Below are 108,876 nucleotides of genomic sequence, written 5' to 3' on the forward strand. Positions count from 1 at the left end.
GACATCAACCGCACCAAGCCCTTGATGCGACTGCTGCTGAATCAGGTCGGCCGCCGCCTGACCGAGGATCTGCAGGCGAACACGGGGCGGCATCGGCTGCTCTTGATGCTCGACGAGTTTCCGGCGTTGGGCAGGCTCGACTTCTTCGAGACGGCCCTGGCCTTCATGGCGGGCTATGGTCTCAAGAGCTTCCTGATCGCGCAGTCGCTGAACCAGATCGAGAAAGCCTATGGCCCGAACAACTCTATCCTCGACAACTGCCATGTGCGGGTGAGCTTTGCGACGAATGACGAACGCACCGCCAAGCGAGTCTCGGACGCGCTCGGCACTGCTACCGAGATGAAGGCGATGAAGAACTACGCCGGGCACCGGCTGTCGCCCTGGCTCGGGCACCTCATGGTTTCGCGCTCGGAAACCGCCCGCCAGTTGCTGACGCCGGGCGAGATCATGCAGCTTCCCCCGCATGAGGAGATCGTCATGGTGGCGGGCATCCCCCCGATCCGGGCGACGAAGGCGCGCTACTACGAGGACGCCCGGTTTCGCGAGCGTGTTCTGTCACCACCTGAATTGCAGCGCCCTGAGGGAGCCCGGCCCGACGACTGGACCACGCTTCCGCTCCCGGCGCGGCCGGAAGCCGCCGTGGATGAGGACAACCCCACGACGGATGACGAGGATACGACCGAATCCGAACGCCGCTTGCAGCCAGAACTCAGCCGGGTGAAGCCGGTGGAGAAGAAAAAGCCCATCGAGAACGAGTTTGAGTTCGCCCCGCCCGATGATGTCGACGAGGAGGCTGTCCAGAACCGGCGGATGATCCGGCAGGTCCAGGGGATTGCCCGGCAGGTTGCCATGGACCCGAACGACGGCATGGACCTATAGGACCATGATGCAACGCAAGAAGAAATCAAAGGTCACGATCTATCTCGATCCAGACCTCACTGCGGCGCTGGCCGACTTCGCCGCACGCCGGGATCGGTCGCAATCCATGATCGCCGAGGCTGCCATCGCATCCTTCGTGTCGCCGGATGATGCTGAGCGCCGCGAGGCGATCGTCGCCAAGCGACTCGACCAGATCGACCGCCGCATGACGCGGGTAGAGCGTGATGTCGGCATCGCCGTCGAGAGCCTGGCGGTATTCATTCGTTTCTGGCTGATGACGACGCCAGCCTTGCCCGAGCCGGCGGCAAAGGCGGCAAAGGCCAAATCGGCCGAGCGATACGAGGCGTTCATCACTGCGCTCGGCCGACGCCTCGCACAGGGACCGAAGCTGCGGCAGGAGATTACCGAGGATGTAGCGGCAGCGGACGAATAGATCGTCAGGCGGAGTGCTTGCATTAATGCCGATCCCGTAAACTGCTTTTTCGCGGCGATGGCGCGACGGAGGCGAACGCTACAACTATCGCAAAACCGTTCTTAGGGCACGATCCAGCGTCCTTCCCAGCCGTGGAGCCCTTGCCTAAAGCTGCATCGCCTGTGCGGCTCCGAGGAAAGATCCAATCGTTCCACATGGCTTATGACGATCTCGACCAGGCAGAACCGCGCATAGGCGGTCGCCGGATCGCTATCGTCGGTTTCCATTTCATTCGGCGAGGCCAGCACTGTCCCCGGCGGCAGTGCCGACCGAAAGAGGATATGTGTATGCGGGCGCAGCGCGTTCCAGAAGTCCCGCCGCCTCGTCTCGTCTTCGATGATCTCCGCCCGACCGTCGATGCGCAGTTGAACGACCCTCTCATTGTCGAAGCCGGCAAGCGATACGCACGGATTGGCCGTGATCTCCCGAACCTTGGGCGAACGCAGGTCGGTGATGAAGGACAGACTCGTAGATGCCTCGTTGAAGCTGCGCAGCACGATGGTTCGGATCTTCGGCGCACCGTCCTCGCCGACGGTCGCGAGTTGCATCAGCGTAAAGGGCGTTCGCTGTTTGACCGCATCGGCCAGCACCAGCCAGACATCATGGAGCAATGCCTGCTTCATGGTGCTTTTCCGGCAGGAGCAAGGCCGACACCGGCATCTGGCTCGACCTCCGGTGCCACCTTCCGCGACCCGAACTGAAGCAGAGCGACCCCCGCGAGGATGAGGCACATCGCCAGGTAGCCGATCAGCTGGATCGCCTCGCCGACGAACACGACGCCGATCACCAGGGCCACGACCGGAGGAATGTAGGTAACGCTCGAAGCCGCCAGCGCACCGAGGTTTTCGACGATGTGATAATAGGCGACATAGGCAAGGCCGGTTCCGCAGAGGCCAAGACCGATGACAAGGCCGATCCAGGCCCGGTCGTCGGCGAAGACCGCGCCAATCCCCTCGACCGGGATCACCATGAACAGCAGAAGCATTGCGATGCCGATCTGGTAGGTCGTCAAGGCGGCGGCTGGCAGCTTCAGCGGGCTGACGAATTTTCTGGCATAGACGAAGGAGCAACCGACGCTGAAGGTGCCCGCGATCATCCAGGCGACCCCTGCCATCTCGATGTCGCCACCGACCGACCACGGCTGCGCGATCAGCAACACGCCGAGAAAGCCGAGGGCGACGCCGACCGCCTTTGTCGCCGTGATGCGTTCCTCGCGCAGGAAAAGGAAAGCGCAGACGAAGGTGAAGAGCGGGATCGCCCCGCTCAGCATTCCGGCGATGCTCGACGGCAGCAAGGCCGTGCCCTTGGCGAAGGCGAAATAGTAAAGCGCGGTCGCCACCAGCGCCATGACCGCGAAATGATGCACATGACGGGCATGGCTCCATCGCAGTTCGCCCCGAGACAGCGCGAACAGAAAAACAGGGAGGAAGCCGAAGACCACGCGCAGCAGCGTGATCTGAGCCGGCGTGATGTATTCCGCTGCCCATTTGACGAAGATGAAATTGCTTCCCCAGATGAATCCGAGGAAGCAGAAGGCAAGCCAGGCGGTTTTCTTCATGGGCTTACACGGCGCGGGTGACGCCGCCGTCGACCCGGATATTCTGGCCAGTGATATAGGCCGCGCCATCGGAAGCGAGGAAGGCAACCGTCGCCGCGATTTCCTCGGAGGTGCCGTAACGCTTCAAAGGCACGCCGTCGCGGCGCTCCTCGGTCGCGGGGAGACTGTCGATCCAGCCGGGCAGCACGTTGTTCATGCGGATGTTGTCGGCCGCATAGGTATCGGCGAAGATCTTGGTGAAAGATGCGAGCCCGGCACGAGCAACGGCCGAGGTCGGGAACATCGCACTCGGCTCGAAGGCCCAGGCCGTCGAGATGTTGATAATGACGCCGCCCTTATGCTTCTGCATGGTCGGAGCGACGAGCCGAGCCGGCCGCACGACGTTCAGGAAATAGGTGTCGAACCCTGCGTGCCAGTCCTCGTCGGTGATTTCGAGGATCTGCTTGCGCGGGCCGTGGCCGGCGCTGTTGACCAGCACGTCGATACGTCCCCAACGCTCAAGGGTGCCGTCGACGAGGCGCTTCAAGTCGTCATTCGACTGGTTCGAGCCCGTGACGCCGAAGCCCCCGAGTTCCTGTGCCAGTGCCTCACCCTTGCCAGAGGACGAGAGAACCGCGACCTTGAACCCATCTGCCGCCAGCCGGCGCGCAGCAGCCGCGCCCATTCCACTACCGCCAGCCGTGATGATTGCGATTTTTTCTACTGTCATATCCGTGGCCTCTGAAAGAGAATTGATCGTGGAAGCCGCCTATACGGAGGCACTATGGATTGGTATCATCCTTTGAAACGGGATACGAACCAGTTCCACTCCCATCACTCTGTAGAAAATCTATCCTATGCCGGAAGGTTTCCCTCGACTCCCCTCGCTCAACGGCCTGCGCGTATTCGAGGTCGTGACGCGGCATCTCAACTTCCGGCTCGCGGCCGAGGAGCTGGGCGTCACGCAAGGGGCGGTCGCGCAGCAGATTCGCGGGCTGGAAGCCGAACTCGGGCTGAAGCTGTTTGAGCGCCAGCCACGCACGCTGGCCTTGACGGAGGCGGGCCGCAGCTACGTTGCCAATATCCGCCGGGCGTTCGAGTTGATCGCCGAGGCGACCGAAATGCTGAAGCCGGAACCCAGGCACCTGACCATCAGCGTCACGCCGACCTTCGCATCACGCTGGCTGATCCCGCGCCTGCCAGATTTTACCGCCACACACCCGGATATAGACCTTCGTATCCTTGCCACGGATCGGCTTTCCAGCTTCCAGACGGATGCGGTCGACATCGCCGTGCGCTATGGGCGGCCACCCTTCGGGGCGGGCCTCAACACCGAACTCCTGTTCGAGCAGGTGATCGTCGCAGTTGCCAGCCCGCTTCTCCTCGAAAAGCTCGGTCCGCCCGACGAGGACGACAATCTCACGCGCTATGCGCTCCTACACGACGCACATAATTTCTGGCCACAGTTCCTCGAACGAGCCTATCCGGGTGGCGTGACCGCCTCAGCCAAGAACATTCGCTTCAACCAGACATCGCTCGCCGTTGACGCGGCTGTCGCCGGTCAGGGTCTGGCGTTAGCGAGCCTGTTCTTCGTGCAGGACGATATTGATGCAGGCCGCCTCGCGCGCCCCTTCGCGACGGAATTGCGCGTCGGTTCGGACTTCTACCTGGTTTCGCCGCGCAAGCCGCGCCACCCTGAACCGACAGCGGATGTGCGGAGCTGGCTCCTGACCGCCGCGCGATGAACCGAATCACCTGACAAGGACCAAGGCGCTGCTTTCAGGCTTGGTCCTAGATGGGGTCACCGCCGTTCTCCTGTATTTGCGCGCTACGCTACTACGACGGTCGAAACTTGTTGAAACGACCCGATTTGGGTCTCTTTTAGTCATCCCCATCCGGGGATCGTCTCTCGCCTCCCCGGTGGAACGGGGACGAGATGGCAGGCATCAACCACAAACAGGCAACGGTGGACCGCGGCGCGCGTATGCTCCGGACGGCGCTCGGGCCTGCCATCTCAACCTTGCTGCAAGACCCGTCTGTCGTCGAGGTCATGCTGAATCCCGACGGGCGCATCTGGGTCGACCGGCTGTCCGAAGGGCTGGCCGATACCGGCGAGATCCTGTCCGCCGCCGATGGCGAGCGCATCGTGCGGCTGGTGGCCCACCATGTCGGCGTCGAAGTGCATGCGCGCAGCCCACGGGTCTCGGCGGAGCTGCCGGAATCGGGAGAGCGCTTCGAGGGGTTGCTGCCCCCGGTGGTGTCCTCGCCTGCCTTCGCCATCCGCAAACCCGCCGTCGCGGTGTTCACCCTCGATGACTATGTGGCGGCCGGCATCATGTCCGAGGATCAGGCAGAAGCACTCCGCGCCGCCGTCCAGTCGCGCGCGAACATCCTGGTCGCGGGCGGCACGTCCACCGGCAAGACCACGCTGACCAATGCGCTGCTCGCCGAGGTGGCGAATACGCAGGATCGGGTCGTAATCATCGAGGATACCCGCGAGTTGCAATGCGCGGCGCCCAATCTGGTCGCCATGCGGACCAAGGATGGTGTCGCCACTCTGTCCGATCTGGTGCGCTCGTCCTTGCGCCTGCGCCCCGACCGTATCCCGATCGGTGAGGTCCGTGGGGCCGAAGCTCTGGACCTGCTCAAAGCCTGGGGCACCGGCCACCCCGGAGGGATCGGAACGATCCATGCCGGTTCCGGCATCGGCGCGCTGCGCCGCCTCGAACAACTCATCCAGGAAGCGGTCGTCACCGTGCCGCGCGCGATGATCGCGGAAACCATCGACCTTGTTGCCGTCCTCTCCGGGCGCGGTTCCGCCCGCCGCCTTGCCGAGCTTGCCCGCGTCGAGGGGCTCGGGCCGGACGGAGACTACCGAATTTCCTCAGCCTTTTCAGAACCCGACACCACTCACAACACTGGAGAACCTGCATGATCCGTCGTGCCTTCCGTATCCGCCACCATATCGCAACCGCATCGGCCTTCGCCTGGGTGAGCCTGATGACGTCCCCGGCCTGGGCCTCCGGCTCCTCCATGCCCTGGGAGGCGCCGCTGCAATCCATCCTCGAATCCGTCGAAGGTCCAGTGGCGAAAATCGTGGCGGTGATCATCATCATCGTCACGGGCCTGACACTGGCCTTCGGCGATACCGGCGGCGGTTTCCGGCGGCTGATCCAGATCGTCTTCGGCATCTCCATCGCCTTCGCGGCATCGAGCTTCTTCCTGTCGTTCTTCAGCTTCGGCGGGGGGGCGCTGGTCTGATGGCCGTGAGCTTCGAGGCCCTCGATACCGTGCCGGGCTTCGCGGTGCCGGTTCACCGCGCCCTGACCGAGCCGATCCTGCTCGGCGGGGCGCCCCGATCCGTCGCGATCCTCAACGGCACGCTGGCTGGCGCCGTCGGCCTCGGCCTTCAGCTATGGCTTGCAGGCATCCTGATCTGGGCCGTCGGTCACATCGCCGCCGTCTGGGCCGCCAAACGCGATCCGCTCTTCGTCGAGGTCGCGCGCCGCCATCTTCGCATCCCCGGCCATCTTTCGGTGTGAGGCACGAGCCATGATGAATCTCGCAGAATACCGTCGCACCGCCTCACGCCTTGCCGACTACCTTCCCTGGGTGGCGCTGGTCGGCTCCGGCGTCGTGCTGAACAAGGACGGCTCGTTCCAGCGCACGGCGAAGTTCCGTGGTCCCGATCTGGATTCCGCCGTCGCGGCCGAGCTGGTCGCGGTGGCCGGGCGGCTGAACAACGCCTTCCGCCGTCTCGGCTCCGGCTGGGCCATCTTTGTCGAAGCACAGCGGTCGGAAGCCGCAAGCTATCCCGCAAGCCGCTTCCCCGATCCGGCCTCGGCGCTGGTCGATGCCGAGCGGAAGGCCGATTTCGAGGAGGAGGGCAGCCATTTCGTCTCTGGCTACTTCCTGACCTTCCTGTGGCTCCCGCCCGCCGAAGATGCCGCACGTGCCGAGTCCTGGCTGTATGAAGGGCGCGAGACCTCGGGCGTGAACCCCTGGGAACTGGTGCGCGGCTTCATCGACCGCACCGACCGCGTGCTGGCGCTGCTCGACGGCTTCATGCCCGAGTGCCGATGGCTCGATGACGCCGGCACGCTGACCTACCTCCACTCGACGATTTCGACCAACCGGCATCGCGTCCGCGTGCCCGAAACTCCGGTCTATCTCGATGCGCTGCTGGCCGATCAGCCGCTGACCGGCGGCCTGGAACCCCGACTGGGCAATCAACATCTCCGGCTTCTGACGATCACCGGCTTTCCGGGCACCACCACACCCGGCCTGCTCGACGAGATGAACCGGCTGGCCTTTCCCTACCGATGGTCCACCCGCGCCATCCTTATGGACAAGACCGACGCGACCCGGCTGCTGACGAAGATCAGGCGGCAATGGTTCGCCAAGCGCAAGAGCATCGCGGCGATCATCAAGGAGGTGATGACCAACGAGCAATCTGCGCTCGTGGATACCGATGCGGCGAACAAGGCCGCCGACGCGGACATGGCCTTGCAGGAACTCGGCGCCGACATGGCCGGGATGGCCTATGTCACGGCGACCGTCACCGTCTGGGACGAGGACGCCCGCCGCGCCGACGAAAAGCTGCGGCTGGTCGAAAAGATCATCCAGTCCCGCGATTTCAGCGTCATGGTCGAGACGGTCAATGCCGTCGACGCCTGGCTCGGCAGCCTGCCCGGACATGCCTATGCCAATGTCCGGCAGCCGCCGGTCTCGACGCTCAACCTTGCCCACATGGTCCCTTCGTCCGCCGTGTGGGCGGGGCCGGAACGCGACGATCATCTCGGCGCACCCCCACTGCTTTACGGCAGGACCGAGGGATCGACGCCGTTCCGGCTTTCCCTGCATGTGGGCGACGTGGGCCATACCCTCGTCGTCGGACCGACCGGCGCGGGCAAATCCGTGCTGCTGGCGCTGATGGCCTTGCAGTTTCGCCGCTATCCGCGCGCTCAGGTCTTTGCCTTCGATTTCGGGGGGTCCATCCGCGCCTGCGCCCTCGCCATGCAAGGGGACTGGCACGATCTTGGCGGCGAGCTGACCGATGCGGCCGATGCTTCCGTCTCGCTGCAACCGCTGGCTCGTATTCACCAGACCTCCGAGCGCGCCTGGGCTGCGGACTGGATCGTCGCGATCCTGATGCGCGAGAACATCCAGATCACCCCGGACGTCAAGGAACATATTTGGACGGCGCTGACTTCGCTTGCTTCCGCCCCGGTCGGCGAACGCACCATCACCGGCCTTGCCGTGCTGCTCCAGTCCAACGACCTGAAACAGGCGCTACGGCCTTATTGCGTCGGCGGCCCGTATGGTCGGCTGCTCGACGCCGAGAGCGAACATCTCGGTTCGGCCGATGTCCAGGCATTTGAAATCGAGGGCCTCGTCGGCACCGGCGCAGCGCCCGCCGTCCTCTCCTATCTCTTCCACCGCATCGGCGATCGGTTGGGTGGGCAACCTACGCTGCTGATCATCGACGAGGGCTGGCTTGCGCTGGACGACGAAGGGTTCGCGGACCAACTCAGAGAATGGCTCAAGACCCTGCGCAAGAAGAACGCCAGCGTCATCTTCGCCACGCAGTCGCTGTCCGACATCGACAATTCCGCCATTGCTCCGGCCATCATTGAAAGCTGCCCGACGCGACTCCTCTTGCCGAACGAGCGCGCCATCGAACCCCAGATCACCGCGATCTATCGCCGCTTTGGCCTCAATGATCGCCAGATCGAAATCCTGGCCAGGGCGACTCCGAAGCGGGACTACTACTGCCAGTCGCGGCGTGGCAACCGCCTGTTCGATCTTGGATTGTCGGAGGTCGGTCTGGCGCTCTGCGCCGCCTCGGCCAAATCCGATCAGGCCCTGATCACCGAAATCCTCGCTGAACACGGTGGCGACGGGTTCCTCTCGGCCTGGCTCCGGGCACGCGACGTCGATTGGGCCGCCGATCTCATCCCGGACCTCACCAATCTCGCGACCGAAAGCGAGACCCTGCCGCCGACGGTCGCTGACCTCGGCGAAATCGAACTCATCCTGGAAGAAGAGGAGATTACCCCATGACGCGCACAATTCCCCGGCTCACCCGCATCGCCAGCGCTTCGGCGCTCGCCCTTGCGCTCACCGCACCGCTGGCGCTGACCCCGATGTTCACGACACCGGCCCACGCCTTCTTCGGCATTGGGCGGATCGTCTATGACCCGACCAACCACGCGGAGAACCTGCTGACCGCCGCCCGCACTCTGGAACAGATCAACAACCAGATCACCTCGCTCCAGAACGAGGCGCAGATGCTGATCAACCAGGCCCGCAACCTCGCGAGCCTGCCCTACAGTTCGCTTCAGGCGCTTCAGCAGAACGTCCAACGCACCCAGCAGCTTCTCGGGCAGGCCCAGAACATCGCCTTCGATGTGCAGAACATCGACCAGATGTTCCAGCAGGATTATGGCAACCTTTCCCTCACGGCCACCGACCAGCAGCTCATTGCGGATGCCCGAACCCGCTGGGAAAATACCGTCGGGGGTCTTCAGGACGCGATGCGGGTGCAGGCGGGTGTCGTCGGCAATATCGACAGCAACCGCGCGGAGATGTCCGCGCTCGTCGGCGAAAGCCAAGGGGCGACCGGCGCGCTTCAGGCCACCCAAGCCGGCAATCAGCTTCTCGCCCTCCAGTCGCAGCAGCTTTCCGACCTGATCGCGGTCATCTCGGCCAACGGCCGGGCCGACGCCCTGATGGAAGCCGAACGCGCGACCGCCGCCGAACAGGGCCGCATCCAGCGCGAACGCTTCCTGACACCGGGCTCGGGCTACCAGCCCGGCAACGCCCAGATGTTCAACTGACGCCGGGGAGGCCCATCATGGAGGGGAAGGTGCTGGCCCGGATCGCAGCCATCGTATTCGTAGCCGTCGCCATCACGGCGGCGATCATCGAGATGAACCGCGAGGATGTAGCCGGTCCGGCCCCTTCCGTTCCTTTGCAGACGCGACAGGTCGATCTCCTGCGCGAGGGGCAGCGTCTCTGTCAGGAAATGGGCGAGGCGGCGGCCAATGACGCCGAATGCTTGGCGATCTGGGCCGAAACCCGCGACCGCTTCCTCGGACGGTCGCCCGCGCAGTCGACGCCTGGCCCGGATGGGGAGCGATAATCATGGGCGGAACGGGGGTCATCGACAATTTTCTCGGTATCTTCACCAGCTACATCGACTCGGGCTTTGGCCTGCTCGGCGGTGAAGTTGCCTTCATCGCGACGACGCTGATCGTCATAGACGTCACGCTCGCCGCCCTGTTTTGGGCCTGGGGCGCCGACGACGACATTCTCGCGCGCCTGGTGAAGAAGACGATCTTTGTCGGTGTCTTCGCCTATATCATTGGCAATTGGAACAGCCTCGCACGCATCGTCTTCGAGAGCTTCGCCGGGCTGGGCCTCATGGCTTCCGGCACAGGCTTTTCGGCCGCAGATCTCCTGCGCCCCGGCCGCGTTGCCCAGATCGGTCTCGACGCCGGGCGGCCGCTGCTCGAATCCATCTCCAGTCTCATGGGCTGGATCGCCGTCTTTGAAAACCTGGTGCAGATCCTCTGCCTGTTCTTCGCCTGGGCACTGGTTATCCTCGCCTTCTTTATTTTGGCAATCCAGCTCTTCGTCACCCTGATCGAGTTCAAGCTGACCACGCTTGCGGGCTTCGTGCTGATCCCCTTCGGCCTGTTCGGCAAGACCGCCTTCATGGCGGAACGGGTTCTGGGGAACGTCATCTCTTCCGGCATCAAGGTGTTGGTCCTCGCCGTCATCATCGGCATCGGCTCGACACTCTTCGGCCAGTTCACCGCCGGCTTCGGCGGCGCGACCCCGACCATCGACGACGCCATGGCGATCGTGCTGGCAGCCCTTTCCCTTCTCGGCCTCGGCATCTTCGGCCCCGGCATCGCCACCGGCCTCGTCTCCGGCGGCCCGCAACTCAGTGCTGGCGCTGCCGTCGGGACTGGCCTCGCTGTCGGCGGTGCCGCGATCGCTGCCGGTGGTGCGACCATGCTCGCCGCGCGGGGGGGCGGTGCCACACTCTCGGGCGGTGCTGCACTTGCACGCGGCGGGGCCTCAGCCGCCGGCGCAGCATCGTCTGCCTATTCCCTCGGCTCCATGGGTGGGTCAGGCGCGGCGGGGGTCGCTTCCGGCCTTGGCGGTGTGGCGCGCGCCGCAGGCTCGGCTGCCATCTCGCCTTTGAAGCGCGCAGCCTCCCATGCCGCCGACAGCATGAAGTCCAGCTATTCCGATGGCGCAAGGGCCGGATTTGCGGCGTCCGGCGGCAGTTCGTCCATGGGCACGGTCGGGGGCGCCCCGTCGCCCGAGCAATCACCTCCTTCAGCCGCTGATGGTCCACCGGCCTGGGCGCAGCAGATGCGCCGCAGCCGGGCGATGAGCCACGGCGTCACCGCTGCCGCCCATGCCGTCCGGTCCGGCGACAGCCACGGTGGCGGCTCCTCAGTCAGCCTTTCCGAAAGTGACCGCACATGAACACCTTCAAACGACCGACGACCCATTACGGCAAGGTGCCGGAACCCGAAACGCCCTATCAGCGCGCCGCGCAAGTCTGGGACGACCGCATCGGCTCGGCCCGCGTGCAGGCGAGGAACTGGCGCTACATGGCGTTCGGTTCGCTGATCCTCTCGGTCGGGTTCGCCGGCGCTCTTGTCTGGCAATCTGCGCGCGGAACCGTCGTGCCCTGGGTCGTTCAAGTCGACAATCTCGGCCAGGCGCAGACCGTTGCCCCCGCTACCGCCGATTATCGGCCGACCGATCCGCAGATCGCATTCCATCTCGGCCGCTTCATCGAACAGGTCCGCTCGCTTCCGGCTGACCCGATCATTGTCCGTCAGAACTGGCTCAGGGCCTATGACTGGACCACGGATCGCGGCGCCGTGGCGCTCAACGACTACGCCCGCGCCAACGACCCGTTCACGCGCGTCGGCCGCCAGCAGGTCGCCGTCGAGGTGTCGAGCATCATCCGGGCGTCCCCGGACAGTTTCCGCGTAGCCTGGACCGAACGCCACTACGAAAACGGCCAGCTCTCCACCACCGAGCGATGGACCGCGATCCTCACCATCGTCATCCAGCCGCCGCGTGACGCCGAGCGCCTGCGCGCCAATCCCTTGGGAATCTATGTCAACGCAATCAACTGGTCGCGGGAGATGAGTCAATGATCCGCACGTCTTTGAGTGAACCCGCTTTTCCGGTTTTCCGTAAACTCGGTTTTCCGGCTTTGTTGCTTGCCGCGACCATGCTCGCTGGCTGCGCCACCAACCGGACACCGCAATTCAGCTACGACGCCGATGTCCCGCCTCTTCCGTCCGCGCAGGCTCCCATCACCGATGCACGCCCAAGGCCGCTGCATGTGCCGCCCACCTGGAATGTGGCGCGGGGCGGCGAGGCTGCCGGCACGGCCACCGGCCGCGTTGAGAACGCCAATGCCGCCGCCCGTGTCGAGCCGCGTCGCGAAGGCTATTACAATGCCATACAGATCTATCCCTGGTCGGAAGGTGCGCTCTACCAAGTCTATGCCGCCGTCGGACAGATCACCACCATCGCGCTGGAGCCGGGCGAGAACCTGACCGGCGCGGGACCGATCGCCGCCGGCGACACGGCCAGGTGGGTGATCGGCGACACAGAGAGCGGAAGCGGTCCGACGCGCCGAGTGCATGTGCTGGTGAAGCCAACCCGGCCGGACATCTCGACCAACCTCGTCATCACCACCGACCGGCGCATCTACATGATCGAACTTCGCGCCCGCGAAGCGCTCTATATGCCTGCCGTGGCATGGGCGTATCCGGCACCGCCGCCGGGCAGCCGAGCGACCGCGCCGTCGGTCCCCGTCATCCCGGCCGAGGCCGCGCGGAACTATCGCTACGCCTTGCAGCTGCAAGGCGACAGCCCGCCATGGCGTCCAGTCTCCGTCTTCGATGACGGCAGGCGCGTCTATGTCGTCTTCCCACGCGGCATCGTGCAGGGCGAGATGCCGCCCCTGTTCGTTCTCGGTTCCGACGGCGAACCGCAGATCGTCAATTCGCGCATCCACCAAAATGTCCTGATCGTCGACAGGCTGTTCGGCGCGGCGGAACTGCGCCTTGGCAGCGGTGACCGCCAGCAGGTGGTCAGAATCGTCCGTATCGAGCAGAGACAGGCCGCTACCCAGTCGGCCGACGCGACCACGGGAGGATCGCCTTCATGAGCGATACCAACACCGCCGCGCCCATGCGGTTGCGCGCCGAGCCGCCCCGCGTCACCCGCTTGTCCCGCAAGGTGCTGGCAGGCGTCGGCGCCGCCGCGCTTCTCGGCGTCGGGGGAGCGCTGATCTATGCGCTCCAGACCCGCGAGGCGGGGCCGGGAGGAGGCGAACTCTACTCAACCGAGAACCGTCCCACTGCGGATGGCCTCGCCGGTCTCCCGCGCGATTATACTGGCCCGATCCTGGGGCCGGCATTGCCGGGCGACCTTGGCCGGCCAATCCTCGATGCACAAAATCGGGGACAGCCGATCGTTCCGCCTGCCATCACAACCCCTGCCGTCGATCCCGAGGAGCAACGCCGCCTCGCGGAAGAAGAAGCCGCACGGTTGAGCAACGTATTTTTCCAGTCAGGCCCACGCACGGGAGGTCCGGCCGGAACAGCCATGCCCGGACTGGCTGGGCTCACAGGACAACCGGACGGAACGGCGGGCCAGAATCGCCATACCGCTTTCCTCAACGGGCCGGTGGACCGGCAGACCGTCGCTCCGGATCGCGTCGCACCGCCGGCCTCGCCCTACATCCTTCAAGCCGGAGCCGTGATCCCGGCCGCGCTCATCACCGGCATCCGTTCCGACCTTCCGGGCCAGATCACCGCACAGGTGACGGAGAACGTCTATGACAGCCCCACCGGCTCGCTGCTCCTGATCCCGCAGGGAACGCGCATCATCGGCCAATATGATGATGGCGTGACCTTCGGCCAGCGCAGGGTGCTCTTGGTGTGGAATCGCCTGATCCTGCCGGGCGGACGCTCCATCGTGCTTGAGCGCCTGCCGGGCGCGGACGCCAGCGGCTATGCCGGCCTTGAGGACGGGATCGACTACCACTGGTGGGATCTGATGAAAGCGGCTGGCCTCTCCACGCTGCTCGCGGTCGGCGCGGAGCTGGCGACCAGCGACGAGGACCGGCTTATCCGGGCCATCCGCGACGGCGCACAGGATACCGTCAATCAGGCGGGCCAACAGATCGTGCAACGTCAGTTGCAGGTTGCCCCCACGCTGACCATCCGGCCGGGCTTCCCGGTCAGGATCATCGTGACCCGCGACCTTGTATTCGAGCCGGCAGGAGGTTGATCATGACCAAGCTGAGACTCGGCCCGCTGCCCGACGACAAGCCCGTCAAGGTGACGGTGGAGCTGCCCGCGCCGCTTCACCGCGATCTGGTCGCCTATGCCGAGGTGCTGGCCCGCGAGAGCGGCCAGCCCGTCGCCGATCCCGTCAGGCTCATTGTGCCGATGCTGGAGCGATTTATTGCGACAGATCGCGGCTTCGCAAAAGCACGTCGCTCGCCCCAATCTGCGAAGCCGCTTGCTTGAGCCTCATAGCCTTGGCAGACGCCGCCTTTGCCATGGAGAGCAACCTGCGGAACGCGGGATTGTCGTTCGCCGGGGACCAGACCGCCGAAAATGGAAGCACCTCGGCGGCGATGGGTCGGTATGTGATGCCTGGAAGCGCGGCCACCGTCATGGCCTCGCTCACTAGCGTCAGACCCTGGCCGATCGCCACCAGCGGCAGCAGGTTATCCCGACCGACCGATTGAACCTGGATCTCGGGATGCCGGCCGAGGTCCGCCAACTCCCGCACCAGATGGTCATGGATCTCCTGGCCCGGCGCGGCTTCGCTGACGATGAAGGGCTCATCGGCGAGATCTCCCCACATCACCTCGTCCAAAGCCGCCAGGGGGTGGAGATCGGGCAGCACAACGAAAACCCGCTCGGACCACAGAGGCGCCCGGTCGCATCCAGGCCATTCCCGGTCGCCGGTCAGGAAGGCGACGTCGAGGCGGAACTGGCGGATGGCCGCGACGTGTTCGGCAGGATCGCCGTCGATCAGTTCGATCCTGACGTCTTTATGAGACCGACCATAGCTTGCCAGCAGCTTTGTCAAAAAGCCCGAAGCGATGGACGAATAGATGCCGATCCGCACTCGTCCCTGCTCGGATCGTCCTGCGGCGGCAACTTCGTGAGCGCCTTCGTCTATCGTCTTGATAGCCCGACGCGCGCGATGAAGGAAACGCTGCCCCGCAAAGGTCTGCGACACGCCCCATGCGTGCCGGTGAAAAAGGGACGCGCCCATCCTGTCTTCGAGATCGGCGATGCAACGGCTGATTGCCGATTGCGATAGTCCTAACGAACTCCCTGCCTTTCGGAAGCTGCCATGTTCGGCAGCGGCTATGAAGTAGCGAAGGTGACGAAGCTCGATGGAGTCAGGGAACTTGGCGGTCTCCTTCATCCGAGGGCCGCCGTCCGGATCATATGCTCTCGGACCATAGGCAAGCCAACTGTCCCTCTCCGATTGTCGAGCATTCACGCGATGACGAGACGTATCGCGCGTAGCGGGTCATAGCCAGATCATACAACATTTGAACACATAAACAACTGTTCAATATTTGTATGAAAGAGGAAGATAATCGAGAGAGGCGATGCCACCGCCAGGTCAAGATGCCGAAGTCTCAAAACGAGCCCGTGGCGCTTGAGGATTGCGGTCGTGGCATGACGGATGCTTGCGGCTTACAACGGTGGCAAGGTCAAGCAGAAAGTTTTCTGAATTTTGCCCCTTGACCTTCCAACGGTGGAAAGCCCCATTTTCCAGAGGACTCAAATCAAGGAGCCCTCCATGTATCTCTTCACCGTTCCCAACATGACATGCGGCGGTTGCGCCAAGTCGGTAACCAAGGCGCTGCAAATCGTCGATGCCGCCGCGAAGATCGAGACTGATCCGCCCAAGCGTGAGGTCCGTGTTGAATCATCCGCGACCGAGGCGGACCTGCGTGCCGTTCTCACCGAGGCGGGCTATCCGGCCGAAGGCGCCCCGGCAGCCGCCTGATGCTACCTCCTGCCCACTGATCATGAGCGTCAAGCTGCTCCCGTAGGTGTCCCCCGGTTCATTGCAGTGTCAAAATGGGCAGTCCTCGGGCTGCCCATTTTGATTTCTAGGATCAGCCAGATCTTCAACGTCGAAGGCGTCGGCATTGCCCTGTGCGCCGTCACGACCCGTCGGTCCTAGAGGCTTCGGGCAGATGGCAAAAAAATTCGCACGGCTGGTTGACAAGCATACACTTGAACAACTATTCAAGTGTTGACTTGATGCAACCGGAAACGAGCAATGGCAAACTCATCACACTCCCACAGCGACCATGACGGTCACGACCACTCCAAGCACGACCATAACCACGGCGGCGGCCACGATCATGGTCACGATCACGATCATGACCACTCGCATGTCCCGACAGTCACGAAGGACAACGAGCGCAAAATCCTCATTTCCTTTTTCATCATCTTCACCTTCATGATCGTGGAGGCCGTCGGCGGCGTGATCTCGGGCTCGCTCGCGCTGCTTGCCGATGCCGGCCACATGCTGACCGACGCAATCGCGCTCGGCCTCGCCTATGTCGCCTTCCGCCTCGGTCGGCGGGCCGCGGACGGCCAGCGCACCTTCGGCTATGCCCGCTTCGAGGTGATCGCCGGCCTGGTCAACGCTCTTACGTTGTTCGGCATCGTCGGCTTTATCGTCTATGAGGCTATCGAACGGTTCCAGGAGCCCCAGCCGGTCCTCGCTGGTTCGATGTTCGTCGTAGCCATCATCGGCATGCTCGTGAACCTCTTCGTGCTTTGGTATCTGACGCGCGGAGATTCCGAACACGTCAACGTCAAGGGCGCTGTCCTGCACGTCATGGGCGACCTGCTCGGCTCGGTGGGTGCGATCGTCGCCGCTGTCGTCATCTGGTATACGGGTTGGACTCCTATCGACCCCATCCTGTCGGTATTCGTGTCTCTGCTGATCCTGCGCAGTGCATGGAGCCTGCTCAAGAACACTCTGCATATCCTGCTCGAAGGCGCACCTGACAACGCCGGCGCCGACAAGATCTCCGAGCATCTTCTCAAGACTGTTCCTGGTATCCAGAGCGTCAACCATATCCATGTCTGGTCGCTGACCTCCGGTCGTGTGCTGGCGACGCTTCAGGTGCAGCCGATGGAAGGCGTCGATGTTCGCAGCGTCATGAAACAGGTCGAGGCCGAACTGAAAACGAAGTTCAAAATCGAACACCCGACGATCGGCATCGACTGGGACGGAGTAGCCAGTTGCACCTTGGAGGAGCCGAACACCGCGGCGCTATCCCATGCGGGTCATTCGCACTGATCGGTCGCGCCTGATGGTTCACTCAGTTGATCGGGAAGGTTCGACATGAATATCGCAGAAGCCCCTTCGTCCCAAGAGTTGAACTTTCTCGCTGAAACCTTCCGCCTGCTGGGTGATCCCAGCAGGCTGAAGATTCTCCTGCACTGCGAAGACGGTCCGAAATCCGTGACCGATATTTCCGAGGCGCTGGAGCTTTCGCAGTCGCTCGTCAGCCATCACCTGCGTCTTCTTCGTGGCGCGCGCCTGGTGACCCGTGTTCGCCACTCGAAGCAAATGTTCTACGAGGTCACCGACAGGCATGTCGGTGACGTTCTGCTCGACATGCTCTCGCATGCGCGTGAGGAAAGGGAAGGCGACCCAAAACGCGACATCATCGGTCCTCGTTCTTGAGCAGCCCTTCGCTGGCCTGTGACACTAAATGTCGATCTTGGTAGTTCTCAATCGCAAAGCGTTGGCAATGACGCTGACCGAAGAGAGCGCCATGGCCAGTGCGGCAAGCGCCGGTGACAACAGCAGCCCCATCACGGGATACAGTAACCCGGCCGCCACCGGCACGCCTGCCGAGTTGTAGAAGAATGCGAAGAACAGGTTCTGCCGGATATTGCGCATTGTCGCTCCCGACAGGCGACGCGCCTTCACGATCCCCAATAGGTCACCGCCTAGCAGCGTGACTCCCGCGGATTCCATGGCGACATCCGTTCCTCCGCCCATCGCTATGCCGACATCGGCAGCCGCAAGCGCTGGGGCGTCATTCACCCCATCGCCCGCCATGGCGACGATACGGCCTTCCTTGCGAAGACGTGTAACAACCTCGCTCTTGCGTTCTGGAAGCACCTCGGCCTCCACATCGGCGATGCCCAGCTCTTTTGCCACCGCCTGAGCCGTGAGCTTATTGTCACCAGTCATCATGACCACGCGGATGCCGTCCTTTCGGAGGGCTTCCAGCGCTGCCGGCGTAGTGGATCGTATGGGATCGGCCACGCCGATGGCGCCGACGGGCCGGCCGTCGATGGCGACCAAGACGGCGGTGGCCCCGCGTGAGCGAATGACGTCCGCCTCGATCGCCGCTGCGCCCGGCTGAACGCCTTCCAGCTCCAAAAACTTGGCGCTACCGATCAGCACGCGCTGACCGGCGACGGTTCCCAAGACTCCCCGACCGACAGGAGAGTCGACGTCCGAGGGTTCCGACAGTGCGAGCTGCTTCTCCACCGCGGCACGGACAATAGCCTGTGCAATCGGATGTTCGCTCGCACGTTCAAGGCTCGCCGCGGCTTGAAGAAGTTCCGTCTCGCTCCGCCCATCGACCGGAACGATGGCCGTGACGGCCGGTTTCCCCTCCGTAAGCGTGCCGGTCTTGTCGACCACGAGGGTATCGATCTTCTCCAGCCTTTCGAGCGCCTCGGCGTTCTTGATCAGCAATCCGAGATTGGCGCCTTTGCCGACGCCAACCATGATCGACATCGGCGTTGCAAGGCCAAGGGCGCATGGGCAGGCGATGATGAGAACAGAAACAGCCGCAATCAGGCCGTAACTCAACCGGGGTTCCGGGCCAAAAAGGGTCCAGGCCACAAAAGCGATCAAGGCGATAACGATGACCAGTGGAACGAACCAGCCGGACACCTGGTCTGCTAAGCGCTGGATCGGGGCGCGGGACCGCTGCGCCTGCGCCACCATCTGGACGATCTGCGAAAGCATGGTATCGCGACCAATGCGAGCCGCATCCATGACCAGAGCGCCAGATTGATTGATGGTCCCTGCGATGAGCTTTGCACCCGGCTCTTTCGTGACCGGCATCGATTCGCCGGTAATCATCGATTCATCGACGGCCGAACGCCCCTCCAGCACCGTCCCGTCCACCGGAACTTTCTCGCCCATGCGAACACGAAGCTTGTCGCCGACGGCAATATGCTCGACCGCCACCTCCTCGTCGGTGCCATCTGGCCGGATACGTCGGGCTGTCTTCGGAGCCAGGTCAAGAAGCGCGCGTATCGCGCCCGAGGTCTGTTCGCGCGCGCGTAGCTCCAGCACTTGGCCGAGCAGCGCCAGCACCGTGATCACCGCGGCCGCCTCGAAGTAAACCGCAACGGTGTCTCCCATCATCCGCGCCGTTTCCGGGAACAGGTCGGGGGCGAGCGTTGCCACCACGGAGTAAATCCAGGCAACGCCTACGCCCATCGCGATGAGCGTGAACATATTGAGCGATCGGTTCACCACGGACGCCCAGCCGCGCTGAAAGAACGGCCAGCCTGCCCACAGCACCACCGGCGTCGCCAGTATGAGTTGCAGCCAGTTGTTGATCTGGCCAGGAATGTAACGATGCAGGCCGAAAAGTTCGCTGCCCATCCCAAGGAAGACCACCGGAACAGAAAGGGCGGCACCCACCCAGAACCGTCGAGTCATGTTGACCAGTTCCGCACTGGGTCCGGTTTCGGCCGTCGGCATTTCGGGTTCCAGCGCCATCCCGCAGATCGGGCATGATCCTGGACCGACCTGACGGATCTGGGGGTGCATCGGACAGGTAAAGATCGTGCCCTCCGGCACTACCGCTGCCTGGGTCGGTTCCGATGGTCCAACATATTTGCCCGGATCGGCCATGAACTTGGTCTGGCAGTTCTCGGAGCAGAAATAATACGTCGCGCCCTGGTATTGGGCTCGGTGCTTAGCCGTTGTGGGGTCCACGGACATCCCACAAACGGGGTCCTTCACAGTATCGCTTGCCTCCGCAGTCGCGGTGTGATGGCCCGATCCGCCACCGTGCCCCTTGTTATGGGCATGGGCGGCGCCTTGATGATGGTTATGGTCGTGAACCATAGTAAGCCTCCGCTTCCCTTATCTCCCCGCATGCAGGTTGCCACCGCATGCGAACCAAGCCCCGACTAATCGTTCAGCCGGCCAGCAATCGCCTGCATTTGCTCGATCTCGCGACGCTGGGCGACCTCAATCTCTTCACACAACGCCAGAAGCTCGGCGTCCGACAGGTTGGCCTCTCTGCACATCAAGATGGCTCCCGAGTGATGCGGAATCATCGAGTCGATAAACTGGCGGTCATCGATCATGGCTTGGGATCGAGTCGCCCAAAATGATCCCAGGGTAAGGACGACAAAAAGCACATAGAGGACAATATTCACGCTGCGGTTCGGAAACATGCCCGGCATCGTCGCCAGCATGAAGATGCCCATCGGCGCCCACATGGTTATCGCCATGTAAAGCATGTTCAGATTGTTCCGGAAGTCGCCCCAGCCGTCGATCATCGAAAACATCACGACATACATCACGATGAGGCCGAGGATCATGTTGATCCAGAACATCAGATAGGGACGGCCATGGGAGCCGTGGCTATTCCCCGAATGCCCGCCATGAGCCGTGTGGTCGCTCGCCATTTGATCGTCCTTTCGCGGTTGTCAGTGTCCAATGCCCATCGGCTTGAAGATCATCCAGACCGCCATGCCGATCATCATGAGGTTCTCGGTGAGCGACACGAAGCCGAGCGGCACGTTGCTGTCGCCACCGACGCAGGCGCATTTCAGCTCGCGCCTGTCGATATAGACCGCCTTGAACACCGAGACCGCGCCGATGCCGCCGATGAACAGCGCGACGGGGATCGACACCCACATCAGGGCACCGGAGATCATCAGGACGCCGGCGAGCGCCTCCGCGAAGGGATAGATGTAGGCATATCGGACCCATCGCTGCGCCAGAAGGTCGTAGTTCAGGAACATGGTCGCGAAGCCTTCCACGTCCTTCAGTTTCTGAAGGGCAAGAAGGCACATCGCGATGGCGATGAGCCATTCGGCGGCTTGGACCGTCGCGAGGTTCCCGAACGCCGCCCAACTCGCGGCCAAAGCCATTAGGGCAGCCATCGCGAACAGCGCGATCACCGGCTTGTAGGTAACGGCATCCTTGTCCTCGACCTTGCCGCCGAAGAACCGGACGAGATCATCGTAACCGCCGATCCGCTTGCCGCCTATGAAGGTCTGCGGCGTCGATTGAACATCATGCTTTGCCTTGAAGGCGTCCGTCTCCGCGCGGGTCGTCAGATGGTGATCGTCGACCTCGTAGCCTTCCCGCTTGAGCAGATCGAGCGCTTTCAACCCGTAGGGGCAGGTATGGTTTTCCATCACCATTCTATGAAGTTCGGCGCGTTTGGCTGCATGGGTCGCCATAGTCTGATCCCTTCGATCTAAAGTTTCGCTTTCGCGAACACCTCCACCAGTTCATTGAACTTGGCGCGCTGAAGGTCTGCATCGCCCGATGCGATCGCCTCCTCGACGCAGCAGGCGGCATGCGATCGCAACACCTGGTTCTCCACCTTGGAGAGCGCGGCTTTAACCGCGTGGATCTGGTTGAGAATGTCGATGCAGTATCGCTCGTCCTCGACCATCTGGCCGACACCGCGAACCTGCCCGGCGATCCGGTTGAGCGACGCGATGATCTGCTTGGAATTTTTGTTGCACATCCAGCTACCCCTACCCGGTATGGGTATATATACGTTAGAGCAAAAGTTTGGTTCCCGCAAAACCCAAGAGTTTTGCCGGCATGTCAACGTCGAAGCAAATAATCGTGGGAGGTCCAATGGACGATACGGTAACTGTCCGGCGCAACATCACCGTCCTTACTGCCGCGCAGGCGCTCGGAGGATCGAGCGCGCCGATCGTCATGTCGCTCGGCGGCCTGGTCGGCCAGCAGCTTGCCGACAACCCCGCATGGGTGACGCTGCCGGTCAGTCTCTTCGGTCTCGGCCTCGCAATCGGCACGCTGCCCGCCGCCTTCGTCATGCGCGCCTGGGGGCGCCGTGGCGGTTATCTGTTCGGCGCGTTGTTCGGCCTCGCAGCGGGACTCATCGCGGCGTTTGGCATCTTCGTATCGTCGTTCCTACTGTTCTGCGTCGGCTGCTTTACCGCCGGTCTCTACGGTTCCTACGTCCAAAGCTATCGCTTCGCTGCCGCCGATGCTGCCGAAGGCGCTTTGAAGGCACGAGCAATCTCCTGGGTGATGGTCGGTGGGCTGATCGCGGCTGTAATCGGTCCGCAGCTCGTCATCTGGACACGCGATTCCTTCCCCGGCACCCCCTATGTCGGCAGCTTCCTCAGCCAGGCGGCGCTTCCGTTGTTGTCGATCCCGATTCTGTTGATGCTGCGCACGCCGCAATCCGCTTCGCAATCCGCGTCGGAAAGCTCCGGCCGTTCCCTGATCCAGATCCTGATGATGCCCCGCTACATGCTTGCCGTCGCGGCCGGCGTCGTCTCCTACGGCCTCATGGCTTTCGTCATGACGGCCGCACCGATCGCGATGGTCAATACCGGCCATTCGGTCGACAGCGCAGCACTCGGAATCCAGTGGCATCTACTGGCGATGTTCGCGCCGAGCTTCGTCACCGGCCGCCTCATGACACGCTTCGGCAAGGAGCGTGTGACGGCGGCGGGGATGCTGCTCATCGCCGTCTCGGCCATCGTCGCGCTGGCCGGGCTTGAGCTAATCAATTTCTGGGGGTCTCTGGCCATCATGGGCATCGGCTGGAATTTCAGCTTCATCGGAGCGACGGCGATGGTCACAGACTGCCATACGCCGGGCGAGCGCGCCAAGGCGCAGGGCGCAAACGACTTCATGGTCTTCGGCACGACCGCCGCCGTCTCGTTTCTGGCAGGCAGCGTCCTGCACAACTCGGGCTGGGCGGCAATCAACTGGCTATTGTTTCCGCCGGTCGCCTTGATCCTCGTGCCGTTGCTCTGGCAAGCGGCACGCAAACCGCAAGCCTGAAACGCAATGTCCCCGCCATTTTGGCGGGGACGCACCGGGTCAGGTCCTCGCTCTGCGCCCTCGCAGCCGAAAGGCTGCTTGGGCATGCGGTTATTGCAGCGAGCGATTGACCGCGCCGGACCGAGGCCGGATCGAAAGATCTTCATCGTCCTGATCGGTCTCAAGGCGCTGTAGGATCGGGCAATGCGGCCGATGATCCCCTTGGCAGGCGTTCACCAGCATGGTGAGCGTGTGGGCCATGTCCTGCATATCCGCGATCTTCCTCTCCAGCGCGTCGATATGGCCCTGCGCCAAGCGCTTCACTTCTGCGCTCTGTCGCGTCTCGTCGCGCCAGAGGTTGAGCAGGTCGCCGATCTCGGCCACCGAAAAACCGAGGTCGCGCGCGCGGCGGATGAAGCGCAGCATGTGGACATCGGTAGCCGAATAATCGCGGTAGCCGGAGTCCTTCCGATCAGCAGCCGGGATGAGACCTGTCTGCTCGTAGTAGCGGATCATCTTGGCCGAAACGCCCGATGCCTTTGCTGCCTGTCCGATGTTCATGAACAATCTCCCATATGTAAGGACAGCCGACCCTAAATATAGGATCGGCTGTCTGGTTTCATCAGCCCTGGACCTTGAAGGTCTTGAGCCGGAGCGCATTGCCGAGGACGAAGACGCTCGACAGGGCCATGGCGCCGGCGGCAAAGACCGGCGACAAGAGGATGCCGTAGGCCGGATAGAGCGCACCCGCGGCGACCGGGATCAGGGCCGTGTTGTAGGCGAAGGCCCAGAACAGGTTCTGCCGGATATTGCCGATCGTCGCCTTGGACAGCGCGATGGCGTTCGGCACCCCGGTCAGGCTGCCCGACATCAGCACCACGTCCGCCGCCTCGATGGCGATGTCCGTGCCCGTGCCGATGGCGAGACCCACATCCGCCTCGGCCAGCGCCGGAGCGTCGTTGATGCCGTCGCCGACGAAGGCGACCTTGCCATGCTCGGCCTTGAGCCGGCGGATCGAGTCGACCTTGCCGTCCGGCAGCACCTCCGCCACCACCTCGTCGATGCCCAGGCGAGCCGCGATGGCCTTGGCCGTGCGCTTGTTGTCGCCGGTGATCATCGCGACCTTCAGGCCGAGGTCGTGCAGCGCCTTGATCGCCGCCGGCGTCGTCTCCTTGATCGGGTCGGCCACGGCGATGATCGTCGCCAGCTTGCCGTCGATCGCCGCATAGAGCGGCGACTTGCCCTCGTTGCCCAGACGTTCGGCAACCTGGGCGAAGCCCGCCACGTCATGGCCAAGCTCGACCATGTAGCGATCCGCGCCGATCTCGATGCGCTTGCCGTCGACCACGGCCTTCACGCCGAAGCCGGTCACCGACTCGAAGTCCGACACGGCGGGCAGTGCAATGCCTTCCGCCTCGGCCGCATCCACGATGGCGCGGGCAATCGGGTGTTCCGACTTGGCTTCGACGGCTGCGACCAGGCCCAGCACCGTCGTCCGGTCGAAGCCGGCGGCCAGTTCGAGGTCGGTCAGCGCCGGCTTGCCTTCGGTCAGCGTGCCGGTCTTGTCGACGGCCACCACCTTGGCATCCTTCAGCAGTTGCAACGCTTCACCCTTGCGGAACAGCACGCCCAGCTCCGCGCCCCGGCCGGTGCCGACCATGATCGAGGTCGGCGTTGCCAGACCCATGGCGCAGGGGCAGGCGATGATCAGCACGGCGACGGCATTGACCAGCGCGAAGGTCAACGCAGGCGACGGGCCGAAATAGAGCCATGCAGCGAAGGTGAGGGCGGCGACGGCGAAGACCGCCGGCACGAAATACATCGTCACCTTGTCGACCAGCGCCTGGATCGGCAGCTTCGACCCTTGTGCTTCCTCGACCATGCGGATGATCTGCGACAGCACCGTGTTGCCGCCGACCGCCGTGGCCCGGATCGCGAAGGCGCCCTTCTGGTTCACGGTTCCGGCCACGACCTCGCTGCCGCTCGTCTTGGACACCGGGATCGGTTCGCCGGTGATCATCGACTCGTCGACATAGCTTTCGCCCTCGATGACTTCACCATCGACCGGGATACGGTCGCCGGGGCGGACCTCCACGATGTCGCCGGACAGCACCGAATCGATCGGCAGATCGACCGTCTTGCCGTCGCGGCGGACACGCGCGGTCTTGGCCTGAAGTCCGACCAGCCGCTTGATCGCTTCCGAAGTGCGCCCCTTGGCGCGGGCCTCGAGCAACCGGCCGAGCAGGATCAGGGTGACGATAACCGCGGCGGCTTCATAATAGACGTTCACCGTCCCAGCGGGCAGGAAGCCCGGCGCGAAGGTCGCCACCAGCGAATAGAGGTAGGCGGCCAGCGAGCCGACGGCGACCAGCGAGTTCATGTCGGGAGCCAGCCGCCAGAGCGCCGGGAGGCCCTTGTCGTAGAAGCGGATGCCGGGCACGAACAGCACCAGCGTCGTCAGCACGAACTGAAGATACCAACTGTTCTGCATGCCGATGGTCGCGGCGATCATGTCGTGCGCGCCCGGAATGAGGTGCGACCCCATCTCCAGGATGAAGACCGGCGCGGTCAGAACCGCCGCGATGGTGAAATCGCGGGTCAGCTCACGGCGTTCGGCTTCCTTCTTCTCGGCGCGGTCATCGACCTCGGCCTGGCCCGCCCCGGTCGCCGCCGCGATCACCTTGGCCTCGTAGCCCGCGTTCGCGATTGCCGCGACGATGGCCGCAGCATCGGCGGTTCCCTGGACGGTGGCCTTCTCGGTGGCGAGGTTGACGACGGCGTTGGTGACGCCCGGCACGGCCTTGAGCGCCTTTTCGACACGTCCCACGCAGGAGGCGCAGGTCATGCCCTCGATCGCGACCTCAAGCGAAGCCGCCGCCGGCGCGGTGAAACTTGCCGAAACCGCGTAGCCTGCGTCCTCCACGGCCTTCACGACGACCGCTCGGTCCACCGGGCCGCTCGTCGTGATGCTGGCTTTCTCGGTAGCGAGGTTGACCACGGCATTGGCAACGCCGGGGATGGCCTTGAGGGCCTTTTCCACCCGCCCCACACAAGAAGCGCAGGTCATGCCTTCGATCGGCACTTCAAGGAGGGCAGCTTTCGGCGCACTGAAGCTGGCCGGCACTTCATAGCCAGCATTTTCGACCGCCTTGACGAGCGCTATGCGATCAACCGTGTCGTTCGTCGTGATGCTGGCCTTCTCGGTCGCCAGATTGACGACCGCGTTGGCGACGCCGGGGACGGCCTTCAGGGCTCTCTCGACACGGCCGACGCAGGATGCGCAGGTCATGCCCTCGATAGGCAGGGAAATTGCTGCATTCATCTTGTCCGCAGCTCGAACAGGGGCATCCATTGCCGCCTCCTTTCTAAGTCAGAATTCGAGTTCGGACACTGATATGCTCCTTCCAACGATGGGAAGGTCAAGGGTAAAAATTCCTTTTCGTTTCCTCTTGACCTTACCATCGTTGGAAACCCCAACTTGAGGACCATGAGAACCGAACCCAAAGGAGAAAGCTCATGGAACTCAAGATCGAAGGCATGACCTGCGGCGGTTGCGCCAAGTCCGTCACCAAGGCGATCCAGTCGGTCGATCCGACCGCCAAGATCGATACCAACCCCGCCCAGCGGATGGTCAAGGTCGAGACGACCGCAACCCCGGCAGCCCTTCGGCAGGTTCTCGAAGAGGCTGGCTATCCGGCGACCGTGAAGTGAACAGGAGCAAGATCATGCACAAGCTGACCCCGATTTTCATTGGCGGCGCACTCGCCATCAGCGCCGGCCTCGCCATCGCACAAAGCCAACTGAACACGGATACCACCATGCAAGGCCACGACATGCCGGGGCATTCGATGCCGGCCTCCGACAACCCATCCACGCAGGCTTACATCGAAGCCAATAACCGTATGCACGCCGACATGACAGTCGACTTCACCGGCGACGCCGACATCGACTTCATGCGCGGCATGATCCCGCACCACCAGGGCGCGATCGACATGGCGCGGATCGTGCTGCAATACGGCACTGACCCCGAGGTCCGCAAACTCGCCGAGGAGGTGATCTCGGCCCAAGAAGGTGAGATCGCTATGATGCGGGAATGGCTCGCCGCGCGCGGCCAGTGATTTTGATATGTAGGAACCGCCGCGGTGCGTCAGCAATGATGCGCGGCGGCGGTTGCGACATATAAGATTCATCCAGCCAAGGATGCGCGGAATGTTGTCTGACAAGGAGTTTTGACGCCGATGCGTCGTCTGTTCATCGCAGTGCTGATGATCTTCTCCTTCGTCACGGTGGCGTTGGCTGTGCCGGCGCACGGCGCCCGCATGGCCACCGTCTCCCAAACGATCGCCTCAAAACACGAAGCGCCGCATCGCACCGCATACTCCTCTCCCGAGGCATGTCAGGAAGATCGAATCTGTTCCGGAAGCGATGGCTTCTGCTACTTCGTATGCTCTGGCATGGGCTCTTGGTTCGTGTCTGACCAGCCCGGAAATGCGATTCAGCCTACCTCGGCGCGTTGGGCACTACCGGAGACGACGAACCTCGCCGGTCTCAGCCCCGAACGGAATGAACGCCCTCCCAATCCCAGTCTCGCTGAAAACCAGTGGCTGCATAAGCGCACGCCGATCTGAACTCAGAGGGAGCATAGTTCTCCCAGGAGACCGAAAATGACACTTATTTCACGACGCGGCTTTCTTGCCGCAAGCGCTGCCACGTTGTCCACAGCAGCTCTACCGCGCTTTGCCATGGCGCAAAACGCCATATCGCTCAGCGCCGCGACACGGGTGCTGGACGTCAATGGACGCGCCGCCACAGTCTTCGGCTTGGAAGGCCCGAGTGGACAGGGATTGGTTCTCAATCCAGGCCAACGCTTTCGCGCCAGTCTTACCAATCGCCTGGATGTTCCGACCCTCATCCATTGGCATGGCCAGATCCCGCCCAACGAGCAGGATGGCGTCCCGGATCTGCCACAGCCGATGCTGCAACCCGACGAAACGCGCTCCTATGACTACGAGCCGCTCCCCGGCACATACTGGATGCACGCGCACATCCCGCTCCAGGAGATGAACCTGCTCGCCGCGCCGCTGATCGTGCGCAGCGCCGAAGACGTGGCGGCCGACCGCCAGGAAGTCGTGATGTTTCTCCATGACTTCTCGTTCAAGGCGCCCGAAGAGGTCATGCAGGAGATCACCGGCGGGCACGGCGGCGGCCACGATATGAGCGCCATGGGAGGCCACGCCGCCCCCGGCGCCTCGATGGACCATTCAGGCATGCAGATGGATATGTCCTCGATGCAGGGCATGGCCATGGATCTGAATGACTACAATTGGGACGCCTACCTGACCAACGACCGCACCTTGTCCGACCCGGAGATCATCATGGTCGAGAAGGGCGGACGGGTAAAGCTGCGGGTGATCAACGGCGCCTCGGCCACTGTTTTCTGGATCGATACGGGTGGGCTGTCTGCGAGACTCGTGGCAGTCGACGGCCATGCCATCGCGGGCCTCGAAGGCAGTCGTTTCGGTATCGCCATGGGCCAACGCCTCGATCTGGATCTGGAGCTTGCCGGTGAAGGGGCGTGGCCCGTGCTTGCGTCGCGCGAGGGGTCGAAGGAGCGCACGGGGTTGATCCTCGCCACGCCCGGCGCGACCATTGAGAAGATCCCGGCGCTTGGCGAAGCGGATGCGCCTGCGTTCGACATCGACCTGTCGCAAGAGCTGAAGCTGCGCGCCTCGGACGGCCTTCCCTCGCGTGCGCCACAGCGCAGCCACATGGTTATGCTGGGCGGCTCGATGCAGCCCTATGTCTGGACCATCGACGGCAAGGTCTGGGGAGATCACAAGCCCCTCCTTGCAAAGACGGGCGAGCGGGTCGAGATCATGTTTCACAATATGTCGATGATGGGGCATCCGATGCATCTGCACGGCCATGTCTTCCAGGTCGTGGACATCAACGGCAAGCGCTTCGATGGGGCACGGCGCGACACCGTTTATGTTCCTCCGATGGCCATGGTGACCGTCGCGCTCGACGCCGGAGAGGCGGCGCGCTGGATGCTGCACTGCCATCATATGCCGCATCTCCAGACCGGCATGATGACCGAGCTCAGCATATCCGCCTGAAATGAATGAAAAAAGCCTGCGCCGCGATTCCTCGCAGCGCAGGCTCTCGCCTGATTTCATTGAACGAGGCGACTAGCCTTCCTGCCCTTCGGGCGTGAAGAAAACGTCGGCGTGCATGTCCTCGGGTCGCAGCCCGCGCGCAAATGCCATTGCCATCGCCGCATCAACCATCGGGGGCGGGCCTGCGACATAGGCTTTCCACCCGTCGAAGTCCGCGAGATCCTCGGCCACCGCGTCGGTCACGAACCCGTGCCGATGGGGGGCTACCTGTGTATCGGACAAGACAGCCGTAAAGCTGAGATTGTTGTGGCGGTCCGCCAGGGTCTCGAAATGCTCGACGAGATAGAGATCACGCGCGCCGCGTGCGCCGAAGTAGACATGGATCGGCTGCTTCATGCCGTGCGCAAGGGCTGTTTCCACGATCGACTTGATCGGCGCCAGACCGGAACCGCCGGCGATGCACAGGATCGGGCCGGAATGATGCTGGCGCAGATAGGAGGAGCCTAGTGGAAATTCGAGCGTCAGCTTGTCACCGGCCTTCAGTGCCTCATGGACGTGCTGCGAGGTGACGCCGCCCGGAACCTTGCGAATGTGAAATTCGAGGCTGTCGTCGCCGTGACGATTGGCCATGGAGTAGCTGCGCGCGGGCACACCATCGAATCCGACCTGGGCATACTGTCCGGCCGTGAAGAGCAACGGGGAGCCATCCACAGGCGAGATTCGCACCAGTTTGATGTCGTGGGTAAGGTCATCGAGGCCGGACACGATGGCCTCCACCCGTCGAGGAGCCTCAACCGCATCATCGTCATCGCTGCCAAGCCAGGCGACAGCCGCATCGGTCTGCGGCACCGCGCGGCATGCCAGGATCAGGCCGTCGGCCTTCTCTTCCTCGCTGAGGGCGAAGCGAGAATGCTGGAGCAGTTCCACCTCGCCCTCGATCAGACGTGACTTGCACGAGCCGCAGCGGCCGGAACGGCAGCCGTGGGGATAAGGTATGCCTGCGGCAAGTGCTGCGTCGAGGATGGTTTGTCCCTCCTGGACCTCCAGACTGACCCGTGCCTGCCGAATATCAACGAACCTGGTCGTCATCATGCACTCCCGGTCAAACCTAGAGCCTTGACGAGTCCCGGCTTCTGGCTTGGGAAGGTTCCGTAGAAAACTTCCGACCCTACGATTGTAATAGGAGCGACCCTGACACCCGTGCGTGCCTTTGCCTCCTCGGCGATCTTGGGGTCGGTCAGGTCACGCTCCTCATAGGCGAGACCCTGCTGGGCCAGCCAACGCTTGAGTGCATGGCAGTCCGGGCAGGTCGGCGTCGTATAGATGAGGATGTGTGGCGTGTTGGCTTCTGGCATGTCCTTGCCCTTCTTGCTTTAGACGTGGATTGGCTTCCGGCAGACCGTCAAACGGCCTCCCGGAAGAGTGGATTGCCGTCAGCGTGCGGCTTCCAGCGCTTGTAAAGTCAAGGCTGTTCTTGCTCCGGGGTCGAAATTTCCGAAGCGCAGGACGACATCAGCAGATGAAGACTGACGTGGTGCCGGCTACGATCGCTCCGACTCGCTGATCGGGAAGTATCGGGCCTGTTGCGCATTGAGATCGCGCAGCCTTCCGGTAGATTGGACGAGACAAATCGACGTGGCCGACACGTTGCCATCAAACGGGCGTGAACCGCCTCAAGACACAGGTGAAAATCGCTGATGACTGCCGGTAAACCGAAACTACGGGTCGAAAAGCAGGCCGAGGCCGCAACCCCGAGCGCAACAGAGACACGCAGCCACCTCGACCATTCCTCGCTCTCGCAGAACGAGGTGACGATCCTGGCGGAAACCTTCCGGCTTCTCGGCGATCCTTCACGGCTGAAAATCCTCCTGAGCTGCATGCCCGGTCCGATTTCGGTCGGCGAGATCGCGGAGAAAATCGACCTGTCCCTATCCCTGGTCAGCCATCATCTGCGCCTGCTGCGCGGTGCCCGTCTCGTCAAGGGCGAGCGCCAGGCCAAGCAGATCTTTTACGAGATCGCCGACGAGCATGTCCGTCAGGTTCTCCACGACATGGCGACGCACATCTCCGAGGATCACGCCGAGGAGTGATCTGAAACCGCGAAAGCCGATACTATCAACATACGCTTGAATAGTTGTTCAATCGTGGTATTGACTCCTTTCGTGGCCATGCGGGGCCTGCGCACGCGCCCACCGCGTGGTGAGAAAGGAGATCGGAATGACAACGGGACTTTCAGCACCTAGCGGCGGTGAGCGCTTGGGCTTTCGCGTCGAGGGCATGGATTGCGCAAGTTGCGTCGGCAAGATCGAGACTGCACTGAACCGTCTGGGAGGCATCACTGACGTTACCGTCAATTTTGCCACCGAGACGCTGCAGCTTTCCCGCGATACGGCCAGCACAACGACGTCGAACGACATCGCCAGGAAGATCCGCGCGCTCGGCTTCGATGTGACCGAGCTACCGCCCGCCGTCATTCCATCGACGCCCGCCCGGCATTCCGAAGCGCACAGCGGGCATGACCACAGCGGCTGCTCCGGTGAGCATGATCATGGGCACGATCACCACCATGCGCATCATCATGATCACAGCGACTGCGGTGGCCACGATCATGGTCAGCTCGCGCAAACGCCGGTCTCGCGCACAGATCCGACATCTCCGCCCAATGTCTCGATGCGGGTCGAGGGCATGGATTGCGCGAGTTGCGTCGGCAAGATCGAAGTCGCACTTGCAAGAATGCCCGATGTTTCCGACATTCGCGTGAACTTCACGACCGAAATGCTTGAACTCAACTTGGTTCCCGGCTCGGGCACCAAGGTTGCCGACATCGAAAGGACCATCAAGAGCCTCGGCTTCGGGGTATCCAACACACGCGAACTTTCGTCTTCGTCCGACGTCGCCGTGGACGTTGCGCCCGCGCCAGCCATGCGCAATCAACGCTGGTGGCAGACTCGCAAGGGCAAGCACGTCATCGGCCTCGGTCTGCTGATGGGCTCGGCCTACCTCATCGCCCAGTTTATCCCCCTCTATGCAGAGTGGATCTTTGCACTCGCCGTCGTCGCAGGCGTCCTGCCGTTCGCCCGCAAGGCGTTTGCTCTCGCGACGTCAGGGTCGCCATTCTCGATTGAGACACTGATGAGCGTGGCCGCGATCGGCGCCTTGGTGATCGGCGAGGCCGAAGAGGCGGCTGCGGTGGTGTTCCTGTTCGCGGTCGGCGAGTTGCTTGAAAGCGTTGCAGCCGGACGCGCTCGCGCTGGCATAAAGGCCCTTGCGTCGCTGGTGCCAAAGACCGCAATTCTGCTTGATCCCAGCGGCGCTCAGCGCAGCGTCCCGGCGACTTCCTTGCGCGTGAACGACCTTGTTCTTGTGCGGCCCGGCGACCGAGTGCCGGCCGACGGACAGATCGTCCAAGGCACTTCCAGCCTCGACGAATCGCCCATCACCGGAGAATCGGTCCCGCGCGCCAAAGCCAAGGGCGAGAGCATTTATGCTGGGTCCATCAATGTCGATGGCGTTCTCAAGGTTCGCGTCGAAAAGGCCGCTGCCGACAACACGATCTCGCGCATCATCCAGCTCGTCGAGCAGGCTCAGTCCGCCAAGGCTCCTACCGCACGTTTCATCGAGAATTTCAGCCGCTACTATACCCCGGCCGTGATGCTGATCGCTGCGCTGATCGTCATCGTGCCGCCACTGGCGATGGGCGGCGATTGGGACACCTGGATCTATCGCGGCCTCGCGCTCTTGCTGATCGCATGTCCCTGCGCGCTCGTTCTCTCGACGCCTGCGGCGATCGCCTCGGGCCTTGCCGTCGGCACCCGCCGCGGCCTGCTGATCAAGGGCGGCAACGCCCTCGAAACCATCGGCAAGGTGAATGCTATCGCCTTCGACAAGACAGGGACGCTTACTGAGGGCAAGCCGCGCGTCACCGAAACGGTGGCCTTCGGCAAGAACGAGGAGAAGGACGTCATCGCATTGGCGGCAGCGGTCGAGACGGGTTCCAGCCATCCGCTTGCCAAGGCGATCATCAACCGAGCAGAGGCTTCCGGCATAGCGGTCCCTCCGGCGCAGGACGCCTCTGCGACGGCCGGGAAGGCAGTCCATGCCACGGTCGTCGGGCGCCGCCTTGCCGTCGGCTCCCCGAGCCATGCCGCGAACGTGGTAGTGATCGGTAAGCACGAGCAGAGCGCAATCGAAGGGCTCGAAGATCGCGGCAACACCGTTGCCGTCCTCTTTGATGAGGGGACGCGGGAAGCAATCGGCCTGATCGCCTTGCGCGACGAACCGCGGCGAGACGCGCCCGAGGGGATTGCCCGGCTCAAAGCGATGGGCGTTCGTTCCGTGATGCTGACCGGCGACAATCGGCGCACCGCTCAGGCGATCGCCAAGGGTCTTGGTATCGAATGGAGCGCCGAGCTTCTGCCGCAGGACAAGCTCGATCTCGTGAACGAGATGAAACGAACGACCAAGGTGGCTATGGTCGGTGATGGAATCAACGATGCCCCTGCGCTCGCAACCGCCGATGTCGGGATCGCCATGGGCGGCGGAACCGACGTGGCAATCGAGACGGCGGACGCCGCCCTGCTGAAGAGCCGAGTGACGGATGTTGCCCATCTTGTGGCGCTGTCCCGTGCGACAATGGCCAACATCCATCAGAACGTCGTCTTCGCTTTGGCGCTGAAGGGCCTGTTTCTCGTTACCAGCGTCCTAGGGATCACCGGCCTCTGGATCGCAGTCCTCGCCGATACCGGCGCCACCGCGATCGTGACGCTGAATGCGCTCCGGCTCTTGCGCTTCAAGGGGGCGAAGTCGAACGACGACGAACGTGACGACGGCACGTCTTCACGCCCCCTGATACCAGCCGAGAGCTACTGATCCCTCCCGTCGAAGAAGCCGTCCGTCAAACTTGACGGGCGGCTTTGCCCGGCCGGAACCAATCGTAGCAACGGCGAACATCGCGCTCGGAAAACCCATTCATGAACTGGCACCACCCTTCAGAAAGGACAACAGCCATGGACCTGGGCATCGGCAAACTCTCCCAGATCACGGGGGTCAAGATTCCAACGATCCGCTATTACGAGCAGATCGGTCTCTTGCCCGAGGGCTTGCGAAACAAGGGCAATCAGAGACGCTACGATCATGATGCGGTCAAACGATTACTGTTCATTCGCCGGGCGCGGGATCTCGGGTTTGACATCGATGCGATCAGGGATCTGCTTCATCTAGCCGACGTCTCGGCCTCGCGTTCGCCCGAGGCACTCCGTATCGCAAAACAGCAGCTCGCTTCCGTCGAGGAGAAGATCGCTCAACTGGAAGACCTTGAAAAGGTGATCAAGCGGGTCGCCGAAGGCGAGAGCGATGGGGACGACGCGCCCTATTGCTGCAGCACGGCGACAGATCATGCGGATAAGCCCCTCCACTAGCCTCGAAACGACAGGAGGTATGGAGTTGAGATACCTTTATTCCAATCTGGAAAGGAGCCAGAGCTGCGTCGTCGTGGGGGCGGGACCGGCCGGCCTGATGCTCGGACTCCTTCTGGCCCGATCCGGGGTCGACGTAACGGTCATCGAGAAGCACCAGGACTTCCTGCGCGATTTTCGTGGAGATACCATCCATCCTTCGACACTCGAAGCAATGCACGAGCTTGGCTATCTCGACGAACTTCTCACGCTTCCCCATCAGAAAGCCTATCAGCTCCACGCTGAGATCGAAGGACGCAAGGTCACGATCGCAGACTTCTCCAAACTGCCGACGCGCGCCAAGTTCATCGCGTTCATGCCCCAATGGGATTTCCTGAATTTTCTGGCACGGAAGGCAGCGGGATTTCCGCGCTTCCGCTTGCTGATGTCGACCGAGATAACGTCGCTCCGTTGGGAAGCAGGTCGAGTTGTCGGCGTGAATGCTCGCCAGAGCGACCGCAATCTGGTTCTTGATGCCGATCTCGTAATCGGTGCCGACGGACGCAATTCCGCCACCCGCAAGGCTGCGGGACTTGAGTTTCAGAGCTTTGGCACGGCCACAGATATTCTATGGATGAAGGTCTCGAAAAAGGCCGGCGATCCCCAGCAAGCGATGAGCCATGCCGGCCCGCGACAGGGGCTGGTTCTGATCGACCGAGGCGACTACTGGCAGTGCGGCTACGTCATCACCAAGGGGACCGTCGACGCGCTGAAGGACGGCGGAATTGGTGCGCTTCGCGCAAGGATCGCTGAGGTCGCACCTTTGCCTGCGGACCGCTTCAAGGAGATCCGCTCTTGGGATGACGTGCATCTGCTGAGCGTTCGGATCGACCGCCTGAAGACGTGGTGGAAACCCGGCCTGTTGTTTATCGGGGATGCCGCACACGCCATGTCGCTGATTGGCGGCGTTGGTGTGAACCTCGCTATTCAGGACGCTATAGCGACGGCCAACCTACTGGCTGAAGCCTTGCGCGAAGGACGAATGAAAACGCGCTTGCTGGAGGCCGTGCAGCGCCGACGCGCCTTTCCAACCAGAGCGACCCAAAAACTACAACTGATGATGCGCAGCCGAAAGCGTGCGGGTGAGGCAGACAGCGCACGAAGTCCGAAGCCTCCTCTCTTCATGCGCCTGATTGCCCGGTCGCCACTGTTGCCCCGGCTGACCGGCCGCCTCATCGGACTTGGCTTTCGTCCCGAGCATGTTCGCACACAGCTAGTCGATTGGTCCTGTTCGCTCAGGAAGTCTGCGGCTCCGCCCCGATAAAACTATGGAGCAGGTGCTTGACCTAGGCACCTTGGCCGATGTCACCTTCACCGTAGAGACTAGCTTGCGAGAAAGGGATTATCGTTCGCTGGTGAATTTCCCGCTGACATTCTCGCCATCCGCCGCAGCACGGGAGATTCTCTGCCCGTTTCGAAGAACCAGCAATCAACGATTAGGGGAGAATGGCGCGCCCCGCCGGGTGATGATGAGAACTATGTCTACGCTATAGCTCTCTAAATGCACCCCGGACATTGCGCGGGTATTCAGACGCTTTCACTCTTGACATAAGGCATTGAAAATCAAAGGAAGTACCAGAAGATATCAGCTTTCAAGTCTGGTCATAGAGCACGCCCAAAACCCGGCGCGCAGAAACCATCGCCGGCGCGCTGGCGGCACCGTCCAATACCTCGGTGGCAACCACCATCGACGACCCAAGGCCGCCGATCGTCTCGAACTGGCGGAGGTGAGCGAGGCTGCCAGAAAGGCTTGCGCCAACGCGCTTAAAGATGCTTGTCCCGTCGTCGAGCGTAACGGCGGCGAGTTTCCCTTCCCATGCGTCGAGTTCGCTTGGGGTCAGTTCCGCACCGCCCAGAATGATCTGGCCGGGTAATGCAAGGGGCACGGCGCTGTCTTCGCGGATCCGGTAAGCGACCTCGATCCGACCGAGTTCCTGCACCATGTCGATTGCCGTCGCTTCGCCACCACCGGATGGCGGAGCCATATCGGTGAAAATCGCGCCAACGATGCGAAACAGTCGAACCTTACTCTCGTCATAGGTCATCGTCGGGCGCGGGATTCGGGGATCAGGCGTTTGCGTCGCGAGTGAAATACCAAGTGAGCCGGGTGCCTTGAGCAGCCGCCGCGCCAGCACGTTACCCTGATGCCGAGCAATCACGAGGTTTCGGTCGCGGCCGGGATAGGCTTCCGCCTCGACGATTGCGACCGCGCCGGATGGAACTGCGAAGCCCAGTGTCTCGCCTCGAACGTAGAACAAAGCCTTTCCGTCGAACCATTCGCCGTTGAGTTGTTCGGTGGCCATGTCCTGGGAGCCGCCGGCCGGTACCGAGCGGGAGAAGGCTGCAATGTCGGGGCAGATCGGCACCGAAAATGTAGGTCGCGCCATCGTTGGCAGAGACACGACGTTGGTCTCCGAGGCATCGGTCGGCGCCAGCGGTTCACGCCAACGATGCAATCGGAACTGCTCGTGCACCTTCTCGATCCCGGTCCGCAGTCGAACGAATGCCGGTTCGACGTCTTTCACATCGACATACGTGATGGATGCCCGTTCGCTGTGATGGGCCTTGTTGAGGACGCGTCGTGGATCCGCCCCATCGACTAGCCCAGGGTCACCGACGAAACGCCGCAGGACCGGATTGGAGAACAACTCGCCGCCGCCATTGGTTATCAGCGCGCGCAGTCGATCAAGCAGAGGGAAGAGGGTGAGCGCCTGCGTCGATGTCGCGTGGGCCGGCTCCGCCAAATCATCGAACAGATCGCCTAGACGTGCTTCGATAAAGACGCGCAGGTTAGATGCATAATCCTGTGCCGCGACCGCTGAATCCGGATTGTTGATGAATGCCTGCCGGAGCCGGTCGACCTCCTCGATGGTCGGCGACAAGCTCAGGGTCGGATGGACGCTGTTGACAGCGTGAACAGAGAGATGCTGGACACGATCGGCCATACGATTCTCCGCAACGACTGAACGGGCGAAACGGCGATCGTGGGTGGTGATGAGCAGTTGGGCGCCTGCCTCGGCAACTGCGGCAAGCCCATGCGCCAGTCTCTGACGGTTGTCGTGATCGAGCAATTCCTGCGGATCGTCGAGAATGAGCAGCGAAAGCCCGCCACGCGTTGCAAGCACATGCTCCCGGAAAGCGAGAAAGAAGCCGAACAGTGCACCGCGCAGAGCGGAGGCGTTGGAAATGTGCTGCGCTGGCGCGGTGACGCCCTCGCGGCCGACCTTGAGGTCCAGCACACCTCGCGCATTCATGTCCGTACCGATGAGGTCGGGCGCAAAGGTCGTGGCATTGCGATAGATCGCGCGGCGCCAGTATTCAGACCGATTGTGGAGTTTGCGGCGCAGCGTGTCGACCTGCGTCTGCGCCAAACCGCCGAGCGGAACGAGAAGGTTGAGCGCCGTGACCGCCCGCGCGCAAGCCGCGATACGGTCTTTTTTGGCGTCACAGTCTTTGCGCGCGGCTTCCATTCGGCGCACCTGTTCGCTCGCTGAATTGAGCGGGGCGACGCCTTCCACGATCCGAAGAAGCGAGGTCAAGCGCCTGCCGATCGCCCGATCTGCGTCTGCATCCCCATCGCCGCCGCGTCGCACCGTGTGCACAAAGGCTGTCAGCGCCATCCCGTTCTGCTCCCGCCATTCAGCGAAAGCCAATGCACGCACGATGCGATCGATCATCTGTTGCAGCCGGGCAGAGCCTGCCTGCAAAGCGGCGGGCAGCGATCGACCAGCCGGTTCCTGAAATTCTGGAAGTGCGGCAAGCCGTGCGTCGATCAACGCAACGGCATCAGTGCGTAACGTCCCCAAGGTGCCGCGGAACGGTTCCGTTGCAAAAAGATCGTCAGCCAAACCAGCCCGAAGCAGCGCGGCAGGAGAGGTGGGCAGGTCATGGCGCACTTCGCCACTTATCGCCGGCGGCAGTTCCTGAAGGAGGCGCCCGCACCAATGCGCCGACCATTCGGCGATCGTCCGCGCAATCACCTCCCGGTCGCGTGCTGCCTCGACGAGATGATCGGTTACGGGCACCCCTGTCACCGGATCGCACGCGCCGTGAAGTTGACCGACGCAAACGGGGCAAGTGCCGTCGTCGATATGGTCATGATCGTGCATCCACGCCGATACCTTGGCATAGAGTTGGGCACGACGCGCCCGATCGGGATCGGCAGCCAACGTCGACAGCGTCGCGGCTTCAGCCTCCACCTGCGCCAGCAATTCAACGACTTTGGCGGTCTCGGCAGCGTCCACCTTCAGCGCGGAAAGGCGGGTAATCGACGGCAATTCGCCGATGACCTTTAGCCCTTCGATTGCCGGGCGAATGCTGGCTTCAAGATCGTCGCGGGCCTGCTTGTTCTCCGCGTCAAACCCTGTACCGAGCACCTCTTGCGCTTCGCTCAATGCCTTGGCTTTGAGTTCGACGAAATGCTTCGCGATTTCAGCGATTCGTTCTTGTGCGCCTTCGGCATCTACCGTCGGCCGGTCTCCTTCAAATGCGATACTCGGTGTTTCGGTGAGGATTGCGGCGAGGTCGTCGGCCGCTTGCTGATAGCGGCCCGCGATCTCCACTCTCTGCTTTTCAAGCTCGGGCGTCGCGGTCTTGGCAAGACGACCGGCCATCTTTTCGGCGTGCCGCGCGAGGTCCACGAGGTCAGCCAGACCAGTCAGTCGTGCCACCGCTTCGCCCAGCTGAGATGTCGAACCGACCGAAAGGAACGGCAGCAATGCGGGCATGATCGTAGCGATCCGCCATGCGATAGGATCGATGCCCGTAGCGCCCAGATCAGGAGGCGTTTCGTTAATCTTGCCGCGAGTCGTGCGGATTTGTGAACGACGTAGCGGTGGCAATGGGGTGCCAGTCGAATCCAAAAATGTCAGTTCGACCCAGCTATCTGCGGGGATCGGCTGGCCATCCGCGGGAAGCTCGGCCGATTTGGGCGGCAACGGGGTGATCGCCGACATAGGGTGCGTCGTGGTCGCGCCATCGTCACGCAAAATCTCACATGCAAAATCCAGCGGCCCCTCTTCTGGCGGCCGCTGCGACCGGATCAGGTGGCTGGTCAGGCACCAGACAATCGCATTGGCGATCGAGGTCTTGCCCGAACCGTTCACGCCTTCCAGCAGCGTCACGGGCTTTCCCGGTTCAAATACGAAAGATGCCGGCGGGGCGCTTGGTCGGCCATAGGCGTGTAACCCCGCGAAGCGGTGCGCCTCGACCTTCACCAGACGCAAAGTCTTGATGGCGCGGCTACCACCGTCCTCGGCCGATGCTTCGATCGTCGGCGGAGGCGTGCCGATCATGTCTATGATCGCCTCGGTATCTCCGGCCGACAGATTTGCCTGCCATCTGCCATGATTTTGCCGATACCAGTCGAGGACCGCCCGCGCGTCATCCGAAGCCATCGCGAGTTCATCGCCACCGCCGAGAGCCACGGCACGCCCACCGACCAGATCGGCGAGCAGGGCGTCGATTGTCAGCAGATGAATGTCACGCGGTGCTGGCGCGTCGTCGGCCATAATTCCCCCTTCTTCAGCTATACTGCTGATTGATTCCTTTTATCGCATCATGATCTGAATTTATTCAATAGATATTAGAAAAATCGCGAACCTCGCCAAATAGTACGCCACCATTATTTTGCCTTCGCCGGAATAGGCTTGGCAGCAGCTCCATGAAGCCAGTCGACCCAATTTCCGAGGAAAGCGCGATAATCTTTCATCGTGATCTGAAGAAAATGGAGGCCCACGACGGCACGATCTTTCTGCTTTGTACTAACAAAGCAGAACCTCGTAACTGGCGCCCCTTCCGTCGTTTGGCCTTGGCTATCGAGGTATAGGACGCCTCCGTGCGCCAACCCGTTACGCAGAATGCTGCAGAATGTTTCCGTGGCTAACGCGCCGGCGGCGGTTAGCGCGAGGTCTGCGGCAAGAGCTTGTTGAATGTCCATCGGCAGACCTTGCTTGGAAAGATCTGGTAGTGCCGCGTCCTTTGGCAAATAATGATATCGCCACGCGCCTACGTTATAGAATGGTGCCTTGGCGACAGCGCTCTCACCGATATCCGCCTTTACCGCTCTTGCTAATGTGGCGTCGAGAACGGCATCATTGAGATGGCCGACCGCTCTGCCCTTTTGCGGCTTCCATATCCTCTCGATGGGCAAATTCACCATTGGCGTTGAGAGCGCCAAGAGGAATGATGCGTTCAACGGAAGAATCCGTCCATCGGATTTGTTCGAGACTAAAGGCCAAAGCTGTTCAAGAAGTATCTGGCATCTGCGAGGAACGTCGATGCTGAAATTTTGTGGATTACCCATGTGTCCCCGACCCCGTCGTTCAACTATTATATCAACGTCCTGGGCTTGGTCTCAGGTCCCCGGTGGACGCACGTCGTTTCCGAAGAGGTTGGGTTGCTCCAAGGCATCCTTCTCGACCTGTTCAGTCATCGCCTGGGCAGATGCGATAGTTGCGCCAGAGGTTGATTTCCATGCATTCGCGAATCGTTGACGATCGACATTTGCATAGTCGAGAAGTGCTCCGAGCATCGATTTTGTTTGGACGCTGAGACCATCAAACGTCGGCAGCGCGATGTGGTAGCTCGCCATTTCAAGCTCGCGCCCGGTCACGAAAAGCTGGTCCGATTTGAGGAGCCGTACCGCTTGATCCGCGACGATTTCGGCTGGGATTTGATCCAGATCCCGCTTTAAACCGGCTTCTACCGCCATAGCGGTTCCCCTGCCACCGGGCGCGTATTTTTCGACCAGTGCCATAGCCAAGCGAAGCGTCTGCTGCCCATCGTCATTGCCCAATGCACCCAGCCGCACAGCCCTCAGGATCAAGTCCCGCCTCTCGTCTATTGTCCGAAATGCCGCACCGACGCTTACGTAATCGAGGCTCTGGCAAGCGATGGCCCCAGCAAGGTAGGCCAAGCGGCCAGCCGAGCGAGCAGCCTGTGAATCCGGATGATAAGCAACGGCGGCCGCGGCCAACCGAGAGAAGCCTTCCAAAGCTCTGACTGCGGACGGAGCGCCAAACCCCTCCGATAGAGACGACAGTATATCAAACCGTGCCTCCTGAAGGTTCTTGTTTCGGAAGCTCTTATCCACGGCCTGCAATTCGGCGATCAGTTGCTCATCACCCATTCGCTCCGGATAGAGAACAGCCTGACTGTTCTGAATGCGTTGAATGTCTGTGCCATCGATTAGTTGAAGGTCCAGCTTCTCTGCCACGGACCGTAGATTTTTACGCTTATCGGTCGTTGCAACATATGCACCATCAACGTCGAGCGCATCGGCCAGTCCGCTTGTCCAGAAAATGCGCTCAACTGCCTTTGGACGTTGCTTGTATTTGATGTCGCAAATCTGCACCCGGCGAGATGTGCCGGTTGGACGCTCGTATAACCAAAGGTCAACGTCAGTGAGGTCTTCATCCGCAAAACGAAACGGAACCCCGCGAATGACGAAGAACCCAGCACGCAAGAAGTAGGCGCGCAGAACCTCCTCCAAGACGGCCCCTTTGGGTGTTTGTACTTTATCGTTCATCACAGCACCCGCCCGCCGCGAACGGCCTCAAGCACGTCCCGCGTCGCTCGCTTGCTCAACGGGGATTGGTTCTTACGAATTGATGTTCGGCTTTCCTCGGGACCGACGTATCCTGCCATGGGCGCGCTCGGCAGATCGGCTAGAGATTGGGCATAGGCATTACCCTGCGTGAGTACCTGCAACGCAAGCTCGCCTACCTCCCTCTTAAGTAGCCGCAGATAGTAGCGATTAGAATAACTCGCGTCTCGCCGGAGCTTAACGACGCCGTTGACCTCAAGAACCCGATAGTCTTGCCCGATAGAAGTTGTCGGTCCAACCTCACGGCCGGATATCAGCTTGCTCACAAGTGCAGGAAGCTGCGTGATCCTGCCTTGGGAGGATGGTCGAGAAATCATGCCGTAGGTGAGCGCTGCCACAAGCGATTTAGCCATGTCGAAGCAATCATCCACCATCGGATCGACAAACTTATGAAAGGCGGCTGGTGCAGTGACGTATACATGGCTGCCCTGCTCGTTCGTGACCTCGTTGAGATCATAGACGGCTGCCGCAACCAGCTTTTCAAAGAGCGGCTTCGACAGAACGTGCTCAACGTGCTGTACGCTCAAGCATCCGCTCTTCGACAGTTGTTCGGAGATTTCGCTAATTAGACGCTGTTCGGCATCGTCGAGCGAGGTCAGTACCTTTTGGGTTTTTGCGACGGACGACCGGCGGAAAAGGTTGCCGTTGAACAGCAACCGGTCGTTGCCATCGCCCTCCTTATCGACGAACCCAATGCCCTCAGCGCGATCGAGAAAATCGTCGACCTGGGCATTCGTGAGCTTGTGCGTATCGCCAATCCGTTGAGAGACATCGGCGCGCCGGATGGGCGCTTCCGAAGCGACTTCCGCCAAGGTGATTGACGCTTCTTCGTAGGTGCTCGGCTCAGCCTCGTTGTAGATGTCAGTGGCGTGCCCAAGCGAACCGCGCGTCGTGACGCCCAGAATAGAGATGTCCTCCTTGGACTGATCGATCAAGCGCTTACGCTCAAGAACTTGGAGAAGCCCGTTCAGCTCCAAGCGGGGATCGAGGCCCGAGGCCACAGCGATGGCGCGGGCTTCAACCTTGGTGACAGTAGCTTGGTTTGTCTGGCCAAGTTTCGTAAGGAGGGTAGCGGCTTTCGCTGCTTCGTTGATAGCGGGAAACTCCGCTGGTCCGTTCACATCCAGAACGAGCTTGCGACCATGGTGAATTACCCACGCGCCCTTGATTTCCCTGTCGCTCGCCGTTCCCATAAGCCCCCCTTCGAATTTTTGTACGAATTTGTTCAGTCTATTCCAAGCTTATTGAAGAATATCTTGTTTCTCATCTCTGCGTCCCGAAGAAGCTTAGTCCAGCTTAAAACCTCCATATAAAGACTGTTGTTGCCGAACCATCGAAACCATCCAAGCCCGTCAGGCATAGGTGTGAAATCTTTTTCGAACTCAAGCCATTTTCTGACCTTGGCGGTGAGGTCGCAAACTACGTATCCGTAGAATGGCGTCGTACCGTTGACGACAATGTCTCGTCCTGTAGGAGTCTTGAACTTTCCCTCTCGAATTTGGTTCACATAGCGAACGATCTGCTGAATCGGATCTTCCTTTGATGAAGGGTCAGCAAAATTGTCGCGCTGCGGCTTCTTGAACTCGAAAATCGTGATGGGATTGCTGGCCTCGTTCTGCCCCCGAAAAGCCACGCGCCGATTGTAGATGGTGATATCTGTTCTGTCGCCATTGGCTCTGTTTAGCGGCTTGTCGGAAGAAACGTAGGACGAGAAATTCAGTCGTTCATCCAGCATCCAAAGATTATGCGCATCGTAGTCGAGGTCTTCTGAGTCCTTCTTGCGCCGCATGATGATGTCATGCACGTCGCCTTCCGATTTGTGTTTTCCACCGGCATCGATTTCCAGAGACTTGGAGAATAGGTCGAGAACACACTTTCTCATGGAAACGTAGTGGATGAGATCATTCTTGCTGGTGTCGGAAATGCTATCCATGAGCTGATTAATCTTTTCACCTAGCTCATCGAAGTTTTCCGATTTCAGCAGTGCGGCGACCTGTGACCGCGTCCGGATTTCCTTTTCGTATTTCTTTTTTTGAAGATGAAGCTCGATATCCTGATTGGACGGCCGCATGGGTAAGGCGTCGAAATCGACCTCATTCGCGAGCGTCCGATGCCAGGGTGCATCGGCCGAAACATAGTCGGCGATACGCGCCTGCTTGCGCCTCTTCCGCTCGGTAATTTCCGAACCGACTGCCGACTGAGCGATTTCTGCGGCCCTCTGCTCTATCTCGCTTTGGGAAATGCCGTTGAGCAGATCGTTATCGGTCTGAAAGCGGAACTCGCCTCTTTCGAGAGATACGTTGTCATTCAGGTAGTCGCTAAAGACATAGGACTTGACGACAAAGTTGCGCCCTTTGGACAGGTCTTGTTCGGGACCGGTGTCATAGAACTCTTCGGCAAACTCAGGGATATAGGTTTGAAGCGGGTTGTCAGTCACTTCGCGCCGGTGCGCGACTAGGCTGACTTTGCTCTTGGCCGACCTCGGAGCATAGAGTTTGAAAACGCGGACCTGGAACTCTTTGGCCTCTTCGTTGCTCGTGAGCGTGAAGGTGCCGTGCTCGACACTCATCTCGACGATCTGGCTGTCCCCCTTACCCAAATAATCGTTGAGCGAGACGCCGCCAGCCGGCTCCTTCGCCTCCCTGATCACGATACGCGGACACACCCGCTCTTTATCCACGAAATACGGCAGCAGCCGTTCGACGATCACACGACTGACGGTCTCAAGGCGCTTGTCCGGGAATCTGACCGACTTAATGCCGGAAATCTCAACGGCAGTACCGGTCTCCCGCTTTTCTGAAGCGGACGTTTGCTCGTCAACGATGATATCCTTGTCGAGGCCCATCCTGAAGGATCGATGGTGAAACGCATCGCCAACGGCGAAGGTGCTCGTCACCTTCACATGGTTGAAATACTTGAGGCAGGTGAAACGGCCGAACCCCTTACCGCCATCGGCGATCTTCTGTTCAGTATAGAGGGTATCAAATGAATCCCGGTTGCTCTTTGTAAAGCCGACCCCGTTGTCCTTGACGATAAACCCGTCGATATCCTCAAGACGGTCAATGATGTCTGCCTGTCCGCTTCGAAGGATTTCGATCTGGATCAGGCCATTCTTGACGCCCTTTTGGTCGATTGCCTGAATGGCGTTTACCACTAACTCCACCAGCGGCGTGTAAACATTGGTGCCAGAACGGATATTCTCGACCAACCGCCTGACGTTGACATTGCTCATGCCAGCTCCCTCGCATCCGTCGAGCTAAAGTCTTGCCCTTCTCTGGACAGGCTCGCCGATGTCATTCTTCTTTCCCTCTCGTTTCTCGCTGCGAAGCTCTGGCGGCGGAAGACGCTATGCATTCGCGGACGTACTCGCGCATGAACTCTCGAAGCACTTGTGCCGCTGGGCGATCATGGACTTGGCACGCCGCGACGAATTCGTCCCGCAGATCCCGGTCCAACCTGATGCGCAACCCGACATCTTTTTTGGTCATGTGGGAAGTGTACCCAATGGATACACATCCGCAAGAGAGATCATTCCACAAGGAACGGCGGTCCGGATGCCAGTGTCTCCAGTCCTGCGCGTTGCTACATCCTGATCCAGTTAACGCGCTCGATCTCGACTTTGCTCTGGCCGAACTGGCTGCTTGCCTCGTCTACTTCAAGATAGTCACTAAGGGCGTTGCCCTCGCGCCAGCAAGGTAAGTGGAACCGTCCGGGGCGGTATCCCCGGCCTTCCGCGCTTCGCTTGTGCAGACCGGGTGATCCCCCTCCACCCCGGCCGCCCTTGCTCGTTGCTACCCCAGTCTCGGCGACGGCCAGAAGGTCAGGCGCGGCGTTCCGCTTCGCTGACCTTCAGACCCGAGGATCAGAGACATGACCAACGTATCCGACAGTACCCCCCGCATCTATGTCGCTTGCCTTGCCGCCTACAACAACGGCTATCTGCATGGCGCTTGGATCGACGCGGATCAGGACGCGGACCAGATTAGGGGCGCGATTGCCGCGATGCTTGCCCGTTCCCCTGTCGAGGACGCGGAGGAATACGCCATTCACGATTACGAGGGCTTCGAGGGCGTCAGCATCTCGGAATATGCCGGCATCGACATCGTGGCGCGGATGGCCAGTTTCATCGCAGAGCATGGCGCACTTGGCGCGGGCCTGCTGGAGCAGTTCAGCGGCGACATGGACCAAGCCGAATCCACGTTGGAGGATTGCTATCATGGTCAGTTCGCCAGCCTCGCCGACTACATGGAGGAATTGACCACCGAGAGCGTCACGATCCCCGAAGCGCTGCGCTACTATGTCGATTGGGAGAGGATGGCGCGCGACGCCGAGATGGGCGGCGACCTGTTCACTATCGAGACCGCGCACGGCGAGGTCCATGTGTTTTCCAACAGGTGAAAACATGACTGCCTGTCCGTCCTCATACGGGCAGGCGTCGCGGAGTCGCCGGGCTGTCGCCAAAAATACCAAAAATGATCGGGTTAGCCGCTCAAGGTATCTGCTTTGAGCGGCTTCTATATTTCCAGTGATGATTGAACCTCTTCTTGCCGGGCGCTGCCCAGCATCCCGGCTCGGGGAGGTGACGCCATGCTCAACATCGATTGGCGATCACCGGCGGCATACGGGCACACAAAGCACATCCCTGCCGCTGGTTTCGCTTGGGAATACCTGCGCCGCAACGACGAATATCGTCGGGACTGCCGGACCATCGCATTGACCGCAGGGGCGGCTGCCCGCGACCTCGAAGAGTTCGCGCATCGCTGGGGTTTGCGATTTCCCGTGCGATCCCGACGCGCCGCATGATCGGCAATCGCCGATCTGGAGTCCGCGCCTTCAACCGCAAGCCGTGATGTTGTCGCCAGTCAATCACAAGGACGACGACACCGAACCGGTACTGACGTTGGCGCATCTCGACGGCCTCGATATGCGCCGCGCTGCCGATGGCTGGCACGGCATCTGGCAGGCGGACGGCGTTGCGCATCAATTCTGGCTACCCGTGGCCGTGCCGGACACCGCCGCATTTTACGCCGTCACGCTACCGATGGACGCCTTTCTGGAGCTGCGCGCTCACGCTGTCCGTCGATTCTGGCGGTCCCTCAATGGCCGCGCGCCCGGTCCCGACTTCCGGGCGATCCCCGCCCAGCTCCGGCAATGGCACATCCTGTCCCTGCGTGCGCTCGACGCACGGTTCCGCGGCGAAAGCTACCGCACCATCGCCAAAGTCCTGCTCGGCTTTCGCGGCAGGAAGGAGGATTTTGAGAACGACCCGCGCAAGAACAAGGCCCGCCGCCTAGTTGCGCATGGCATCAAGATGATGCGCGGCGGCTATCGCCTGTTGCTTCATTACCCGATCAAACCCTGCAAGCGTTAATCGTCTGCGAGCCCTATCTGTCGAAAATCGTGTCGCAAATTTGTGCCACTTACGACAATGACATGCAACACGGAAACCCCTTGCTTCTCCGAGACCGGCCGATCTGTTAGAGAATTTTAGAAATTGCGTGACGGTGATGGTATTTGCCGGTCAGATCGATAGGGGCCGTTAAAAATAGCACTTACGCTTCTCGCCCCCTATCTCGCAAGGGATGCAATTTCGAGAATGACGGAGTTTGGTGGTTCTGCCACTGCCAGCCTGTGTTTCATTTGCCGTGGTAGCTGTCGTCTAATATCAAAAAAGCTCGTCCAACATCAGGTGGAATAGCAGCTTGCTTGGATCTGGCTTAGGAACGCCGTACCGGGCGAAAAACCTGTCCTGTAACGCCTCATCGAACTCTCCGAGACAGTTCCAGAGTATCGCCAAATCTTGGTAGCGGTCGGCAATACCGACACGGCCTGCGTCGATACAGCCGATTACCACACCATCCACCATAAGAAGGTTATCGAGCGAGAAGTCCCCATGTGTGACAACCTGATCGGCCATGAAAGGCAGGTGTCGATGCATTTCCTGCCAAACCTGTTCTGCTGTCCAGCCTTCGCGTTCCTCATCGAAATCGTCTTCTTCGACCAAGCCGGCGTCGATCCGTTTGCGCGCCAGTCCGAGTCGATAGCTATGATCGCTGGTAAATGGACATTCGCTGATCGGAATTGCATGTAGCGTCCGAAGGAAGTCCGCCAGCGCATCAACAATGGTCGTTCTCTCCTCTGGACGCGCTTCCAGAGCCTGATATGCGGTTTCACCTGCCAAGGCCGTCATAAGGAGCCAGGCTTCGTCGGTAGTGCTGACGAAATGCGTGACGGTGGGAACCGCGATGTGGTTGGCCATCCAACGCAGTCTAACCATCTCATCCACGAGATCATTGGCAACGGTATCGCGACCATGCTTCAGGAAGAGATCGGGTGCACCTGCCTTGCCGTAGAGCCGATATACCACTCCCCCGGACTCACCGACATTATTCCGCGCCCACGAATATCCCTTCACCTCTTCCGATAAACCCGCCGGCACTGGCATCGCCACGCAGTTTACTTCCCTATATTCATCCATAGCTTGCCTATATTCATCCATAGCTTGCGTAAATCTACTTGCGGGTAGTTGTCGCAACAATCCCGAAATCTGCGACAAGAAACAAGCTGAAATTGTCTCCGATCTTCATACCTTGTTGGCTACCGCCTGCTCCAGAATCTTCCGATAGCCTTCACGCGACAGCCATTGCGCGCGCTCCAGATGACTTTGCCAGCATCGGCGCGACCGAAGTTCCTCGGCGACGGGATCGCGGTGCAGCACGATCCGCGCGACCTCCTTCCAGTCCGCATCTTCGGCCTTCGCATCGAGAAGGCGCAGATACGTCACGAAATGCCGTTCGTCATAGACGGTTATGCTGTCGCCTGTCGGCGCGATGTCGTCCACATCGGGATCGAGTTCGACGGGAACCCGCATAGTCATTCCCCGTATCCGAGAGATTTTTGTCTGCGGTGCGCCCCCGCAAACGATTCTCTCTGACTCTTGGTGATCGGGGAGTTCGAAACCGTCACGAAACGGCCCCATGGCCTTTAGCTCGGAAAGCCTGTTGTATACGCCACAGGCTCCCCGACCATAGGTCAAGGAGTTGGTGCCGTTCTGGCCAGCACCAGCCATTCGTGAGGGGTTTCGACGCCCCAGAGCAGCGCGTCTGCTCCGCCTACATTCCTAGCCGAACCGTGCGCAAATGTCTTTGCCTATTCGGCATGGCAGGCGTTGAGCCGCTGAAATCCCTCATCATATTGGACGCGCGCCGCCCCGAAGGGGGGTGCCGTTAGCGCATAGGCGCAAATGCGGCACGCTACGCGCCGCCGATCCCCCGCCATGGTTCGCCACAGTCCGCTGCCGCCCCCGGCAGCCCAATCCCGACTGGAGGTGATCCATGCCCAACCCGCTTGCGGGCCTGCCGCCGCGCCTGCTGCGCACCAAGGAAGCCGCCCGCTTCCTCGGGATATCCATCCGCACCCTTGAGAAGCATCGCACCTATGGCACCGGCCCGACCTATCGCAAGGTCGGCGGGCGCGTCCTCTATACCGTCCGCGATCTGGAAGACTGGAGCGCGGCGGGCGAGCGCAAATCCACCCGCGACAAGACCGCCGGCACCGTCTTTCCCGCGCGTCCGCTTACGCCCGAAGAACGGGGCGACTGCTAGATGCTGCGCGAGGACGATCACGACCCCGCGCAGCCGGCCGAGGACAGCGAGCGCAGCCGCCTGGACCCTTTCGTGGTCGCAACGGGCGACGCGCCGCCGCGTGACCAGCGCGATTTGATGGAACGGCCGTTCTTCTCGCTGGCGAAGACCCCGCGCACCAAGCCGATTCTCTACAAGGCCGCCGACATAGAGGTGCAGGTGTTCGGGATGCCCGAGCATGGCATGGCGACCATATGGGACGCCGATGTGCTGATATGGGCGGCCTCGCAGATCGTCGCGGCCGAGAACAACGGCCTAACCACGTCGCGCTTTGTCCGCTTCACCCCCTACCATCTGTTGCGCGCCATCGGGCGGCCGACCGGCAATCACCAATACCGGCTTCTGAAAGCCGCGCTGGCGCGGCTGCAATCGACCGTCATCGCCACCACCATCCGCAACCGCCCGCATTGGCGTCGCCGGCAATTCTCATGGATCAACGAGTGGGAGGAAATGACGACGCGCGCCGGCCGCGTCGAGGGCATGGAGTTCGTCCTGCCCGAATGGTTCTACAACAGCGTCATCGACCGCTCGCTGGTCCTGACCATCGACCCGGCCTATTTCCGGCTGACTGGCGGCATCGAGCGATGGCTTTACCGCGTCGCCAGAAAGCACGCCGGGCACCAGCGCCACGGCTGGGTTTTCGAGGTCGCGCACCTTCACCAGAAATCCGGCAGCCTCGCGCGGCCGTCCGACTTCGCGCTCGACCTGCGCCGGATCGCGGCCCGCCAGCAGCTTCCCGGCTACCTGCTCCAGATCGAGCGGGAAGACGGCCGCGAGTTGCTGCACATCCGCCCCGAAAACTTGTCCACAGGCACTGTTGACAACCCTGTTAATGCCATCGGCAGATCAGGCGCACGGGGTATCGGCACATCAGGCGCACGACTATCGGCAGATCAGGCGCACGAACCGCAGCTAACGCTTTGGCCTGAAAAGCGGAATCCGACCGCTAACTTATCTAACAGAGAATCTAACTCTCTTTGTTTGACGCGCGCGCAGGCGAAGCGTGGTGCCGGTTCTGCCCGAAGGGGCGAGCCATGACGCCCGCGCTCGACGCGCTGCGCTCGCGCAGCCCCCAGCACATCCCCGGAGACGAACAATGACCCGTCGCGCCCACCGCAGCGCGCACGGCCGTCCGCTGCCGGACGGGCCTGCGCCCTTCACCACATTGGTCGAGCTGACCTTCGAGAAACGCAAGGTCGAGCACTGGATACGCTTCGGCCGCAAGACCTACGAGCAGATCATCGACCGTCGCCGCAGCGTCGTCGGTTTCGCGCCGAGCAGCGTCTTTGCCTTCGTGCGATGGGCGAAGGGCGAGCACGGCACTGTCGTTTCCCGCATCGACATCGTGCGCGCCATCGGCCGGGGCGAGCCGTTCCAGACATTGCCGTTCGTGCGCCCCGGCGGCGAAATCCTGTTGCGCCTCGATAGCTGGCCCAAGGTGCAGCGTGCGCTTGTAGCTATCGACGCCGTGGATGCGCTCGGCCTCGATCCGGCCGATGCCTCGCCGGATCACTGGCGGCACGTCCACAACCGTTTAACCGCCAATCTGGAGCCGCACGCCTACACCCCCGAGCGACACGCCGCTTGGCTTCACTGCCGAAGGATCGCCCCATGACGCGCCGCCGCACCCTCACGGTGACGGCGCTCGCCGTCATCGGCATCGCCGCCGCAAGCGCGGTCGAGACACCGACGAAACTCATATGGAACGCCACCGCCAGCGCGCCGGTCGGGTTCTACACCGTCGAGCCGGCCGACGCGCTTGATGTGCCCGAGCTGGTCGCCGTCATGCCGCCCGAACCGCTCGCCGCCTTCATGGTCGAGCGCGGTTATATCGCGCGCGGCGTCCCGCTGTTGAAGCGCGTCGTCGGCCTGCCGGGGCAGCGGGTTTGCCGCTTGCGATCCACGATCACGGTGAACGGGATCGAGATGGGCGAGGCGCTGGAGCGCGATAACCTCGGCCGCGATCTGCCCGTCTGGCAGGGCTGCCGCGTCATCGGCGACGACCAGCTTTTCCTCATGAACTGGGAAGTCCGCGACAGCCTCGACGGCCGCTATTTCGGACCCATCCCCGCAGCTTCCGTCATCGGTCGAGCGGTCCCGCTCTGGACCGATGAGGAAGGCGTCGGCCGCTACGAGTGGCGCACGCCGACGCACTGAAACGATCCCCGAAAGCCAATCACAGGAGATTTTCCATGGCAGAAATAGGCACCTTCACCCGCACCGAAACCGGCTATGCCGGGGAGCTTCATTCGTTCGGCCTCCACGAAAAGCTGTTCATCGTTCCGGCCAAGCCGAGCGATATGAAGAACGCGCCCGACTATCGCCTGCGCCTCGATAGTGAGGACGGGCCGGACGCCGGCCCGGCATGGAAGGACGCAAGCGAAAATGCCGGCGACTTCGTGTCGATGAGGCTGGAGGGACCGATCTTTCCGTCCCCGATCCGCGCCAAGCTGTTCCAGTCCAACGACGATCCTTCGGTCTGGACGCTGCGTTGGAAGCACCCCCGGAAAGTCGAGGACGAGGAATGACGGCCGCGCGCGTACGGCCCGCCATCCGGTCCAAGATCGTCATCCCTTTGTTCGCGGAAAAGCCGTCTCATCCCTTCGTCCCGCTCGGCGGCCAGACGGCCGGCGCGCGCAGCGAAGGTCAGGGGCGGCCATCGGCCGGCGCTTGCGCCTTGCCCTTGACCGCAGCGAGCACGCTGGCAGGCTGGCGGCGAACCGGAAGCAGGCCGGCATGGCATTATGCTGTCCTGCTGCTGGCGGGGGCGATTTCCGTCTGCATCGGATCGGGCGTCGCTGTCGCGCAATCCACGTCGGTCGAGCGCCCGGTCGCCGCCCATCCGTATGCGATCCACATCGCCGAGGCGTCACAGCGTTTTGGCATCCCCGAGCACTGGATTCGCGCCGTGCTGCGCGCCGAGAGCGCGGGCGACGTGCGCGCCGTATCGTCGGCTGGGGCGATGGGATTGATGCAGGTGATGCCCGACACATGGGCGGGCTTGCGCGTCCGCCATGGCCTCGGCCGCGATCCCTACGTCCCGCGCGACAACATCCTTGCAGGCACGGCCTATCTGCGCGAGATGTTCGACCTCTACGGCAATGTCGGCGCGATGCTCGCGGCTTATAACGCCGGCCCCGGCCGCTATGACGAGCACCGTGCGACGGGCCGCCCGCTTCCCGCCGAGACGCGCGCCTATGTCGCCGCACTCGCCCCGATCCTTGGCGGCGCGGCTCCATCGGATGCGCCGTTGCAACCACCGGCACCGCCGCCCGACTGGCGCGAGGCACCACTATTCGTCATGCGCCCGGCCGACACGCGAGCTACCGCCGCGCCGCCGTCCGAGGTGCAATCAGGCGACGGCCGCGCTGCCGTTCCGGCGCGCGACCCTGCCCGTGCGGAGCCGCAGTACGGCAGCATTTTTGTCGCCGACGCGAGCGGCGGGGGAACGCCATGAGGGCGGCGTTCCCGCACTCGGCGGCGCTCATTCCGGTGTCCAGTCAGGCAGGTTCTTGCCCGGCTGACTTCCCGGCAGGAGGGGTGGAAAAGGCAGAAAGGGCGGAGGGCAAGATTAAAGAAGACGGCACCATATGGGGCCGCTTCTGGAAATTGTTGTTGTCTGCACACTGGTTAGGTGGCCGGTTCCGGCACCATGGTTTTGAGGGGCCGCGTGCCGCGATTTTGCGCAAAGCCTTGGCTTTGCAGGGTTTCGAGCGGCACCATAGGCGCAGATCGGCCGTTTTTCGGCGGTTTGGGCTGGAGTCGCGCCCTTGAGCGCCGACGACGAAAACCGCTTCCGTCCGAAGCCCGGCCGCATCCGATCCGACACGCCGAAGGCCGGCAAGACCAAGAGCTTTTTCACGCAGGTCAGGAAGATCACCCGCCAGCATCAGGCGGCAGCCTCACGCGATCCTTCCATGCCGTCATCCGCGCGCCCGTCATCGCCGGGGCGGTCTCGCGCCATGGCCGCCAGCGGCAAGGGCGTGAAGCGCGGCCGGGGCGCGAGCTTCGTGCGCGCCCGGAACATATCCGGCAACTGGCATCATCGCCAGCCGGGCAGCCGCCGCGTGATCGTCAAGCAGCGCAGCGTCCGGGCCGCATGGAAGGGCGGCCGTGCCCGCGCGCATCTGCGCTATGTCCAGCGTGACGGAACCTCGCGCGACGGCGAACGCGGCCAGCTCTATTCGGCGCATGAAGACCGCGCCGATGGCGACGCCTTCCTTGATCGTGGTCAGGATGACCGCCATCAATTCAGATTCATCGTCTCGCCCGAGGATGGCGCGGAGCTGTCGGACCTCACGGCCTACACCCGCGATTTCATGAAACAGGTGGAAGGCGACCTCGGCACGAAGCTGGATTGGGTTGCCGTCAATCACTACAACACCGGCCATCCCCATGTGCATGTCATCGTCAACGGCCGCGATGATACGGGCGGGGATCTAGTCATCAACGGCGACTATCTCGCCAACGGCCTGCGCGAGCGCGCCAGCGAGCTTGCCAGTCTGGAACTCGGCCCCGTTACCGAGATTGAGCAGACCCGCAAGCTGTCCGCCGAAATCGACCAGGACCGTTTCGCCCGCATCGATCGCGCCATGGCCGAGGAAGCCGATGCCCGTTTCGTCGACCTGCGCCACGAGCCGGCAGCGCCGAGGCGGCAGTTCGAGCGAACGCTACGCCTGCGCAGGCTCGCCAAGCTGGAGAAGATGGGGCTGGCGACCGAGCACGCGCCCGGTGTTTGGGAATTGAGCAAGGACATGGAACCGGTCTTGCGCGAGTTGGGCGAGCGGGGCGACATTATCCGCACCATGCACAAGGCGCTTGGGCCGCAGGGCGGCGAACGCGATCCCATGAGCTTCCAAATCCATGACGGAGCGCCCGAGACGCCCATCGTCGGCCGCGTCGTGGACAAGCACCTGTCCGACGAGCTGGGCGAGAACCTGACAATCGTGGTGGACGGGATCGACGGCCGCACACACCACATTGCCGGCATCGCGCCCGAGCGGCTGGAGGACGCCCGCATCGGCAGCGTCGTCCAGATCGGCCCGGCCGAGGCGGCAGCCCGACCGTCCGACCGCACCATCACCGCCATCGCCGAGGACGGCATCTATCGGCCGAGCCGTCATCTGGAGCAGGCGAAATTCGAGGGCCGCGTTCCCGGCGGCGACTATGAGGGCTATATCGATGCCCATGTCCGGCGGCTGGAGGCGCTGCGCCGGGCCGGCATCGTCGAGCGCATCGACGCCGACCAATGGCGCATCCCAGATGATCTGGTCAGCCACGCGGCTGATTACGATGCCGGCCGCGACCGGCAGGCCAGCGTTCGCGTGCTTTCCCCGGTTGATCTGCAAAGGCAGATACGTTCGGACGGCGCGACATGGCTGGACCGGCGATTGGTCCATGGCGAAACGGCCGACCTTGCGCCGACCGGCTTCGGGCAACAGGTCCGCGAAGCCATGGACCAGCGCCGCGAGCATCATATCGAACAGCGCGACGCTACGCGCAACAGGGACGGCCGCATCTTCTACCGGCGCAATCTTCTCGGCACCTTGCGCGAGCGCGAGGTTGCCCGCGTCGGCGCGGAGATGGCCGAGAGCAAGGGACTGCCGTTCCGCGCCGCTACGGACGGCGAAAACGTCAGCGGCAAGTTCACCGGCACCGTGCAGCTATCGAGCGGCAAGTTCGCCGTGGTCGAGAAATCCCATGAGTTCACGCTTGTCCCGTGGCGGCCGGTCATCGACCGGCAGCTCGGCCGCGAGGTCATGGGCGTCGTGCAGGGCGGATCGGTGTCGTGGCAGTTAGGGCGGCAGAGGGGGCTGGAACGCTGAGTGCGCCCATGCCGCATTGCGAAGCAAAAGATAATCGGATAAAAGGTAGCAATTCATATTCGTAAGCGTGGAGTAATCAGATGGGAAATTCCAAGTCAGCAGACAAGTAAGCCGCAACAACCAGTATTGTTGTTGCGGCGCTCTGTAAGGCTAGTCTCATCTGATTGCTGACGAGCAGACGTCGCCCGGTATTCCTTAATCGAGCGGTTGATTCGTCATGACCACCACACGCCCCGCGTGGGCCTATACGCTGCCGGCAGCACTGCTGCTGATGGCTCCTTTCGACATCCTCGCTTCACTGGCGATGGATATTTATCTCCCTGTCGTTCCAGCGATGCCCGGCATCCTGAACACGACGCCCGCTATGATCCAACTCACGTTGAGCCTCTATATGGTGATGCTCGGCGTGGGCCAGGTGATTTTTGGTCCGCTCTCAGACAGAATCGGGCGACGGCCAATTCTACTTGCGGGCGCAACGGCTTTCGTCATTGCGTCTCTGGGAGCAGCTTGGTCTTCAACTGCACCGGCCTTTGTCGCTTTCCGTCTACTTCAAGCAGTGGGCGCGTCGGCCATGCTGGTGGCGACGTTCGCGACGGTTCGCGACGTTTATGCCAACCGTCCTGAGGGTGTCGTCATCTACGGCCTTTTCAGTTCGATGCTGGCGTTCGTGCCTGCGCTCGGCCCTATCGCCGGAGCATTGATCGGCGAGTTCTTGGGATGGCAGGCGATATTCATTACTTTGGCTATACTGGCGATGCTCGCACTCCTAAATGCGGGTTTCAGGTGGCACGAAACCCGCCCTCTGGATCAAGTCAAGACGCGCCGATCTGTCTTGCCGATCTTCGCGAGCCCGGCTTTTTGGGTTTACACTGTCGGCTTTAGCGCCGGTATGGGCACCTTCTTCGTCTTCTTCTCGACGGCTCCCCGTGTGCTCATAGGCCAAGCGGAATATTCCGAGATCGGATTCAGCTTTGCCTTCGCCACTGTCGCGCTTGTAATGATCGTGACAACCCGTTTCGCGAAGTCCTTTGTCGCCAGATGGGGCATCGCAGGATGCGTGGCGCGTGGGATGGCGTTGCTTGTTTGCGGAGCGGTCCTGTTGGGGATCGGCGAACTCTACGGCTCGCCGTCATTCCTCACCTTCATCCTACCAATGTGGGTTGTCGCGGTCGGTATTGTCTTCACGGTGTCCGTTACCGCGAACGGCGCTTTGGCAGAGTTCGACGACATCGCGGGATCAGCGGTCGCGTTCTACTTCTGCATCCAAAGCCTGATAGTCAGTATCGTCGGGACATTGGCGGTGACGCTGTTAAACGGCGATACAGCGTGGCCCGTGATTTGTTACGCCACGGCAATGGCAGTGCTGGTGTCGTTGGGGCTGGCGCTCCTTCGATCCCGTGATGCTGCCACCGAGAAGTCGCCAGTCGTCTAGCCGACGACTGGAAGCAAGCCCGCTCCGATGCGGCGCAATAATCATCGAAACCTTGTGAATGGCGGTATCCTGTCCGGCAAGATACCGCTCATTTCCCTTGTCCCGTGGCGGCCGGTCATCGACCGCCAGCTCGGCCGTGAGGTCATCGGCATCGTGCAAAGCGGATCGGTGTCGTGGCAGTTGGGGCGGCAAAGGGGCATAAGCCTCTAATCTGTTGTAGATGAACGCAGCCGCTCGAAACCAGCGATGAGGCTGTCGAGTCCGAAGTTGAACGCAGCATCCATGCCGTCTGTTTCCAACTCGTGAAACAGATCGTGCAGGAAGGACGACGGTGCTTGCTCGGACACATCTGGCCTGTCCGGAACTCTCTCATCGGCATCAGATGCCTGCTGCTCGAGAACGGAACCGACCACATAGTGACTGACCGCCCGGAGCGCCCAAACAGCGTGCTTCGGACCAAAGCCCGCCGCGCAGAGAAAGCGTATTTGTGTCTCGGCAGCGCCAAAATTCGGTTCTGTCGGTCGAGTGCCGGCATGGATGCGCGCCCCGTCGCGATAATAGAGCAACGCCGTTCTGAAACTCTGGGCGTTCTCTTTCAGGAATAGCCGCCAGTCTTCGTTCTCTTCGGGTAGCGAGCGGGTGTGGCGTTCCGTCAGCATTGCCTCGGCCAGTGCGTCAAGCAGCGCGCGCTTGTTCTGGAAATGCCAGTAAAGCGCAGGCTGCTGAACCTTGAGGCGTTCAGCGAGCTTTCGCGTCGTCAGGTTGTCCATGCCAACCTCGTTCAGCAGCTCCAGCGCCGCTGCGATCACGGTGCCCTTGTCCAGTTTGGTCATTCACGTTCCTTCGCCAACGCTTGACAATTTATCACCGATAAGTTCTATGTCCATGTCCTTATCATTGATAAAGTCGCTCGCATTGAGCGGCGCTGGAGTTTCAGGTGCGCAGCTCTGCCATCATCGCCCTGCTGATCGTCAGTCTCGACGCCATGGGACTCGGCCTCATCATGCCGGTCCTTCCGACGCTTCTGCGCGAGCTTGTGCCGGCGGAGCAGGTCGCTGGTCACTATGGTGCTTTGCTGTCACTCTATGCGTTGATGCAGGTCATCTTCGCGCCCGTGCTTGGACAATTTTCAGATGCTTACGGTCGGCGTCCGGTGCTTCTGGCTTCCCTTGCGGGGGCCGCAGTCGATTACACGATTATGGCATCAGCGCCGGTCTTATGGGTGCTCTATATCGGCCGGCTCGTCTCCGGCATCACGGGCGCAACCGGAGCTGTAGCTGCCTCAACCATTGCGGATTCGACGGGGGAAGGTTCTCGCGCACGCTGGTTCGGCTACATGGGGGCCTGTTATGGGGCAGGCATGATTGCCGGGCCAGCACTTGGTGGTATGCTCGGTGGTATTTCTGCCCATGCTCCGTTTATCGCCGCTGCCCTTCTCAACGGCTTCGCGTTCCTGCTAGCCTGCATTTTCCTCAGGGAGACTCGTCGCGGCGATGGCGAGACCGGAAAGCCGGTTCGCATCAAACCATTCGTTCTGTTCCGGCTGGATGATGCATTGCGCGGGCTAGTGGCCCTTTTCGCAGTTTTCTTCATTATTCAACTGATCGGCCAGGTCCCTGCGGCCCTATGGGTCATATATGGCGAGGATCGTTTTCAGTGGAACACCACGACCGTTGGCTTGTCGCTCGCGGCGTTTGGAGCAACACACGCGATTTTTCAGGCGTTTGTTACCGGCCCTCTTTCAAGCCGGCTTGGAGAACGGCGCACGCTACTGTTTGGCATGGCTGCGGATGCGACTGGCTTCATTCTTCTGGCTTTTGCCACGCAGGGATGGATGGTGTTCCCGATTTTGTTGCTGCTTGCCGCCGGAGGTGTTGGCATGCCGGCCTTGCAGGCAATGCTTTCAAACAATGTCAGCAGTAACAAGCAAGGAGCTTTACAGGGAACGCTTACAAGCCTCACCAATCTAAGCTCTATCGCGGGACCGCTTGGCTTCACGGCACTCTATTCTGCCACCGTAGGAGCATGGAACGGTTGGGTTTGGATTTTCGGCGCGATCCTCTATTTAATATGTCTGCCAATACTACGCAGACCTTTCGCAACTTCATTGTGATTGAGTCATGGCGAATTGGTATGCGTAGACTTACGAGAAATGACGGATTAAATCCGTTGAGCAATCATCTCCTTTCGGGGCGAGTGCCAATGATGACCTTAGTTCACACTCTCGCTGTCGCCGAATATCTCAACTTCCGTCACGCCGCCAATGCGCTCGGCGTTGCACAGTCCAGCGTCAGCGCCCGCGTGAAGGCACTGGAAGAAGACCTCGGCATCCTCTTGTTCGAGCGTCATGCACGCGGCGTTCGGCTGACCGAGGCCGGACGCCATTTCGTCGAGCGGATAGCCGTAGGTATTGACCAACTCGACCATGCGGTGAAAACCGCCGGCATGGCGGCAGCCGGAGAAAGCGGCCGGCTTCGTATCGGTATCCATGCCCTGATTCCGCATAGCTTCCTCGCAAAGCTGATCGGCCAATACCGCAAGGATCACCCCGATGTTGAAGTCGAGATCGCCGAAGGCCCGGCCCGTGAAGCGGTGGTGCAGCTTCGCGCCGGCAGGTTGGACGTGGCGTTCGTCGCGGGCACGCCCCAACCACCCGACTGCCATTCCCGTCGCACATGGACCGAACCGCTCTTGGCGGTGCTACCGGAACGGCATCCGCTCGCCAAGCGGTCAGCCGTCACATGGCCCGATCTGGCAGGCGAGACGTTCCTTGTCCGGCATGGCGGCACTGGACCGCAGGTTCATAGCCATATCATGCTACGCCATGCCGAGCGCTGGCCTGCGCCGTCGATCCTGCGCTTCGACGTGGGGCGTGGCACCCTTTTGTCCTTGGTCGGACAGGGCTTCGGCATCACCATCGTCGGCGCGGCCACGGCGCTGTTGCCGACAAACGGCATTGTCTTCTTGTCCTTCGCCGACGAGCCGGAGCCGGTCGCCTTCTCGGCTGTCTGGTCGCCGTCCAACCGCAGCGCGGCGCTTCGTAACCTGCTCAGCCTCGCCAACGACATGGGCCGGCAGGTCTGCACGAATTCAGTACTGCCACGGATAGCGAGGGCGTGAGCCGAAGTGGTCGCGGAAGCACCGTCCGGGACTGTTATTGCCATCGCCGGAAAGCGACACTTGCATTAACGCCGCCAAAGCCGAATCCGTTGGAAATGGCATGTTCCATGAGAACAGGCCGTGCAGATTGGCGAACCAGATCGATACCTACGGCAATAGGATCGGGGCTCTCCAAATTTCTCGTTGGGGGAGCGATTTGATCCCGTAAGGCGAGTATCGTGAAGATCGCCTCAATGCCGCCAGCGGCACCGAGTAAGTGCCCCGTCGCTGACTTCGTGGCGCTTACAGCTACATCATGATCGCCAAAAACGGATTTTATCGCGGCTATTTCTCCTCGATCCCCTACGGGGGTGGAGGTTGAATGAGCGTTCAGATGTTGAACATCGTTGGGCTTCAAACCGGCACTTTGTAGCGCGATTTTCATTGCACGGGCCGCGCCTCGACCGTCCTCTGGACCGGCAGTCACATGGTGTGCATCAGCGCTTGTGCCGTATCCTACCAATTCGGCTATGGGTTTGGCACCCCGAGCAAGGGCATGTTCCAATTCTTCTATGACGATCAGACCCGCCCCTTCGGACATTACGAAACCATCGCGCTCGGTGTCGAACGGCCTTGACGCCATTTCAGGTGTAGTATTGTAGCCGGTAGATAGTGCTCGCGCGGCAGCAAATGCCCCGAGACTAACCTTGTCAATGCACGCTTCTGCTCCACCGCACAGAGCGATATCGGCTTCGTTGGAGCGTATCAGCCGCGCGGCGTCTCCGATGGCCTGAACGCTCGCAGCGCAGGCGGTTACAGGCGTGCCAATTGGGCCTGTAAATCCATGCCTGATGGTAACGTGTCCTGCTGCAAGGTTGGCAAGAAACGACGGCACGGTAAACGGTGAGAGCCTCCGTGCTCCCCGTGTATCCGTTATGCGAACTGCCGAAGCGATAGCAGGAAACCCGCCTATACCAGAGGCGATAATTGTCGCCGTGCGCTCACGTTCGTAGTCGCTCGTGGGATGCCATCCTGCCGTTTCAAGAGCCTCCTTCGCGGCCGCAAGTGCAAACAGAATGAAGCGATCCATTTTTCGTTGATCCTTTGTGTCAACGATTAAATCTGGATCAAAACCGGCTTCGGAATCTTCAATCAGGCTGGGAACGATTCCCCCGATTTTCACCGGTAGATCATTGGAGATTTCATCAGGCAAATTCCTGATTCCCGATTTCCCGTCGAGGAGTCTTTTCCAGCTTATTTCAGTGCCAGAACCAAGGGGGCCAACTAAACCCATGCCGGTTACAACAATTCGGCGCATTGGATTATTCCGTTTCTTTTTCTGAGCTTATTCGCTTCATGCGATTTATGACGCGCATCGTTTCCTCTGTTGCGGCGGGGCCTGCCAGAAGAACGGTGTTTTCGGGAGTGATTGCTTCTCCTGTATTCGCGTCGATGATAACGGCGGTCCTCTCCTGTCCGGTTTTCTTGTCACCAAGGCGCATGGCTATTTCATTGGGCGCAAGGTTCCGGTTCCCCCATGCGAACAGGGCGATTGCTACCGGATAGAAATCTCGCCCCTTGTCGGTAAGGACGTATTCAAATCGAGGCGGATGATCATTGTATCGTTGCCTTTCAAACAGTCCTTCCGCCGTGAGATGCTTCAATCGCCTCGCCAAAATGTTCGCGGAAATACCGAGATTCTTCTCGAATTCATCGAATTTGCTAAGCCCTTGGAAGGCGTCTCGCAGGATCAGGATGCTCCACCAGTCACCGACGCTTTCCAGCGCTCGGGCTGCGGGACACTCGAATGACAGAAAGCTTGTTCGTTGCATGACACATCCATAATGGTGTAACTTCCATCATGCAAGTCACCTATGCGCAGTAGGCGACATAGTAGGAGGGGTAATCCAATGCGTCATTCTAAGGGAGCCAAGCACCTGCGTCTGCTACGGCGTGGAACAAAGCACTGTAGTGGCATTTGAGCGATGCGGCGGCGATCAGCACCGATGGATGGTTGCCCATGGGGTATGCCGACCACGCTCGGATCGCGTATCCCCCTCGCATCGCTGATCCAGACACTCGCCGTCGCCGAATATCTGAACTTCCGCCACGCCGCCAATGCGCTCGGCGTGGCGCAATCCAGCGTCAGCGCCCGCGTGAAGGCGCTGGAAGAAGACCTTGGTATCCTTCTGTTCGAGCGTCACGCGCGCGGCGTCCGACTGACCGAGGCCGGACACCACTTCGTCGAGCGGATAGCGGCCGGCGTCGATCAACTGGACCATGCAGTGAAGACCGCCGGCATGGCGGCAGCGGGAGAAAGCGGCCGGCTTCGTATCGGTATCCATGCCCTGATCCCGCACAGCTTCCTCGCAAAGCTGATCGGCCAATACCGCGAGGACCATCCCGGCGTTGAAGTCGAGATGACGGAAGGGACAGCTCGCGAAGCGGTGATGCAGCTTCGCGCCGACCGGCTGGACGTGGTGTTTGTCGCGGGCACGCCCGAGCTGCCAGACTGCCACACCCACCCGATCTGGACCGAACAGTTGGTTGCCGTGCTGCCGGATGGGCATCCACTCGCCGGGCAGTCGGCCGTCACATGGGCCGATCTGGCAGGCGAGACGTTTCTTGTCCGGCATGGCGGCACAGGTCCGCAGGTTCATAGCCATATCGTGCTGCGCCATGCCGGGCGCTGGCCCGCGCCGTCAATCCTGCGCTTCGACGTGGGGCGTGGCGCGCTGCTGTCCATGGTCGGACAGGGCTTCGGCATCACCATCGTCGGAGCAGCTACGGCGCTGCTGCCCACGTCCGGCATCGTCTTCCTGCCTTTCGCCGATGAGCCAGAGCCGGTTGCGTTCACCGCCGTCTGGTCGCCGTTCAATCGCAGCGCCACCCTGAAAAACCTGCTCAACCTTGCAAACAATATGAGGCGTTGCGGCGATTCGCCCGGCCAGTTGCGCAGCGGCGATCACCCGGCCGGATGGCGGTGAACGCAACCCGTCCTATTTGCCGCCGATAGTATCCGGTAGCCCTCCCGCACCCCCTTTCCTGTTGCCTGTCCGGTTTTGCCTACTCTCTGATCGGCTCCGTTTCTTTTGCCGACTGGAGCCTGCATTGCGCGGAGGCCGAATCCTTTGGGGTCAAATCGCTGTCGTCTTCACCATCGTTCTGGTGATGGTGTGGGCAGCGACGCAATGGACGGCGTTCCGCCTCCGCTTCCAGCTCCAGCTTGGCAATCCGTGGTTCGAGCTGGCGGGCTGGCCGGTCTATTATCCGCCGGCCTTCTTCTGGTGGTGGTTTTCGTTTGACGCCTATGCGCCCGCAATCTTCGTCGAAGGTGCCATCATCGCGGCGTCCGGCGGTTTCATCGCCATCGCCGCCGCCATCCTCATGTCGATCATCCGGGCACGGGAGGCGCGCAACGTCGCCACCTATGGTTCGGCGCGATGGGCGGAGGATCGCGAAATCCGCGCCGCCGGTCTGCTCGGCCCCGATGGCGTGGTGCTCGGCAGATACGACCGGCACTATCTGCGCCATGACGGGCCGGAGCATGTGTTGTGCTTCGCCCCGACTCGCAGCGGCAAAGGTGTCGGGCTGGTGGTACCGACGCTGCTGACATGGCCGGGAAGCTGCATTGTCCACGACATCAAGGGCGAGAACTGGACTCTGACGGCCGGCTTTCGCGCCCAGCATGGCCGCGTCCTGCTGTTCGATCCCACGAACGCCAGATCGTCCGCCTACAATCCGCTGCTCGAAGTGCGGCAGGGGGAATGGGAAGTCCGCGACGTGCAGAACATCGCGGATATTCTGGTCGATCCCGAAGGCAGTCTCGACAAGCGCAACCATTGGGAAAAGACCAGCCATTCGCTGCTGGTCGGCGCGATCCTGCATGTTCTCTATGCGGAGAAGGACAAGACCTTGGCGGGCGTCGCCAACTTCCTGTCCGATCCCCGCCGTCCGGTCGAGGCGACCTTGCGCGCCATGATGGATACGCCGCATCTCGGCGAGGCGGGCGTTCATCCCGTCATCGCGTCGTCGGCCCGCGAGCTGTTGAACAAATCCGAGAACGAACGGTCGGGCGTGCTCTCCACCGCCATGTCGTTTCTCGGCCTCTACCGCGATCCCGTGGTGGCGCGGGTGACGGCGCGATGCGACTGGCGCATTGCCGATCTGGTCGGCAGCCGCCAGCCCGTCACGCTCTACCTTGTCGTGCCGCCGTCCGACATAAACCGCACAAAGCCGCTTATCCGCCTGATCCTCAACCAGATCGGCAGGCGGTTGACCGAGGAATTGACCACCTCCGGCAAGCGCCATCGGCTGCTATTGATGCTGGACGAGTTTCCGGCGCTCGGCCGGCTCGATTTCTTTGAATCGGCGCTCGCCTTCATGGCGGGCTACGGAATCAAAGGCTTCCTGATCGCGCAGAGCCTCAACCAGATCGAGCGCGCCTATGGCCCGAACAACGCGATCCTCGACAACTGCCACGTCCGCGTCAGCTTCGCCACGAACGACGAAAGGACGGCGAAGCGTGTTTCAGACGCATTAGGCACGGCGACCGAGCTGCGCGACTCCACCAACTACGCAGGGCACCGCCTAGCCCCGTGGTTAGGTCACTTGATGGTGTCGCGGCAGGAGACGGCCCGGCCGCTGCTCACGCCGGGCGAAATCATGCAGCTTCCACCCACCGACGAAATCGTCATGGTCGCGGGCACGCCGCCGATCCGCGCCATCAAGGCGCGCTATTTCGAGGATGCGCGATTGCAGGAACGCATCCTGACCCCGCCCGATCTGGTCGCCGCTCCGCTGGCGCCCAGCCCATCCGCCGATGATTGGTCCGGCCGCGTGGTCGCGGCGGAAAGCCGTTCCGCGACGTGCGGAAGCGAGGCCGAAGGCGATCCGGCCAATGCGGGCATCCGCCGCGAGCCGGAATTGCCCGAGCATGAGGAAATCGTCGCCCCGCCGCCATCCCCCGAACAGGAGTTCGAGTTTCTGGACGACGAGCCGGACGTTGACGCGGCCAAGGCCCGCGCCATGCGCCAGCGCATGAGGATGGTGGCGCGGCAGGTGGCGATGAACCCCGATGATGGAATCGACCTTTGAGGATACGCCCATGGCAACCAGAACCCGCCTGAATCTCTATTTCGACCCCGCGCTCATTCCACAGATCGAGGCGATGGCGCTGCGCCGCTCGGTGGCGCTGCGCCGCAATGTCTCGAAATCCGCCATCGTTGAGGCGGCGGTCATGTCCTACCTGTCCGGCGATTCCGCCGACCAGCTTGAAGCCGCCATGTCGCGCCGCTTGGACAAGCTCGGCCGCCAGATCGACACGCTCGACCTAGATCTCGCCGTCCTTGGCGAGGCGGTCGCGCAGTTCATCCATTTCTGGATGACCCTCACGCCGCCGCTTACGGGAGCCGCACAATCCGCTGCCCGCGCCAAAGGCGCGGAGCGCTTTGAGGGCTTCATGCAGAATCTCGGACGGCGTCTGGCGACGGGCGACAGGTTCCTCAAAGAGCTGTCGCGTGACCTCGACTCACTTCCCGACGATCCGTTGCCGGACGAGTCCGAGAGCAACGGCGATCAAGAATAAGTATTCGGACCCATCCTATTTACCGCCGTTCGCCGCCGATCACCGCACGCAGCTAGATACTTGTTGAACCGGCCAGATTTCGGCCTCTCTTAATCGACCCCGATCCGGGGATGGCCTGTCGCGTCCCCGCAAGAAGCCGGGGCCGACATGACCACCAACCACCAAAGACCGGAAGCCATTGCGCGCGGCGCACGCATGTTGCGCACCGCGCTCGGCCCCGCCATTGCCCGGCTGCTCGAAGACCCGGCCGTGGTCGAGGTGATGTTGAACCCGGACGGGCGGTTGTGGATCGACCGCCTGTCCGAAGGGCTTTCCGATACGGGCGAGCGCCTGTCCGCCGCCGATGGCGAACGCATCGTTCGGCTGGTCGCGCATCATGTCGGCGCGGAGGTTCATGCCCGCAGCCCGCGCATCTCGGCCGAGCTGCCGGAGTCTGGCGAAAGATTCGAGGGCCTGCTGCCACCCGTGGTCGCCGCCCCGACCTTCGCCATCCGCAAGCCCGCCGTCGCCGTGTTCAGCCTCGACGACTATGTGGCGGCGGGGATCATGTCCACCGATCAGGCCGCGACGTTACGCGCGGCCGTTTCCTCCCGCGCAAATATCCTCGTGGCGGGCGGCACCAGCACCGGCAAGACCACGCTGACCAATGCGCTGCTCGCCGAGGTGGCGAAGACGGCGGATCGCGTCGTCATCATCGAGGATACGCGCGAGCTGCAATGCGCCGCGCCCAATCTAGTGGCGATGCGGACGAAAGACGGCGTGGCGACGCTTTCCGATCTGGTGCGTTCCTCGCTGCGCCTGCGCCCCGACCGCATCCCCATCGGCGAGGTGCGCGGATCGGAAGCCCTCGACCTCCTGAAAGCGTGGGGAACGGGACACCCCGGCGGCATCGGCACCATCCATGCAGGCACCGGCATCGGTGCGCTCCGTCGCCTTGAACAGCTCATCCAAGAGGCTGTCGTCACCGTCCCGCGCGCCCTGATCGCCGAGACAATCGACCTTGTTGCTGTCCTTTCCGGGCGCGGTTCCGCGCGCCGGCTTGCCGAGCTTGCCCGCGTCGAAGGGCTGGGGCCGGACGGCGACTACCGCATCACGCATCCCATCCTTTCGGCAATCCCCACCAGCACAGGAGAATCTTCATGATCCGCACGCTCACGCGCGGCTATCGCATCGCCGCGACCGCCGCATCCACCCTTGCCATCAGCCTCATGCTCGCCCCGGCCGCCCATGCGTCGGGATCGTCGATGCCGTGGGAGCAACCGCTTCAGCAAATCCTTCAGTCCATTGAGGGACCCGTCGCAAAAATTATCGCGGTGATAATTATCATCGCCACCGGCCTGACCCTCGCGTTCGGGGACACCAGCGGCGGCTTTCGCCGTCTGATCCAGATCGTGTTCGGCCTGTCGATTGCTTTCGCCGCGTCGAGCTTCTTCCTGTCGTTCTTCTCGTTCGGCGGCGGGGCGCTCGTTTGATGGCCGTCGCGTTCGAGCAACTGGACGCCGTGCCGGGCTTCACGGTCCCGGTTCACCGGGCGCTGACCGAACATATCCTGCTCGGCGGCGCTCCGCGCGCCATCGCCATCATGAACGGAACGCTGGCCGGAGCCGTGGGCCTCGGCCTGCGCCTCTGGCTGATCGGCATCGCCATCTGGGCAATCGGCCACTTCGCGGCCGTATGGGCGGCAAAGCGCGATCCCCTCTTTGTCGAGGTCGGGCGGCGGCATCTCCGCATCCCCGGTCATTTGGCGGTTTGAGGGTGCAGCCATGATGAACCTTTCCGAATTCCGCCGCACCGCCGCGCGCCTCTCTGATTATCTGCCATGGGCCGCGCTGGTCGGTCAGGGCGTTGTGCTCAACAAGGACGGCAGTTTCCAGAGGACGGCGAAGTTTCGCGGTCCCGATCTGGATTCCGCCGTCGCGGCCGAGCTAGTCGCCGTCGCCGGCCGCATCAACAATGCCGTGCGCCGCCTCGGCTCCGGCTGGAGCATCTTCGTCGAGGCGCAGCGCAGCGAAGCCGCCACCTATCCCGACAGCACCTTTCCCGATCCCGCGTCGGCGCTGGTCGATGCCGAGCGTAAGGCCGGTTTCGAGGAAGCGGGCGCGCATTTCGTGTCCGGCTACTTCCTCACCTTCCTCTGGCTGCCCCCGGCCGAGGAAGCCGCCCGCACTGAGGCATGGCTCTACGAGGGCCGGGAGAAAACGGGGGTGGACCCGTGGGAAGTCCTGCGCGGCTTCATCGACCGCACCGACCGCGTGCTGGCCTTGCTTGACGGCTTCATGCCCGAGTGCCGTTGGATGGATGACGGCGCGACGCTGACCTATCTCCATTCCACCATCTCGACCAACCGGCATCGTGTGCGCGTGCCCGAGGTGCCCATGCACCTCGACGCGCTGCTCGCCGACCAGCCCTTGACCGGCGGGCTGGAGCCGCGCCTTGGCGACGCGCATCTGCGCGTGCTGACCATCGTGGGATTCCCGACCGCGACGACGCCGGGCCTGCTCGACGAAATGAACCGGCTGCCGTTCCCATATCGGTGGAGCACCCGCGCGATCCTGCTCGACAAGACCGATGCAACCCGGCTGCTGACCCGCATCCGTCGCCAATGGTTCGCCAAGCGCAAGAGCGTCGCCGCGATCTTGAAAGAGGTCATGACAAACGAGGCGTCCGCGCTTGTGGACACCGACGCCGCCAACAAGGCGCTCGACGCCGACATGGCGTTGCAGGAGCTTGGGGCGGACGTGGCGGGCATGGCCTACGTCACGGCGACCGTCACCGTATGGGATGCCGACCCGCGCCTTGCCGACGAGAAGCTGCGCCTGGTCGAGAAGATCGTTCAGGGCCGCGACTTCACCGCCATGCCCGAGAGCGTCAACGCGGTTGATGCATGGCTCGGCAGCCTGCCCGGACACGCCTACGCGAATGTCCGTCAGCCGCCCATCAGCACTTTGAATCTCGCCCACATGATCCCGCTATCGGCGGTGTGGGCGGGGCCGGAACGGGACGAGCATTTCGGTGCGCCCCCTTTGCTCTATGGAAAGACCGAAGGCTCAACCCCGTTCCGGTTTTCCCTCCATGTCGGCGATGTGGGCCACACCCTTGTCGTCGGCCCGACCGGCGCGGGCAAATCCGTGCTGCTGGCGCTCATGGCGCTCCAGTTCCGGCGCTACGAGCGCAGCCAGGTTTTCGCCTTCGACTTCGGCGGCTCGATCCGCGCCGCCGCGCTCGCCATGGGCGGCGACTGGCACGACCTTGGCGGCGGGCTGACAGAAGGGGCCGAGGCGTCCGTCTCGCTCCAGCCGCTTGCCCGCATCCAGGACACCTATGAACGCGCATGGGCGGCGGACTGGATCGCCGCCATCCTCATGCGCGAGGGGCTGACCATCACGCCCGAGGTGAAGGAGCACCTTTGGACGGCGCTGACCTCGCTCGCCTCCGCGCCGGTCGAGGAACGCACCATCACCGGCCTCAGCGTGCTGCTGCAATCCAACGATCTGAAACAGGCGCTACGCCCGTTCTGCGTCGGCGGTGCCTATGGCCGGCTGCTCGACGCCGAGACAGAGCATTTGGGATCGGCGGACGTGCAGGCGTTCGAGATCGAGGGCCTTGTCGGGACCGGCGCGGCCCCGGCCGTCCTGTCCTACCTGTTCCATCGCATCGGCGACCGGCTCGACGGGCGGCCGACGCTGCTCATCATCGACGAGGGTTGGCTTGCGCTGGACGACGAGGGGTTCGCCGGCCAGCTCCGCGAATGGCTGAAAACGCTGCGCAAGAAGAACGCCAGCGTCGTCTTCGCCACGCAAAGCCTGTCCGACATCGACGGCAGCAACATCGCGCCCGCGATCATCGAGAGCTGCCCGACGCGGCTCTTGCTCCCGAACGAGCGCGCCATCGAACCGCAGATCACGGCCATCTATCGCCGCTTCGGCCTCAACGACCGCCAGATCGAAATCCTCGCACGGGCCATGCCCAAGCGGGACTACTATTGCCAAAGCCGCAGGGGCAATCGCCTGTTCGAGCTTGGCCTGTCGGAAGTCGGCCTCGCGCTCTGCGCCGCATCCGCCAAATCCGACCAGACGCCCATCACGCAGATCGTCACTGAGGCCGGCCGCGACGGCTTCCTCGCCGCATGGCTACAGGCGCGCGGCGTCGATTGGGCGGCCGACCTGATCCCGAACCTCACCAATCTTGCCGACCGGCCGGAATCCGCCGCGCCGGCCCGGCTCGATACCCACCCCACACAGGAGATTCTTCCATGACCTATTCCAAGATCGCCGGGGCTTCGGCCCTCGCGTTGGCGCTTGCCGTGCCCGTCGCGCTTTCGCCGATGGCGGCGGCACCGGCCCACGCCCAGCTTTTCGGGCGCATCGTCTATGACCCGTCCAACTACGCGCAGAACGTCCTCACGGCTGCCCGGACGCTGGAGCAGATCAACAATCAGATCACCTCGCTCCAGAACGAGGCGCAGATGCTCATCAATCAGTCCCGCAATCTGGCGAGCCTGCCGTATTCCTCGCTCCAGTCGCTCCAGCAGAACGTCCAGCGCACGCAACAGCTTCTCGGCCAAGCGCAGAACATCGCGTTCGAGGTCGGGCAGATCGACCAAGCTTTCCAGCAGCGTTATGGAAATGTCTCGCTTTCGGCGACCGACGCCCAGCTTGTCGCGGATGCGCGCTCGCGTTGGGAAAACACGGTCGGCGGCTTGCAGGACGCCATGCGCGTGCAGGCGGGAGCTGTCGGCAACATCGACAGCAACCGTTCGGAGATGGCGGCGCTTGTCGGTCAGAGCCAAGGCGCGACCGGGGCATTGCAGGCTACGCAGGCCGGCAACCAGCTTCTCGCGCTTCAATCGCAGCAGCTTTCCGACCTGATCGCGGTCATCTCTGCGAACGGCCGCGCCGACGCGCTGACGGAGGCGGAGCGTGCGACTGCCGCCGAACAGGGCCGCATCCAGCGCGAGCGGTTCCTGACGCCCGGCAACGGCTACCAGCCGGGCAACGCGCGGATGTTCAACAACGGCAACAACTGACGGGGAGGCTCGCCATGGACGGCAAGATGCTGGCCCGGCTCGGGGCCGTGGTGTTCGTTGCGATTGCCTTGACAGTAACCGCAATCGACATGGCGCGGAAGGACGAACCTTCTGCGCCGCCCCCAGCGCCGGTCCTACAGCCGCCGACTGACCCGCTCCGCGAGAACCTGCGCCGTTGCCAGCGGCTCGGCGAGGCGGCGGCGAGTGACGCCGACTGCCTCGCCGCATGGGCAGAATCCCGCGACCGTTTCCTCGGCCGTGACCGCAGCGAGGCGCGCTGACCATGGGCAATACGGGCGTCATCGACAATTTCCTCGGGGTTTTCACCTCCTACATCGACAGCGGGTTTGGCCTGCTCGGCGGCGAGGTGGCGTTCATCGCCACCACCCTGATCGTTATCGACGTGACGCTCGCTGCACTGTTTTGGGCATGGGGCGCGGATGACGACATTATCGCGCGGCTGGTCAAGAAGACCCTGTTCGTCGGCGTCTTCGCCTACATCATCAGCAATTGGAACAACCTCGCCCGGATCGTCTTCGAGAGCTTCGCCGGTCTTGGCCTGATGGCGTCGGGGACCGGCTTTTCCGTCGAAGACCTGATGCGACCCGGCCGCGTGGCACAGACCGGCCTCGATGCCGGCCGCCCGCTGCTCGATTCCATTTCCGACCTGATGGGCTGGATCGCGTTTTTCGAGAACTTCATCCAGATCGCGTGCCTCCTGTTTGCATGGGCGCTGGTGGTGCTGGCGTTCTTCATCCTCGCCATCCAGCTTTTCGTCACGCTGATCGAGTTCAAGCTGGTGACGCTCGCCGGCTTTGTGCTGATCCCCTTCGGCCTGTTTGGGAAGACCGCCTTCATGGCCGAGCGCGTGCTTGGCAACGTCGTGTCCTCCGGCATCAAGGTTTTGGTGCTCGCCGTCATCATCGGTATCGGCAGCACCTTGTTTTCGCAGTTCACGGCAGGTTTCGGTGGCGCGACCCCGAGCATCGACGACGCCATGGCGATTGTGCTCGCCGCGCTGTCGCTGCTCGGCCTCGGCATCTTCGGTCCCGGTATCGCCAACGGCATTGTTTCGGGCGGTCCCCAGCTCGGCGCGGGCGCGGCCGTGGGAACCGGCCTTGCGGTTGGAGGCGCAGCCGTCGCCGCTGGCGGCGCGACCATGCTCGCCGCCAAGGGCGGTGCCGCCGCCCTGTCCGGCGGGGCCGCGGCCGTCCGCGGAGGTGCGGCCACCGCGGGCGCGGCGACCGCAGCCTATAGCGTCGGCTCGCTCGGCCAGTCCGGCGCGGCCGGTGTCGCCTCCGGCCTAGGCGGTGTCGCACGCGCCGCAGGCTCGGCCGCCATCTCGCCTCTCAAGCGCGCCGCCGCTCGCGCCAGCGAATCCGTCAAATCCAGCTTCTCCGATGGCGCACGCGCGGCCTTTGGCGTGACCGGCGGTTCTTCCAGCGCAGGCACGGTCGGCGGCGCGAGCGCCGATCCTGTCGCATCGCCGGCCGGCCCGGCTGGCAACCCTCCCGCTTGGGCGCAGCAGATGCGCCGCTCGCAGGCCGTGAACCACGGCACGACCATGGCCGCCCATGCGGTGCGCTCCGGCGACAGCCACGGCTCCGGTTCCTCCGTCAACCTTTCCGAAAGTGACCGCTCATGAGCATCTTCAAACGACCGGCAACCCATTACGGCAAGACGCCGGAACCCGAGACGCCTTATCAGCGCGCCGCGCAGGTTTGGGACGAGCGCATCGGCTCGGCCCGCGTGCAGGCGCGGAACTGGCGGCTTATGGCCTTCGGCTCGCTGATCCTGTCTGCCGGCTTTGCGTCCGCTCTTGTCTGGCAGTCCGCACGCGGGACCGTGGTGCCGTGGGTGGTGCAGGTGGACAATCTCGGACAGGCGCAGACCGTCGCGCCCGCCAATGCCGACTATCGCCCGACCGATCCGCAGATCGCGTTCCATCTCGGCCGCTTCATCGAACAGGTCCGCGCTATTCCGGCCGATGCGATCATTGTCCGTCAGAACTGGCTTCGCGCCTATGAATGGACCACGGATCGCGGCGCGTCGGCATTGAACGATTATGCCCGCGCCAATGATCCTTTCACCAAGGTCGGCCGCCAGCAGGTCGCCGTCGAAGTGTCCAGCGTCATCCGGGCATCCCCCAACAGCTTCCGCGTAGCGTGGACGGAACGCCATTTCGAGAACGGCCAGCTTTCCACCACGGAACGATGGACGGCCATCCTGACCATCGTCATCCAGACCCCGCGCGACGCCGAGCGCCTGCGCGCCAATCCGCTCGGCATCTACGTCAATGCAATTTCGTGGTCGCGGGAGATGAGCCAATGAGAACGATCACCCGCACCCCGGCAATCGCGGCCGTGCTGCTTTCGGCCACCATGCTCGCAGGCTGCGCCACCAACCGGACGCCACAATTCAGCTACGACGCCAGCGTGCCGCCGCTCCCGACCGTGCAGGCGGCGGCGACCGACAACACGCCCCGGCCGCTGCATGTCCCGCCCGCATGGACCGTGGCGCGCGGCGGCACCGCCGCAGGCACGCCGACCGGCCGCGTCGAGAACGCCAATGCCGCCGCCCGAGTCGAGCCGCGCCGGGAAGGCTACTACAACGCGATCCAGATATATCCGTGGTCGGAAGGCGCGCTCTATCAGGTCTATGCCGCAGTCGGACAGATCACGACCATTGCGCTGGAGCCGGGCGAAAGCCTGACAGGCGCGGGGCCGATCGCGGCCGGCGACACCGCCCGATGGATCATCGGCGACACCGAGAGCGGCAGCGGTGCAAACCGCCGCGTCCATATCCTCGTGAAGCCGACGCGGCCGGACATTTCCACCAACCTTGTCGTCACCACCGACCGGCGCACCTACATGATCGAGCTGCGCGCGCGGGAATCGCTCTACATGCCCGCCGTCGCATGGGCCTATCCCACACCGCCGGCAGGCCAGCGCCAGACCGTTCCCGCCGCGCCGGTCATTCCGGCCGAGGCGGCGCGGAACTATCGCTACGCCTTGCAGGTGCAGGGCGACAGCCCGCCATGGCGGCCGGTTTCCGTCTTCGACGATGGCAGGCGCGTCTATGTCGTCTTCCCGGCCGGCATCGTGCAGGGCGAGATGCCGCCGATCTTCGTGCTCGGCTCCGATGGCGAGCAGCAGATCGTCAATTCCCGTATCCATCAGAACGTCCTGATCGTGGATCGCCTGTTCGGCGCTGCCGAACTGCGCCTTGGCAGCGGCAATCGCCAGCAGGTCGTCAGGATCGTCCGCACCAACCCGACGCAGGCCGCCGCCGCGCAGCCCGCCAGCGCGACCGGAGACACCCCGTCATGACAGACAACACCATCACCGACACCACCGCGCCCATGCGGCTGCGCGCCGAGCCGCCCCGTGTTACGCGCCTGTCGCGCAAGATGCTGGCAGGCGTCGGAGGCGTCGCGCTGCTCGGCATCGGCGGGGCGCTGATTTACGCGCTCCAGACCCGCGATGCAGGACCGGGCGGCGACGAACTCTATTCGACCGAGAACCGCCCCACGGCGGACGGCTTGTCCGGCTTGCCGCGCGACTACACCGGCCCTGTCCTGGGGCCGGCATTGCCCGGCGACCTCGGCCGTCCGATCCTCGATGCGCAGAACAGGGGGCAGCCGGTCGCGCCCCCCGTCATGACGACGCCCGCCGTCGATCCCGAGGAACAGCGCCGCCGCGCCGAGGAAGAAGCCGCACGCTTAAGCACCGTGTTCTTCCAGTCCGGGCCGCGCACGGGAGCGCCAGCAGGAACGGCCATGCCCGGCCTTGCCGGTCTCGGCCTTGGTGGACAGCCCGCGACACAGGACCGACACGCAGCTTTCCTCAATGGACCCGTGGACCGGCAGACGGTCGCGCCGGATCGCGTCGCGCCGCCGGCCTCGCCCTACATCCTTCAGGCCGGGGCCGTGATCCCGGCCGCGCTCATCACCGGCATCCGTTCCGACCTTCCGGGCCAGATCACCGCGCAGGTGACGGAGAACGTCTATGACAGTCCCACCGGCTCGCTGCTACTGATCCCGCAGGGCACCCGCATCATCGGCCAGTATGATGACGGCGTTACCTTCGGCCAGCGCCGCGTGTTGCTGGTCTGGAACCGCCTGATCCTGCCGGGCGGCCGCTCTATCGTTCTGGAGCGGCTGCCGGGCGCGGACGCATCGGGCTATGCCGGGCTTGAGGATGGTGTCGATTATCACTTGTGGGATCTGATGAAGGCCGCAGGGCTGTCCACGCTGCTCGCGGTCGGCTCGGAGCTGGCGACCAGCGACGAGGACCGGCTGATCCGCGCCATCCGCGACGGCGCGCAGGATACCGCCAATCAGGCCGGCCAGCAGATCGTCCAGCGCCAGTTGCAGGTCGTGCCCACGCTCACCATCCGCCCCGGCTTCCCGGTCAGGATCATCGTCACCCGCGACCTTGTATTCGAGCCGGCAGGAGGTTGACCATGGCCAAGCTGAAACTCGGCCCGCTGCCCGACGACAAGCCCGTGAAGGTGACGGTGGAGCTTCCTGCTCCGCTTCACCGCGATCTGATCGACTATGCCGAGGTTCTGGCCCGCGAGAGCGGCCAGCCTGTCACCGATCCCATGAAGCTGATCGTGCCGATGCTTGATCGGTTCATGGCCACGGATCGGGGGTTCGCCAAGGCCCGGCGAGCCGCAAGTTAAGTCCCATCCCGGCAGGGGTGCCGCCAGCGCATCAACGCAAATGCGGCACGCTACAGGTCGCCGGTTGCCCTCCATGGTTCGCTTAATTCCGGGGCGTTGAGCGCCCCGGAATCCACCAGAACCAAGGAGGATTCCATGTGCGCAGAGCGCCGCCGCGCCCGCAAGGGGCGACCGCGACAGTCGATCCCCGCGCCACTTCCCGACGATCTTTTCGACTACGCTGACGATCCCACGCCGGACGGCCGGACGCGAGCCGGCAACACGCCGCTTCTAGGCCCGGACGGACAAAGGATGCGCGTCACCGACGATTGGCCGGAGGATATTCCCGTCACCGAGGCCGAGATCGACGTGTTCGAGCGTTGGTTCGGCGATGTGTTCGACGAACTCCTGAACCCGAAAAAGCCGGATGATGGCTTGCAATTCCTATCACATACTGATAGGAAAAAGATGTGAGCGGGCATCGTGATCCGGGCCTCGACACGCTTCTGGACCTTGATGGACAGATGCTTTTTGTCGATCCCGAGGGCGGCTATTGGGTGAAGTTCGTCGTCACCCGCGTTCCGGCATCGCCGGAAAAGCCGCATGGCCTCGATTACTCGCTCACGCTTCACGGGCCTTCGGGCGAACGGCTGGTTGGCTTCGATAATGCCCATCCGGTCGGCCGAGGCAGACGCGGCGAGCCGATGGACCATCGGCACCGCTTCCAGACCGTGAAGCCCTATGCCTACGAGGACGCGGCCACGCTGCTGGCCGATTTCTGGCAGGCGGTGGACGCGGTGTTGAAGGAGCGAGGTGCCCTATGACCACATTGAAAGTCGGGATTGCCGACTATGAAGAAATGAAGGCCCGCACCATGCGGATCGCGCGCGGTGAGGAAAAGCCCGCGCCCGGCGATCCGAAGGTGTGGTTCACCTCGACCGAATCCTTCGCCAAGGTGCTGTCGGCAGGGAACCGCGAGTTGCTTCGCGTCATCGCCGAGAAAGCCCCGGCATCGCTGGAAGAATTGGCGGAAATCACCGGCCGGGCCGGTTCCAATCTGTCACGCACCCTCAAAACGATGGAGAGCTACGGCCTTGTGCGGCTTGAGCCGGGGCATGGGCGCAAGCTTGCGCCCAAGGTGGTCCATGATCGGGTGGAGCTGGCGTTGCCCCTGATCGACCGCCCCAAGGCGAAGAAGGCTATGGGAGACCGGCCATGAATATGCACAGCCCAACCGTTACCGCCCGCGCCGCCCTCTACCTGCGCGTCTCGACTGCCCGGCAGGCCGAGCATGACATTTCCATTCCCGATCAGAAGCGGCAGGGCGAAGCCTATTGCGAGCAACGCGGCTATCAGCTCGTTGAGACTTATGTTGAACCGGGCGCGACGGCCACCAATGACAAGCGCCCCGAGTTCCAGCGCATGATCGAGGCGGGCACGTCCAAGCCCGCGCCCTTCGATATTGTTGTGGTCCATTCGTTCAGCCGGTTCTTCCGCGATCACTTCGAGATGGAGTTCTACGTCAGGAAGCTGGCGAAGAACGGCGTCAAGCTGGTGTCCATCACGCAGGAGATGGGCGACGATCCGATGCACCAGATGATGCGGCAGATCATGGCGCTGTTCGACGAATATCAGTCGAAGGAAAACGCCAAGCACGTCCTGCGCGCCATGAACGAGAACGCCCGGCAAGGCTTCTGGAACGGCGCACGGCCACCCATCGGCTATCGCATCGTCGCGGCCGAGCAGCGCGGATCAAAGACCAAGAAGAAGCTGGAGATCGACCCGCTGCACGCCGACACCGTGCGGCTGATCTATCGCCTGTTCCTTGAAGGTGATGGCACGTCCGGGGCAATGGGCGTCAAGGCCATCGCCACCTATCTCAACGAGCGCCGTTTCTTCACCCGCGACGGCGGGCGTTGGGGACTGGCGCAAATCCACGCCATCCTGACCCGCACCACCTATATCGGCGAGCACAGGTTCAACACGCGCTCGCACAAGGACCGGGAGAAGAAGCCGGAGAGCGAAGTCGCCATCATGGCGGTGCCGCCCCTGATCGAGCGCGAGGTTTACGATGCGGTGCAAGCCCGCCTGAAATCCCGCAACCCCATGGTGACGCCGGCCCGCGTCTCCAGCGGCCCGACGCTGCTCACCGGCATCTGCTTCTGCGCCAAATGCGGGGGCGCGATGACGCTTCGCACCGGCCAAGGCAGCACGGGCGCGACCTACCGATATTACACCTGCTCGACCAAGGCACGGCAGGGCAAGACCGGCTGCAAAGGCCGCACGATCCCGATGGACAAGCTCGACCACCTTGTCGCCGATCATATCGGGGATCGGCTGCTCCAGCCCAAGCGGCTGGAAACCATCCTCGCCAGCGTCATCGACCGCAGGCAGGAGCGCACCGAGCGCCGCCGAGAGCATCTGGCCGAGCTTCACAGGCGAATCACGGAAACAGACCAACGGCTCGGCCGGCTCTTTGACGCCATCGAAGCCGGCATGGTCGATAAGGACGACGCCATGGCGAAAGAGCGCATGGCGAGCCTCAAGGCGATGCGGGATCAAGCCGCCGCCGACGCGGAGCGCACGCAGCTTGCTCTCGACAGTTCAGGTAATCAGGGCGTCACCCATGACATGCTCAAGGGATTCGCCCGCAAGGCTCGCGAACGCATACGCCTCGACGATGGCGGCTATCGCCGCGACCACCTGCGCGCGCTTGCGCAGCGCGTCGAGGTTGCCGACGACGAGGTTCGCATCATGGGATCGAAGTTGGAATTGCTACGAACGCTGGTCGCCGCTTCTAGCGTAGAAACGGCGGCGTTCGGCGTTCAGAGTTCTGTTCTGAAATGGCGCACCCATCAGGATTCGAACCTGAGGCCTCCACCTTCGGAGGGTGGCGCTCTATCCAGCTGAGCTATGGGTGCCTACTGCTTACGCAGTGCTTACGCGGTTTTCGAGCGAGTGTTAACCCCAAAAATCGAAGCCCGCAAGTTACTGTTTTACTTCTACTTTTTTACTCACTCGTTCACATTGCCGGACTTGACATCCGCCTTCGGAGGGCAGCGCTCTATCCAGCTGAGCTACGGGTGCCTGGGGCCGTGCATAACCGCACTGATGCGGGCGTGCAACGGCGAAAACGACCGGAAGGCCCTCAGCCCGCGCAGATCTGTTGCAAGGCAAGCCATTGTTCGTCCGTCAGCAGCGGACGGGCAGGGGGCGCGGTGCGGAACGGATCGCCCTCGATCAGGGGCAGGACGGTCTGGCCGGTGGGGTCGATGGAGCGGGCATAGGGCTCGGCGGGAATGCCGCGTTCGCTCAAGGCCCGCAGCAGGTCTGCATCCGCGGGCCGGGGCGCGGGTTGCAGCAGCAGCGCGTCGCCGAATCCCGCCATGGCGTCGCGCGGCAGGTGGCCCAGCGTCATCAGCCGCAGCGAGGCCCCGAGGCCCGCATGGCGCATCGCGGCCGCCTTCAGGTCCGGCTCTGCCGTTGCCAGCCGGGCGGAGACCAGATGCGCAGCGGCGGCCTCGGGGCCAGGGGCGGCGCGCAGCAGGTCGCTGCCGATGACATACAGATCGCCCGGCAAGCGGCGCGCGCCGCCCAAGGGTCCGGGAACGACACGGATGATGGCGCCAGGGTCCAGCAGGTGGGGCGCCAGGTGATCCAGCACCGCCTGGCCGGATTCGCGGGCGCAGACCTTGCCCGCGCTTGTTTCCAGATCGGCCAGGATGGCCGTGCCGATGTCTCGCGCCTGCGCCGGAGGCGCGATGCGCGCCGCATGGGCCACCAGCGCCCCGGGCAGCCAGAAGGCCAGGCCGCCCAGAACCGCAAGGACCGCCAGGACAACCAGCACGCCGCGCAACCGGCCGGAATGGGCGCGATGGCTGGCCACGGCCCCCTGAACCCGGGAAATCGCGTCGATCATCAGGGGATCGTCGATGGCGACCGTTTCATCCGTTCCGTCTGCCCCCGGGGCATACAGGGCGGGCAAGGCGCCGGGGTTCAACTGCATGACCGCCGGCAGGGACCAATGCGACAGCGGCCGGTCGGTGCGGGGATCGGACAGCACCAGCGTGGCCTCTCCCAGGGATACGATGACCTCGCGCAAGGGCGCCCCGGGGGCCGCGCGCCACGACCCCTGGGCTTCGAGCCGTTGAAATTTGGTGAGCGCGGTCATCGGGTCCGGTCTGCCTTCGTTTCGCCGACCATAGCGCGCGGCAATGGCAGGTCAATTGCGCCCGCCAAGACAGGTCAGACCGCCCCTTCGGGCACCCGCATCCCCTTTTCGCGAGCCAGCACCCGCATCCGGTCCTGCAACTTCTCTAAGGCGCGGACCTCGATCTGGCGGATCCGTTCGCGCGACACGTCGTAGCGCGCCGAGAGATCCTCAAGCGTCAGGGGATCGTCGCGCAGCCGGCGTTCGATCAGGATGTCCTTTTCGCGCTCGTTCAGCACGTCCATGGCCTGCATCAGCATCTGCCGCCGGGTGTCCAGTTCCTCGGATTCCGCGAAGGCCTCGGCCTGGTTGGCGTCCTCGTCCTCGAGCCAGTCCTGCCATTGCGAGGTCGACTCCCCCTCGCCCGAGCCGACCGTCGCATTCAGGGATGCGTCGCCGCCCGACAGGCGGCGGTTCATCTCGATCACCTCCTGCTCGGTCACGTTCAGGTCGTTGGCGATCAGGGCGACGTTCTCGGGGCGAAGGTCGCCTTCCTCCAGCGCGCCGATGCGGGACTTGGCCTTGCGAAGGTTGAAGAACAGCTTCTTCTGCGCACTGGTCGTGCCCATCTTCACCAGCGACCAGGACCGCAGGATGTATTCCTGGATCGAGGCGCGGATCCACCACATCGCATAGGTCGCAAGGCGGAAACCCTTTTCCGGGTCGAACCGCTTGACCGCCTGCATCAGGCCGACATTGGCTTCGGAAATCACCTCGGCCTGGGGCAGGCCGTATCCGCGATAGCCCATGGCGATCTTCGCGGCCAGCCGCAGGTGAGAGGTGACCAGCTTGTGCGCGGCCTCGCTGTCCTGGTGGTCGGCCCAGGCCTTGGCCAGCATGTATTCCTCCTCGGGTTCCAGCAGGGGGAACTTGCGGATCTCTTGCAGATAGCGGTTCAGGCCCTGTTCGGGACTGGGGGCGGGAAGGTTTCCGTAACTCGCCATGGTGCTGGCCTTTCGCATATGCCCGGGGAACGCGACCTGCGCGCGTGAGGTTCCGGCGACCTCGACGGGGGTTTGGAGGATACTCTGTGCATAAAACCTGAACGCGACAGCGCGGCGCCTTCACGATGTCGTCATGTGGCGGCCCGCAGCGCCTCCAGCAGCGCCTGCATGTCGGCGGGCAGCGGGCTGTCGAAGAACAGGGGCCGGCCCGTCACGGGGTGGTCAAAGCCAAGATGCGCCGCGTGAAGCGCCTGCCGGGGAAAACCCGCGACCGCCCCGGCCGCCGCCGCGCCAAGCGCCTTGACCGAGGCGCGCCGCGCCCCGCCGTAGACCGGATCGCCGATCAGCCCCAGGCCCGCATGGGCCATGTGGACGCGGATCTGGTGCGTCCGCCCGGTTTCCAGGCGGCACTCGACCAGCATGGCCGCCGGCGGGGTTCCGAAGCCTTCCAGCATCCGCGCCCGCGTCACCGCATGGCGGCCCTTGTCGAAATAGACCGCCTGCCGTTGCCGGTCCGTGGCATGGCGGGTCAGGCGCGAGGTGATCTTCAGCACCGCCCCGTCCTCGAAGCTGACGCCGGGCGTGCCGCGCAGGCGGGGATCCGCCCCGTCGATCACCCCATGGGCCAGCGCCAGATAGCGGCGCTGCGCCGTGTGCGATTCGAACTGCGCGGCAAGGCCGTGATGGGCGCGGTCGGATTTCGCGACCACCAGCAGGCCCGAGGTGTCCTTGTCGATCCGATGCACGATGCCGGGGCGCTTTTCGCCGCCGATCCCCGACAGCGTGTCGCCGCAATGGGCCAGCAGCGCATTGACCAGCGTTCCGCTGGGCGAACCGGGGGCAGGGTGGACGACCATGCCTGCGGGCTTGTCGATGACGATCAGGTCGTCGTCCTCGAAGGCGATGACCAGCGGGATCGCCTCGGGCCGGGTTTCCACGGGGTCGGGGTCGGGGACGTGGATCAGGTAATCCTGCCCCTCGGCCACGCGGGCTTTGCCGTCGCGAACCACGCCGTCGGGGCCGCTGACTGCGCCGTCGGCGATCAGCCGGGCCAGCCGCGACCGCGACAGGGCCGCCGCCTCTGGCACCGCCAGGGCAAGCGCCTTATCAAGCCGCTCGGGCGGATTGGGTGGAATGGTGACAACAAGGTTCGACATGGACAAGGATGATAGCGACTGGAAAACGGCGGCGAAAGCGGTGCCAGAGCTGCGGCTGCTGCGCTGGCTGGTAACGGGGCTGGCGCTGGTGATGGGCCTTGGCATGATCGCCATCGTCGCGCTGCTGTGGGTGCGGCTTGGGCAGCCGGTGTTGCCCGACCTGCCGGATGCGATCACGCTGCCCGACGGCGCCCGGGCCGAGGCCGTGACCTTCGCCCGCGACTGGATCGCGGTCGTGACCGATGCGGGCGAGGTTCTGCTTTACGACCGTTCCGGCGCGCTGCGCGACCGCGTTCAGCCCTGACGGCCCGCCTCCATCGCGTCCAGCCGGGCCTTCAGCTCGGCGTTCTCGGTGCGGGCCTTGATGGCCATTTCGCGCACGGCCTCGAATTCCTCTCGGGTCACGAAGTCGCGATCGGCCAGCCAGCGGTCGATCCAGCCCTTCATGGCGGTTTCGGCCTCGGCCTTGGCGCCGTGGGCCACGCCCATGGCATTGGTCATCAGCTTCGAGATGTCGTCAAAGAACTTGTTTTGCGTGGTCATTTGGCCTTTGCCCCCGATACGTGCTTGCCCGTCTATATGGGCCGTGCGGCGCGGGGGTTCAATGCGGTCGATGCCGCGATTGCACAATCGCGGACCCGGACGCCCCCGTTGACACCGCGCCCGCGCCGACTAGCGTGCGCCGCGCAAACGCCCCGAGGCCCCATGATCCCCTTTCCGCCCATCGCCCCCGAAATCTTCACCATTCAGCTGGGCGGCCTGACGCTGTCGCTGCGCTGGTATGCGCTGGCCTATCTGGCGGGGCTGCTGATCGGCTGGCGCATCATCGTGGCGATGATGCGCCGGGACCGCCTGTGGGGCGACCGCGCGCCGATGGCGGCCGACCGCGTGGACGACCTGCTGACCTGGGTGATCCTGGGGGTGATCCTGGGCGGCCGGCTGGGCTTCGTGCTGTTCTACGAGCCGGGATTCTACCTGGCCAACCCGGCCGAGATCATCAAGGTCTGGCAGGGCGGGATGAGCTTTCATGGCGGTTTCGCGGGCGTGATCGTCGCCGCATGGCTGTTCTGCCGCGCGAACGCCATCCCCCCCTTGCGACTTGCGGATGCGATGGCGGTTGTCGCGCCCATCGGCATCTTCTTCGGCCGCATCGCCAATTTCATCAATGCCGAACTGTGGGGCCGCCCCACAGACCTGCCCTGGGGCGTGATCTTTCCGGGCGAGGCCGCGCAGGCCTGTCCCGGCGTCACCGGCCCCTGCGCCCGCCACCCCAGCCAGCTTTACGAGGCGGGGCTGGAGGGGCTGCTGCTTGGCCTGATCCTGCTGGCCCTGGTTCGGGGCGGCGGCCTGCGGCGGCCGGGCCTGGCCTTTGGGGTCTTTCTGGCCGGATACGGTCTGGCGCGGATGTTCGTGGAACTGTTCCGCGTGGCCGACGCGCAGTTCATCACGCCCGGCAATCCCCTGGGCCACGTGATCGGCGGGCCGGTGATCGGCCTGACCATGGGGCAGGTGCTGTCCCTTCCCATGGTGCTGATCGGGCTGGCCCTGGTTCTTCGCGCCTGGCGCCGCCCGGCGGTGGCTGCCGCCGCATGACGCCGCTGGCCGACATCATCGCGGCGCGCATCCGGGCGGCGGGGCCGATCACGCTGGCGGACTACATGGAGATCTGCCTGCTGCATCCGCGCTTTGGCTATTATGCCACGCGCGATCCCTTCGGCGCGAAGGGCGATTTCACCACCGCCCCGGAAATCCACCAGATGTTCGGGGAACTGTGCGGCTTGGCCCTGGCGCAGGCCTGGATGGACCAGGGCCGCCCCGCGCCCTTTACCCTGGCCGAGCCGGGGCCGGGGCGCGGCACGCTGATGGCCGACATGCTGCGCGCCATCCGCCTGGTGCCGGGCATGGCCGAGGCAGCCCGGGTCGCGCTGATCGAAGCGTCCCCCCATCTGCGCCGGATCCAGCGGAACCGGCTGGGCCCGGCCGCGCATCTCGACAGCGTCGAGGAACTGCCGGACAAGCCGTTGTTCCTGATCGCGAACGAGTTCTTCGATGCCCTGCCGATCCGGCAGTATCAGCGCACCGAGGCCGGCTGGGCCGAACGCATGGTCGGCCTGTCGGACGACGGGTTGCGTTTCGGTCTTGGTCCCGTGGTCCAGGTGCCGCGCAGCGGCCGGCCCGGCGATGTTGTCGAGGAATGTCCCGCCGCCCCGGCTATCGTGGAGGCCATCGCCCGCCGCATCGCCGCGCATGGCGGGGCGGCGATCCTGGTCGATTACGGCGGCTGGAACGGCTATGGCGACACCTTTCAAGCCCTGCGCGACCACGCCCCGGAAGACCCGCTGGCCCGCCCGGGCGAGGCCGACCTGACCGCCCATGTCGATTTCGCGCCCTTGGCCGCCGCCGCGGTCCGGGCCGGCGCCGTCGCCTCCCGCCCGATCCGCCAGGGCGACTGGCTGCTGTCGCTGGGGGCGGCGCAGCGGGCCGAACGGCTGACCGCCGCCGGAGACGCCACCGCAACGGCGGCGCTTCGGCGCTTGACCCACCCGGACGAAATGGGTCACCTGTTCAAGGCCATGGCGATCTGGCCGAAAGGGGCGCCCCCGGTGCCCGGATTTGACGCGCTGAGGCTTCATGCAGACCACGCTTGAGATCCTGACCTACCCCCTGCTGTGCGATGTGAACCACGGGTTCTTCACCCGCAAGGGCGGCGCGTCCTCGGGGCTGTTCTCGGGGTTGAACTGCGGCCGCCGGTCGACCGACCAGACCGATATGGTGGCCCTGAACCGCGCCCGTGTCGCCACCGCCATGGGCGTCCCCGCCGAGGCGCTGGCGACCGTGAAGCAGGTCCATTCCGCCGATGTGATCACGCTGACGGACGCCCACGACATTCCCGTGATCGCCAACACCGAGGCCGACGGCATCGTCACCGCCCGCCGCGGCGTGGCCCTGGCGGTGCTGACCGCCGATTGCCAGCCGATCCTTCTGGCCGATGCGGATGCGGGCGTGATCGGCGCCTGCCACGCGGGCTGGCGCGGCGCGCTGGACGGCATCATCGAGGCCACGGTCGATGCCATGCGCGCCCTTGGCGCGGCCCGGATCCGCGCCGTGATCGGTCCCACCATCAGCCAGCGCGCCTACGAGGTCGGTCCTGATTTCATGGACAGCTTTCTGGCCGAAGACCCCCGCCACGGCCGCTTTTTCAGCGGCGGTCCCAACGGACGGCCGATGTTCGACCTGCCTTCCTTTGGCCTAGAGCGTCTGCGAGATGCCGGCGTGGAGGCCGAATGGTCCGGCCATTGCACCTATTCCGATCCGGCCAAGTTCTTCAGCTATCGCCGCGCCACCCATGAAGGCGAGGCCGATTACGGCAGGCTGATCTCGGCCATCACGCTTTGATCCGGGCGGGACTTCCCGTGGCGGCGCCGGGGATGCGCATCGGCCTGCTGGGCGGATCCTTCGATCCGGCGCACGAAGGCCACGTCGCCATCACCGAGGCCGCGATGCGCCAGTTCGGGCTGGACCGCGTCTGGTGGCTCGTGTCGCCCGGCAATCCCTTGAAGACGCGGGGGCCCGCGCCGATGGCGCAGCGGCTGGCCCATGCCCGCCGGCTTCTGACCGATCCCCGCATCGTCGTGACCGACATCGAAAGCCGCCTTGGCACGCGCATGACGGCGGACACCCTTGCCGCGCTGAGGCGGCTTTATCCCGGCGCGCGCTTCGTCTGGCTGATGGGATCGGACAACCTGGTCCAGTTCCACCGCTGGGACCGCTGGAAAGAGATCGCCGCCACCGTCCCCATCGGCGTGCTGGCCCGGCCCGGATCCCGGACCGCGGCCCGCCATACCAGGGCCGCACAGGTCATGACCGGCGCCCGCCTGCCGCTGTCGCAGGCCGGCACGCTGGCCCTGCGCAAGCCGCCTGCCTGGGTGCTGGTCAACCTGCCGATGTCGCGCGCCTCCTCGACCGCGCTGAGGGCCGGGCGATGATGCGGCGGCGCAGCCTTCTGGCGGGCCTTGCCGCGCTGCCGGCGGCACCGGCCTGGGGCCGCCCGCCCGCCAAGCCGGCCTTTCCGGCCGGTCCCCTGGTCGCCACGGCCGGTCTGCCCGGCGTCGTCGCCTATGCGCGCACCGACCTGCCGGGCGACGGTCTGGCGGATGCCGCGCTGGCCGCCGCCCCGATGATGCCCGCCAGCACGCTGAAAACGGTGACGGCGCTGTATGCCCTGGCGAAACTGGGCCGCAGCCGGAGCTTCGCCACCCGCGTCATCCGCGCGGGCGACACCCTGGTTCTCGCAGGCGGAGGCGATCCCGTGCTGTCCACCGACGATCTTGCCCGGCTGGCCGCCGACCTCGCCGCGACCGGGCTGCCCGCGCCCGCGCGCTTTGCCGTGTGGGGCGGCGCCCTGCCGCGGATCGAGGAGATCGCGCCCGCGCAGGCCGACCACCTAGCCTACAACCCCGCGCTGTCGGGGATGATGCTGAACTTCAACCGCGTGCATCTGGACTGGCGGCAGGGCGGCTCGCGGATGTCGCTGGAGGCGCGGGCGGCAAGCCATTCCCCCCGCGCCTATTCGATCACCGCAACGGCGGGCGACGGACCGGACCTGTTTTCCTGGCGCGAGGACGACGGCCGGGAACGCTGGACCCTGTCGCGCGGCGCCATCGCCCGCCCCGGCAGCCGCTGGCTGCCCGTCCGCAAGCCGGAACTCTATGCGGGCGACGTGTTCCAGACGCTGTGCCGGGCCAAGGGGCTGGTGCTGCCCGCGCCCGAAGTGGTCGACGACCTGCCCCCGGGCGAGGTGGCCGCCGCCCACGCCAGCCCGCCCTTGGAGGAGATCCTGCGCGGGATGCTGCATTTCTCGACCAACCTGACGGCCGAGGTCGTGGGCCTTCACGCCAGCGGCGCGGCGGAACCGGCGGGTTCGGCCCGCGCGATGATGGCGTGGCTGACGGAACAGGGCCAGGGCAGGGACTTCGTGCTGGCCGATCATTCCGGCCTGTCGCCCGTCAGCCGCGTGACGGCGCAGGGCATGGCGCGGCTGCTGGCGGGGCCGGGGCTTGCGGCGGGCCTGCCCGACCTGCTGAAGCCGGATCCGCTGGACGAGGATCTGGGTCGCGACCCCGCTGGGGCCGGGCGGATCCGGGCCAAAACCGGGACGCTGAACTTCGTGTCGAACCTGGCGGGCTATCTGTCCCGGCCGGACGGCAGCCGGTCGGCCTTCGCGATCCTGGCCGCCCGCCCTTCGCGGCAGGCGGCGACGGCGGGGCAGGAACTGCCCGCAGGCGTGCTGTCCTGGACGCGCGAGGCCAAGCAGCTTCAGCGCGACATCCTGGCGATCTGGTCCTGACTACAGCACCCGGTGGCGCACCTGGGCCGACAGCTCGATGGCTGCGGCGTGCAGGCGGGGGATGTTCAGCTGGTGCCGGATCTCGGCCAGCATCGCCACTTCGTTCTCGTAAAGCCGCCCGTCCGCGGCGCCCACGTCGCAGGCCAGGGCATAGGCCGTTTCGTACAGCTTTTCAGGCAGCGCGTCGCGCACCAGGCCGAACAAGGCGTCGATCCCGTCCTCATGCTCGAACAGGGTCATCACCGTCTGGCTGACCGCCCGGATCCGGTCCTCGTCGTATTCCGCAAAGACCGGCGCATGGTCCACGTTCCGCTGGATCGCCACCAGTTCCGACGTGCGGTAAGTCTGGTCCGACGCCAGCACGGCCACCATCACCGCCACCAAGGCATCGCAGGGCGAGAACGAGGGCAGGTCGATGGTCATGTCTTGTCCCTTGGCAACCGGTGTCCGGCGCAAATTATTGACGATCGGGCGCCCTTTCAATAAGGCGTCGGGGTTCCAAACAGGAGATGACGCGATGACCACCCTGCGCGACGCCGCGATGCAATCGAAGGCCTGGCCGTTCGAAGAGGCGCGCCGGGTGCTGAAACGCTATGAAAAGAAGGATCCCGACAAGGGCTATGTCCTGTTCGAGACGGGCTATGGCCCCTCGGGCCTGCCGCATATCGGGACTTTCGGAGAGGTGGCGCGCACCACGATGATCCGCCGAGCGTTCGAGATCATCAGCGACATCCCGACGCGCCTGTTCTGCTTTTCCGACGACATGGACGGAATGCGCAAGGTGCCAGAGAATGTCCCGAACCAGGACATGCTGCGCCAGCATTTGCAGGAGCCGCTGACCACGGTGCCCGACCCCTTCGGCGAACACGACAGCTTCGGCGACCACAACAACGCCATGCTGCGCCGCTTTCTGGACACCTTCGGGTTCGAATACGAATTCATCAGCGCGACCGAGTTCTACAGGTCGGGCCGGTTCGACGACACGCTGAGGCTTGCCGCCGAACGTTATGACGCGATCATGGAGGTGATGCTGGCCAGCTTGCGCGAGGAGCGCCAGCAGACCTATTCGTGCTTCCTGCCGATCAGCCCCAAGACCGGCAAGGTTCTGTATGTCCCGATCAAGCATGTGGACGCGAAGAACGGCACGATCACCTTCGACGACGAGGACGGGCAGGAACTGACCTTGCCGGTCACGGGCGGGCAGGTGAAGCTGCAATGGAAGCCCGATTTCGGCGCCCGCTGGGCCGCGCTGGACGTGGACTTCGAGATGTACGGCAAGGACCATTCCACCAACACGCCGATCTACGACGGCATCTGCCGGATCCTGGGCGGCCGCGCGCCCGAGCATTTCACCTATGAGCTGTTTCTGGACCAGCACGGCCAGAAGATCAGCAAGTCCAAGGGCAACGGCTTGTCCATTGACGAATGGCTGACCTATGCGGCCACCGAAAGCCTGTCCTATTTCATGTACCAGAAGCCAAAAACCGCCAAGCGGATGTATTTCGACGTGATCCCCAAGGCCGTCGATGAATATCACCAGCAGCTGCGCGCCTATCCCGACCAGACGCTCGATCAGCAGCTGGCGAACCCGGTCTGGCACATCCACGGCGGCGACGTGCCCGCGTCCGACATGGTGGTGCCGTTCCAGATGCTGCTGAACCTGGCCTCGGTCGCGGGGGCCAAGGACAAGGAAGGCTTGTGGGGCTTCATCCGCCGCTATGCGCCCGAAGCCAGCCCCGAGACGCATCCGGGCCTGGACCGGGCGGCGGGATTCGCCGTGCGCTATTTCACCGATTTCGTGGCGCCCACCCGCCAGTTCCGCCAGCCCACCGAGGTCGAACGCCGCGCCATGGAGGATCTGGCCGGGCGGCTTGCCGCCTGGGACCAGCCCGCCGACCCCGAGGCGCTGCAATCCATGGTCTTCGCCATCGGCAAGGACCACGGCTTCGAGCCGCTGCGCGACTGGTTCGCCGCGCTTTATCAGGTGCTGCTGGGCGCCGACCAGGGGCCGCGCTTCGGCGGGTTCATCGCGCTTTATGGCATCGACGAGACTCGGGCGCTGATCGAAAAGGCGCTGGCGGGGGAACTGGCCGAGGCGTAGCCGCCGTTGACCGGGCGGGATCAGGAAACGCACCGCGTTTCCCCGCCCTTTGCGCGACACTGCCCCCAAAGACCGTGCCGGCCCCCGACCTCGGAAGGCCAGCGCCCGTCTTGGGGGCGGTGCGGGCGCTGGCCGGGCCTCCGGGGGCCGGCGGTTCAGGTGGATGCGTCGCGTGCTGGGGAAGACGACGGCCTTTGCCGGTCGGATTTTGCCCTACAACCGCCGCCGCGCCCGCAGAGCCGCGCTGATCGTGCCGTCGTCGAGGTAGTCCAGTTCGCCCCCGATCGGCACGCCCTGAGCCAGCCCGGTCACGGTCGCCCCGGACTCGGCCAAGGCGTCGGCGATGTAATGCGCGGTCGTCTGGCCGTCCACGGTGGCGTTCAGGGCCAAAATCACCTCGCGGATCTTTTCGCGGTCCACCCGGTCGATCAGGGCGGGGATGCCCAGGTCGTCGGGACCGATCTCGTCCAGGGCCGACAACGTGCCGCCCAGAACGTGATAGCGCCCGCCGAAGGCCCGGCCGCGTTCCATCGCCCACAGGTCGGCCACGTCCTGCACCACGCAGATCTCCCCCGTGGCGCGGGCCGGGTCGGTGCAGATCGCGCATTCGTCGCGGTCGGTGATGTTGCCGCAGGTGACGCATTCGCGGGATGCGACGGCCACCCGGTCCAGCAGCCCGGCCAGTTGCGACATCTGCCCGCTGCGCTTGCGGATCAGATGCAGCACGATGCGCCGCGCGGACCGAGGCCCAAGCCCCGGCAGCCGCGCCATCAGCCCGACAAGCGCCTGGATGTCGTCGCCGCCCGTCATTCAAGGGCCGCCATTCAGAACGGCAGCTTCATGTCGGCGGGCAGGCCCAGTTCCTGGGTGATGCGCGCCATCTCGGACTGCATCCTTTCCTGGGCCTTGCGCTGCGCGTCCTTGATGGCGGCCAGGATCAGATCCTCGACCACCTCCTTTTCGGACGGCACGAAGATCGCCGGGTCGATCTCCAGCGCGGTCAGGTCGCCCTTGGCGGTGGCGGTGGCGCGCACCAGACCCGCGCCGGATTCACCGGTCACGGTGATGGTGTCCAGATCGGCCTGCATCTGCTGCATCCGGTCCTGCATGTCCTTGGCGGCCTTCATCATCTTGGCCATGTCTCCAAAGCCGCCCAAACCCTTGATCATCGCTTAGTCCTCGTCCTCGAAGGGATCCCATTCCTCGACCTCGGCCACGGGGCCCTGGGTCAGCTCGTGCGGGTTGGCCGCGCCTTCAGCCGCCTCGACGGCCTCTGCCGCGACCGGTTCGTGGCGCACCTGTTTCAGTTTCGCGTCGGGAAAGGCCGCCAGAACCTGCTGCACGATTGGCAGCCGCAGGGCGCGCGCCTCGCGTTCGCGCCGTTCGGCCATGCGCTGTTCCGCAATCGTCGGCGCGCCGGCTTCGTTCGTGACGGTGACGGCCCAGCGGTTCCCGCCAGTCAGGCCGCGCAGGCGTTCGGCAAGACGCTGCGCCAGGTCGCGTGGCGCATCGCCCTTGGGCGCAAACTCGATCCGGCCGGGGCTGTAGCGGACCAGCGAGACATGCCGTTCCACCTGCATCAGCAGAACCATGTCCATCCGTTGCAGCAGTTCCAGAACCGAGGCGAAGTCGGGCCAGGCCGCGAAGGCATCCGGGCTGACGGCAAGCGCCGCCGCCGCGCCCGACCGCTGGGCGATCACCTGCGCGGGCCGGGCGGCGCGGGGGGCCTGAGAAGGTGCGGCAGGCGTGGCAGAGCGCGCGAAATCGCCCGCCGCCTGGGCCTGCTGGACGCGGCGGATCAGGGCTTCGGGGTCGGGCAGGTCGGCCACATGGGTCAGGCGGATCACCGCCATTTCCGCCGCCATCATGGCGTTGGGCGCGGCGGACACTTCCTCCAGCGCCTTGAGCAGCATCTGCCACAGCCGCGTCAGCACGCGCATCGCCAGCCTGCCCGCCAATTCCTGTCCGCGAACCCGTTCGTCGGGCGCGATCGTCGGATCGTCGCCCGCATCCGGCGTGATCTTCACAACGGAAATCCAGTGCGTGATCTCGGCCAGGTCGCGCAGCACGGCCACCGGGTCCGCGCCGTCGGCATATTGCGATTGCAGCTCGGTCAGGGCCGATGCGGCGTCGCCGCGCAGGATCATCTCGAACAGGTCGATCACGCGGCCACGGTCGGCCAGGCCCAGCATGGCGCGAACCTGCTCGGCGGTGGTTTCCCCCGCGCCGTGGCTGATCGCCTGGTCCAGCAGGCTGGTGGCGTCGCGGGCCGATCCTTCGGCGGCGCGGGTGATCAGGGCAAGCGCGTCCTCGGTGATCTGCGCGCCCTCGGCGGCGGCGATGCGGCGCAAAAGGGCGATCATCACCTCGGGTTCGATGCGGCGCAGGTCGAAACGCTGGCAGCGCGACAGGACCGTGACGGGAACCTTGCGGATCTCGGTGGTGGCGAAGATGAACTTCACATGGGGGGGCGGTTCCTCCAGCGTCTTGAGCAGGGCGTTGAAGGCGCTGGTGGACAGCATGTGGACTTCGTCGATGATGTAAATCTTGTAGCGCGCCGAAGCCGCCCGGTAATGCACCGATTCGATGATCTCGCGGATGTCGTTCACGCCGGTGCGGGACGCCGCGTCCATTTCCAGCACATCGACATGGCGGCCTTCGCTGATCGCAACGCAATGCTCGCATACGCCGCATGGCTCGGTGGTGGGACCGCCCTGGCCGTCGGGACCGACGCAGTTCATGCCCTTGGCGATGATCCGCGCGGTGGTGGTCTTTCCGGTGCCGCGGATGCCGGTCATGACAAAGGCCTGCGCGATACGGTCGGCGGCGAAGGCGTTCTTCAGCGTGCGCACCATGGCGTCCTGGCCGACCAGGTCGGCAAAGGTCTCGGGCCGGTATTTGCGGGCCAGAACCTGATAGGCAGGCGCTGCGTCTTGGGGCATCGTGGGGTCCGTCAAAGGGTCATGCCGAACCTAGTCGCTGCGGCCCTGCGCGGCAAGGGCCGGGCCTATTCGGCAGGTTCGGGAACCGTGCCGCGGCGCATGGAGCGGAACTTGTCCCAAGCCTCATTCAGGCGGCGGGTGCGGGCCTCGGCCAGGCGCACGGCCTCGGGGGGAAGGCCGCGGGCGATGGCGCGGTCGGGATGGGCTTCCAGGATCAGGGCGCGGAACCGCTTGCGCGCCTCGGGCAGGGGGGTGTCGGGCGGAATGCCCAGCACGTCGCAGGGCGGGCAATCCGACTTGCGGTCGTGGCGCAGGCGGATGGCCGCGACGCGTTCGGCGGGCAGGCCGAAGATGCGGCCCACCTCGTCGATGAACAGGATCTCGTTCTCGTGCATCCCGCCGTCGGCCACGGCGATGATGCAAAGCCCCTCGATCACGTCGGCCAGAACCGGATCGCCCGGAGGGAACATCGCGGCGATGCGGCGCGCCCAGGCGTCAAAGCCCGCCACATCCTGCCGCGCCAGGTCGAAGACGCGGGCGGCGTTCCTTTCCTCGGCCCGGGGAATGATGAAGACGCGGCGGAAGGCCGCGACTTCGGCGCGGCCCACGGTGCCGTCCGCCTTGGCGAGCTTTGCGCCGAGCGCGATCACGGCGATGGTGAAGGCCACGGACCGTTCGGGCGGAATCGCCGCGCGCTGGCTGCCCAGAAGCGCGGCCAGCCGGTCGCCGATCCGCTGCCAGAAGCTGCGGGGCTTTGGCAGGCAGGGGCAGGGATTGTCTGTCGCGCGCGTGTCCATGAGGGCAGGTTAGCCGCTAACGCGCGGCAAGGGTAGGGGCAGGGTGTCGCGCCTGCCCCGTTCAGGCGGCCAGATCCTTGCCCATCAGCACAAGGTCGTGGAACCGGCCGAATTTCCAGCCTGCCCAGGGGATCCGGCCCCATTCGGCATAGCCGGCGCGCAGGTGGAACCGCAACGAGCCTTCGTTCGAGGCCGTGATGCCGCCGATCAAAAGCCGGTGTCCGGCCCCGCGTGCGCGGTCCTCCAGGGCGTTCAGCAGCAACCGGCCGGTGCCGCTGCCGCGCGCTTCCGGCGCGAGGTAGATCGTGTGTTCCATGCTGCGCGCATAGCCGCCGCCGGTGCGGAACTGGGAATAGGTCGCAAAGCCCAGCACCTGGTCCCCGGCCTGGGCCACCAGAAAAGGATGGCCCCCGGCCTGACGGTCGCGGATCAGCGCGGCGATTTCGGGATTGGTGCGCTCCGTCGGCCAGAAGGTGATCACGGTGTCGCGGACGATCGGGTTCCAGATCGCCGCGATGGCGGGCACGTCGTCCGGCGTGGCCTCGCGCAGCCGGGTCATCAGCCGCGATGCGCCCCGGCGGCCAGATCGCGCACGAAGTCCAGAACCTCGGGCACCGGGCGGCCTTCGCCGATCTTCTTGACGATGGCGCTGCCCACGACGCAGCCGTCGGCCACCCCCGCGATCCGTTCTGCCGCGTCGGGGGTCGAGATGCCGAAGCCCACCACGACGGGCAGGTTGGCGGCGGCGCGGATGCGCGCGACCTCGGGGGCGACCTCGGCGGCGTCGGCGGCGGGGCCGCCGGTGATGCCGGTCACGCTGACATAGTAGACAAAGCCCGAGGTGTTCCTGACCACCGCGGGCAGGCGGCGGTCGTCGGTCGTGGGCGTGGCAAGGCGGATGAAGTTCAGGCCCGCGCGCGCCGCGGGGATGCACAGCTCCTCGTCCTCCTCGGGCGGCAGATCGACAATGATCAGGCCGTCCACTCCCGCCGCCTTGGCATCGGCCAGAAAGGCCTCGACGCCGCCGGGACGGGCGTAGATGGGGTTGTAGTATCCCATCAGCACGACCGGCGTTGTGTTGTCGGACTTGCGGAATTCGCGCAGGATCTCCAGCGTGCGCGTCACGCTGCCGCCTGCGGCGAGGGCGCGCTGGCCGGCGGCCTGGATCGTGGGGCCGTCGGCCATGGGATCGGTGAAGGGCATTCCCAGTTCGATGATGTCCACGCCCGCGTCCGGCAGGCCGCGCATGATCTCCAGCGTCGTCGCCTCGTCGGGATCCGAGGCCATGATATAGGTCACGAAGGCCTTGCGTCCCTGGGCCTGAAGGCGCTGAAAGGTATCGTCGATCCGGGTCATGTGCCACTCCGCTCTGCCGCTGCCTCCTTGCAGCGGACGGGGCGGGCTGTCAATCAGGCGCGGGGATCATGCGGCCATGGCTGCGACCTCGGTCACGGCCCGTCGAAGATAGCCCGCGAACTCGGCCGCCTCGCGCCGCGCCGGGCCGTCGGCCACATAGACGTTCAGCCAGGTGGGCGGCAGGGGCGGCAGGGCGCCGCCGTGGTCCACCGGCTCCAGCCCCGCCTGGGCGATGCCGCGCGGCAGGATCGTGATGCCCAGATCGGCGGCGGCGCTGACCCGCCAGGTGTCGCTGCCCCCGTCGGCGACGGCCTGCACCCATTCGATGCCCGCGCGTTCCAGCGCCGTCAGGCCCACCGGGTAATAGGCGCAATGCGGCGAGTTCGCCAAGGGCAGCGGGCGCTGCGTCCAGGCGGCGCCGCCGATGGCGCCGAACCAGGCCAGGTCCACCTTGGACAGATGGATCGCGCCGGGGGGCGTCTCGAATTCGGTGGTCAGGATCACGTCGTGTTCGCCGCGCTTCATCTGCTGGCGCAGATCCTTGCTGCGGCCGTCGTTGATGATCAGCTCGATGCGCGGATTGGCCTGGCGGAAGGCGCGCACCGCCTGGGCGACCTTGGTGAACAGCCAGTCGCTGGTCAGGCCCACGCGCAGCCGCGCCTCGGGGCGCTGTCCGGTGAAGCGCGACACGATGGCGTCGTTCAGCGCCACCAGCTTGCGCGCCTCGATCAGCAGTTCCACGGCGAAATCGGTCAGCACCACGCCCCGACCCTGCTTTTGCAGCATCGCCTCGCCGAACAGATCCTCGAGCCGCTTCATCTGCATCGACAGCGCGCTTTGGGTCATGTTCAGCCCCTCGGCCGCGCGGGTCACGGCGCCGTATTCGGCCACGGCCTGAAGCGACCTCAGCGTGCCGATATCCAGATTGCGCATCGTTCAACATTCCTGATGGAAGGGATCAAAAACATTCGTTTCAAAAATACATCGGACGGGCCTATCAATCAAGAACGGAAATAAAACGACGCCAACGCATCATGAGACATGATGCTTTCAATCACCGGAGATGAACGATGGCCCCGAAGACCGCATCGCTTCATGTCCTTGCCGGGCACGGCCCTTTCCCGCGCCCGTCACTGGGCAAGCGCATTCTGACCATTCTGAGCGTCCGCCGATCCCGCCAGGAACTGTCGCATCTGAGCGACGAGCAGCTGCGCGACATCGGCCTGACCCGCGATCAGGTCGCGGACGAGATCGCGCGTCCCATCTGGGACGTGCCCAACAACTGGCGTCGCTGATCTTACCCCATCAGGATTGCCAAACTGCCGCGCCGCCTGCATGGGCTGGCGCGGTTTTTTTTTGGCCGGGCGGAAGGCGCTAATCCTCGGCCGTGGGCGGGCCGAAGCGTTCGATCATGCGCGCCCGGATCTGGTCGCGGGTCTGGCGATAGGCGGCCAGCCTGGCCTCGCGCCCTTCGGCCAGGCCGGTGGGGTCCATGATCGGCCAGTATTCCACGTCGAGGTGATAAACCCGCGTCAGTTCCAGCGCCTGCCGCTGGCTGGCGGGCGACAGCGCGACGATCAGGTCGAAGCCGCCCAGGTCGTCGCCCCAGTCCTTCATTTCCTCGAAGCTGCGGGAGCGGTGGTTCTCGATCCTGACGCCGATCTCGTCGCAAACGGCGATGGCGAAGCCGTCCACCTCCATGTCGTTCTTGACGCCCGCCGATTGCACATAGGCGGCGCGGCCGTAGAACTTCTTCATCATCCCCTCGGCGATGGGCGAACGGATGGAGTTGTGATCACAACAGAACAGGACCGAAGCAGGGATCGTGTTCTGCGCCATCGTCAGCCCTGGGGCACCAGGGCGCAGATCAGGGTGAACAGGCGCCGGGCGGTGTCGATGTCCAGTTCGGCCTTGCCTTCCAGCCGTTCCTGCAAGGTCCGCGCGCCTTCGTTGTGAATGCCGCGCCGGGCCATGTCGATGGCCTCTATCTGGGCGGGGGGCAGGCGCTTCACGGCATCGAAATAGCTTTGGCAGATCTGGAAGTAGTCCTTGGTCACCTGCCGGAACGGACCAAGAGACAGGTGGAACTCGGCCACTTTGTCGCCTCCTTCGTCCGCCAGGTCGAAGACCAGGCGGCGTTCGCGGATGCACAGGTCCAGCTTGAACGGCCCCTGCGGGGCGGGCTGACCGTCGCGGCCGGGCACCGCGAAGCTGTTGTCCTCGATCAGGTCGAAGATGGCCACGCGGCGTTCCTGATCCATCTCGGGGGTGGCGGGGGGTGCCTGGGAATCGTCGATCTCGATCTGGATGATCCGGCTCATGCGGGGGGCCTTTCGTTCAGATGCTCCAGCCGGGCGCGGATCGATTCGCCATGCGCCTGCAACCCTTCGGCGGCGGCCAGGCGCATGGCGGCATGGCCCACTGCGTTCAGCGCGCCGGGCGTCAGCCGCGCCATGGTGGTGCGCTTGAGGAAATCCAGCACCGACAGTCCCGAGGAAAAGCGCGCCGACCGCGCGGTCGGCAGGACGTGGTTCGGGCCGCTGACGTAATCGCCGACGGCCTCGGGCGTGTGCGGCCCCAGGAAGATCGCGCCGGCATGGACGCATTTCGCGGCCAGGGCCTCGGGGTCGTCCACGCACAGTTCAAGATGCTCGGGCGCGATGCGGTTCGACAGGACGGCGGCCTCGTCCAGGTCGCGGGCGATGATGATGGTGCCGTAGTCGCGCCAGCTTGCGCCCGCGATCCGGGCGCGGGGCAGGCCGGGCAGGATGCGGTCCACCGCGCCCGCGACGGCATGGCCAAGCGCCGGATCGGTGGTGATCAGGATCGACTGCGCGTCGGCGTCATGTTCCGCCTGCGCCAGCAGATCCAGCGCCAGCCAGTCGGGGTGCTGGTCGCCTTCCGCGATCACCAGAACCTCAGACGGGCCTGCGATCATGTCGATGCCCACCTTGCCAAAGACCTGCCGCTTGGCCGCGGCGACATAGGCGTTGCCCGGCCCGGTGATCTTGTCCACGGGCGCGATGGTGCGGGTGCCGTAGGCCATGGCGGCAATCGCCTGCGCCCCGCCGATGCGATAAATCTCGGTGACGCCCGACAATTGCGCGGCCAGCAGAACCAGCGGGTTGACGTGACCGCCCGGCGTCGGCACGCAGATCACCAGCCGCTCCACCCCGGCCACCCGCGCCGGGATCGCGTTCATCAGCACGGATGACGGATAGGCCGCCTGGCCCCCCGGCACATACAGCCCCGCCGCCGAGACCGCGCTCCAGCGCCAGCCCAGGGTCGCGCCCTGCGGATCGGTCCAGCTGGCATCCTCGGGCATCTGGCGGGCGTGATAGGCGCGGATGCGGTCGGCGGCCAGCGTCAGCGCCGCCCGGTCCTGGGACGAGACATGCGCGATCTGCGCCGCGATCTCGTCGGGCGAAAAGCGCAGCCGGCCGGGCGTCAGGTCCAGCCGGTCGAAGCGGCTGGTCAGTTCGCAAAGCGCCGCGTCGCCGCGCTGCCGCACATCCCTGACGATCGCCGCCACGGCATCGTTCACATCGGCCGAATCCTCGCGCTTGGCCGAAAGCATGTCGGCAAAGCGCGCCTCGAAGTCGGGATCCGATGTGTTCAGCGTGACGGGCATGATCTGTCCTCTGGTGTCACGCCTTGTTAGCCGCAACCCCCGCCCGCCTCAAGCGCCGCAAAGGCGCCTTCTTCTTTGTCCAAATACCCTCTTACTCGGGATGCACGGGCGCCTTGCCCGATACCGCGCGATAGGGCCGCGTCACGTCGCGCAGGTCGATGTTGATGCATTCCAGTTCGGCCGCAAGCGTCCCGTCGCCCGCGAATTCCAGAAGCAGGCGCCCGGTGCCGTCGGGGCCGGGCTGCCAGACCATCGCCAGCAGTTCCAGCACGGTGTCCGCGTCGCGGCCGATGCCGTCGGACAGCACCCGCTGCACGTCGCGGATCAGCAGGACGGACCGGACGCGCTCGTAGTCGCGCCCCTCGGCCGCGGCCTGTTCGGCATCCTCCCAGCGGAAGCGGTTCAGCAGCAGGGCCAGCGTCCGCCCGCGCGGGTCATAGGACATCTCGGACGCGGGCAGGACCGCGTCCTGCAACAACGCGGACAGGATGCGCAGATCCTGCTCATCCTCGGCCATCAATGCCAGGGGGGCGGGGTCGGCATCTGCGAAACGGGCATCCTGTGGCATCGCTTACTCCTCTTTCACGCGTTCGATATGGGCGCCCACGCCGCGCAGCTTGCGGACCACATGCTCATAGCCGCGGTCCAGGTGGTAAACCCGGCTGACGGTGGTCTGACCCTGGGCCGCAAGCCCGGCCAGGATCAGGCTGACCGAGGCGCGCAGGTCGGTGGCCATCACCGGCGCCCCGCGCAACCCGTCAACGCCGGTCACGGTTGCATGGCCGCCATGAACCTCGATCCGCGCGCCCATGCGGGTCAGTTCCGGGGCGTGCATGAAGCGATTCTCGAAAATGGTTTCCTCCAGCACGCTTGTGCCTTCGGCCACGCACATCAGCGCCATGAACTGCGCCTGAAGGTCGGTCGGGAAGCCGGGAAAGGGCTCGGTCGTGACGTTCACGGCGCGGACAGCGCCGTTCCTGCGGCTGACCTTGAGGCCGCGCGTCGTTTCGGTGACGCTGATCCCGGCCTCGTCCAGCTTTTCGCAAAAGGCCGACAGCAGTTCGATCCGGCCCCCCAGGCATTCGACCTCGCCCCCGCAGATGGCGGGCGCCAGCATGTAGGTGCCAAGCTCGATCCGGTCGGTGACGACGGGATGGGTCGCGCCGTGCAGCGCATCGACCCCCTGAATGGTGATGGTGCCCGTTCCCTCGCCTTCGATCTGCGCCCCCATGGCGCGCAGGCAGCGGGCGAGATCGACGATCTCGGGCTCTCGCGCGGCGTTCGTCAGGACCGTGGTGCCGCGCGCCAGGGTCGCGGCCATCAGCGCGTTTTCCGTGGCCCCGACCGAGACGATGGGGAAATCGACCGCCGCCCCGCGCAGGCCGCCGGCGGGCGCCTTGGCATGGACATAGCCGTCGCGCAGATCCAGTTCCGCGCCCATCGCCTCGAAGGCCTTCAGGTGCAGGTCCACCGGGCGCGCGCCGATGGCGCAGCCGCCGGGCAAGGACACCTCGGCCCGGCCGTCGCGCGCCAACATCGGCCCCAGCACCAGGATCGAGGCGCGCATCTTGCGCACGATGTCGTAATCGGCGCGGTGGCTGGTCAGGTCATGGCTGGACAGTGCCAGCACCTGGCCGTCCTGGAGGCTGGCGACCTCGGCCCCCAGGCTTCGCAGCAGGGCGGTCATGGTGCGGATGTCGGACAAGCGCGGCGCGTTGGTCAGCGTCAGCGGCTGATCCGTCAGCAGCGTCGCGGGCATCAGCGTCAGGCAGGCGTTCTTGGCCCCTGCGATGGGGATTTCCCCCGAAAGCGGGCCGTTCCCGCGAACGATGATCTGGTCCATCTAAGCGTCGTCCTTGCCTGTATCGCTGTCCTGCGGCCCGGTGTCGTCCTGCGCGGCGCGCGCGCGCGCCTGCGCCTTGCGGCGTTGCAGATTGGCGCGCAGGGCGGCCCGCAGCCGATCCTCGCGCGTTTCCTGCCTTTTCTTGTCGTCCGGGCGCTCGTTCATCCGCAACCTGTTAGCGCCGGGCGCGGCAACAGTCCAGCAAAGCGCGCAGGGGCGCGGGAACAGGCGATTTTTCTGCCGATCCCCCTTGCGCGGGCCGCAGGCTTTGTCTAAACGCCCCTACACGGCGCTGCGGTAGCTCAGTGGTAGAGCACACCCTTGGTAAGGGTGAGGTCGAGAGTTCAATCCTCTCTCGCAGCACCATTTCACGCCACATCAAACCACACCGGCGATTGCGCATTCCCGCCCCGCGCGCTACAGGCCGCCCCATGACAAACCGTCCCGATCTTCCGCCCGAAATCGCCCGCCGCCGGACCTTCGCGATCATCTCGCATCCCGACGCGGGCAAGACCACTCTGACCGAGAAGTTCCTGCTGTACGGCGGCGCCATCCAGATGGCGGGGCAGGTGCGCGCCAAGGGCGAGGCGCGGCGCACGCGGTCGGACTTCATGAAGATGGAGCAGGAGCGGGGCATCTCGGTCAGCGCCTCGGCGATGTCCTTCGACTTTGACGGCTATCGCTTCAACCTGGTCGACACGCCGGGCCACAGCGACTTTTCCGAAGACACCTATCGCACCCTGACCGCCGTGGACGCGGCGATCATGGTCATCGACGGGGCCAAGGGGGTGGAATCCCAGACCCGCAAGCTGTTCGAGGTCTGCCGGTTGCGCGACCTGCCGATCCTGACCTTTTGCAACAAGATGGACCGGGAATCGCGCGACACCTTCGAGATCATCGACGAGATCCAGGAAAACCTGGCCATCGACGTGGCCCCGGCGTCCTGGCCCATCGGGGTGGGCCGCGACTTCATCGGCTGCTACGACATGCTGCACGACCGGCTGGAGCTGATGGACCGCGCCGATCGCAACAAGGTGGCCGAGTCGGTCAAGATGGAGGGCCTGGACGATCCCCGCCTGGCCGACCACGTTCCCGCCGACCTGCTTTCGACGCTGCGCGACGAGGTCGAGATGGCGCGCGAGCTGCTGCCCGCCTTTGACCGCAAGTCCTTTCTGGAAGGGCACATGACGCCGATCTGGTTCGGCAGCGCGATCAACAGCTTTGGCGTGCGCGAGCTGATGAAGGGGATCAGCGCCTATGGTCCGCCCCCGCAGCCGCAGAACGCCGCCGATCGCGAGATCGCGCCCGAGGAAAAGGCCGTCACCGGCTTTGTCTTCAAGGTCCAGGCCAACATGGATCCCAAGCATCGCGACCGGGTGGCCTTTGTGCGCCTCGCCAGCGGGCATTTCGAACGCGGCATGAAGCTGACCCATGTGCGGTCCAAGAAGCCGATGGCGGTCACGAACCCGGTGCTGTTTCTGGCCGCCGACCGCGAGCTTGCGGACGAGGCCTGGGCGGGCGACATCATCGGCATCCCCAACCACGGCCAGCTTCGCATCGGCGACGCCCTGACCGAAGGCGAGGCGCTGCGCTTCATCGGCATTCCGTCGTTCGCGCCGGAACTGCTGCAATCGGTGCGCGCCACCGATCCGATGAAGGCCAAGCACCTGGAAAAGGCGCTGATGCAATTCGCGGAAGAAGGCGCGGCCAAGGTGTTCAAGCCGATGATCGGGTCGGGCTTCATCGTGGGCGTCGTGGGCGCGCTGCAATTCGAGGTTCTGGCCAGCCGGATCGAGATCGAATACGGCATCCCCGTCCGCTTCGAGGCATCGCAGTTCACCAGCGCCCGCTGGGTCGCGGGGCCCAAGGACAAGGTCGAGGCCTTTGTGAACGCCAACAAGGGCCATATCGCCCAGGACCACGACGGCGACATGGTCTATCTGACGCGGCTGCAATGGGACATCGACCGCGTGAGCCGCGATCACCCGGACCTGCGGCTGACGGCGACCAAGGAAATGATGGTGTGAAACGGGGCGCTTCGGGCGCCCCTTCCCCTTATTTCCGCCAGCGGTCCAGTTGCACCACCTCGCCGCCGCCGTTCGATCCGCCGTCGGGGCTGTCGTCGCCGTCCTCATCGTCTTCGTCGTCCCCGTCGTCATCCTCGGCTTCCTGCGTCTCGAAGCGCAGGCCGAATTCGACGGACGGATCGACAAAGGTGCGCAGCGCGTCGAAGGGGATGCGCAGCGGCTCGGGCGAGTTGCCGAAGTTCAGGGTGACGGTGAAGCCCTCGTCGTCCACGGTCAGGTTGTCGAACCAGTGCTGGATGACGATGGTCATTTCCTCGGGGTAACGCTCGCGCAGCCAGTCTGCCATCTCGACCCCGTCTTCGCGCGTGTCGAAGGTGATGAAGAAGTGGTGGTCGCCCGGCAGGCCGTGTTCCGCGACGCGTTCCAGAACGTCCGCGATCAGCCCTTGCAGCGCGCGGTGCATCATCCCGCCATAGTCGATTCCGGTTCGCGCCATGCCAGTCCCCTTCGAATTCCGGGCCAGCATAGGCATATGGCGGGTATTGAAAAGGGGGGCGGCCGGCCGTTGGGCAAGAAACCCGCGATGCCCACGGCGGTGCAAGGCGCCGCCTGCGCAGGCATGTCGAACAACTGGCTGAAAGTGCAGGATTCTGTTGCCAGGCTCCTGCGGGCCCCGCCTTACGCTGCTAGGCGCAAGGGCTTAGGTTTCGATCTTGCGGACTGCTTACGCAGCCAGCGCGACCGGAGCACGGTTGTCGTTGGCAACTGTACATTTTGCACCGATAACGGTGGTGGCTCACCGAGACAAAGCAAACATCTTTAGACGTTCGTCGATCCTGTTTCGACCCCAAGGCCCCCCAACGAGGGTGATCTGGTGGAGTCGCCGGGTACCGCCCCCGGGTCCGATCCGCTTATTCCATGCGCGTTTATGTCCATAGTCCGGGTTGCCCCGGACAAGGTGAATATAGGCGCAGGCTTGGCGGCCTGCAAGTCCGGCGTCACATCGTCCCGGCCCAGGGGCCATGCGGATCGTCCAGCCCGTCGATCCGCTGGAAACCGTGCGCGCCGAAGAAATCGCGCTGCGCCTGGATCAGGTTGGCGGTGCCGCGCCCGGTGCGCATCAGGTCGAACCACATCAGGCCCGACGCCAATGCGGGCAGGGCATGGCCTGCCGCCGCGCCTTCGGCCACCACCCTGCGCAGCGCGGGCATGGCGGTTCCGATCAGGTCCGCGAAAAAGGGCGCCATGATCAGGTTGCGGGCCGGATCCTCGGCCAGGGCGGCGGCCATGTCGTTCAGCATGGCCGAACGAATGATGCAGCCCGCGCGCCAGACCCGCGCGATGTCCGGCAGATCCAGCGTCCAGCCGAATTGCCGGGACGCGGCCGCGATCATCGCGAAGCCCTGTGCATAGCAGAAGATCTTGCCCGCGATCAGGGCCTGTTCCAGGGTCTGCGGATCCATGGCGCAAGGGCGCGGGGCAGGGCCGAACAGCGCCTCGCCCGCCAGGCGTTCGTCCAGGCGGGCCGAAACGTTGCGTGCCATCACGGCGGCCTCGATCACCGGGATGGGGGCGGACAGGTGCTGCGCCTCGATGGCGGTCCAGCGGCCGGTGCCCTTCTGGCCCGCGCGGTCCAGGATCACGTCCACCACCGGGCGGCCGGTATGGCGATCGGCGGCGCCCGTCACGATGGCCGAAATCTCGATCAGATAGGATTTCAGCGCGCCTTCGTTCCAGGCGGCGAAGGTCTTGCTGATCGCGGCTGCGTCCATGTCCATGCCGTCGCGCAGCAGGCCGTACACCTCGGCGATCATCTGCATGTCGGCATATTCGATGCCGTTATGGACCATCTTCACGAAATGCCCCGCGCCCGCATCACCCATCCGGGCGGCGCAGGGGGTGCCGTCCTCGGCCCGCGCAGCGATGGCGGTCATCACGTCGGCCACGCGCGCCCAGTCGGCCGCATCGCCCCCGCCCATGATGGCGGGACCGTGGCGCGCGCCTTCCTCGCCGCCCGAAACGCCCATGCCCAGAAAGCGGAACGGCAGCCCGGCGGCATCGCGGCGGTCCGTGTCGTGGAAATCGGCGTTGCCCGCGTCGATCACCAGGTCGTCGGCGTCCAGCAGCGGGGCAAGCGCCGCAAGCTGGTCATCGACAGGCTGACCGGCGGGCACCATCAGGATGATCGCGCGGGGCTTCGCGATGGCGGCGACCAGTTCGGCCAGCGTCTCGGCCGGAGTGATTCGCGCCGCCAGATCGCCCGCGTTCGCGGCGAAGCTCCGCGTCACGTCGGTTGTGCGGTTCCAGACCGCGATGGGAAAGCCTTTCTCGGCGATGTTCAGCGCCAGGGCCGCGCCCATCGTTCCCAATCCGATCAGCCCGATCCGAGCCTGTGCCATGATGCAATCCTTCCGCAATCCGTGGTGGCGGACCGTTTACGCTAACGGATCGGGGATGTCACGGCGGCGTCAGGCGGGTTTGCCCTGCACGCAGATCAAGGTCTGCAATCCGGTCGCGACGTGGACGCGCCTGGCGGGCGCGACGCCCCAGACATCCAGCTGGCAGACGGTCAGCGTCCGGCCCGGCTTGATCACGCGGCCCGTGGCTTCGAGGAAGTCGCCCTGCGCGGGGTTGATCAGGTTCAGCTTGAACTCGACCGTCAGAACCGAACTGTCGCCGGGCATCAGCGTGAACCCGGCATAGCCGCCCGCCGAATCCGCGATCGAGGCCGTGCCGCCCGCATGGAAATAGCCGTGCTGCTGGGTCAGATCCGGCTTGAAGGGCAGGCGGATCGTCACCAGTCCGGCCTTTGCCTCGGCCAGTTCGGCGCCCAGCAGGCTCATCAGCCCTTGGCGGGCAAAGCTGTCGCGGATGCGGTCCAGGGCTGCCTGGGGCAGGTCGCTGCTGCCAATCTCCATCATCTCCTCCGGGGTTTACAGGGTCAGCAGGGCGGCGCGGAAGCCGGGGTCCGACAGCACCACCTCGTTCGCGCCGAGGCGGCCGGCATGGGCCAGCGCCGCCGCCGTCAGGTCCTGCGCGGTCTCGACCGCGTGGGACAGGCCATGGCCCTTGCCCAGGCCCGCGACGATCAGCCCCGCGAACAGATCGCCGGTGCCGGGCAGGGCCACGGGCAGGCGGGGGGTCGGATGGCGCGTCGTGCCTTCGGGCCCCAGGATCACGCTTTCCAGGTGATCCGCCGGACTGTCGTCCAGCACGCAGCCCGTGGCGATCAGCGTGGCGCCCGGCGCCATGCGCAGGTCGGCGGCGGCGGCTTGCAGATCGGCCATGGCGGTGATGGGGCGGTTTGTCAGGTGCCCAAGCTCGAAGGAGTTGGGCGTCGCCAGATCGGCCAGCGGCAGCAGCCGGTCGCGCATGATCCAGGCCAGTTCGGCGGGCACATAGAGCCCCGGCCCATGATCGCCCATCACCGGGTCGCACAGATAACGCATGCCGGGGTTGGCTGCCTTGCAGCGGGCGACGAAATCGGCGGCCAGCTGCGCCACCTCGACCGAGCCGAAATAGCCCGTCATCAGCCATGCCGCGCGCTGCGGCAAGCCGCGTTCCCACGACCCCAGCAGCAGGTCGGCGAACAGGTCCGGCGGCAGGGGCGCGCCCCGCAATGTCGGATAGTCGGGGGTGTTGGAAAAGATCACCGTGGGAATGGCCGCGACCTCCAGCCCCGCGGCCTGCATGGGGAAAACGGCCGCGGAATTGCCGACATGGCCCAGGACAACCTGGCTTTGGACGGAAATCACCAGCGGCGGCGTCATGTCCCGCCCTCCAGCCGGGGACGCCAATCCTCGACCCGGCCGCTGTCCAGGCGCCGGCGCGCATACCGCCGCCAGCCCTCGGCCAGCACCTCCAGGGCGGCGATGGCCTCCAGCTCGGCGCGGTTCAGGCGATCGACATACATCGCGCGCCACAGCCGCCGCAGCGTCCAGCCGGGTGCCACCCGGTCGATCAGCAGCAACTCGTCGCCGGACGAAACGGGGCCGGGCTGCAAGACGCGGTAATACCAGCCCGTGCGGCCCGTGTCCTGCACCCGCCGCGCCATGTCGGGCAGGCCGAAGCGGCGGTTCAGTTTCCAGCATGGCTGGCGGCCTTGCGAAACCTGCACCAGCGCGCCCCCCAGCCGGAAGATGTCGCCCACCGCCACGCCGTCCTCGGTCATGCCGAGGGTCGAGACGTTCTCGCCAAAGGCGCCGGGCGCGTCCAGCAAGGACAGCTCGCCCAGATCGGCCCGCCATGCCGCATAATGGTCGAATGGATAATGGTGAACCGCCTTTTCCGGCCCGCCGTGAACGCGCCGGTCGGCCTGCGCGTCGCCCTCGAACCCTTCGGCCCCCAGCCAAAGGCGCCCGGTGACCGGCGTCTTGGCAATGGCGCTTGTCGCGTCGGATCCGGCAAGGGGCGCGACGGGTCCGGTCAGCAGGGTGGGCGGCATGATCAATCCAGACTGAAACTTGGCACCCTTATCAACCGACTGGCGGGCCTTCGACAATCGTCCTTTTGCCGCCCCTTGAATGGTCGGGGGGCGCAGGTTACGTTTTGTGCAACTTGATATCGGAGGGCGTATCGTCATGACGCCCAGGCGTCCTGCGGGTGCGGACGCGTTCCCGAAAACCGCGGTAGAGCCGTCCGGCACCCGAAACTCCGAGGAGGGGGCGCTTTATGCTGCCCTCGACCTCGGCACGAACTCGTGCCGGATGCTGATTGCCCGACCGAAGGGCAGTCAGTTCCAGGTCATCGACAGCTTCTCCAAGCCGGTGCAGCTTGGCCAGGGGCTGGAAGCGTCTGGCCGGCTGTCGCGCAGCTCGATGGCGCGGACGGTTCACGCGTTGCAGGTCTGCCGGCGCAAGCTGGAACAGCACCGCGTGCCCAACATGCGCCTGGTCGCGACCGAGGCCTGCCGGCGCGCGCGGAACAGCCGCGACCTGTTGCGCACGATCCGGCGGGAAACCGGCTTGCAGATCGAAACGATCAGCGCCGAGGAGGAAGCCCGCCTGGCGGTGATTTCCTGCGCGCCGCTGGTCAGCCACAAGACGGAAACGCTGATGGTCGTCGACATCGGCGGCGGATCGACGGAGCTGGTCTGGATCGACCTCGAGGACGTGGAGCCCAAGGAGCGTCCCCGCGCGATCATGCGGCTGTCGGACGGCTTCGGCAATCCGCAGCCGGGGGGGGCGCGGGTTGTGGACTGGATCAGCGTGCCGCTGGGGGTCGCCACGCTGCGCGACCAGTTCGCGGATGTCGAGGACGACGGGGGCCGTTTCGCCCTGATGAGCTGGTATTTCGAGGAAATGCTGGCGGGTTTTACCCCCTATGCCGACGGCGCGCCCGACGAGGGTTTCCAGATCATCGGCACATCGGGAACGGTGACAACGGTTGCGGCCAGTTTCCTTGGCCTGCGCCGCTATGACCGGACCAAGGTGGACGGGCTGGAGATGACCAGCACCCAGATCGACCGGGTGATCCATTCCTATCTGCAACTTGGCCCCGACGGGCGCCGCGCGGACCCGCGCATCGGGCGGGAACGCCACGCGCTGATCATGTCCGGCGCGGCGATCCTGCAAACCCTGATGCGCATCTGGCCCACCAGCAAGCTGTCGGTGGCGGACCGCGGTCTGAGAGAAGGGTTGCTTTACGCCCAGATGGTGCGCGATGGGGTGCTGGCAGCCGATGGACTGAACGGAGTGGCATGATGACGAAAGCCCCAGGCAGCCGCGAGGGGAAATCCAGCGGGCGCGGCGCGCGCGACCTGCGCGTGCGGGTCAAGACCGCCAAGGGGCGGAAACTGTCCAGCAAATTGTGGCTGGAACGGCAGTTGAACGACCCCTATGTGGCCCGCGCGAGGCGCGAAGGCTATCGCGGGCGCGCGGCCTTCAAGATCCTGGAACTGGACGACAAGTACCGCTTTCTGGTGCCCGGCGCGCGGGTTGTCGATCTGGGCTGCGCGCCCGGCGGCTGGTGCCAGGTGGCGGTGGGGCGCGTGAACGCCCTGGGCGAGAAGGGCGGCAAGGCCGTGGGCAAGGTTCTGGGCGTCGATCTGCAAGAGGTCGATCCCATCGCGGGGGCCGAAATCCACCAGCTTGATTTCCTGTCCGAAGGCGCGGACCAGAAGGTCAAGGAGTGGCTGGGCGGGCCTGCCGACGTGGTGATGTCGGACATGGCGGCGGCATCCTCGGGCCACAAGGGCACCGACCACCTGCGCATCGTGGCCCTGGTCGAGGCTGCGGCGGCGCTGGCCTTCGACATCCTCGAACCCGGTGGAACTTTCGTGGCCAAGGTCTTGGCGGGCGGGGCGGAAACCGAGATGCAGGCATTGCTGAAGCGTAACTTCGACAAGGTCGCCAATGTCAAGCCGCCGGCCAGCCGCAGCGATTCGTCCGAGAAATTCGTGGTCGCCACCGGCTTTCGCGGCAGGCAAACCGATCAACAGGACTGAGCGCGAAACACCTCGGGCGTGCGCCCGGTCGCCGCGACAAAGGCCCGGATGAAATGGGCGTGGCTGGAATAGCCGAGATCCGCCGCGATGCGCTGCGTCGGCTGCGCCGTTTCGCGCAGCAGCCGGGCCGCGCATTCCAGCCGAAGATCGTGGATCAGTTCCACCGCCCGCTTGCGGTGGGCGGCAAGGCAGGCCTGGTCCAGTTGCAGCGTGCTGCTGCCCAGTTCGGCGGCCAGTTCCGCCACGGAGCGGGATTGGCCAAGCCGCTGCCGGGCCAGAGCCACGAAGCGGTCGATCAGCGGACGGTCGGGAGGCGCGCTTTCGGGCAGATCGGGCGCGCGGCCCGGCGCAAGCTGGCGCAGGCGCAGCGACAGCAGGTTCATCAGGCAGGGCAGCGTCCCCGGGTCGCCGTCCGGCGTCTCGACCCCGATCTCGCGCAGGGTGGCGTCCAGTTGCGCGGCATGGCTGCCCACATGCGCGGCCAGAACCTGGTCGGGCAGGGGCGGCACCGCCTGCGCCCCCAAACGGGCCGCGATCAGGGCGACATGGCCCCGCGTTCCCGGGGCGGGCAAGACCGCAAAGGCCGTGCCC

At 64.1% G+C, this 108,876-nt stretch carries 113 protein-coding genes, 2 tRNA genes, 1 other RNA gene and 3 pseudogenes (2 of these 119 only partly in view); 71 read left to right on the forward strand and 48 right to left on the reverse strand.

Annotated features, from left to right (window positions below; translation table 11 throughout):
• On the forward strand, positions 1 to 879 hold the 3' end of the coding sequence (locus tag ACFOM8_RS08625) for a conjugal transfer protein TraG (protein WP_089389005.1). 1,107 nt of this gene lie to the left of the window's left edge; only the last 879 of its 1,986 coding nucleotides appear in the window; its start codon lies beyond the left edge, outside the window; the stop codon is at positions 877 to 879.
• Between the two features lie 4 nt (positions 880 to 883).
• Positions 884 to 1,312, forward strand: a complete 429-nt coding sequence (locus ACFOM8_RS08630; protein ID WP_080620500.1) for a ribbon-helix-helix protein, CopG family — start codon at positions 884 to 886, stop codon at positions 1,310 to 1,312.
• A 101-nt stretch (positions 1,313 to 1,413) separates the two neighbouring features.
• Here ACFOM8_RS08630 and ACFOM8_RS08635 read toward each other — a convergent pair whose 3' ends face one another.
• Genes ACFOM8_RS08635 through ACFOM8_RS08645 form a run of 3 tightly spaced genes read right to left on the reverse strand, consistent with a single transcriptional unit; the run spans position 1,414 to position 3,618 of the window.
• On the reverse strand, positions 1,414 to 1,974 hold the full coding sequence (locus ACFOM8_RS08635) for a pyridoxamine 5'-phosphate oxidase family protein (protein ID WP_080620501.1): 561 nt from the start codon (positions 1,972 to 1,974) through the stop codon (positions 1,414 to 1,416).
• On the reverse strand, positions 1,971 to 2,909 hold the full coding sequence (locus tag ACFOM8_RS08640; protein ID WP_080620502.1) for a DMT family transporter: 939 nt from the start codon (positions 2,907 to 2,909) through the stop codon (positions 1,971 to 1,973). The genes ACFOM8_RS08635 and ACFOM8_RS08640 overlap by 4 nt, the downstream gene beginning before the upstream one ends.
• Positions 2,910 to 2,913: 4 nt before the next feature.
• Entirely contained in the window at positions 2,914 to 3,618 is a 705-nt protein-coding gene (locus ACFOM8_RS08645; RefSeq protein WP_089389006.1) for an SDR family oxidoreductase, read from the reverse strand.
• A gap of 127 nt (positions 3,619 to 3,745) precedes the next feature.
• Here ACFOM8_RS08645 and gcvA point away from each other — a divergent pair, with 127 nt between their 5' ends.
• The 12 genes from gcvA (at position 3,746) to ACFOM8_RS08705 (ending at position 14,473) form a co-directional block, all read left to right on the forward strand.
• Positions 3,746 to 4,633: a transcriptional regulator GcvA gene (gene gcvA, locus ACFOM8_RS08650; RefSeq protein WP_080620504.1), complete on the forward strand. Its 888-nt coding sequence runs from the start codon at positions 3,746 to 3,748 to the stop codon at positions 4,631 to 4,633.
• Between the two features lie 239 nt (positions 4,634 to 4,872).
• A complete protein-coding gene (gene trbB, locus ACFOM8_RS08655; protein WP_425274181.1) occupies positions 4,873 to 5,823 on the forward strand; it encodes a P-type conjugative transfer ATPase TrbB in 951 nt (316 codons plus the stop codon).
• On the forward strand, positions 5,820 to 6,149 hold the full coding sequence (locus ACFOM8_RS08660; protein ID WP_028710779.1) for a TrbC/VirB2 family protein: 330 nt from the start codon (positions 5,820 to 5,822) through the stop codon (positions 6,147 to 6,149). Before trbB (ACFOM8_RS08655) ends, ACFOM8_RS08660 begins: the two co-directional genes overlap by 4 nt.
• Positions 6,149 to 6,430 carry a VirB3 family type IV secretion system protein gene (locus ACFOM8_RS08665; RefSeq protein ID WP_080620506.1) on the forward strand — a complete coding sequence of 94 codons (282 nt, stop codon included), beginning with the start codon at positions 6,149 to 6,151 and terminating at the stop codon, positions 6,428 to 6,430. The genes ACFOM8_RS08660 and ACFOM8_RS08665 overlap by 1 nt, the downstream gene beginning before the upstream one ends.
• 10 nt (positions 6,431 to 6,440) lie before the next feature.
• Positions 6,441 to 8,951: a conjugal transfer protein TrbE gene (trbE, locus tag ACFOM8_RS08670; protein WP_377761028.1), complete on the forward strand. Its 2,511-nt coding sequence runs from the start codon at positions 6,441 to 6,443 to the stop codon at positions 8,949 to 8,951.
• A complete protein-coding gene (gene trbJ / locus ACFOM8_RS08675; RefSeq protein WP_080620508.1) occupies positions 8,948 to 9,727 on the forward strand; it encodes a P-type conjugative transfer protein TrbJ in 780 nt (259 codons plus the stop codon). Before trbE (ACFOM8_RS08670) ends, trbJ (ACFOM8_RS08675) begins: the two co-directional genes overlap by 4 nt.
• A 17-nt stretch (positions 9,728 to 9,744) precedes the next feature.
• A complete protein-coding gene (gene trbK-alt / locus ACFOM8_RS08680) occupies positions 9,745 to 10,032 on the forward strand; it encodes a putative entry exclusion protein TrbK-alt (RefSeq protein ID WP_080620509.1) in 288 nt (95 codons plus the stop codon).
• A 2-nt stretch (positions 10,033 to 10,034) separates the two neighbouring features.
• Positions 10,035 to 11,393 carry a P-type conjugative transfer protein TrbL gene (gene trbL / locus ACFOM8_RS08685; protein WP_080620510.1) on the forward strand — a complete coding sequence of 453 codons (1,359 nt, stop codon included), beginning with the start codon at positions 10,035 to 10,037 and terminating at the stop codon, positions 11,391 to 11,393.
• The gene (trbF, locus tag ACFOM8_RS08690) at positions 11,390 to 12,079 is read left to right on the forward strand and encodes a conjugal transfer protein TrbF (protein ID WP_080620511.1); all 690 of its coding nucleotides are present in this window, start codon (positions 11,390 to 11,392) and stop codon (positions 12,077 to 12,079) included. The genes trbL (ACFOM8_RS08685) and trbF (ACFOM8_RS08690) overlap by 4 nt, the downstream gene beginning before the upstream one ends.
• Entirely contained in the window at positions 12,076 to 13,104 is a 1,029-nt protein-coding gene (gene trbG / locus ACFOM8_RS08695) for a P-type conjugative transfer protein TrbG (protein ID WP_080620512.1), read from the forward strand. The genes trbF (ACFOM8_RS08690) and trbG (ACFOM8_RS08695) overlap by 4 nt, the downstream gene beginning before the upstream one ends.
• Positions 13,101 to 14,231 (forward strand): TrbI/VirB10 family protein, encoded by a 1,131-nt coding sequence (locus tag ACFOM8_RS08700; protein ID WP_080620513.1) that lies wholly within the window; start codon positions 13,101 to 13,103, stop codon positions 14,229 to 14,231. Before trbG (ACFOM8_RS08695) ends, ACFOM8_RS08700 begins: the two co-directional genes overlap by 4 nt.
• A gap of 2 nt (positions 14,232 to 14,233) precedes the next feature.
• On the forward strand, positions 14,234 to 14,473 hold the full coding sequence (locus ACFOM8_RS08705; RefSeq protein WP_080620514.1) for a DUF2274 domain-containing protein: 240 nt from the start codon (positions 14,234 to 14,236) through the stop codon (positions 14,471 to 14,473).
• Here ACFOM8_RS08705 and ACFOM8_RS08710 read toward each other — a convergent pair.
• Positions 14,406 to 15,389, reverse strand: a complete 984-nt coding sequence (locus ACFOM8_RS08710) for a LysR family transcriptional regulator (RefSeq protein ID WP_080620515.1) — start codon at positions 15,387 to 15,389, stop codon at positions 14,406 to 14,408. The two genes, ACFOM8_RS08705 and ACFOM8_RS08710, sit on opposite strands and share 68 nt — an antisense overlap.
• 384 nt (positions 15,390 to 15,773) lie before the next feature.
• Between ACFOM8_RS08710 and ACFOM8_RS08715 the strand changes: the two genes are divergently transcribed.
• The 3 genes from ACFOM8_RS08715 to ACFOM8_RS08725 all read left to right on the forward strand — a co-directional run bounded on the left by ACFOM8_RS08715 (position 15,774) and on the right by ACFOM8_RS08725 (position 17,687).
• On the forward strand, positions 15,774 to 15,983 hold the full coding sequence (locus ACFOM8_RS08715; protein WP_080620516.1) for a heavy-metal-associated domain-containing protein: 210 nt from the start codon (positions 15,774 to 15,776) through the stop codon (positions 15,981 to 15,983).
• Positions 15,984 to 16,262: 279 nt separating this feature from the next.
• The gene (locus ACFOM8_RS08720) at positions 16,263 to 17,297 is read left to right on the forward strand and encodes a cation diffusion facilitator family transporter (protein ID WP_080620517.1); all 1,035 of its coding nucleotides are present in this window, start codon (positions 16,263 to 16,265) and stop codon (positions 17,295 to 17,297) included.
• Between the two features lie 45 nt (positions 17,298 to 17,342).
• The gene (locus tag ACFOM8_RS08725; RefSeq protein WP_080620518.1) at positions 17,343 to 17,687 is read left to right on the forward strand and encodes an ArsR/SmtB family transcription factor; all 345 of its coding nucleotides are present in this window, start codon (positions 17,343 to 17,345) and stop codon (positions 17,685 to 17,687) included.
• A 24-nt stretch (positions 17,688 to 17,711) separates the two neighbouring features.
• On the opposite strand, the gene ACFOM8_RS08730 is transcribed toward ACFOM8_RS08725, so the two are convergent.
• From ACFOM8_RS08730 to ACFOM8_RS08745, 4 genes are all read right to left on the reverse strand, one after another.
• A complete protein-coding gene (locus tag ACFOM8_RS08730; RefSeq protein WP_089389385.1) occupies positions 17,712 to 20,108 on the reverse strand; it encodes a heavy metal translocating P-type ATPase in 2,397 nt (798 codons plus the stop codon).
• Between the two features lie 65 nt (positions 20,109 to 20,173).
• Positions 20,174 to 20,677 carry a DUF305 domain-containing protein gene (locus ACFOM8_RS08735; RefSeq protein WP_080620520.1) on the reverse strand — a complete coding sequence of 168 codons (504 nt, stop codon included), beginning with the start codon at positions 20,675 to 20,677 and terminating at the stop codon, positions 20,174 to 20,176.
• Positions 20,678 to 20,698: 21 nt separating this feature from the next.
• Positions 20,699 to 21,415 (reverse strand): MauE/DoxX family redox-associated membrane protein, encoded by a 717-nt coding sequence (locus ACFOM8_RS08740; RefSeq protein WP_425274171.1) that lies wholly within the window; start codon positions 21,413 to 21,415, stop codon positions 20,699 to 20,701.
• Positions 21,416 to 21,477: 62 nt separating this feature from the next.
• Positions 21,478 to 21,753: a metal-sensitive transcriptional regulator gene (locus tag ACFOM8_RS08745; RefSeq protein ID WP_064790834.1), complete on the reverse strand. Its 276-nt coding sequence runs from the start codon at positions 21,751 to 21,753 to the stop codon at positions 21,478 to 21,480.
• Positions 21,754 to 21,869: 116 nt separating this feature from the next.
• On the opposite strand from ACFOM8_RS08745, the gene ACFOM8_RS08750 reads away from it, so the two are divergent.
• On the forward strand, positions 21,870 to 23,054 hold the full coding sequence (locus ACFOM8_RS08750; RefSeq protein ID WP_080622749.1) for an MFS transporter: 1,185 nt from the start codon (positions 21,870 to 21,872) through the stop codon (positions 23,052 to 23,054).
• A gap of 90 nt (positions 23,055 to 23,144) precedes the next feature.
• Here ACFOM8_RS08750 and cueR read toward each other — a convergent pair whose 3' ends face one another.
• Positions 23,145 to 23,594 carry a Cu(I)-responsive transcriptional regulator gene (gene cueR, locus ACFOM8_RS08755; protein WP_080620522.1) on the reverse strand — a complete coding sequence of 150 codons (450 nt, stop codon included), beginning with the start codon at positions 23,592 to 23,594 and terminating at the stop codon, positions 23,145 to 23,147.
• A gap of 61 nt (positions 23,595 to 23,655) precedes the next feature.
• Positions 23,656 to 26,385 (reverse strand): heavy metal translocating P-type ATPase, encoded by a 2,730-nt coding sequence (locus tag ACFOM8_RS08760; RefSeq protein ID WP_226341156.1) that lies wholly within the window; start codon positions 26,383 to 26,385, stop codon positions 23,656 to 23,658.
• 164 nt (positions 26,386 to 26,549) lie between these two features.
• Here ACFOM8_RS08760 and ACFOM8_RS08765 point away from each other — a divergent pair, with 164 nt between their 5' ends.
• From ACFOM8_RS08765 to ACFOM8_RS08780, 4 genes are all read left to right on the forward strand, one after another.
• Complete coding sequence (locus tag ACFOM8_RS08765) at positions 26,550 to 26,744, forward strand: heavy-metal-associated domain-containing protein (RefSeq protein WP_080620523.1); 195 nt, start codon at positions 26,550 to 26,552, stop codon at positions 26,742 to 26,744.
• A gap of 14 nt (positions 26,745 to 26,758) precedes the next feature.
• Positions 26,759 to 27,151 carry a CopM family metallochaperone gene (gene copM / locus ACFOM8_RS08770; protein WP_080620524.1) on the forward strand — a complete coding sequence of 131 codons (393 nt, stop codon included), beginning with the start codon at positions 26,759 to 26,761 and terminating at the stop codon, positions 27,149 to 27,151.
• A gap of 120 nt (positions 27,152 to 27,271) precedes the next feature.
• Entirely contained in the window at positions 27,272 to 27,661 is a 390-nt protein-coding gene (locus ACFOM8_RS08775; RefSeq protein ID WP_127898013.1) for a hypothetical protein, read from the forward strand.
• Positions 27,662 to 27,697: 36 nt separating this feature from the next.
• Positions 27,698 to 29,149, forward strand: coding sequence for a multicopper oxidase family protein (locus tag ACFOM8_RS08780; RefSeq protein WP_080620525.1), 1,452 nt, complete (start codon positions 27,698 to 27,700; stop codon positions 29,147 to 29,149).
• 72 nt (positions 29,150 to 29,221) lie between these two features.
• Here the strand turns inward: ACFOM8_RS08780 and ACFOM8_RS08785 are convergent, their stop codons facing one another.
• Complete coding sequence (locus ACFOM8_RS08785) at positions 29,222 to 30,238, reverse strand: 2Fe-2S iron-sulfur cluster-binding protein (RefSeq protein ID WP_080622751.1); 1,017 nt, start codon at positions 30,236 to 30,238, stop codon at positions 29,222 to 29,224.
• On the reverse strand, positions 30,238 to 30,504 hold the full coding sequence (locus ACFOM8_RS08790; protein WP_080620526.1) for a glutaredoxin family protein: 267 nt from the start codon (positions 30,502 to 30,504) through the stop codon (positions 30,238 to 30,240). Before ACFOM8_RS08790 ends, ACFOM8_RS08785 begins: the two co-directional genes overlap by 1 nt.
• Positions 30,505 to 30,846: 342 nt before the next feature.
• Here ACFOM8_RS08790 and ACFOM8_RS08795 point away from each other — a divergent pair, with 342 nt between their 5' ends.
• The 4 genes from ACFOM8_RS08795 (at position 30,847) to ACFOM8_RS08810 (ending at position 35,866) form a co-directional block, all read left to right on the forward strand.
• Positions 30,847 to 31,239 carry an ArsR/SmtB family transcription factor gene (locus ACFOM8_RS08795; protein WP_080620527.1) on the forward strand — a complete coding sequence of 131 codons (393 nt, stop codon included), beginning with the start codon at positions 30,847 to 30,849 and terminating at the stop codon, positions 31,237 to 31,239.
• Positions 31,240 to 31,366: 127 nt separating this feature from the next.
• Positions 31,367 to 34,018: a heavy metal translocating P-type ATPase gene (locus tag ACFOM8_RS08800; protein ID WP_080620528.1), complete on the forward strand. Its 2,652-nt coding sequence runs from the start codon at positions 31,367 to 31,369 to the stop codon at positions 34,016 to 34,018.
• Positions 34,019 to 34,155: 137 nt separating this feature from the next.
• Positions 34,156 to 34,566: a MerR family transcriptional regulator gene (locus ACFOM8_RS08805; RefSeq protein WP_080620529.1), complete on the forward strand. Its 411-nt coding sequence runs from the start codon at positions 34,156 to 34,158 to the stop codon at positions 34,564 to 34,566.
• A gap of 25 nt (positions 34,567 to 34,591) precedes the next feature.
• Complete coding sequence (locus ACFOM8_RS08810) at positions 34,592 to 35,866, forward strand: FAD-dependent oxidoreductase (RefSeq protein WP_240542510.1); 1,275 nt, start codon at positions 34,592 to 34,594, stop codon at positions 35,864 to 35,866.
• Between the two features lie 328 nt (positions 35,867 to 36,194).
• Here ACFOM8_RS08810 and ACFOM8_RS08815 read toward each other — a convergent pair whose 3' ends face one another.
• From ACFOM8_RS08815 to ACFOM8_RS08835, 5 genes are all read right to left on the reverse strand, one after another.
• Positions 36,195 to 40,112 carry an ATP-binding protein gene (locus ACFOM8_RS08815; protein ID WP_029074278.1) on the reverse strand — a complete coding sequence of 1,306 codons (3,918 nt, stop codon included), beginning with the start codon at positions 40,110 to 40,112 and terminating at the stop codon, positions 36,195 to 36,197.
• 113 nt (positions 40,113 to 40,225) lie between these two features.
• Positions 40,226 to 40,906 (reverse strand): hypothetical protein, encoded by a 681-nt coding sequence (locus ACFOM8_RS08820; RefSeq protein ID WP_162759318.1) that lies wholly within the window; start codon positions 40,904 to 40,906, stop codon positions 40,226 to 40,228.
• Positions 40,907 to 40,957: 51 nt separating this feature from the next.
• Positions 40,958 to 42,094 (reverse strand): hypothetical protein, encoded by a 1,137-nt coding sequence (locus tag ACFOM8_RS08825; protein ID WP_377761029.1) that lies wholly within the window; start codon positions 42,092 to 42,094, stop codon positions 40,958 to 40,960.
• Positions 42,095 to 42,129: 35 nt separating this feature from the next.
• Positions 42,130 to 43,401 (reverse strand): hypothetical protein, encoded by a 1,272-nt coding sequence (locus ACFOM8_RS08830; RefSeq protein WP_029074277.1) that lies wholly within the window; start codon positions 43,399 to 43,401, stop codon positions 42,130 to 42,132.
• A gap of 32 nt (positions 43,402 to 43,433) precedes the next feature.
• Complete coding sequence (locus ACFOM8_RS08835; RefSeq protein ID WP_029074276.1) at positions 43,434 to 45,440, reverse strand: ATP-binding protein; 2,007 nt, start codon at positions 45,438 to 45,440, stop codon at positions 43,434 to 43,436.
• Positions 45,441 to 46,078: 638 nt separating this feature from the next.
• Between ACFOM8_RS08835 and ACFOM8_RS08840 the strand changes: the two genes are divergently transcribed.
• From ACFOM8_RS08840 to ACFOM8_RS08850, 3 genes are all read left to right on the forward strand, one after another.
• The gene (locus ACFOM8_RS08840) at positions 46,079 to 46,606 is read left to right on the forward strand and encodes an antirestriction protein ArdA (RefSeq protein ID WP_029074275.1); all 528 of its coding nucleotides are present in this window, start codon (positions 46,079 to 46,081) and stop codon (positions 46,604 to 46,606) included.
• A 189-nt stretch (positions 46,607 to 46,795) separates the two neighbouring features.
• Complete coding sequence (locus tag ACFOM8_RS08845; RefSeq protein WP_080700689.1) at positions 46,796 to 47,011, forward strand: transcriptional regulator domain-containing protein; 216 nt, start codon at positions 46,796 to 46,798, stop codon at positions 47,009 to 47,011.
• A gap of 46 nt (positions 47,012 to 47,057) precedes the next feature.
• Positions 47,058 to 47,579, forward strand: a complete 522-nt coding sequence (locus ACFOM8_RS08850) for a DUF2285 domain-containing protein (protein WP_029074274.1) — start codon at positions 47,058 to 47,060, stop codon at positions 47,577 to 47,579.
• 294 nt (positions 47,580 to 47,873) lie between these two features.
• Here the strand turns inward: ACFOM8_RS08850 and ACFOM8_RS08855 are convergent, their stop codons facing one another.
• Together ACFOM8_RS08855 and ACFOM8_RS08860 are read right to left on the reverse strand one after the other, a co-directional pair.
• The gene (locus ACFOM8_RS08855; protein WP_033450617.1) at positions 47,874 to 48,686 is read right to left on the reverse strand and encodes an APH(3')-I family aminoglycoside O-phosphotransferase; all 813 of its coding nucleotides are present in this window, start codon (positions 48,684 to 48,686) and stop codon (positions 47,874 to 47,876) included.
• A 105-nt stretch (positions 48,687 to 48,791) separates the two neighbouring features.
• Complete coding sequence (locus tag ACFOM8_RS08860; RefSeq protein ID WP_029074272.1) at positions 48,792 to 49,079, reverse strand: DNA -binding domain-containing protein; 288 nt, start codon at positions 49,077 to 49,079, stop codon at positions 48,792 to 48,794.
• Positions 49,080 to 49,542: 463 nt separating this feature from the next.
• On the opposite strand from ACFOM8_RS08860, the gene ACFOM8_RS08865 reads away from it, so the two are divergent.
• The 10 genes and pseudogenes from ACFOM8_RS08865 to ACFOM8_RS08910 all read left to right on the forward strand — a co-directional run.
• Positions 49,543 to 49,812, forward strand: coding sequence for a helix-turn-helix transcriptional regulator (locus ACFOM8_RS08865; protein WP_018426335.1), 270 nt, complete (start codon positions 49,543 to 49,545; stop codon positions 49,810 to 49,812).
• Positions 49,813 to 50,889 carry a replication initiator protein A gene (locus ACFOM8_RS08870; RefSeq protein ID WP_033450619.1) on the forward strand — a complete coding sequence of 359 codons (1,077 nt, stop codon included), beginning with the start codon at positions 49,813 to 49,815 and terminating at the stop codon, positions 50,887 to 50,889.
• Positions 50,890 to 50,947: 58 nt separating this feature from the next.
• On the forward strand, positions 50,948 to 51,466 hold the full coding sequence (locus ACFOM8_RS08875) for a DUF2840 domain-containing protein (protein WP_029074270.1): 519 nt from the start codon (positions 50,948 to 50,950) through the stop codon (positions 51,464 to 51,466).
• Positions 51,463 to 52,008 carry a S26 family signal peptidase gene (locus tag ACFOM8_RS08880; protein WP_089389392.1) on the forward strand — a complete coding sequence of 182 codons (546 nt, stop codon included), beginning with the start codon at positions 51,463 to 51,465 and terminating at the stop codon, positions 52,006 to 52,008. Before ACFOM8_RS08875 ends, ACFOM8_RS08880 begins: the two co-directional genes overlap by 4 nt.
• A gap of 35 nt (positions 52,009 to 52,043) precedes the next feature.
• Positions 52,044 to 52,379 carry a DUF736 domain-containing protein gene (locus ACFOM8_RS08885; protein WP_029074268.1) on the forward strand — a complete coding sequence of 112 codons (336 nt, stop codon included), beginning with the start codon at positions 52,044 to 52,046 and terminating at the stop codon, positions 52,377 to 52,379.
• The gene (locus tag ACFOM8_RS08890) at positions 52,376 to 53,308 is read left to right on the forward strand and encodes a lytic transglycosylase domain-containing protein (protein ID WP_050450562.1); all 933 of its coding nucleotides are present in this window, start codon (positions 52,376 to 52,378) and stop codon (positions 53,306 to 53,308) included. The genes ACFOM8_RS08885 and ACFOM8_RS08890 overlap by 4 nt, the downstream gene beginning before the upstream one ends.
• A 505-nt stretch (positions 53,309 to 53,813) precedes the next feature.
• Positions 53,814 to 54,275: pseudogene (locus ACFOM8_RS08895) on the forward strand (relaxase/mobilization nuclease domain-containing protein); the annotation flags it as partial.
• Positions 54,276 to 54,443: 168 nt separating this feature from the next.
• Complete coding sequence (locus ACFOM8_RS08900) at positions 54,444 to 55,676, forward strand: DUF3363 domain-containing protein (protein ID WP_414903295.1); 1,233 nt, start codon at positions 54,444 to 54,446, stop codon at positions 55,674 to 55,676.
• A gap of 217 nt (positions 55,677 to 55,893) precedes the next feature.
• The gene (gene floR, locus ACFOM8_RS08905; RefSeq protein WP_001747811.1) at positions 55,894 to 57,108 is read left to right on the forward strand and encodes a chloramphenicol/florfenicol efflux MFS transporter FloR; all 1,215 of its coding nucleotides are present in this window, start codon (positions 55,894 to 55,896) and stop codon (positions 57,106 to 57,108) included.
• 93 nt (positions 57,109 to 57,201) lie between these two features.
• Positions 57,202 to 57,318, forward strand: a pseudogene (locus tag ACFOM8_RS08910) (DUF3363 domain-containing protein); the annotation flags it as partial.
• On the opposite strand, the gene tetR(G) reads toward ACFOM8_RS08910, so the two are convergent.
• Positions 57,315 to 57,941, reverse strand: a complete 627-nt coding sequence (tetR(G), locus tag ACFOM8_RS08915) for a tetracycline resistance transcriptional repressor TetR(G) (RefSeq protein ID WP_024353490.1) — start codon at positions 57,939 to 57,941, stop codon at positions 57,315 to 57,317. The pseudogene ACFOM8_RS08910 and the gene tetR(G) sit on opposite strands and share 4 nt — an antisense overlap.
• A gap of 104 nt (positions 57,942 to 58,045) precedes the next feature.
• On the opposite strand from tetR(G), the gene tet(G) reads away from it, so the two are divergent.
• On the forward strand, positions 58,046 to 59,221 hold the full coding sequence (tet(G), locus tag ACFOM8_RS08920) for a tetracycline efflux MFS transporter Tet(G) (RefSeq protein ID WP_024353491.1): 1,176 nt from the start codon (positions 58,046 to 58,048) through the stop codon (positions 59,219 to 59,221).
• Between the two features lie 89 nt (positions 59,222 to 59,310).
• Positions 59,311 to 60,228: a LysR family transcriptional regulator gene (locus ACFOM8_RS08925; protein WP_035302745.1), complete on the forward strand. Its 918-nt coding sequence runs from the start codon at positions 59,311 to 59,313 to the stop codon at positions 60,226 to 60,228.
• Between the two features lie 34 nt (positions 60,229 to 60,262).
• On the opposite strand, the gene fabF is transcribed toward ACFOM8_RS08925, so the two are convergent.
• Together fabF and ACFOM8_RS08935 are read right to left on the reverse strand one after the other, a co-directional pair.
• A complete protein-coding gene (gene fabF, locus ACFOM8_RS08930) occupies positions 60,263 to 61,525 on the reverse strand; it encodes a beta-ketoacyl-ACP synthase II (RefSeq protein ID WP_081650885.1) in 1,263 nt (420 codons plus the stop codon).
• A gap of 4 nt (positions 61,526 to 61,529) precedes the next feature.
• Positions 61,530 to 62,039: a winged helix-turn-helix transcriptional regulator gene (locus ACFOM8_RS08935; RefSeq protein WP_042061242.1), complete on the reverse strand. Its 510-nt coding sequence runs from the start codon at positions 62,037 to 62,039 to the stop codon at positions 61,530 to 61,532.
• A gap of 195 nt (positions 62,040 to 62,234) precedes the next feature.
• On the opposite strand from ACFOM8_RS08935, the gene ACFOM8_RS08940 reads away from it, so the two are divergent.
• From ACFOM8_RS08940 to ACFOM8_RS09025, 18 genes and pseudogenes are all read left to right on the forward strand, one after another.
• A complete protein-coding gene (locus ACFOM8_RS08940) occupies positions 62,235 to 63,194 on the forward strand; it encodes a LysR family transcriptional regulator (protein WP_035302746.1) in 960 nt (319 codons plus the stop codon).
• A gap of 124 nt (positions 63,195 to 63,318) precedes the next feature.
• Positions 63,319 to 65,304, forward strand: a complete 1,986-nt coding sequence (locus ACFOM8_RS08945; protein ID WP_024353495.1) for a conjugal transfer protein TraG — start codon at positions 63,319 to 63,321, stop codon at positions 65,302 to 65,304.
• A 10-nt stretch (positions 65,305 to 65,314) separates the two neighbouring features.
• A complete protein-coding gene (locus ACFOM8_RS08950; RefSeq protein ID WP_024353496.1) occupies positions 65,315 to 65,794 on the forward strand; it encodes a hypothetical protein in 480 nt (159 codons plus the stop codon).
• A gap of 195 nt (positions 65,795 to 65,989) precedes the next feature.
• Positions 65,990 to 66,937, forward strand: a complete 948-nt coding sequence (trbB, locus tag ACFOM8_RS08955) for a P-type conjugative transfer ATPase TrbB (protein WP_425320184.1) — start codon at positions 65,990 to 65,992, stop codon at positions 66,935 to 66,937.
• Positions 66,934 to 67,266 (forward strand): TrbC/VirB2 family protein, encoded by a 333-nt coding sequence (locus ACFOM8_RS08960; RefSeq protein WP_089388652.1) that lies wholly within the window; start codon positions 66,934 to 66,936, stop codon positions 67,264 to 67,266. The genes trbB (ACFOM8_RS08955) and ACFOM8_RS08960 overlap by 4 nt, the downstream gene beginning before the upstream one ends.
• Positions 67,266 to 67,547 carry a VirB3 family type IV secretion system protein gene (locus ACFOM8_RS08965; RefSeq protein WP_024353499.1) on the forward strand — a complete coding sequence of 94 codons (282 nt, stop codon included), beginning with the start codon at positions 67,266 to 67,268 and terminating at the stop codon, positions 67,545 to 67,547. The genes ACFOM8_RS08960 and ACFOM8_RS08965 overlap by 1 nt, the downstream gene beginning before the upstream one ends.
• A gap of 10 nt (positions 67,548 to 67,557) precedes the next feature.
• Positions 67,558 to 70,050 (forward strand): conjugal transfer protein TrbE, encoded by a 2,493-nt coding sequence (gene trbE / locus ACFOM8_RS08970; protein ID WP_089388651.1) that lies wholly within the window; start codon positions 67,558 to 67,560, stop codon positions 70,048 to 70,050.
• Positions 70,047 to 70,820 carry a P-type conjugative transfer protein TrbJ gene (gene trbJ / locus ACFOM8_RS08975; protein ID WP_089388650.1) on the forward strand — a complete coding sequence of 258 codons (774 nt, stop codon included), beginning with the start codon at positions 70,047 to 70,049 and terminating at the stop codon, positions 70,818 to 70,820. The genes trbE (ACFOM8_RS08970) and trbJ (ACFOM8_RS08975) overlap by 4 nt, the downstream gene beginning before the upstream one ends.
• A gap of 14 nt (positions 70,821 to 70,834) precedes the next feature.
• Positions 70,835 to 71,101 (forward strand): putative entry exclusion protein TrbK-alt, encoded by a 267-nt coding sequence (gene trbK-alt / locus ACFOM8_RS08980; RefSeq protein WP_089388649.1) that lies wholly within the window; start codon positions 70,835 to 70,837, stop codon positions 71,099 to 71,101.
• Between the two features lie 2 nt (positions 71,102 to 71,103).
• Positions 71,104 to 72,465 (forward strand): P-type conjugative transfer protein TrbL, encoded by a 1,362-nt coding sequence (gene trbL, locus ACFOM8_RS08985; protein WP_089388648.1) that lies wholly within the window; start codon positions 71,104 to 71,106, stop codon positions 72,463 to 72,465.
• Complete coding sequence (gene trbF, locus ACFOM8_RS08990; RefSeq protein ID WP_089388647.1) at positions 72,462 to 73,151, forward strand: conjugal transfer protein TrbF; 690 nt, start codon at positions 72,462 to 72,464, stop codon at positions 73,149 to 73,151. The genes trbL (ACFOM8_RS08985) and trbF (ACFOM8_RS08990) overlap by 4 nt, the downstream gene beginning before the upstream one ends.
• Positions 73,148 to 74,149, forward strand: a complete 1,002-nt coding sequence (gene trbG / locus ACFOM8_RS08995; protein ID WP_089388646.1) for a P-type conjugative transfer protein TrbG — start codon at positions 73,148 to 73,150, stop codon at positions 74,147 to 74,149. The genes trbF (ACFOM8_RS08990) and trbG (ACFOM8_RS08995) overlap by 4 nt, the downstream gene beginning before the upstream one ends.
• Positions 74,146 to 75,282 (forward strand): TrbI/VirB10 family protein, encoded by a 1,137-nt coding sequence (locus ACFOM8_RS09000; RefSeq protein WP_089388645.1) that lies wholly within the window; start codon positions 74,146 to 74,148, stop codon positions 75,280 to 75,282. Before trbG (ACFOM8_RS08995) ends, ACFOM8_RS09000 begins: the two co-directional genes overlap by 4 nt.
• Before the next feature lie 2 nt (positions 75,283 to 75,284).
• Positions 75,285 to 75,506, forward strand: a complete 222-nt coding sequence (locus tag ACFOM8_RS09005) for a DUF2274 domain-containing protein (protein WP_089388644.1) — start codon at positions 75,285 to 75,287, stop codon at positions 75,504 to 75,506.
• A 135-nt stretch (positions 75,507 to 75,641) separates the two neighbouring features.
• Positions 75,642 to 75,959, forward strand: coding sequence for a hypothetical protein (locus tag ACFOM8_RS09010; protein WP_089388643.1), 318 nt, complete (start codon positions 75,642 to 75,644; stop codon positions 75,957 to 75,959).
• Complete coding sequence (locus tag ACFOM8_RS09015) at positions 75,956 to 76,309, forward strand: toxin-antitoxin system TumE family protein (RefSeq protein ID WP_089388642.1); 354 nt, start codon at positions 75,956 to 75,958, stop codon at positions 76,307 to 76,309. Before ACFOM8_RS09010 ends, ACFOM8_RS09015 begins: the two co-directional genes overlap by 4 nt.
• Positions 76,310 to 76,344: 35 nt before the next feature.
• A complete protein-coding gene (locus ACFOM8_RS09020) occupies positions 76,345 to 76,704 on the forward strand; it encodes an HVO_A0114 family putative DNA-binding protein (protein ID WP_377761030.1) in 360 nt (119 codons plus the stop codon).
• A gap of 2 nt (positions 76,705 to 76,706) precedes the next feature.
• A pseudogene (locus tag ACFOM8_RS09025) lies at positions 76,707 to 77,753 on the forward strand (recombinase family protein); the annotation flags it as partial.
• A gap of 576 nt (positions 77,754 to 78,329) precedes the next feature.
• On the opposite strand, the gene ACFOM8_RS09030 reads toward ACFOM8_RS09025, so the two are convergent.
• From ACFOM8_RS09030 to ACFOM8_RS09045, 4 genes are all read right to left on the reverse strand, one after another.
• Positions 78,330 to 78,406 (reverse strand) — tRNA-Arg (locus ACFOM8_RS09030).
• Between the two features lie 227 nt (positions 78,407 to 78,633).
• Positions 78,634 to 79,656, reverse strand: a complete 1,023-nt coding sequence (locus ACFOM8_RS09035) for a hypothetical protein (RefSeq protein WP_377761031.1) — start codon at positions 79,654 to 79,656, stop codon at positions 78,634 to 78,636.
• 74 nt (positions 79,657 to 79,730) lie between these two features.
• Complete coding sequence (rpoH, locus tag ACFOM8_RS09040) at positions 79,731 to 80,639, reverse strand: RNA polymerase sigma factor RpoH (RefSeq protein WP_377761032.1); 909 nt, start codon at positions 80,637 to 80,639, stop codon at positions 79,731 to 79,733.
• Between the two features lie 131 nt (positions 80,640 to 80,770).
• Positions 80,771 to 81,796, reverse strand: a complete 1,026-nt coding sequence (locus ACFOM8_RS09045) for an RluA family pseudouridine synthase (RefSeq protein WP_377761033.1) — start codon at positions 81,794 to 81,796, stop codon at positions 80,771 to 80,773.
• Here ACFOM8_RS09045 and ACFOM8_RS09050 point away from each other — a divergent pair.
• Positions 81,795 to 82,100 (forward strand): DUF6476 family protein, encoded by a 306-nt coding sequence (locus tag ACFOM8_RS09050; RefSeq protein WP_377761034.1) that lies wholly within the window; start codon positions 81,795 to 81,797, stop codon positions 82,098 to 82,100. The two genes, ACFOM8_RS09045 and ACFOM8_RS09050, sit on opposite strands and share 2 nt — an antisense overlap.
• Here the strand turns inward: ACFOM8_RS09050 and ACFOM8_RS09055 are convergent.
• Positions 82,091 to 82,339 (reverse strand): accessory factor UbiK family protein, encoded by a 249-nt coding sequence (locus ACFOM8_RS09055; RefSeq protein WP_154762875.1) that lies wholly within the window; start codon positions 82,337 to 82,339, stop codon positions 82,091 to 82,093. The two genes, ACFOM8_RS09050 and ACFOM8_RS09055, sit on opposite strands and share 10 nt — an antisense overlap.
• Before the next feature lie 162 nt (positions 82,340 to 82,501).
• On the opposite strand from ACFOM8_RS09055, the gene lgt reads away from it, so the two are divergent.
• The 5 genes from lgt to dacB are packed head-to-tail and all read left to right on the forward strand — an operon-like array spanning position 82,502 to position 87,143.
• Positions 82,502 to 83,389, forward strand: coding sequence for a prolipoprotein diacylglyceryl transferase (lgt, locus tag ACFOM8_RS09060; protein WP_377761035.1), 888 nt, complete (start codon positions 82,502 to 82,504; stop codon positions 83,387 to 83,389).
• Entirely contained in the window at positions 83,386 to 84,444 is a 1,059-nt protein-coding gene (locus ACFOM8_RS09065; protein WP_377761036.1) for a class I SAM-dependent methyltransferase, read from the forward strand. The genes lgt and ACFOM8_RS09065 overlap by 4 nt, the downstream gene beginning before the upstream one ends.
• Entirely contained in the window at positions 84,428 to 85,192 is a 765-nt protein-coding gene (gene pgeF / locus ACFOM8_RS09070) for a peptidoglycan editing factor PgeF (RefSeq protein ID WP_377761037.1), read from the forward strand. The genes ACFOM8_RS09065 and pgeF overlap by 17 nt, the downstream gene beginning before the upstream one ends.
• On the forward strand, positions 85,192 to 85,782 hold the full coding sequence (locus ACFOM8_RS09075) for a nicotinate-nucleotide adenylyltransferase (RefSeq protein ID WP_377761108.1): 591 nt from the start codon (positions 85,192 to 85,194) through the stop codon (positions 85,780 to 85,782). Before pgeF ends, ACFOM8_RS09075 begins: the two co-directional genes overlap by 1 nt.
• Positions 85,779 to 87,143: a D-alanyl-D-alanine carboxypeptidase/D-alanyl-D-alanine endopeptidase gene (gene dacB, locus ACFOM8_RS09080; RefSeq protein ID WP_377761038.1), complete on the forward strand. Its 1,365-nt coding sequence runs from the start codon at positions 85,779 to 85,781 to the stop codon at positions 87,141 to 87,143. Before ACFOM8_RS09075 ends, dacB begins: the two co-directional genes overlap by 4 nt.
• On the opposite strand, the gene ACFOM8_RS09085 is transcribed toward dacB, so the two are convergent.
• Positions 87,144 to 87,566, reverse strand: a complete 423-nt coding sequence (locus ACFOM8_RS09085) for a tellurite resistance TerB family protein (RefSeq protein ID WP_377761039.1) — start codon at positions 87,564 to 87,566, stop codon at positions 87,144 to 87,146.
• Positions 87,567 to 87,660: 94 nt separating this feature from the next.
• Here ACFOM8_RS09085 and ACFOM8_RS09090 point away from each other — a divergent pair, with 94 nt between their 5' ends.
• The gene (locus tag ACFOM8_RS09090; RefSeq protein ID WP_377761040.1) at positions 87,661 to 89,244 is read left to right on the forward strand and encodes a lysine--tRNA ligase; all 1,584 of its coding nucleotides are present in this window, start codon (positions 87,661 to 87,663) and stop codon (positions 89,242 to 89,244) included.
• 213 nt (positions 89,245 to 89,457) lie between these two features.
• Here ACFOM8_RS09090 and recR read toward each other — a convergent pair whose 3' ends face one another.
• The 7 genes from recR to ACFOM8_RS09125 form a co-directional block, all read right to left on the reverse strand.
• A complete protein-coding gene (gene recR, locus ACFOM8_RS09095; protein ID WP_377761041.1) occupies positions 89,458 to 90,054 on the reverse strand; it encodes a recombination mediator RecR in 597 nt (198 codons plus the stop codon).
• 14 nt (positions 90,055 to 90,068) lie between these two features.
• Positions 90,069 to 90,413: a YbaB/EbfC family nucleoid-associated protein gene (locus tag ACFOM8_RS09100; protein ID WP_377761042.1), complete on the reverse strand. Its 345-nt coding sequence runs from the start codon at positions 90,411 to 90,413 to the stop codon at positions 90,069 to 90,071.
• A 3-nt stretch (positions 90,414 to 90,416) separates the two neighbouring features.
• Positions 90,417 to 92,186, reverse strand: a complete 1,770-nt coding sequence (locus tag ACFOM8_RS09105) for a DNA polymerase III subunit gamma/tau (protein WP_377761043.1) — start codon at positions 92,184 to 92,186, stop codon at positions 90,417 to 90,419.
• Positions 92,187 to 92,251: 65 nt separating this feature from the next.
• Positions 92,252 to 92,983, reverse strand: coding sequence for a TerB family tellurite resistance protein (locus ACFOM8_RS09110; protein ID WP_377761044.1), 732 nt, complete (start codon positions 92,981 to 92,983; stop codon positions 92,252 to 92,254).
• A gap of 61 nt (positions 92,984 to 93,044) precedes the next feature.
• Positions 93,045 to 93,542, reverse strand: coding sequence for a GNAT family N-acetyltransferase (locus ACFOM8_RS09115; RefSeq protein WP_377761045.1), 498 nt, complete (start codon positions 93,540 to 93,542; stop codon positions 93,045 to 93,047).
• The gene (gene trpA / locus ACFOM8_RS09120; protein WP_377761046.1) at positions 93,542 to 94,339 is read right to left on the reverse strand and encodes a tryptophan synthase subunit alpha; all 798 of its coding nucleotides are present in this window, start codon (positions 94,337 to 94,339) and stop codon (positions 93,542 to 93,544) included. The genes ACFOM8_RS09115 and trpA overlap by 1 nt, the downstream gene beginning before the upstream one ends.
• Before the next feature lie 66 nt (positions 94,340 to 94,405).
• On the reverse strand, positions 94,406 to 95,272 hold the full coding sequence (locus ACFOM8_RS09125; RefSeq protein WP_377761047.1) for a LysR family transcriptional regulator: 867 nt from the start codon (positions 95,270 to 95,272) through the stop codon (positions 94,406 to 94,408).
• Positions 95,273 to 95,409: 137 nt separating this feature from the next.
• Here ACFOM8_RS09125 and ACFOM8_RS09130 point away from each other — a divergent pair, with 137 nt between their 5' ends.
• On the forward strand, positions 95,410 to 95,634 hold the full coding sequence (locus ACFOM8_RS09130) for a DUF1127 domain-containing protein (RefSeq protein WP_377761048.1): 225 nt from the start codon (positions 95,410 to 95,412) through the stop codon (positions 95,632 to 95,634).
• Between the two features lie 79 nt (positions 95,635 to 95,713).
• Here the strand turns inward: ACFOM8_RS09130 and ACFOM8_RS09135 are convergent, their stop codons facing one another.
• From ACFOM8_RS09135 to ACFOM8_RS09160, 6 genes are all read right to left on the reverse strand, one after another.
• Positions 95,714 to 96,178, reverse strand: coding sequence for an arsenate-mycothiol transferase ArsC (locus ACFOM8_RS09135; RefSeq protein WP_377761049.1), 465 nt, complete (start codon positions 96,176 to 96,178; stop codon positions 95,714 to 95,716).
• Between the two features lie 2 nt (positions 96,179 to 96,180).
• The gene (locus ACFOM8_RS09140) at positions 96,181 to 96,660 is read right to left on the reverse strand and encodes a UPF0262 family protein (protein ID WP_377761050.1); all 480 of its coding nucleotides are present in this window, start codon (positions 96,658 to 96,660) and stop codon (positions 96,181 to 96,183) included.
• Positions 96,657 to 97,970, reverse strand: coding sequence for a histidinol dehydrogenase (gene hisD, locus ACFOM8_RS09145; RefSeq protein WP_377761051.1), 1,314 nt, complete (start codon positions 97,968 to 97,970; stop codon positions 96,657 to 96,659). Before hisD ends, ACFOM8_RS09140 begins: the two co-directional genes overlap by 4 nt.
• A 91-nt stretch (positions 97,971 to 98,061) precedes the next feature.
• On the reverse strand, positions 98,062 to 98,538 hold the full coding sequence (locus ACFOM8_RS09150) for a DUF2948 family protein (protein ID WP_377761052.1): 477 nt from the start codon (positions 98,536 to 98,538) through the stop codon (positions 98,062 to 98,064).
• A gap of 3 nt (positions 98,539 to 98,541) precedes the next feature.
• Entirely contained in the window at positions 98,542 to 99,813 is a 1,272-nt protein-coding gene (murA, locus tag ACFOM8_RS09155) for a UDP-N-acetylglucosamine 1-carboxyvinyltransferase (RefSeq protein ID WP_377761053.1), read from the reverse strand.
• On the reverse strand, positions 99,814 to 99,978 hold the full coding sequence (locus ACFOM8_RS09160; protein WP_377761054.1) for a hypothetical protein: 165 nt from the start codon (positions 99,976 to 99,978) through the stop codon (positions 99,814 to 99,816).
• 126 nt (positions 99,979 to 100,104) lie between these two features.
• On the opposite strand from ACFOM8_RS09160, the gene ACFOM8_RS09165 reads away from it, so the two are divergent.
• Together ACFOM8_RS09165 and ACFOM8_RS09170 are read left to right on the forward strand one after the other, a co-directional pair.
• Positions 100,105 to 100,179: transfer RNA gene (locus tag ACFOM8_RS09165), tRNA-Thr, on the forward strand.
• A 65-nt stretch (positions 100,180 to 100,244) separates the two neighbouring features.
• Complete coding sequence (locus ACFOM8_RS09170; RefSeq protein WP_377761055.1) at positions 100,245 to 101,840, forward strand: peptide chain release factor 3; 1,596 nt, start codon at positions 100,245 to 100,247, stop codon at positions 101,838 to 101,840.
• Positions 101,841 to 101,868: 28 nt separating this feature from the next.
• On the opposite strand, the gene ACFOM8_RS09175 is transcribed toward ACFOM8_RS09170, so the two are convergent.
• The 6 genes from ACFOM8_RS09175 to ACFOM8_RS09200 all read right to left on the reverse strand — a co-directional run bounded on the left by ACFOM8_RS09175 (position 101,869) and on the right by ACFOM8_RS09200 (position 106,287).
• Positions 101,869 to 102,336 carry an SspB family protein gene (locus ACFOM8_RS09175; protein WP_377761056.1) on the reverse strand — a complete coding sequence of 156 codons (468 nt, stop codon included), beginning with the start codon at positions 102,334 to 102,336 and terminating at the stop codon, positions 101,869 to 101,871.
• Positions 102,337 to 102,479: 143 nt separating this feature from the next.
• Positions 102,480 to 102,834: a transfer-messenger RNA gene (gene ssrA, locus ACFOM8_RS09180) on the reverse strand.
• 4 nt (positions 102,835 to 102,838) lie between these two features.
• A complete protein-coding gene (gene gndA, locus ACFOM8_RS09185) occupies positions 102,839 to 104,239 on the reverse strand; it encodes an NADP-dependent phosphogluconate dehydrogenase (RefSeq protein ID WP_377761057.1) in 1,401 nt (466 codons plus the stop codon).
• Between the two features lie 69 nt (positions 104,240 to 104,308).
• On the reverse strand, positions 104,309 to 104,761 hold the full coding sequence (locus tag ACFOM8_RS09190) for a PaaI family thioesterase (protein WP_377761058.1): 453 nt from the start codon (positions 104,759 to 104,761) through the stop codon (positions 104,309 to 104,311).
• Between the two features lie 12 nt (positions 104,762 to 104,773).
• Positions 104,774 to 105,610 carry a pyridoxal kinase gene (gene pdxY, locus ACFOM8_RS09195; RefSeq protein ID WP_377761059.1) on the reverse strand — a complete coding sequence of 279 codons (837 nt, stop codon included), beginning with the start codon at positions 105,608 to 105,610 and terminating at the stop codon, positions 104,774 to 104,776.
• Positions 105,607 to 106,287: an MOSC domain-containing protein gene (locus ACFOM8_RS09200; RefSeq protein WP_377761109.1), complete on the reverse strand. Its 681-nt coding sequence runs from the start codon at positions 106,285 to 106,287 to the stop codon at positions 105,607 to 105,609. Before ACFOM8_RS09200 ends, pdxY begins: the two co-directional genes overlap by 4 nt.
• Before the next feature lie 133 nt (positions 106,288 to 106,420).
• Between ACFOM8_RS09200 and ACFOM8_RS09205 the strand changes: the two genes are divergently transcribed.
• Both ACFOM8_RS09205 and ACFOM8_RS09210 read left to right on the forward strand, forming a co-directional pair.
• Positions 106,421 to 107,542, forward strand: a complete 1,122-nt coding sequence (locus ACFOM8_RS09205) for a Ppx/GppA phosphatase family protein (RefSeq protein ID WP_377761060.1) — start codon at positions 106,421 to 106,423, stop codon at positions 107,540 to 107,542.
• The gene (locus tag ACFOM8_RS09210) at positions 107,542 to 108,285 is read left to right on the forward strand and encodes an RlmE family RNA methyltransferase (RefSeq protein ID WP_377761061.1); all 744 of its coding nucleotides are present in this window, start codon (positions 107,542 to 107,544) and stop codon (positions 108,283 to 108,285) included. The genes ACFOM8_RS09205 and ACFOM8_RS09210 overlap by 1 nt, the downstream gene beginning before the upstream one ends.
• On the opposite strand, the gene ACFOM8_RS09215 is transcribed toward ACFOM8_RS09210, so the two are convergent.
• A protein-coding gene (locus ACFOM8_RS09215; RefSeq protein WP_377761062.1) for a helix-turn-helix transcriptional regulator crosses the window boundary here: on the reverse strand, positions 108,273 to 108,876 show its 3' portion. The gene runs 218 nt beyond the window's last position; only the last 604 of its 822 coding nucleotides appear in the window; the start codon falls outside the window, past its right edge; it ends in the stop codon at positions 108,273 to 108,275. The two genes, ACFOM8_RS09210 and ACFOM8_RS09215, sit on opposite strands and share 13 nt — an antisense overlap.

This window comes from Paracoccus angustae (assembly GCF_042648745.1).
GTDB lineage: Bacteria > Pseudomonadota > Alphaproteobacteria > Rhodobacterales > Rhodobacteraceae > Paracoccus > Paracoccus angustae.

Coding starts and splice junctions, on each gene's coding strand:
- ACFOM8_RS08630 (WP_080620500.1), top strand. CDS start 884: ATGATGCAACGCAAGAAGAAATCAAAGGTCACGATCTATCTCGATCCA.
- ACFOM8_RS08635 (WP_080620501.1), bottom strand. CDS start 1,974: ATGAAGCAGGCATTGCTCCATGATGTCTGGCTGGTGCTGGCCGATGCG.
- ACFOM8_RS08640 (WP_080620502.1), bottom strand. CDS start 2,909: ATGAAGAAAACCGCCTGGCTTGCCTTCTGCTTCCTCGGATTCATCTGG.
- ACFOM8_RS08645 (WP_089389006.1), bottom strand. CDS start 3,618: ATGACAGTAGAAAAAATCGCAATCATCACGGCTGGCGGTAGTGGAATG.
- gcvA (WP_080620504.1), top strand. CDS start 3,746: ATGCCGGAAGGTTTCCCTCGACTCCCCTCGCTCAACGGCCTGCGCGTA.
- trbB (WP_425274181.1), top strand. CDS start 4,873: ATGCTCCGGACGGCGCTCGGGCCTGCCATCTCAACCTTGCTGCAAGAC.
- ACFOM8_RS08660 (WP_028710779.1), top strand. CDS start 5,820: ATGATCCGTCGTGCCTTCCGTATCCGCCACCATATCGCAACCGCATCG.
- ACFOM8_RS08665 (WP_080620506.1), top strand. CDS start 6,149: ATGGCCGTGAGCTTCGAGGCCCTCGATACCGTGCCGGGCTTCGCGGTG.
- trbE (WP_377761028.1), top strand. CDS start 6,441: ATGATGAATCTCGCAGAATACCGTCGCACCGCCTCACGCCTTGCCGAC.
- trbJ (WP_080620508.1), top strand. CDS start 8,948: ATGACGCGCACAATTCCCCGGCTCACCCGCATCGCCAGCGCTTCGGCG.
- trbK-alt (WP_080620509.1), top strand. CDS start 9,745: ATGGAGGGGAAGGTGCTGGCCCGGATCGCAGCCATCGTATTCGTAGCC.
- trbL (WP_080620510.1), top strand. CDS start 10,035: ATGGGCGGAACGGGGGTCATCGACAATTTTCTCGGTATCTTCACCAGC.
- trbF (WP_080620511.1), top strand. CDS start 11,390: ATGAACACCTTCAAACGACCGACGACCCATTACGGCAAGGTGCCGGAA.
- trbG (WP_080620512.1), top strand. CDS start 12,076: ATGATCCGCACGTCTTTGAGTGAACCCGCTTTTCCGGTTTTCCGTAAA.
- ACFOM8_RS08700 (WP_080620513.1), top strand. CDS start 13,101: ATGAGCGATACCAACACCGCCGCGCCCATGCGGTTGCGCGCCGAGCCG.
- ACFOM8_RS08705 (WP_080620514.1), top strand. CDS start 14,234: ATGACCAAGCTGAGACTCGGCCCGCTGCCCGACGACAAGCCCGTCAAG.
- ACFOM8_RS08710 (WP_080620515.1), bottom strand. CDS start 15,389: ATGAAGGAGACCGCCAAGTTCCCTGACTCCATCGAGCTTCGTCACCTT.
- ACFOM8_RS08715 (WP_080620516.1), top strand. CDS start 15,774: ATGTATCTCTTCACCGTTCCCAACATGACATGCGGCGGTTGCGCCAAG.
- ACFOM8_RS08720 (WP_080620517.1), top strand. CDS start 16,263: ATGGCAAACTCATCACACTCCCACAGCGACCATGACGGTCACGACCAC.
- ACFOM8_RS08725 (WP_080620518.1), top strand. CDS start 17,343: ATGAATATCGCAGAAGCCCCTTCGTCCCAAGAGTTGAACTTTCTCGCT.
- ACFOM8_RS08730 (WP_089389385.1), bottom strand. CDS start 20,108: ATGGTTCACGACCATAACCATCATCAAGGCGCCGCCCATGCCCATAAC.
- ACFOM8_RS08735 (WP_080620520.1), bottom strand. CDS start 20,677: ATGGCGAGCGACCACACGGCTCATGGCGGGCATTCGGGGAATAGCCAC.
- ACFOM8_RS08740 (WP_425274171.1), bottom strand. CDS start 21,415: ATGGAAAACCATACCTGCCCCTACGGGTTGAAAGCGCTCGATCTGCTC.
- ACFOM8_RS08745 (WP_064790834.1), bottom strand. CDS start 21,753: ATGTGCAACAAAAATTCCAAGCAGATCATCGCGTCGCTCAACCGGATC.
- ACFOM8_RS08750 (WP_080622749.1), top strand. CDS start 21,870: ATGGACGATACGGTAACTGTCCGGCGCAACATCACCGTCCTTACTGCC.
- cueR (WP_080620522.1), bottom strand. CDS start 23,594: ATGAACATCGGACAGGCAGCAAAGGCATCGGGCGTTTCGGCCAAGATG.
- ACFOM8_RS08760 (WP_226341156.1), bottom strand. CDS start 26,385: ATGGATGCCCCTGTTCGAGCTGCGGACAAGATGAATGCAGCAATTTCC.
- ACFOM8_RS08765 (WP_080620523.1), top strand. CDS start 26,550: ATGGAACTCAAGATCGAAGGCATGACCTGCGGCGGTTGCGCCAAGTCC.
- copM (WP_080620524.1), top strand. CDS start 26,759: ATGCACAAGCTGACCCCGATTTTCATTGGCGGCGCACTCGCCATCAGC.
- ACFOM8_RS08775 (WP_127898013.1), top strand. CDS start 27,272: ATGCGTCGTCTGTTCATCGCAGTGCTGATGATCTTCTCCTTCGTCACG.
- ACFOM8_RS08780 (WP_080620525.1), top strand. CDS start 27,698: ATGACACTTATTTCACGACGCGGCTTTCTTGCCGCAAGCGCTGCCACG.
- ACFOM8_RS08785 (WP_080622751.1), bottom strand. CDS start 30,238: ATGACGACCAGGTTCGTTGATATTCGGCAGGCACGGGTCAGTCTGGAG.
- ACFOM8_RS08790 (WP_080620526.1), bottom strand. CDS start 30,504: ATGCCAGAAGCCAACACGCCACACATCCTCATCTATACGACGCCGACC.
- ACFOM8_RS08795 (WP_080620527.1), top strand. CDS start 30,847: ATGACTGCCGGTAAACCGAAACTACGGGTCGAAAAGCAGGCCGAGGCC.
- ACFOM8_RS08800 (WP_080620528.1), top strand. CDS start 31,367: ATGACAACGGGACTTTCAGCACCTAGCGGCGGTGAGCGCTTGGGCTTT.
- ACFOM8_RS08805 (WP_080620529.1), top strand. CDS start 34,156: ATGGACCTGGGCATCGGCAAACTCTCCCAGATCACGGGGGTCAAGATT.
- ACFOM8_RS08815 (WP_029074278.1), bottom strand. CDS start 40,112: ATGGCCGACGACGCGCCAGCACCGCGTGACATTCATCTGCTGACAATC.
- ACFOM8_RS08820 (WP_162759318.1), bottom strand. CDS start 40,906: ATGGGTAATCCACAAAATTTCAGCATCGACGTTCCTCGCAGATGCCAG.
- ACFOM8_RS08830 (WP_029074277.1), bottom strand. CDS start 43,401: ATGGGAACGGCGAGCGACAGGGAAATCAAGGGCGCGTGGGTAATTCAC.
- ACFOM8_RS08835 (WP_029074276.1), bottom strand. CDS start 45,440: ATGAGCAATGTCAACGTCAGGCGGTTGGTCGAGAATATCCGTTCTGGC.
- ACFOM8_RS08840 (WP_029074275.1), top strand. CDS start 46,079: ATGACCAACGTATCCGACAGTACCCCCCGCATCTATGTCGCTTGCCTT.
- ACFOM8_RS08845 (WP_080700689.1), top strand. CDS start 46,796: ATGCTCAACATCGATTGGCGATCACCGGCGGCATACGGGCACACAAAG.
- ACFOM8_RS08850 (WP_029074274.1), top strand. CDS start 47,058: ATGTTGTCGCCAGTCAATCACAAGGACGACGACACCGAACCGGTACTG.
- ACFOM8_RS08855 (WP_033450617.1), bottom strand. CDS start 48,686: ATGGATGAATATAGGGAAGTAAACTGCGTGGCGATGCCAGTGCCGGCG.
- ACFOM8_RS08860 (WP_029074272.1), bottom strand. CDS start 49,079: ATGCGGGTTCCCGTCGAACTCGATCCCGATGTGGACGACATCGCGCCG.
- ACFOM8_RS08865 (WP_018426335.1), top strand. CDS start 49,543: ATGCCCAACCCGCTTGCGGGCCTGCCGCCGCGCCTGCTGCGCACCAAG.
- ACFOM8_RS08870 (WP_033450619.1), top strand. CDS start 49,813: ATGCTGCGCGAGGACGATCACGACCCCGCGCAGCCGGCCGAGGACAGC.
- ACFOM8_RS08875 (WP_029074270.1), top strand. CDS start 50,948: ATGACCCGTCGCGCCCACCGCAGCGCGCACGGCCGTCCGCTGCCGGAC.
- ACFOM8_RS08880 (WP_089389392.1), top strand. CDS start 51,463: ATGACGCGCCGCCGCACCCTCACGGTGACGGCGCTCGCCGTCATCGGC.
- ACFOM8_RS08885 (WP_029074268.1), top strand. CDS start 52,044: ATGGCAGAAATAGGCACCTTCACCCGCACCGAAACCGGCTATGCCGGG.
- ACFOM8_RS08890 (WP_050450562.1), top strand. CDS start 52,376: ATGACGGCCGCGCGCGTACGGCCCGCCATCCGGTCCAAGATCGTCATC.
- ACFOM8_RS08900 (WP_414903295.1), top strand. CDS start 54,444: ATGGCCGAGGAAGCCGATGCCCGTTTCGTCGACCTGCGCCACGAGCCG.
- floR (WP_001747811.1), top strand. CDS start 55,894: ATGACCACCACACGCCCCGCGTGGGCCTATACGCTGCCGGCAGCACTG.
- ACFOM8_RS08925 (WP_035302745.1), top strand. CDS start 59,311: ATGATGACCTTAGTTCACACTCTCGCTGTCGCCGAATATCTCAACTTC.
- fabF (WP_081650885.1), bottom strand. CDS start 61,525: ATGCGCCGAATTGTTGTAACCGGCATGGGTTTAGTTGGCCCCCTTGGT.
- ACFOM8_RS08935 (WP_042061242.1), bottom strand. CDS start 62,039: ATGCAACGAACAAGCTTTCTGTCATTCGAGTGTCCCGCAGCCCGAGCG.
- ACFOM8_RS08940 (WP_035302746.1), top strand. CDS start 62,235: ATGCCGACCACGCTCGGATCGCGTATCCCCCTCGCATCGCTGATCCAG.
- ACFOM8_RS08950 (WP_024353496.1), top strand. CDS start 65,315: ATGGCAACCAGAACCCGCCTGAATCTCTATTTCGACCCCGCGCTCATT.
- trbB (WP_425320184.1), top strand. CDS start 65,990: ATGTTGCGCACCGCGCTCGGCCCCGCCATTGCCCGGCTGCTCGAAGAC.
- ACFOM8_RS08960 (WP_089388652.1), top strand. CDS start 66,934: ATGATCCGCACGCTCACGCGCGGCTATCGCATCGCCGCGACCGCCGCA.
- ACFOM8_RS08965 (WP_024353499.1), top strand. CDS start 67,266: ATGGCCGTCGCGTTCGAGCAACTGGACGCCGTGCCGGGCTTCACGGTC.
- trbE (WP_089388651.1), top strand. CDS start 67,558: ATGATGAACCTTTCCGAATTCCGCCGCACCGCCGCGCGCCTCTCTGAT.
- trbJ (WP_089388650.1), top strand. CDS start 70,047: ATGACCTATTCCAAGATCGCCGGGGCTTCGGCCCTCGCGTTGGCGCTT.
- trbK-alt (WP_089388649.1), top strand. CDS start 70,835: ATGGACGGCAAGATGCTGGCCCGGCTCGGGGCCGTGGTGTTCGTTGCG.
- trbL (WP_089388648.1), top strand. CDS start 71,104: ATGGGCAATACGGGCGTCATCGACAATTTCCTCGGGGTTTTCACCTCC.
- trbF (WP_089388647.1), top strand. CDS start 72,462: ATGAGCATCTTCAAACGACCGGCAACCCATTACGGCAAGACGCCGGAA.
- trbG (WP_089388646.1), top strand. CDS start 73,148: ATGAGAACGATCACCCGCACCCCGGCAATCGCGGCCGTGCTGCTTTCG.
- ACFOM8_RS09000 (WP_089388645.1), top strand. CDS start 74,146: ATGACAGACAACACCATCACCGACACCACCGCGCCCATGCGGCTGCGC.
- ACFOM8_RS09005 (WP_089388644.1), top strand. CDS start 75,285: ATGGCCAAGCTGAAACTCGGCCCGCTGCCCGACGACAAGCCCGTGAAG.
- ACFOM8_RS09010 (WP_089388643.1), top strand. CDS start 75,642: ATGTGCGCAGAGCGCCGCCGCGCCCGCAAGGGGCGACCGCGACAGTCG.
- ACFOM8_RS09020 (WP_377761030.1), top strand. CDS start 76,345: ATGAAGGCCCGCACCATGCGGATCGCGCGCGGTGAGGAAAAGCCCGCG.
- ACFOM8_RS09035 (WP_377761031.1), bottom strand. CDS start 79,656: ATGACCGCGCTCACCAAATTTCAACGGCTCGAAGCCCAGGGGTCGTGG.
- rpoH (WP_377761032.1), bottom strand. CDS start 80,639: ATGGCGAGTTACGGAAACCTTCCCGCCCCCAGTCCCGAACAGGGCCTG.
- ACFOM8_RS09050 (WP_377761034.1), top strand. CDS start 81,795: ATGGACAAGGATGATAGCGACTGGAAAACGGCGGCGAAAGCGGTGCCA.
- ACFOM8_RS09045 (WP_377761033.1), bottom strand. CDS start 81,796: ATGTCGAACCTTGTTGTCACCATTCCACCCAATCCGCCCGAGCGGCTT.
- ACFOM8_RS09055 (WP_154762875.1), bottom strand. CDS start 82,339: ATGACCACGCAAAACAAGTTCTTTGACGACATCTCGAAGCTGATGACC.
- lgt (WP_377761035.1), top strand. CDS start 82,502: ATGATCCCCTTTCCGCCCATCGCCCCCGAAATCTTCACCATTCAGCTG.
- ACFOM8_RS09065 (WP_377761036.1), top strand. CDS start 83,386: ATGACGCCGCTGGCCGACATCATCGCGGCGCGCATCCGGGCGGCGGGG.
- pgeF (WP_377761037.1), top strand. CDS start 84,428: ATGCAGACCACGCTTGAGATCCTGACCTACCCCCTGCTGTGCGATGTG.
- dacB (WP_377761038.1), top strand. CDS start 85,779: ATGATGCGGCGGCGCAGCCTTCTGGCGGGCCTTGCCGCGCTGCCGGCG.
- ACFOM8_RS09085 (WP_377761039.1), bottom strand. CDS start 87,566: ATGACCATCGACCTGCCCTCGTTCTCGCCCTGCGATGCCTTGGTGGCG.
- ACFOM8_RS09090 (WP_377761040.1), top strand. CDS start 87,661: ATGACCACCCTGCGCGACGCCGCGATGCAATCGAAGGCCTGGCCGTTC.
- recR (WP_377761041.1), bottom strand. CDS start 90,054: ATGACGGGCGGCGACGACATCCAGGCGCTTGTCGGGCTGATGGCGCGG.
- ACFOM8_RS09100 (WP_377761042.1), bottom strand. CDS start 90,413: ATGATCAAGGGTTTGGGCGGCTTTGGAGACATGGCCAAGATGATGAAG.
- ACFOM8_RS09105 (WP_377761043.1), bottom strand. CDS start 92,186: ATGCCCCAAGACGCAGCGCCTGCCTATCAGGTTCTGGCCCGCAAATAC.
- ACFOM8_RS09110 (WP_377761044.1), bottom strand. CDS start 92,983: ATGGACACGCGCGCGACAGACAATCCCTGCCCCTGCCTGCCAAAGCCC.
- ACFOM8_RS09115 (WP_377761045.1), bottom strand. CDS start 93,542: ATGACCCGGCTGCGCGAGGCCACGCCGGACGACGTGCCCGCCATCGCG.
- trpA (WP_377761046.1), bottom strand. CDS start 94,339: ATGACCCGGATCGACGATACCTTTCAGCGCCTTCAGGCCCAGGGACGC.
- ACFOM8_RS09125 (WP_377761047.1), bottom strand. CDS start 95,272: ATGCGCAATCTGGATATCGGCACGCTGAGGTCGCTTCAGGCCGTGGCC.
- ACFOM8_RS09130 (WP_377761048.1), top strand. CDS start 95,410: ATGGCCCCGAAGACCGCATCGCTTCATGTCCTTGCCGGGCACGGCCCT.
- ACFOM8_RS09135 (WP_377761049.1), bottom strand. CDS start 96,178: ATGGCGCAGAACACGATCCCTGCTTCGGTCCTGTTCTGTTGTGATCAC.
- ACFOM8_RS09140 (WP_377761050.1), bottom strand. CDS start 96,660: ATGAGCCGGATCATCCAGATCGAGATCGACGATTCCCAGGCACCCCCC.
- hisD (WP_377761051.1), bottom strand. CDS start 97,970: ATGCCCGTCACGCTGAACACATCGGATCCCGACTTCGAGGCGCGCTTT.
- ACFOM8_RS09150 (WP_377761052.1), bottom strand. CDS start 98,538: ATGCCACAGGATGCCCGTTTCGCAGATGCCGACCCCGCCCCCCTGGCA.
- murA (WP_377761053.1), bottom strand. CDS start 99,813: ATGGACCAGATCATCGTTCGCGGGAACGGCCCGCTTTCGGGGGAAATC.
- ACFOM8_RS09160 (WP_377761054.1), bottom strand. CDS start 99,978: ATGAACGAGCGCCCGGACGACAAGAAAAGGCAGGAAACGCGCGAGGAT.
- ACFOM8_RS09170 (WP_377761055.1), top strand. CDS start 100,245: ATGACAAACCGTCCCGATCTTCCGCCCGAAATCGCCCGCCGCCGGACC.
- ACFOM8_RS09175 (WP_377761056.1), bottom strand. CDS start 102,336: ATGGCGCGAACCGGAATCGACTATGGCGGGATGATGCACCGCGCGCTG.
- gndA (WP_377761057.1), bottom strand. CDS start 104,239: ATGGCACAGGCTCGGATCGGGCTGATCGGATTGGGAACGATGGGCGCG.
- ACFOM8_RS09190 (WP_377761058.1), bottom strand. CDS start 104,761: ATGATGGAGATTGGCAGCAGCGACCTGCCCCAGGCAGCCCTGGACCGC.
- pdxY (WP_377761059.1), bottom strand. CDS start 105,610: ATGACGCCGCCGCTGGTGATTTCCGTCCAAAGCCAGGTTGTCCTGGGC.
- ACFOM8_RS09205 (WP_377761060.1), top strand. CDS start 106,421: ATGACGCCCAGGCGTCCTGCGGGTGCGGACGCGTTCCCGAAAACCGCG.
- ACFOM8_RS09210 (WP_377761061.1), top strand. CDS start 107,542: ATGACGAAAGCCCCAGGCAGCCGCGAGGGGAAATCCAGCGGGCGCGGC.